Source organism: Robiginitalea biformata HTCC2501, from assembly GCF_000024125.1.
Classification (GTDB): Bacteria; Bacteroidota; Bacteroidia; order Flavobacteriales; family Flavobacteriaceae; genus Robiginitalea; species Robiginitalea biformata.
Window position 1 is genome coordinate 3,324,657 of the sequence record NC_013222.1, and the last position, 115,343, is coordinate 3,439,999.

Annotated in this window: 103 protein-coding genes (2 of these 103 cut by a window edge); 59 read left to right on the plus strand and 44 right to left on the minus strand. The window is 56.7% G+C overall.

Annotation, left to right across the window (positions count from 1 at the left end; all coding sequences use genetic code 11):
* Nucleotides 1-132, plus strand: partial view of an acyl-CoA-binding protein gene (locus RB2501_RS14730; RefSeq protein ID WP_015755662.1) — the end only. 132 nt of this gene lie to the left of the window's left edge; 132 of the gene's 264 nt are visible here — the last part of the coding sequence; the start codon falls outside the window, past its left edge; it ends in the stop codon at nt 130-132.
* 2 nt (nt 133-134) lie between these two features.
* Here the strand turns inward: RB2501_RS14730 and RB2501_RS14735 are convergent, their stop codons facing one another.
* The 5 genes from RB2501_RS14735 to RB2501_RS14755 all read right to left on the minus strand — a co-directional run bounded on the left by RB2501_RS14735 (nt 135) and on the right by RB2501_RS14755 (nt 5,130).
* Nucleotides 135-896: a creatininase family protein gene (locus RB2501_RS14735; protein ID WP_015755663.1), complete on the minus strand. Its 762-nt coding sequence runs from the start codon at nt 894-896 to the stop codon at nt 135-137.
* An 87-nt stretch (nt 897-983) separates the two neighbouring features.
* Nucleotides 984-2,252 carry a sterol desaturase family protein gene (locus RB2501_RS14740; RefSeq protein WP_015755664.1) on the minus strand — a complete coding sequence of 423 codons (1,269 nt, stop codon included), beginning with the start codon at nt 2,250-2,252 and terminating at the stop codon, nt 984-986.
* A gap of 211 nt (nt 2,253-2,463) precedes the next feature.
* Nucleotides 2,464-3,099, minus strand: coding sequence for a leucine-rich repeat domain-containing protein (locus tag RB2501_RS14745; RefSeq protein ID WP_148214398.1), 636 nt, complete (start codon nt 3,097-3,099; stop codon nt 2,464-2,466).
* An 89-nt stretch (nt 3,100-3,188) separates the two neighbouring features.
* Complete coding sequence (locus RB2501_RS14750) at nt 3,189-3,899, minus strand: response regulator transcription factor (RefSeq protein ID WP_015755666.1); 711 nt, start codon at nt 3,897-3,899, stop codon at nt 3,189-3,191.
* The gene (locus tag RB2501_RS14755) at nt 3,880-5,130 is read right to left on the minus strand and encodes a sensor histidine kinase (protein WP_015755667.1); all 1,251 of its coding nucleotides are present in this window, start codon (nt 5,128-5,130) and stop codon (nt 3,880-3,882) included. Before RB2501_RS14755 ends, RB2501_RS14750 begins: the two co-directional genes overlap by 20 nt.
* A 314-nt stretch (nt 5,131-5,444) precedes the next feature.
* On the opposite strand from RB2501_RS14755, the gene RB2501_RS14760 reads away from it, so the two are divergent.
* Nucleotides 5,445-6,617, plus strand: a complete 1,173-nt coding sequence (locus RB2501_RS14760; protein WP_202944102.1) for a hypothetical protein — start codon at nt 5,445-5,447, stop codon at nt 6,615-6,617.
* Between the two features lie 100 nt (nt 6,618-6,717).
* Here the strand turns inward: RB2501_RS14760 and RB2501_RS14765 are convergent, their stop codons facing one another.
* On the minus strand, nt 6,718-9,348 hold the full coding sequence (locus RB2501_RS14765) for a valine--tRNA ligase (protein WP_015755670.1): 2,631 nt from the start codon (nt 9,346-9,348) through the stop codon (nt 6,718-6,720).
* 199 nt (nt 9,349-9,547) lie between these two features.
* On the opposite strand from RB2501_RS14765, the gene RB2501_RS14770 reads away from it, so the two are divergent.
* Nucleotides 9,548-9,934, plus strand: coding sequence for a DUF1573 domain-containing protein (locus tag RB2501_RS14770; protein WP_015755671.1), 387 nt, complete (start codon nt 9,548-9,550; stop codon nt 9,932-9,934).
* Nucleotides 9,935-10,086: 152 nt separating this feature from the next.
* Here the strand turns inward: RB2501_RS14770 and RB2501_RS14775 are convergent, their stop codons facing one another.
* On the minus strand, nt 10,087-11,436 hold the full coding sequence (locus tag RB2501_RS14775) for an aspartyl protease family protein (RefSeq protein WP_015755672.1): 1,350 nt from the start codon (nt 11,434-11,436) through the stop codon (nt 10,087-10,089).
* A gap of 158 nt (nt 11,437-11,594) precedes the next feature.
* On the opposite strand from RB2501_RS14775, the gene RB2501_RS14780 reads away from it, so the two are divergent.
* The 9 genes from RB2501_RS14780 to RB2501_RS14820 all read left to right on the plus strand — a co-directional run bounded on the left by RB2501_RS14780 (nt 11,595) and on the right by RB2501_RS14820 (nt 20,453).
* Nucleotides 11,595-12,794: a pyridoxal phosphate-dependent aminotransferase gene (locus tag RB2501_RS14780; protein WP_015755673.1), complete on the plus strand. Its 1,200-nt coding sequence runs from the start codon at nt 11,595-11,597 to the stop codon at nt 12,792-12,794.
* Nucleotides 12,784-13,797, plus strand: coding sequence for a UDP-N-acetylmuramate dehydrogenase (gene murB, locus RB2501_RS14785; RefSeq protein ID WP_015755674.1), 1,014 nt, complete (start codon nt 12,784-12,786; stop codon nt 13,795-13,797). Before RB2501_RS14780 ends, murB begins: the two co-directional genes overlap by 11 nt.
* Nucleotides 13,798-14,022: 225 nt before the next feature.
* Nucleotides 14,023-14,589: an RNA polymerase sigma factor gene (locus RB2501_RS14790; protein WP_015755675.1), complete on the plus strand. Its 567-nt coding sequence runs from the start codon at nt 14,023-14,025 to the stop codon at nt 14,587-14,589.
* Nucleotides 14,586-15,344, plus strand: a complete 759-nt coding sequence (locus RB2501_RS14795; protein ID WP_015755676.1) for an anti-sigma factor — start codon at nt 14,586-14,588, stop codon at nt 15,342-15,344. Before RB2501_RS14790 ends, RB2501_RS14795 begins: the two co-directional genes overlap by 4 nt.
* Before the next feature lie 74 nt (nt 15,345-15,418).
* Entirely contained in the window at nt 15,419-15,619 is a 201-nt protein-coding gene (locus RB2501_RS14800; RefSeq protein ID WP_015755677.1) for a hypothetical protein, read from the plus strand.
* 47 nt (nt 15,620-15,666) lie between these two features.
* Nucleotides 15,667-16,242, plus strand: coding sequence for an RNA polymerase sigma factor (locus RB2501_RS14805; RefSeq protein WP_041327314.1), 576 nt, complete (start codon nt 15,667-15,669; stop codon nt 16,240-16,242).
* A 53-nt stretch (nt 16,243-16,295) separates the two neighbouring features.
* Nucleotides 16,296-17,174: a lipoyl synthase gene (gene lipA, locus RB2501_RS14810; RefSeq protein ID WP_015755679.1), complete on the plus strand. Its 879-nt coding sequence runs from the start codon at nt 16,296-16,298 to the stop codon at nt 17,172-17,174.
* A 55-nt stretch (nt 17,175-17,229) separates the two neighbouring features.
* Nucleotides 17,230-18,240 carry a type I glyceraldehyde-3-phosphate dehydrogenase gene (gene gap, locus RB2501_RS14815; protein ID WP_015755680.1) on the plus strand — a complete coding sequence of 337 codons (1,011 nt, stop codon included), beginning with the start codon at nt 17,230-17,232 and terminating at the stop codon, nt 18,238-18,240.
* Nucleotides 18,237-20,453, plus strand: a complete 2,217-nt coding sequence (locus tag RB2501_RS14820) for a hybrid sensor histidine kinase/response regulator (RefSeq protein ID WP_148214399.1) — start codon at nt 18,237-18,239, stop codon at nt 20,451-20,453. The genes gap and RB2501_RS14820 overlap by 4 nt, the downstream gene beginning before the upstream one ends.
* A 76-nt stretch (nt 20,454-20,529) precedes the next feature.
* Here the strand turns inward: RB2501_RS14820 and lpxK are convergent, their stop codons facing one another.
* Nucleotides 20,530-21,519, minus strand: a complete 990-nt coding sequence (gene lpxK, locus RB2501_RS14825; RefSeq protein WP_015755682.1) for a tetraacyldisaccharide 4'-kinase — start codon at nt 21,517-21,519, stop codon at nt 20,530-20,532.
* 54 nt (nt 21,520-21,573) lie between these two features.
* On the opposite strand from lpxK, the gene RB2501_RS14830 reads away from it, so the two are divergent.
* Nucleotides 21,574-22,668, plus strand: a complete 1,095-nt coding sequence (locus RB2501_RS14830) for a Nif3-like dinuclear metal center hexameric protein (protein WP_015755683.1) — start codon at nt 21,574-21,576, stop codon at nt 22,666-22,668.
* 5 nt (nt 22,669-22,673) lie between these two features.
* Nucleotides 22,674-23,456 carry a zinc ribbon domain-containing protein gene (locus tag RB2501_RS14835; protein ID WP_015755684.1) on the plus strand — a complete coding sequence of 261 codons (783 nt, stop codon included), beginning with the start codon at nt 22,674-22,676 and terminating at the stop codon, nt 23,454-23,456.
* Between the two features lie 79 nt (nt 23,457-23,535).
* Here the strand turns inward: RB2501_RS14835 and RB2501_RS14840 are convergent, their stop codons facing one another.
* Nucleotides 23,536-24,903 carry an FAD-dependent oxidoreductase gene (locus RB2501_RS14840; RefSeq protein WP_015755685.1) on the minus strand — a complete coding sequence of 456 codons (1,368 nt, stop codon included), beginning with the start codon at nt 24,901-24,903 and terminating at the stop codon, nt 23,536-23,538.
* Between the two features lie 128 nt (nt 24,904-25,031).
* Here RB2501_RS14840 and RB2501_RS16500 point away from each other — a divergent pair, with 128 nt between their 5' ends.
* From RB2501_RS16500 to RB2501_RS14855, 3 genes are read left to right on the plus strand one after another with little or no spacing between them, the layout of a single operon-like run.
* Nucleotides 25,032-25,235: a DUF2256 domain-containing protein gene (locus tag RB2501_RS16500; RefSeq protein ID WP_015755686.1), complete on the plus strand. Its 204-nt coding sequence runs from the start codon at nt 25,032-25,034 to the stop codon at nt 25,233-25,235.
* The gene (locus RB2501_RS14850) at nt 25,232-26,650 is read left to right on the plus strand and encodes a DASH family cryptochrome (protein ID WP_148214400.1); all 1,419 of its coding nucleotides are present in this window, start codon (nt 25,232-25,234) and stop codon (nt 26,648-26,650) included. Before RB2501_RS16500 ends, RB2501_RS14850 begins: the two co-directional genes overlap by 4 nt.
* Nucleotides 26,647-28,179 carry a cryptochrome/photolyase family protein gene (locus RB2501_RS14855; RefSeq protein ID WP_015755688.1) on the plus strand — a complete coding sequence of 511 codons (1,533 nt, stop codon included), beginning with the start codon at nt 26,647-26,649 and terminating at the stop codon, nt 28,177-28,179. The genes RB2501_RS14850 and RB2501_RS14855 overlap by 4 nt, the downstream gene beginning before the upstream one ends.
* 201 nt (nt 28,180-28,380) lie before the next feature.
* On the opposite strand, the gene RB2501_RS14860 is transcribed toward RB2501_RS14855, so the two are convergent.
* Complete coding sequence (locus RB2501_RS14860) at nt 28,381-28,929, minus strand: ClpP family protease (protein ID WP_015755689.1); 549 nt, start codon at nt 28,927-28,929, stop codon at nt 28,381-28,383.
* Nucleotides 28,930-29,048: 119 nt separating this feature from the next.
* On the opposite strand from RB2501_RS14860, the gene RB2501_RS14865 reads away from it, so the two are divergent.
* Nucleotides 29,049-29,729, plus strand: a complete 681-nt coding sequence (locus tag RB2501_RS14865; RefSeq protein WP_015755690.1) for a hypothetical protein — start codon at nt 29,049-29,051, stop codon at nt 29,727-29,729.
* Between the two features lie 78 nt (nt 29,730-29,807).
* Here the strand turns inward: RB2501_RS14865 and RB2501_RS14870 are convergent, their stop codons facing one another.
* From RB2501_RS14870 to RB2501_RS14880, 3 genes are read right to left on the minus strand one after another with little or no spacing between them, the layout of a single operon-like run.
* The gene (locus tag RB2501_RS14870) at nt 29,808-30,977 is read right to left on the minus strand and encodes an MFS transporter (protein ID WP_015755691.1); all 1,170 of its coding nucleotides are present in this window, start codon (nt 30,975-30,977) and stop codon (nt 29,808-29,810) included.
* A gap of 55 nt (nt 30,978-31,032) precedes the next feature.
* Nucleotides 31,033-32,325 carry a kynureninase gene (kynU, locus tag RB2501_RS14875; protein WP_015755692.1) on the minus strand — a complete coding sequence of 431 codons (1,293 nt, stop codon included), beginning with the start codon at nt 32,323-32,325 and terminating at the stop codon, nt 31,033-31,035.
* Between the two features lie 44 nt (nt 32,326-32,369).
* Nucleotides 32,370-32,834 (minus strand): GNAT family N-acetyltransferase, encoded by a 465-nt coding sequence (locus RB2501_RS14880; RefSeq protein ID WP_041327922.1) that lies wholly within the window; start codon nt 32,832-32,834, stop codon nt 32,370-32,372.
* 150 nt (nt 32,835-32,984) lie between these two features.
* On the opposite strand from RB2501_RS14880, the gene RB2501_RS14885 reads away from it, so the two are divergent.
* Nucleotides 32,985-33,623: an O-methyltransferase gene (locus RB2501_RS14885; RefSeq protein ID WP_015755694.1), complete on the plus strand. Its 639-nt coding sequence runs from the start codon at nt 32,985-32,987 to the stop codon at nt 33,621-33,623.
* Here the strand turns inward: RB2501_RS14885 and RB2501_RS14890 are convergent.
* The 6 genes from RB2501_RS14890 to RB2501_RS14915 all read right to left on the minus strand — a co-directional run bounded on the left by RB2501_RS14890 (nt 33,577) and on the right by RB2501_RS14915 (nt 39,209).
* Entirely contained in the window at nt 33,577-34,158 is a 582-nt protein-coding gene (locus RB2501_RS14890; RefSeq protein WP_015755695.1) for a phosphatase PAP2 family protein, read from the minus strand. The genes RB2501_RS14885 and RB2501_RS14890 overlap by 47 nt on opposite strands.
* A 5-nt stretch (nt 34,159-34,163) precedes the next feature.
* Complete coding sequence (locus RB2501_RS14895; protein ID WP_015755696.1) at nt 34,164-34,436, minus strand: Sec-independent protein translocase subunit TatA/TatB; 273 nt, start codon at nt 34,434-34,436, stop codon at nt 34,164-34,166.
* 92 nt (nt 34,437-34,528) lie between these two features.
* Entirely contained in the window at nt 34,529-36,838 is a 2,310-nt protein-coding gene (locus tag RB2501_RS14900; protein ID WP_015755697.1) for a M1 family metallopeptidase, read from the minus strand.
* Between the two features lie 62 nt (nt 36,839-36,900).
* The gene (locus RB2501_RS14905) at nt 36,901-37,422 is read right to left on the minus strand and encodes a DUF6702 family protein (RefSeq protein ID WP_041327923.1); all 522 of its coding nucleotides are present in this window, start codon (nt 37,420-37,422) and stop codon (nt 36,901-36,903) included.
* 232 nt (nt 37,423-37,654) lie between these two features.
* The gene (locus tag RB2501_RS14910) at nt 37,655-38,395 is read right to left on the minus strand and encodes a peptidase associated/transthyretin-like domain-containing protein (protein ID WP_238528079.1); all 741 of its coding nucleotides are present in this window, start codon (nt 38,393-38,395) and stop codon (nt 37,655-37,657) included.
* A gap of 61 nt (nt 38,396-38,456) precedes the next feature.
* The gene (locus tag RB2501_RS14915; RefSeq protein ID WP_015755700.1) at nt 38,457-39,209 is read right to left on the minus strand and encodes a carboxypeptidase-like regulatory domain-containing protein; all 753 of its coding nucleotides are present in this window, start codon (nt 39,207-39,209) and stop codon (nt 38,457-38,459) included.
* Nucleotides 39,210-39,526: 317 nt separating this feature from the next.
* Between RB2501_RS14915 and RB2501_RS15910 the strand changes: the two genes are divergently transcribed.
* The 7 genes from RB2501_RS15910 (at nt 39,527) to RB2501_RS16320 (ending at nt 51,668) form a co-directional block, all read left to right on the plus strand.
* Entirely contained in the window at nt 39,527-43,618 is a 4,092-nt protein-coding gene (locus RB2501_RS15910; RefSeq protein WP_015755701.1) for a beta strand repeat-containing protein, read from the plus strand.
* Nucleotide 43,619: 1 nt separating this feature from the next.
* Nucleotides 43,620-44,765 (plus strand): gliding motility-associated C-terminal domain-containing protein, encoded by a 1,146-nt coding sequence (locus tag RB2501_RS14925; protein ID WP_041327317.1) that lies wholly within the window; start codon nt 43,620-43,622, stop codon nt 44,763-44,765.
* A gap of 160 nt (nt 44,766-44,925) precedes the next feature.
* Nucleotides 44,926-48,480, plus strand: coding sequence for a beta strand repeat-containing protein (locus RB2501_RS15915; protein WP_015755703.1), 3,555 nt, complete (start codon nt 44,926-44,928; stop codon nt 48,478-48,480).
* Nucleotides 48,481-48,484: 4 nt separating this feature from the next.
* On the plus strand, nt 48,485-49,654 hold the full coding sequence (locus tag RB2501_RS14940; RefSeq protein WP_015755704.1) for a gliding motility-associated C-terminal domain-containing protein: 1,170 nt from the start codon (nt 48,485-48,487) through the stop codon (nt 49,652-49,654).
* Between the two features lie 123 nt (nt 49,655-49,777).
* Entirely contained in the window at nt 49,778-50,521 is a 744-nt protein-coding gene (locus RB2501_RS14945; protein ID WP_015755705.1) for a M15 family metallopeptidase, read from the plus strand.
* Between the two features lie 41 nt (nt 50,522-50,562).
* A complete protein-coding gene (locus tag RB2501_RS14950; RefSeq protein WP_015755706.1) occupies nt 50,563-51,324 on the plus strand; it encodes a M48 family metalloprotease in 762 nt (253 codons plus the stop codon).
* Between the two features lie 176 nt (nt 51,325-51,500).
* The gene (locus RB2501_RS16320; RefSeq protein ID WP_187289176.1) at nt 51,501-51,668 is read left to right on the plus strand and encodes a DUF6747 family protein; all 168 of its coding nucleotides are present in this window, start codon (nt 51,501-51,503) and stop codon (nt 51,666-51,668) included.
* Nucleotides 51,669-51,780: 112 nt separating this feature from the next.
* Here RB2501_RS16320 and RB2501_RS14955 read toward each other — a convergent pair whose 3' ends face one another.
* Nucleotides 51,781-52,176, minus strand: a complete 396-nt coding sequence (locus RB2501_RS14955) for an ankyrin repeat domain-containing protein (protein ID WP_041327318.1) — start codon at nt 52,174-52,176, stop codon at nt 51,781-51,783.
* Nucleotides 52,177-52,434: 258 nt separating this feature from the next.
* Between RB2501_RS14955 and gpmI the strand changes: the two genes are divergently transcribed.
* From gpmI to RB2501_RS14975, 4 genes are read left to right on the plus strand one after another with little or no spacing between them, the layout of a single operon-like run.
* Nucleotides 52,435-53,958: a 2,3-bisphosphoglycerate-independent phosphoglycerate mutase gene (gene gpmI / locus RB2501_RS14960; RefSeq protein WP_015755709.1), complete on the plus strand. Its 1,524-nt coding sequence runs from the start codon at nt 52,435-52,437 to the stop codon at nt 53,956-53,958.
* Nucleotides 53,955-54,563 (plus strand): thioredoxin family protein, encoded by a 609-nt coding sequence (locus RB2501_RS14965; RefSeq protein ID WP_015755710.1) that lies wholly within the window; start codon nt 53,955-53,957, stop codon nt 54,561-54,563. The genes gpmI and RB2501_RS14965 overlap by 4 nt, the downstream gene beginning before the upstream one ends.
* A 28-nt stretch (nt 54,564-54,591) precedes the next feature.
* Nucleotides 54,592-55,416, plus strand: coding sequence for a type I methionyl aminopeptidase (gene map / locus RB2501_RS14970; RefSeq protein WP_015755711.1), 825 nt, complete (start codon nt 54,592-54,594; stop codon nt 55,414-55,416).
* Nucleotides 55,417-55,421: 5 nt separating this feature from the next.
* Entirely contained in the window at nt 55,422-56,219 is a 798-nt protein-coding gene (locus tag RB2501_RS14975; protein WP_041327320.1) for a class I SAM-dependent methyltransferase, read from the plus strand.
* A 32-nt stretch (nt 56,220-56,251) separates the two neighbouring features.
* Here RB2501_RS14975 and RB2501_RS14980 read toward each other — a convergent pair whose 3' ends face one another.
* From RB2501_RS14980 to RB2501_RS15015, 8 genes are all read right to left on the minus strand, one after another.
* Entirely contained in the window at nt 56,252-57,319 is a 1,068-nt protein-coding gene (locus RB2501_RS14980) for an FAD:protein FMN transferase (protein WP_015755713.1), read from the minus strand.
* Entirely contained in the window at nt 57,297-57,653 is a 357-nt protein-coding gene (locus RB2501_RS14985) for a hypothetical protein (protein WP_015755714.1), read from the minus strand. Before RB2501_RS14985 ends, RB2501_RS14980 begins: the two co-directional genes overlap by 23 nt.
* A gap of 61 nt (nt 57,654-57,714) precedes the next feature.
* Entirely contained in the window at nt 57,715-59,022 is a 1,308-nt protein-coding gene (gene nqrF / locus RB2501_RS14990; RefSeq protein WP_015755715.1) for an NADH:ubiquinone reductase (Na(+)-transporting) subunit F, read from the minus strand.
* Complete coding sequence (gene nqrE, locus RB2501_RS14995; protein WP_015755716.1) at nt 59,023-59,805, minus strand: NADH:ubiquinone reductase (Na(+)-transporting) subunit E; 783 nt, start codon at nt 59,803-59,805, stop codon at nt 59,023-59,025. It lies immediately after the preceding gene.
* Nucleotides 59,806-59,831: 26 nt separating this feature from the next.
* Nucleotides 59,832-60,479 (minus strand): NADH:ubiquinone reductase (Na(+)-transporting) subunit D, encoded by a 648-nt coding sequence (locus RB2501_RS15000; protein WP_015755717.1) that lies wholly within the window; start codon nt 60,477-60,479, stop codon nt 59,832-59,834.
* 1 nt (nt 60,480) lies between these two features.
* Nucleotides 60,481-61,230, minus strand: coding sequence for a Na(+)-translocating NADH-quinone reductase subunit C (locus tag RB2501_RS15005; RefSeq protein ID WP_015755718.1), 750 nt, complete (start codon nt 61,228-61,230; stop codon nt 60,481-60,483).
* 3 nt (nt 61,231-61,233) lie between these two features.
* Complete coding sequence (locus RB2501_RS15010) at nt 61,234-62,511, minus strand: NADH:ubiquinone reductase (Na(+)-transporting) subunit B (RefSeq protein WP_015755719.1); 1,278 nt, start codon at nt 62,509-62,511, stop codon at nt 61,234-61,236.
* 4 nt (nt 62,512-62,515) lie between these two features.
* Nucleotides 62,516-63,868: a Na(+)-translocating NADH-quinone reductase subunit A gene (locus RB2501_RS15015; protein ID WP_015755720.1), complete on the minus strand. Its 1,353-nt coding sequence runs from the start codon at nt 63,866-63,868 to the stop codon at nt 62,516-62,518.
* Nucleotides 63,869-64,021: 153 nt separating this feature from the next.
* Between RB2501_RS15015 and RB2501_RS15020 the strand changes: the two genes are divergently transcribed.
* The 4 genes from RB2501_RS15020 to pruA all read left to right on the plus strand — a co-directional run bounded on the left by RB2501_RS15020 (nt 64,022) and on the right by pruA (nt 68,545).
* The gene (locus RB2501_RS15020; RefSeq protein WP_049764905.1) at nt 64,022-65,266 is read left to right on the plus strand and encodes a type IX secretion system plug protein; all 1,245 of its coding nucleotides are present in this window, start codon (nt 64,022-64,024) and stop codon (nt 65,264-65,266) included.
* Between the two features lie 30 nt (nt 65,267-65,296).
* Nucleotides 65,297-66,436, plus strand: coding sequence for a DUF3667 domain-containing protein (locus RB2501_RS15025; RefSeq protein WP_041327929.1), 1,140 nt, complete (start codon nt 65,297-65,299; stop codon nt 66,434-66,436).
* A 5-nt stretch (nt 66,437-66,441) separates the two neighbouring features.
* Nucleotides 66,442-66,828 (plus strand): Co2+/Mg2+ efflux protein ApaG, encoded by a 387-nt coding sequence (apaG, locus tag RB2501_RS15030; RefSeq protein WP_015755723.1) that lies wholly within the window; start codon nt 66,442-66,444, stop codon nt 66,826-66,828.
* A gap of 88 nt (nt 66,829-66,916) precedes the next feature.
* Nucleotides 66,917-68,545, plus strand: coding sequence for an L-glutamate gamma-semialdehyde dehydrogenase (pruA, locus tag RB2501_RS15035; RefSeq protein ID WP_015755724.1), 1,629 nt, complete (start codon nt 66,917-66,919; stop codon nt 68,543-68,545).
* 431 nt (nt 68,546-68,976) lie between these two features.
* On the opposite strand, the gene rsmG is transcribed toward pruA, so the two are convergent.
* The gene (gene rsmG / locus RB2501_RS15040) at nt 68,977-69,615 is read right to left on the minus strand and encodes a 16S rRNA (guanine(527)-N(7))-methyltransferase RsmG (RefSeq protein WP_015755727.1); all 639 of its coding nucleotides are present in this window, start codon (nt 69,613-69,615) and stop codon (nt 68,977-68,979) included.
* Between the two features lie 102 nt (nt 69,616-69,717).
* Here rsmG and RB2501_RS15045 point away from each other — a divergent pair, with 102 nt between their 5' ends.
* Entirely contained in the window at nt 69,718-70,821 is a 1,104-nt protein-coding gene (locus RB2501_RS15045) for a fatty acid desaturase family protein (RefSeq protein ID WP_015755728.1), read from the plus strand.
* 15 nt (nt 70,822-70,836) lie between these two features.
* Complete coding sequence (locus RB2501_RS15050; RefSeq protein WP_015755729.1) at nt 70,837-72,024, plus strand: pyridoxal phosphate-dependent aminotransferase; 1,188 nt, start codon at nt 70,837-70,839, stop codon at nt 72,022-72,024.
* Between the two features lie 233 nt (nt 72,025-72,257).
* Here the strand turns inward: RB2501_RS15050 and RB2501_RS15055 are convergent, their stop codons facing one another.
* Together RB2501_RS15055 and trkA are read right to left on the minus strand one after the other, a co-directional pair.
* Nucleotides 72,258-73,748 (minus strand): TrkH family potassium uptake protein, encoded by a 1,491-nt coding sequence (locus RB2501_RS15055; RefSeq protein WP_015755730.1) that lies wholly within the window; start codon nt 73,746-73,748, stop codon nt 72,258-72,260.
* Nucleotide 73,749: 1 nt separating this feature from the next.
* On the minus strand, nt 73,750-75,099 hold the full coding sequence (gene trkA / locus RB2501_RS15060; protein ID WP_015755731.1) for a Trk system potassium transporter TrkA: 1,350 nt from the start codon (nt 75,097-75,099) through the stop codon (nt 73,750-73,752).
* Nucleotides 75,100-75,289: 190 nt separating this feature from the next.
* On the opposite strand from trkA, the gene ubiE reads away from it, so the two are divergent.
* Together ubiE and porT are read left to right on the plus strand one after the other, a co-directional pair.
* Nucleotides 75,290-76,018 carry a bifunctional demethylmenaquinone methyltransferase/2-methoxy-6-polyprenyl-1,4-benzoquinol methylase UbiE gene (ubiE, locus tag RB2501_RS15065; RefSeq protein WP_015755732.1) on the plus strand — a complete coding sequence of 243 codons (729 nt, stop codon included), beginning with the start codon at nt 75,290-75,292 and terminating at the stop codon, nt 76,016-76,018.
* Nucleotides 76,019-76,022: 4 nt separating this feature from the next.
* Nucleotides 76,023-76,715 (plus strand): type IX secretion/gliding motility protein PorT/SprT, encoded by a 693-nt coding sequence (porT, locus tag RB2501_RS15070; RefSeq protein WP_015755733.1) that lies wholly within the window; start codon nt 76,023-76,025, stop codon nt 76,713-76,715.
* Here porT and RB2501_RS15075 read toward each other — a convergent pair.
* Nucleotides 76,702-77,415: a TrmH family RNA methyltransferase gene (locus RB2501_RS15075; RefSeq protein WP_015755734.1), complete on the minus strand. Its 714-nt coding sequence runs from the start codon at nt 77,413-77,415 to the stop codon at nt 76,702-76,704. The two genes, porT and RB2501_RS15075, sit on opposite strands and share 14 nt — an antisense overlap.
* A gap of 24 nt (nt 77,416-77,439) precedes the next feature.
* On the opposite strand from RB2501_RS15075, the gene tamL reads away from it, so the two are divergent.
* The 7 genes from tamL to rpe all read left to right on the plus strand — a co-directional run bounded on the left by tamL (nt 77,440) and on the right by rpe (nt 86,895).
* Nucleotides 77,440-80,028: a translocation and assembly module lipoprotein TamL gene (gene tamL / locus RB2501_RS15080; protein ID WP_015755735.1), complete on the plus strand. Its 2,589-nt coding sequence runs from the start codon at nt 77,440-77,442 to the stop codon at nt 80,026-80,028.
* A gap of 55 nt (nt 80,029-80,083) precedes the next feature.
* Nucleotides 80,084-81,151 (plus strand): class II fructose-bisphosphate aldolase, encoded by a 1,068-nt coding sequence (gene fbaA / locus RB2501_RS15085; protein WP_015755736.1) that lies wholly within the window; start codon nt 80,084-80,086, stop codon nt 81,149-81,151.
* A gap of 71 nt (nt 81,152-81,222) precedes the next feature.
* On the plus strand, nt 81,223-82,101 hold the full coding sequence (gene accD, locus RB2501_RS15090) for an acetyl-CoA carboxylase, carboxyltransferase subunit beta (protein ID WP_015755737.1): 879 nt from the start codon (nt 81,223-81,225) through the stop codon (nt 82,099-82,101).
* 126 nt (nt 82,102-82,227) lie between these two features.
* Nucleotides 82,228-82,497 (plus strand): 30S ribosomal protein S15, encoded by a 270-nt coding sequence (gene rpsO / locus RB2501_RS15095; RefSeq protein WP_015755738.1) that lies wholly within the window; start codon nt 82,228-82,230, stop codon nt 82,495-82,497.
* A 191-nt stretch (nt 82,498-82,688) separates the two neighbouring features.
* The gene (locus RB2501_RS15100) at nt 82,689-84,941 is read left to right on the plus strand and encodes a polyribonucleotide nucleotidyltransferase (RefSeq protein WP_015755739.1); all 2,253 of its coding nucleotides are present in this window, start codon (nt 82,689-82,691) and stop codon (nt 84,939-84,941) included.
* A gap of 160 nt (nt 84,942-85,101) precedes the next feature.
* The gene (locus RB2501_RS15105; RefSeq protein ID WP_015755741.1) at nt 85,102-85,965 is read left to right on the plus strand and encodes a sigma-70 family RNA polymerase sigma factor; all 864 of its coding nucleotides are present in this window, start codon (nt 85,102-85,104) and stop codon (nt 85,963-85,965) included.
* Nucleotides 85,966-86,232: 267 nt separating this feature from the next.
* Entirely contained in the window at nt 86,233-86,895 is a 663-nt protein-coding gene (gene rpe, locus RB2501_RS15110; RefSeq protein ID WP_015755742.1) for a ribulose-phosphate 3-epimerase, read from the plus strand.
* A 117-nt stretch (nt 86,896-87,012) separates the two neighbouring features.
* Here rpe and RB2501_RS15115 read toward each other — a convergent pair whose 3' ends face one another.
* Entirely contained in the window at nt 87,013-87,438 is a 426-nt protein-coding gene (locus tag RB2501_RS15115; RefSeq protein WP_015755743.1) for a CBS domain-containing protein, read from the minus strand.
* A gap of 169 nt (nt 87,439-87,607) precedes the next feature.
* Between RB2501_RS15115 and RB2501_RS15120 the strand changes: the two genes are divergently transcribed.
* From RB2501_RS15120 to RB2501_RS15160, 9 genes are all read left to right on the plus strand, one after another.
* The gene (locus RB2501_RS15120; protein WP_015755744.1) at nt 87,608-88,591 is read left to right on the plus strand and encodes a YpdA family putative bacillithiol disulfide reductase; all 984 of its coding nucleotides are present in this window, start codon (nt 87,608-87,610) and stop codon (nt 88,589-88,591) included.
* 247 nt (nt 88,592-88,838) lie between these two features.
* A complete protein-coding gene (locus RB2501_RS15125) occupies nt 88,839-88,991 on the plus strand; it encodes a YqaE/Pmp3 family membrane protein (protein ID WP_015755745.1) in 153 nt (50 codons plus the stop codon).
* A 130-nt stretch (nt 88,992-89,121) separates the two neighbouring features.
* Entirely contained in the window at nt 89,122-92,268 is a 3,147-nt protein-coding gene (locus RB2501_RS15130) for a PVC-type heme-binding CxxCH protein (RefSeq protein WP_015755746.1), read from the plus strand.
* A gap of 22 nt (nt 92,269-92,290) precedes the next feature.
* Nucleotides 92,291-93,289: a ThuA domain-containing protein gene (locus RB2501_RS15135; protein WP_015755747.1), complete on the plus strand. Its 999-nt coding sequence runs from the start codon at nt 92,291-92,293 to the stop codon at nt 93,287-93,289.
* 193 nt (nt 93,290-93,482) lie between these two features.
* Nucleotides 93,483-93,656 (plus strand): Lacal_2735 family protein, encoded by a 174-nt coding sequence (locus RB2501_RS15140; RefSeq protein ID WP_041327931.1) that lies wholly within the window; start codon nt 93,483-93,485, stop codon nt 93,654-93,656.
* A 25-nt stretch (nt 93,657-93,681) separates the two neighbouring features.
* Nucleotides 93,682-94,371 carry a GTP cyclohydrolase I FolE gene (gene folE, locus RB2501_RS15145; protein ID WP_083760738.1) on the plus strand — a complete coding sequence of 230 codons (690 nt, stop codon included), beginning with the start codon at nt 93,682-93,684 and terminating at the stop codon, nt 94,369-94,371.
* A 98-nt stretch (nt 94,372-94,469) separates the two neighbouring features.
* Nucleotides 94,470-94,982, plus strand: coding sequence for a hypothetical protein (locus RB2501_RS15150; RefSeq protein WP_041327324.1), 513 nt, complete (start codon nt 94,470-94,472; stop codon nt 94,980-94,982).
* A 76-nt stretch (nt 94,983-95,058) separates the two neighbouring features.
* Complete coding sequence (locus RB2501_RS15155; RefSeq protein ID WP_015755751.1) at nt 95,059-96,759, plus strand: GMC oxidoreductase; 1,701 nt, start codon at nt 95,059-95,061, stop codon at nt 96,757-96,759.
* 1 nt (nt 96,760) lies between these two features.
* A complete protein-coding gene (locus tag RB2501_RS15160; protein ID WP_041327325.1) occupies nt 96,761-97,354 on the plus strand; it encodes a gluconate 2-dehydrogenase subunit 3 family protein in 594 nt (197 codons plus the stop codon).
* A gap of 5 nt (nt 97,355-97,359) precedes the next feature.
* Here the strand turns inward: RB2501_RS15160 and RB2501_RS15165 are convergent, their stop codons facing one another.
* Both RB2501_RS15165 and RB2501_RS15170 read right to left on the minus strand, forming a co-directional pair.
* On the minus strand, nt 97,360-99,570 hold the full coding sequence (locus RB2501_RS15165; RefSeq protein WP_041327326.1) for a xanthine dehydrogenase family protein molybdopterin-binding subunit: 2,211 nt from the start codon (nt 99,568-99,570) through the stop codon (nt 97,360-97,362).
* A gap of 83 nt (nt 99,571-99,653) precedes the next feature.
* Nucleotides 99,654-100,118, minus strand: coding sequence for a (2Fe-2S)-binding protein (locus RB2501_RS15170; RefSeq protein ID WP_015755754.1), 465 nt, complete (start codon nt 100,116-100,118; stop codon nt 99,654-99,656).
* Between the two features lie 121 nt (nt 100,119-100,239).
* On the opposite strand from RB2501_RS15170, the gene RB2501_RS15175 reads away from it, so the two are divergent.
* Complete coding sequence (locus RB2501_RS15175; protein WP_015755755.1) at nt 100,240-101,541, plus strand: NAD(P)/FAD-dependent oxidoreductase; 1,302 nt, start codon at nt 100,240-100,242, stop codon at nt 101,539-101,541.
* Nucleotides 101,542-101,685: 144 nt separating this feature from the next.
* Nucleotides 101,686-102,969 carry a prolyl oligopeptidase family serine peptidase gene (locus tag RB2501_RS15180; protein WP_041327327.1) on the plus strand — a complete coding sequence of 428 codons (1,284 nt, stop codon included), beginning with the start codon at nt 101,686-101,688 and terminating at the stop codon, nt 102,967-102,969.
* 21 nt (nt 102,970-102,990) lie between these two features.
* On the opposite strand, the gene RB2501_RS15185 is transcribed toward RB2501_RS15180, so the two are convergent.
* Complete coding sequence (locus RB2501_RS15185; RefSeq protein WP_015755757.1) at nt 102,991-103,917, minus strand: MBL fold metallo-hydrolase; 927 nt, start codon at nt 103,915-103,917, stop codon at nt 102,991-102,993.
* 88 nt (nt 103,918-104,005) lie between these two features.
* Between RB2501_RS15185 and RB2501_RS15190 the strand changes: the two genes are divergently transcribed.
* The 3 genes from RB2501_RS15190 to RB2501_RS15200 all read left to right on the plus strand — a co-directional run bounded on the left by RB2501_RS15190 (nt 104,006) and on the right by RB2501_RS15200 (nt 106,687).
* Nucleotides 104,006-104,695, plus strand: coding sequence for a response regulator transcription factor (locus RB2501_RS15190; protein WP_015755758.1), 690 nt, complete (start codon nt 104,006-104,008; stop codon nt 104,693-104,695).
* Nucleotides 104,696-104,710: 15 nt separating this feature from the next.
* The gene (locus RB2501_RS15195; protein WP_015755759.1) at nt 104,711-106,108 is read left to right on the plus strand and encodes a sensor histidine kinase; all 1,398 of its coding nucleotides are present in this window, start codon (nt 104,711-104,713) and stop codon (nt 106,106-106,108) included.
* An 87-nt stretch (nt 106,109-106,195) separates the two neighbouring features.
* Nucleotides 106,196-106,687: a universal stress protein gene (locus RB2501_RS15200; RefSeq protein WP_148214403.1), complete on the plus strand. Its 492-nt coding sequence runs from the start codon at nt 106,196-106,198 to the stop codon at nt 106,685-106,687.
* Nucleotides 106,688-106,740: 53 nt separating this feature from the next.
* Here RB2501_RS15200 and RB2501_RS15205 read toward each other — a convergent pair whose 3' ends face one another.
* From RB2501_RS15205 to murD, 8 genes are all read right to left on the minus strand, one after another.
* Nucleotides 106,741-107,199 (minus strand): GatB/YqeY domain-containing protein, encoded by a 459-nt coding sequence (locus RB2501_RS15205; RefSeq protein ID WP_041327329.1) that lies wholly within the window; start codon nt 107,197-107,199, stop codon nt 106,741-106,743.
* A gap of 122 nt (nt 107,200-107,321) precedes the next feature.
* Complete coding sequence (gene ftsZ, locus RB2501_RS15210) at nt 107,322-109,370, minus strand: cell division protein FtsZ (RefSeq protein ID WP_015755762.1); 2,049 nt, start codon at nt 109,368-109,370, stop codon at nt 107,322-107,324.
* Nucleotides 109,371-109,435: 65 nt separating this feature from the next.
* Entirely contained in the window at nt 109,436-110,767 is a 1,332-nt protein-coding gene (ftsA, locus tag RB2501_RS15215; RefSeq protein WP_015755763.1) for a cell division protein FtsA, read from the minus strand.
* 6 nt (nt 110,768-110,773) lie between these two features.
* Entirely contained in the window at nt 110,774-111,418 is a 645-nt protein-coding gene (locus RB2501_RS15220; RefSeq protein WP_015755764.1) for a cell division protein FtsQ/DivIB, read from the minus strand.
* A 64-nt stretch (nt 111,419-111,482) separates the two neighbouring features.
* Nucleotides 111,483-112,835, minus strand: a complete 1,353-nt coding sequence (locus RB2501_RS15225; RefSeq protein ID WP_041327331.1) for a UDP-N-acetylmuramate--L-alanine ligase — start codon at nt 112,833-112,835, stop codon at nt 111,483-111,485.
* Nucleotides 112,835-113,926: an undecaprenyldiphospho-muramoylpentapeptide beta-N-acetylglucosaminyltransferase gene (murG, locus tag RB2501_RS15230; protein ID WP_041327332.1), complete on the minus strand. Its 1,092-nt coding sequence runs from the start codon at nt 113,924-113,926 to the stop codon at nt 112,835-112,837. The genes RB2501_RS15225 and murG overlap by 1 nt, the downstream gene beginning before the upstream one ends.
* Nucleotides 113,913-115,109: an FtsW/RodA/SpoVE family cell cycle protein gene (locus RB2501_RS15235; RefSeq protein ID WP_015755767.1), complete on the minus strand. Its 1,197-nt coding sequence runs from the start codon at nt 115,107-115,109 to the stop codon at nt 113,913-113,915. Before RB2501_RS15235 ends, murG begins: the two co-directional genes overlap by 14 nt.
* Nucleotides 115,110-115,343: the 3' portion of a UDP-N-acetylmuramoyl-L-alanine--D-glutamate ligase gene (gene murD / locus RB2501_RS15240; protein ID WP_015755768.1), read on the minus strand. It continues 1,161 nt past the right edge of the window; 234 of the gene's 1,395 nt are visible here — the last part of the coding sequence; its start codon lies off the right edge, out of view — the gene reads right to left on this strand; the stop codon is at nt 115,110-115,112.

A 115,343-nucleotide genomic window follows, 5' to 3' on the forward strand; every position in this document is an offset into this window, starting at 1 on the left:
CATCCCGGGAGTAAAAAGCCCCTGATCAACGCCTTTAAGGCCAACGCACTCATCCAGGCCCGGAACGTTACCCCGGAAGGGGCTATGCAGGCCTATATCGACCTGGTGCAACGCGAATTGCCCAAAGAGTAGCGCTACCCGTACATATCCGCCGGATCGGCCCGGGAGAGTTCCAGCAGGAATGCGCCGATCTTCCGGCTTACGTCCCTGAAAAACCGGGCACCCTTTTCCGCGGATGCCGCTGAAGGATCCCCTACCCCGGTATCCGCACTCACTTCGGACCATTTTCGTTCGGCCCAGGCCCAGTCCTGGTTGAGCCCCTCGATACGGAATTTCCGGGAAGCCCCGTCCCCCCAGGATTCCCTGGGAAGTACCAGGTCCGGCCGAAGGTGCAGCATCAGGCTGGTTTCCGCCTCATCGGCATGGTCCCCGGGGGCTTCCCAATACGTCTCCCGATCCATCGCCCGGAACCAATTGGTCATGCATACAAAGAGGTCCGGGTACCTCAGGCCGAGTTCCCGCAGGAGGGCTTTGAAATTATTCCCGCCATGACTGTTGAACACGACCAGTTTTTGAATGCCATGGCGGTGGAGGGTAGCCGCCACATCATCCAGTATGGCGAGCTGTGTGCTCGGGTTCAGGTTCATGTCCAGGTAGATGTCCGCCTGCCCGGTATTGACCCCGAACGGAATGGTCGGCAGGACCACCACCCGGCCACCCGCTTCCCAGGCATGAGCGGCCGCTGCCGCAGCCAGGGCATCCGCTTCGTAGTTATCCGTCCCGTAGGGCAGGTGGTAATTGTGGGCTTCCGTGGCTCCCCAGGGAAGGATGGCCAGGTCAAACCGGGTCTCCTTCAGGGCCTTCCAATTCGTTTCTGCAAGTATATAGGGTCGCATATTCGTTGAAATTTTAAATGTAGGGGTTGAGCGGATGGTTCGGAAATTGTCACCCCGACGTTTCATCCTTTTTATTTTCTGCCCGGATCAGTACGCCAGGGGCGCATCCCTCGCAGGCCGGGTCCGGGTACCGAAATAAATGCCCCCGGCCAGGGTGATGCCAAAATATACGGCCACAGCCGTACTGCCCAGGGCCCAATACGCATCGAGCCCGAACCAGTCGCCGGTCCTGTAGATAAGCCACCCGCCGGCCAGGGCGCGCAAAACTTCAATCAACGGGGCAAACCGCTGCCCGTCCATCAGGGCGGTAAACCCGAAGATTCCCGCAAACAGGAGCCCGCCCGAAAGCAGGAGTCCGGAAGACCCGATGGAACCGAAATTGTAAAACATAAAAATGAGCAACGCCAGGGTAACGGCCAGTTGAAATATCACATAAGCTTTCAGCAACGGGCCCGCAGGGGTATCGTACCGGCGGAAATTGTAAACGTCCGTAATCCCCTTCCGGGGGTACTTGACGGCTACATCAGCCGGTCGCCAGCCCGTGGGCATAAACCAGATGCGGAATTTGTCCCGGAGGCTCCGCGTACGCCAGGCATCGGCCAGCAGCCTCCCGAGATGCTGGAAGTTGATCAGGATCGGATTCCAGGTGGCGGCGGGCTTCAGCACGCCGTACTGGGGCGGGACATCCGGCAGCTCTTCCTGAAAGGTCCCGAACATCCGGTCCCAGACGCAGAGTATCTGCCCCAGGTTCTTATCGATGTACTCCGGGTTGATCGCGTGGTGAACGCGATGCTGGGACGGGGTTACGATCACGTATTCGAGCCAGCCCATCTTCCCGATGTGCTGGGTGTGGTACCAGAATTGCGCAAAGAGGTGGATGGGCGCCAGGATGGCGATTACCTGTTCGGGGACCCCCAGGATCGCGGCCGGCAGCAGCAGCAGGGAGAAATAGCCTACCAGGTTGGAAATCGGTTGGCGCAGGGCGCAGGCCAGGTTGAATTCTTCGCTGCTGTGGTGGATGACGTGTTGGTTCCAGAACAGGTTGACGCGGTGGCTCAGGCGGTGATTCCAGTAACCGGCAAAATCGATGGCGAGAAAAGCCACCAACCAAACACCCCAACTTGCCCGAATCTCAATGAGCGCCAGGTGTTCCAGCAAATACGGATAGGATACCAGGACGACCACCAGCCCCAGGGAATCCTTGACCACATTGGTCAGGCCCGAACTGATGCTGCTCACGGTATCCATCAGCTTGTATTTCTGGTTCCGGGTCCAGGCCCCGTAACCGATTTCCACTGCCATCAGCAGCAGAAAAAAAGGGATTGCATACAACAGGGCGGTGGCATAGGCCTCCATTAATACTCGGTTTTTCCTAAAAATAGGCATTCTCTCAGAATCCGAAAGGAACGGGGGGCACAAACCGGAATGTTATTGGACTGAACGCTTTGGGCGCATTACCGGTTGCTACACAACCGTTGGGCGTGATTGACAAATCGGCCCGGATGTAGTCAGCTAAAGCGCGAGGATCCCCGTATACCCAACGGAAATTTCGGACAGTCTCCGAAAATTACGGACAGTCCTCACTGTATTCGGCCGTGGCGTCCTTTGACCAGTTCCCAGGTATATTATCCAATTGGACTGCACTGACCTGGATACAGTTAAGCGGATTGCCCTCGGCGGCCATTGTGTTCAAATCTGGAAAGGCGGAAACATCCAGCCGACTGATTTGGTTATTGGCGAGGGTCAATAATTGCAATCGCGTATAGGTACTCAGCGAGATAGACTCCAATTGGTTTCCGGACAAACCGATTTTTTCAATTTCCGTGTTTTGGCCGATACTCAGTGAAGTAATTGCATTATTTTCTGCCCAAATAAATAGCAGGGACGTGTTGGCTGAAAGATCGAGATTTTCCAGGTTATTTCCACGAACGGATAAATTCACCAACTCCTTAAAATCCTCAATACCGCTGAGATTCTCGATTTCCCGGTTATCCAGGTTCAAGTCTTCCACGAATGCAATAGCCGATGTTCTGACGTTCCCGTCAACAGTATCATCATAGCCCAAATTAACCAGCGCAGCTTCAAAACGGGCATCCGGGATTTCGGTCAGTGGATCGGGCGGATATTCGGTAGAAACTTCTTTTTCATCGTCGCTGCACCCCAAAATCAGCACAGCTGGCAGGATCATCCAAATCTTTCGCATTTTTTATTTACAAAATACGGATTTAGCGTCAATTCTTCCAGCTAAGGCCTGGGGTTTCCGGAACCTCATTTTTTTTGCGATTCTTCCCCTCAGCGATCCCCGTTGCCCGGGATCCTGAAAATAAAACCCTGCCCGTGGATGTTTTCGATTTTCAGGGAGTCGTCCGCATCCAGGAGTTTGCGCAGGCGGGTAATGAAGACATTCAGGCTCTTCCGGTTGAAATAGTCGTTGCGGCCCCAGATCCTTTTGAGGATTTCCCCATGGGTGCAAAGCCTGTTCCGGTTCCGGGCCAGGTGGGCGAGCAATTCGCTTTCCCGATTGGTCAGCGACCGTTCTTCCCCGTCGATAAGCAGCTTCTGGTTCAGGCTATCGAAGGTGTACCGGCCCAGTTTCAGGGTGGTTTCCGGCTCGGCGCCGGATACCGGCTCCAGGCGGGACAACAGCGTTTCGATCCGGACGACCAGTTCTTCCTCGTCTATCGGTTTTTTGAGGTAATCTACGGCCCCCACCGAAAATCCCTTGAGCACGTCGATCTTCATGGAACGGGCCGTGAGGAAGATAAAAGGCAGGCCCGGGAAGCGATCGTGGATTTGGCGGCCCAGGGTAAACCCGTCGGTGCCGGGCATCATGACGTCGAGGATGACCAGGTCAAAGGCCCGTTGCTCCAAAAGCGGCATCACCTCGGAAGGGGCCTGGATCCATCGCAGGTCAAAGCCCTTCATCCCCAGGTATTCCGTTAGCAGGTACCCCAGGGAGGTATCGTCCTCTACGAGCAGCAATTTATAGGTTTTCGCTTCCATGGTTCGATAGTGGTAATTCGATGGTTATTTCGGTCCCCCGGCCGGGTTCGCTTTCAACGCGGATCTTCCCGCGGTGCCGGTCGACCACTGTTTTGACATAGCTCAGCCCAAGGCCGTAACCGCGAACCTCCTGCCGGTCCCCCTCGGGGATCCGGTAGTACTTCCTGAAAATGCGCCTCTGCTCGGCTGCGGCCATGCCCGGGCCCTGGTCCTTTACCGAGATGAGCAGCCTTCCCGAATCCCTGCGTGCTTCGAGGTGTACCGGGCTGCCCTTCCCGTATTTGCGCGCATTGTCCAGCAGGTTGCTCACCGCATTCTCCAGGTGGAAAACCGATCCGTTCATCTGCAGGGGGCCGTCCGGGAGGGTATGGGTAAACCGGATGCCCTCCAGGTCGCAAAGCGCCACGAACTGCTCGCATTGCTGCCTGAGCGCCGGTGCCAGGTTTATGGGTTCCATGGGGATGGACCCGGAGGCCCGCTCCAGGTTGCCGAGCTCGAGTACCTGGTCGATATGCCCGGAAACCCGGGCGGTTTGCTGCAGGATGGTGTCGGCCAGGGGCTTTTCCTCTTCCGGCAGCTTTTCCCGGAGAATCTTGGCGGCCAGGCTGATCGAAAATACCGGCGTCCGCAATTCGTGGGTCAGGTTGTTGATGAATTCATGGGTGGTGGTAATGGTCCGCTCCTGCCAGTAATAGGTTCGCAAAACCCAGAGCACGGCGATCAGGATCCCGGCCAGGAAGAGCAGGCTCGGAAAGGTCAGCCCGTTGAGCTGCAGCAGGAAATAGGTGGTCAGGTCGGCAAACTGCAGTTGCAGGATCAGCCGTTGCCCAACCCGCTCGGGCAGGTAGCCGTCCAGTTCTATGGGATAGGCAGACCGGGGGTCCGGCCTGCGATTGCCTGCGGCCGACGCGAGATAGTAGCTGCTGTCCCGGGTCATGAGCTCAAAGGTGAAATCCGCATCAATTTCATTGTCGATCAGCTTTTCTTTCAGGTAGTCCTCCAAAAAATGCCTGGAGGCATCCCGCATATGGTCCATCCCGGTGTTAAAGCGCGTACTGTCGCGCTCCAGGACACTCCCCAGCAGATACGTCAGCTGGTTGTTAGCGTAGAGCCCGCTCCGGATATCCGCCCCGGCATCGGAAATCTGCCGGGCGAATTGCAGCCGCGCCAGGCTCAGCCCGATGCGCAGATAGCGGTACTGGACAAAAGCCAGCCCGCCGATGGATATCACAAAAAGTGCTATAAAGAGAACTCTCCTGTTCAAAATGCTCCTACAAAAAAGGCGAATTAATCGTTACCGGCGGAACCGTTAATCCGGGTTTAACTTCATTAACCTTTCGTTAATCCAATTAACCCCATCCCAGCCGCCGGGATACGGGGCATCCCCTAGATTTGCCCCGGTTAAAGGTAGCACTTTCTCCAGGGTCTTGCCAACCAAAGGCCCGGACACCGCCCCGGCCTGCATGACAATTACCAGTCTGCCGCGGGAGGCTGAACAAACGCTGCCGGAAACCCATACAAACAACCGAAAGCAATTAAATACCCATGAAACAAACACCCGTCACCACAATGACCCAACATTCCTTACGCCGCTTGTCACCGGTCCTGGTATGCCTGGCCATGCTGATCCCTTCCCTGGGTTCCGCCCAGGGTTGCGTCGCAATCCGGCACTTTTCGAGTTGTACCGGCACACATCCGGAGAACAACATCCTCGCGAAGGGCGGATTGATGCTCAGCGCCAATTACCGGTATTTTAAATCCTTCCGCCATTTTCGCGGCACTGAGGAAGAACCGGACCGGGTGGCTAACGAGACCGAGGTGATCAACCACTCCCACGCCTGGGATTTTGTGGCCACCTACGGCATCTCAGACCGCTGGTTTGCCAGCCTGGTGATCCCTACGGTAATCAACACCCGCTCCTCCCTGTACGAACACGGGCGGGATCAGCGCAACACCACCTTTTCCAGGGGCCTGGCGGATATCCGGTGGAATGTCGGTTACTGGCTGCAGGATCCCGCTTCGCTCCCCAAAGGGAATGTCGCCATCGCCCTGGGGATGAAACTGCCAACAGGCAACTACCAGGCCACCGATATTTTCTACAATGTCGGGCCCGAAGGCGGCCCGGAGGTGCGTCCGGTAGACCAGTCCATCCAGGTAGGCGACGGGGGTTTTGGGGTTACTGCCGAAATCCAATTCTATCGGGAACTCAGCCCGTCCCTTTTCCTGTACGGAGGGGGATTTTACCTGTTTAACCCCAGGGAGACCAACGGGGTACGGACCTTCCGGGAAACCCTGAGCCCGATCCTGCAAAACGAAGCCGTCATGTCCGTCCCGGACCAGTATTCCGTTCGCCTGGGCCTGAGCCACCCCTTTTCCCCTGCGATTACCGGATCGCTCGGGGCGCGGTTTGACGGGGTACCCGTAAAAGATGTTATTGGGGGGAGCGGCGGTTTCAGGAGGCCCGGGAACGTCCTGGCCATCGACCCGGGCCTCACCTACACGAGCGGCCCGTTTGCCCTGAGCCTGAGTGTGCCGGTTGCCGTCCGCAGGGAGCGGCCCCAGAGCCTGACCGACCTGGAAACCCAGGAAGCGACCGGCCAGCCCCGCGCCGGAGATGCCGCCTTTGCGGATTATGTAATCAATGTGGCAGTAGCGTATCGTTTTGGCGGATCCGGCGTGAAACTGGACCCGGAAAAGCAGGATCCTTTTAACCGGTAGATATTCGTTTACCCATGGGTTTATTCTAACCCACTTGGGCTTGTTGATAACCGCCTGGCTTCCCGGATAGCCAACTTCATGCACTTGTCAGGCCAGCGGCCTATTGCAGGTTGGCGAGGCTTTTCTCGAGGGTTTCGATCTTCGCTTCGGCATCCGACGCCTTCTTTCGCTCCAGGGCCACAACTTTTTCCGGAGCATTGCCCACAAACCGGTCGTTGGAGAGCTTTTTCCTCACGGATGCCAGGAAGCCCCGGGTATATTCCAGTTCCTCCCGGATCTTCCGGATTTCCTCCCCCACATCCACAGCGCCTTCCAGGGGGATGAAATACTCGTTGCTGCGAACCCGGAAGGACAGGGCTCCTTCAGGGGGCTGTTCGCAATAGACGGGCTCTTCCACGTTGGCCAGTTTCCGGATCAGCACATCCCATTTGCGCGGTTGGTTTTCCTCGTCGAGCACGTGGAGTTGCAGCGCTTCCTTAAAGGGGATGTTCTTGTCTTTCCGGATGGTACGAACGCCGGAAATTACCCCCGAGGCAAATTCAAATTCCGCGAGCAGAGCAGGGTCCGCGTCGGGTGCCTCGGGCCAGGAAGCGACCACCAGGGCCTCCCGGGGAGACCGCTTGGCGATATGTTGCCAGACCTCCTCGGACAGGAAGGGCATAAACGGGTGCAGCAGCCGCAGGTTGTCCTCAAAGAGGCCGATTACCTCGGCGTAGGTTTTCCGGTCTATGGGCTCCCCATAGGCGGGTTTGACAATCTCCAGCAGCCAGGAACAAAAATCCTCCCAAAGCAGTTTATAGGTGGCCATCAGCGCATCGGAGATTCGGTATTTTGAAAAATGATCTTCAATTTCCGCCAGGACGGCAGAAAACCTTGCCCGATACCAGGAAACCCCCAGGGCGGCCGACTCGGGCTGCTCCCGGTCCGCCACCTCCCAACCGCGGACCAGACGGAAGGCATTCCAGATCTTGTTGGCAAAATTCTTCCCCTGCTGGCAAAGCGACTCGTCGAACAGCAGGTCATTCCCGGCCGCCGCGCTCAGCAACAGCCCCACCCGCACGCCGTCGGCCCCGAACTCGGATATCAGCTCCAGGGCATCCGGGGAATTCCCCAGGGATTTGGACATCTTCCGGCGCTGTTTATCCCGGACCAACCCGGTCAGGTAAACGGTTTCAAAAGGGCGTTCCCCCCGGAATTCATACCCGGCAATAATCATCCGGGCCACCCAGAAAAACAGGATGTCCGGTCCGGTAACCAGGTCGGTGGTCGGGTAGTAGTAGGACACTTCCTCGTTTTCCGGTTCCAGGATCCCCCCGAACACGCTGATCGGCCAGATCCAGGAGGAAAACCAGGTGTCCAGCACATCCTCGTCCTGCCGGAGGTCGTCGGGTTGCAGGGACGGGTTCCCGGATTGTTCCCGGGCCTGCTCCAGGGCCTCCGCGGGCGTTGCCGCGACGACGAAATCTGCCTGCCCCGGCCCGTAGTACCACGCCGGAATGCGCTGACCCCACCACAACTGGCGTGAGATGTTCCAGTCGCGGATATTCTCCATCCAATGCCGGTAGGTATTCTCAAACTTTGAGGGTACCAGGCGGACGTCGCGGGTCTCCAGTACGGCTTTAAGCGCGGGTTGTGCCAGCTCCTCCATCCGGAGGAACCACTGGTCGGACAACCGGGGCTCAATAACAGCCCGCGTGCGTTCGGACGTCCCGACCTTGTTGGTATAGGGTTCGGTTTTCACCAGGTAGCCCTTCGCCTCCAATTCCTTTACGATAGCCTTGCGGGCCTCGAACCGGTCCATACCCTGATAGTGCAACCCATGGGCGTTCAGGGTGGCATCCGGGTTAAAAATATCCACGATTTCCAGGCCGTGCTTCTCCCCGAGTGCATAATCGTTTTCATCGTGGGCCGGGGTGACCTTCAGGCAGCCTGTACCGAATTCCATAGTGACGTACTCATCCGGGATTACCGGGACCTCCCGGTCGCAAATCGGCACCCGCACGCGCTTGCCATGCAGGTCCAGGTAGCGTTCGTCTTCGGGGTGTACGCATACCGCCGTATCACCCAGGAGGGTTTCGGGGCGGGTGGTGGCTATCACTACGCGCGATTCGCTGCCCACCACCGGGTAAGCGATGTGGTAGAGGAAACCCTGGCGTTCCTCGTAATTCACCTCTTCGTCCGAGAGGGTGGTCCGGGCTTCCGGATCCCAGTTCACCATCCGGTACCCCCGGTAGATCAGGCCTTTTTTGTATAGGTCTACGAAAACCTGCAGCACGGACGCCTCCATATCGGGATCCATGGTGAATTTGGTGCGTTCCCAGTCGCAGGAACAACCCAGCTTTTTCAATTGCTCCAGGATAACCCCCCCGTAATTGTGGGTCCAGTCCCAGGCGTGCTTCAGGAATTCCTCCCGGCTGATGGAATCTTTGGAAATTCCTTCGTCCCGAAGTTTGGCAACGACCTTGGCCTCCGTTGCGATGGAGGCGTGGTCCGTACCCGGTACCCAGCACGCATTCTTCCCCATCATCCGGGCCCGGCGCACCAGGACATCTTGGATGGTATTGTTCAACATATGGCCCATATGGAGGACCCCGGTGACATTGGGCGGCGGGATTACCACGGTATAGGGTTCCCGCTCATCCGGGACAGAGCGGAAATATTCGTGCTCCATCCAATAGGTATACCATTGTTTTTCAACCCGTTGCGGGTCGTATTTTGAGGGGATATCCATTATTTTGGTATGGTTTTTGATCTAAGGGGGCGGACGGTTTGCGGAGCGGGGAAAATACCGGGTAATCCGGCCTGCCGCCCGAAAATTGTCAGCAAGATTAAATACGAAACAAAAATAAGTAACGTTAGTAGATAACAAAAGAATTTTGGATGTTCCTGCCTCAATGGCTACATTTGAAGTTCACCCAAAATGAACCACAATGAAAAAAGTAGTAATTCTATTGTTTGTAGGCCTACTGACTTGGAGTGTTTCCGCACAGGAAAAAACTGCAAAGATCGAATTCAAGACAGAAACGGTCGACTACGGTGAGATTGACAAGGGAAGCGACGGCCTCCGCGTATTTGAATTTACGAATACCGGCAATGCACCCCTGGTCATCAGCAAGGTGAGTTCCAGCTGCGGATGTACGATCCCCAAGAAGCCGGAAGCCCCCATCATGCCCGGGAAAACCGGGGAAATCCAGGTAAAATACGACACGAATCGGGTAGGTCCGATCCGCAAGGCGATTACGGTGATTTCCAATGCGGACACCCCGACGAAGATTCTGAAGATAAAAGGAACCGTTAAAGGCGTTGAAGGGAAGTAAAAATTACGATTTGAACCTCGAGAAAATCCCCCGGAAAAACCGGGGGATTTTTTTTGTGCATCCCGGGATGCCCGGTGCGCCTGCCGTAGCGGGAAATAACCGGCCGGGAACCGGCCACCTTAGCCCGCCTATTCAAAGAGTACCCTCCCCGCCTATTCAAAGAGTTCCCTCAGGGTAAAGGAAAATAGCAGGTCCCGGTTGTAGCGCTCAATGAGCAACCGGATCCGCTTCCCCTTCTTCTCGTTGATCATCTTCATGATTTCCTGCAACTTGTATCGGTGCACGGACTTGCCGTTCACCGCCAGGATCACATCTCCCTGCCGGAGGCCAACTTCCTCGGCCGGACTGCCGGCACGGATGGCGGAAACGACGATCTCGGGCACCAGGCTCAGGCGGGTTCTCTGGGAAGTCAGTATCTGGACCGTACCAAAGGTGTCTTCTTCATCCTGCTGCACCACGCCCCGCGAATCTGTAATGCGTTCGGCGATATAGCGGACCCCGGCGTGCTCGAGTTCAATCCCCGCCAGGTTGAAATGGAAGGGGTCGCGGAAATGCGCATTCGGTTTGAGAGTCAGCTCCCCGCTCGGGTAGTTGAACACCATGTTGAAGCGTTTGAGCAACTCCCCGCCGATACTGCCATCCCGGTCACCCAGGTTTGGGAGTGCCCTGAAAGAATCCAGGTAGGGGAAGGCCGCTTTTGCGTCGTTGAGGACAAAGTCGCCGACCCGGATTTGTTTGACCTTGGTCCGTTTCCCGTAGATGGTACCGCTCAGCCCTTTGCCCAGGTAATCTTCGTAATGTTTTTCCGGTATGTAGAGCCCTTCGTCGTCATCCCGGAACAACCAGAGCGCATCGCTGCTCCCGGTGTCCATCAGGAGCTTGACATCCAGTTCCTCCCCGTCTTCCAGGGTGACGCCCCCGCTGACATAGGCCTTGTTCCTGTCGATGGTGATCGGGACGGTTACCTCCCGCGACCGGTTCCTGTGCCTGTAGGTGGCCGGGTTGTGAAACCGGATGAACTTCCTGCCGTAATTGACTTCCACCACGTGGTCCCGGAACAGGTCGTACCCGATGATTCCGTGGATGGTAATGCCCAGGGAAGGCGAAAAATTCATTTCCCTGTCCAGCACCACGTACAACTGCTGGCCGGGATTTACCAGACCCTTTAATTTGAAAATATTGCCGGTGGAACGCAACGCGTCGATAGGGTCGCCCGTTCCCAAACCGCGGATCTGGATTTTGGCAACATTTCGGAGCTCTATGGAGTCCTGGTCGGCAACGTTGAAGAGGATGGGTTTGTTCACGCCCGTGTCCAGGATAAAACGCAGCGGGGTCCCGTTGACTTCAAGGGGGATAATCATCAGGTTATTCACCAATTCGAATGGGATCTTCGGGCTTTTTTTCCGGCCGTCCAGCAACTGGTAATGCTGCGCCGCCCCCCGGAAACAGCAGAGTACTATCCCCAGAAGCAACCCGATCCGCGCATATCGTACAAGCTTCATTACCAGTGGTGTATCTCTTAAAGTTACTAATTTATCGGACACCGAAGGCTTTTTTAACATCCCCTTAGGCCCCCTCCCTTCCCACAGGATGCGATTGGGGTTGCGGGGACCGAATGGTTTTCCCATTTTTGTGGCAGAAGCAGAAACCCTACCCTATTATGCCCACTCTCTCCAAAAAAGGCCAGGCCATGCCGGCCTCCCCGATCCGCAAGCTCGTGCCCTATGCCGAGGCAGCGAAAAAAAGCGGGGTGGAAGTCATCCACCTGAATATCGGGCAACCGGACATCAAGACACCGTCCCAGGCCCTGGAGGCTGTCCGGAATTTCCGGACGGAGGTGCTGGAATACAGCCGTTCCGAGGGGAGTGAATCCTACCGGGCCAAACTCGCCGATTACTACGGGAAACAGGGCATCGCGGTTACCCGGGAACAAATCCTGGTCACCACGGGGGGGTCTGAAGCCCTCTCCTTTGTAATGAGTTGCGTGGCCGACCTGGGAGACGAAATCATCATCCCGGAACCATTCTACGCAAACTACAACGGATTTGCCACGGCCACCGGGGTAACGGTGGTTCCGGTGGCATCCGGCATTTCGGATAACTTCGCCCTACCCCCTATTTCGGACTTCGAATCCTATATCGGACCCCGGACCCGGGCCATCCTGCTGTGCAATCCGGGCAACCCAACGGGGTACCTCTATTCCCCCGAGGAAATCCGATCGCTGGCGGAACTCGTACGCCGGCACGACCTGTTCCTGATTGCCGACGAGGTTTACCGGGAATTTGCCTACGACGGAAAAAAACACTATTCCATCCTGCAGGAACCCGGGCTGGAGGACAACGCCGTGGTGGTGGATTCGGTTTCCAAAAGGTACAGCATGTGCGGGGCGCGGATCGGTTGCATCATTACCCGGAACGAACAGCTCATGCAGGCGGCCCTGAAATTTGCCCAGGCGCGGCTGTCCCCGCCTACGTTCGCCCAGGTGGCCAGCGAGGCGGCCCTGGATACGCCCCCGTCTTATTTTGAAGCGGTCAATGCCGAATATACCCGCAGAAGGGATGTGCTCCTGGAAGAACTGGGCAAGATCCCCGGGATTCTTGTGGCCAGGCCCCAGGGGGCCTTTTACTGCATGGTGGAGTTGCCCATCCGGGATGCCGACCACTTTGCCCAATGGCTGCTGGAGGAGTTCAGGCTCGAGGGGGCCACGGTGATGCTGGCGCCCGCCGCCGGCTTTTACGCGACGCCGGGCCTGGGGGAAAACCAGGTGCGCATCGCCTACGTACTCGAGGAAAACCAGCTTCGGAAGGCGGTGAGGATACTCGCGGCAGCCCTCGAAAAATACCAGGCGGATGGTCATTGAACGCAACGTATCCCTGAAAGGGTTCAATACCTTCGGCATCGATGTCCCCGCCAGCCATTTTATCCGGGTAGACAACCTGGAAACCTTCCGGCAGGCCATAGCCGAACCGGACCTCCCCCCTCCTTTTATCCTCAGCGGAGGCAGTAACCTGCTGCTCACGGCCCCATTGGAAGCCCGCGTACTCTATATGGATACATCGGGCAAGGAAGTGCTGGACCAGGACGCGCACTCGGTTACCCTGCGCGTAATGGCCGGGGAAAACTGGCACGAGCTGGTGATGTGGACGCTGGAGCAGGGTTATGGCGGCCTGGAAAACCTCTCCCTGATCCCCGGGAAAACGGGGACGGCCCCCATCCAGAATATCGGCGCCTACGGGGCCGAGATCCGCGACGTACTCGTTGAACTCGAAGCCGTGGATATCCAAACCGGGGAGCCCCGGGTGTTCAGCAACGCTGCCTGCCGCTTCGGCTACCGGGATTCGGTCTTCAAACGCGAGCTGAAAGGACGCTACGCCATCTGGTCGGTCACCCTCCGGCTGACCCGCTCCGGGCACGAGATCCGGACGGGCTACGGAGACATTGCGGGCTGGCTGGAGCGGGAAGGCATCGAGGCTCCCGGGCCGCCCGAAGTTGCGCGGGCAGTTATCGCCATTCGAAAGAGCAAACTGCCGGATCCTGCCGAACTGGGAAACAGCGGGAGCTTTTTTAAGAACCCGGTTATTGGAAAGTCCCAATTTGAAAATCTCCGCACGCGCTTCCCGCAAATGCCGGGATATCCGCAGGAAAACGGGGACGTTAAGGTGCCGGCTGGCTGGCTCATCGATTCGCTCGGGTACAAGGGGCATCGCCAGGGCGATGCGGGCGTCCATAAAAACCAGGCGCTCGTCCTGGTCAATTACGGGGGAGCCTCCGGGAAAGAAATACTGGCCCTGGCGCGGGAAATCCAACAAGCAGTCCGGGATACGTATGGAATACAGATCGAGCCAGAAGTGAATATCTTGTAAGTTCCCCTGAAAATAATAACCCCCGCTGCGGGATCCGAAGCGGGGGCTAAACCAAACCAAACTAACCAAACATTACGTACGGCATGAAGTTCCCGTACGTCGAACTAATTCAAAAGTGAAAACGCCGGAGAACAAAAATTCTTAACTTAGCGTTTCCCTATATACGACAAGGCTATAGGGTTTGGATGCCGGGCAATATGCTTTTTTCCGGCCATCGCCCAAATCATGAGCACATTACTCGAAAAACATATAGTTGAACTGCTCCGGGAGGGCGATGAAAAGGCCATCGGCCTGCTCTATGAGCACTATGGGGACACGCTCTACGGGGTTGCCCTGAAGGTGGTAAAAAACGAAGAACTCGCCCAGGACGTGGTCCAGGAGAGTTTTGTGAAGATCTGGAAGAAATCCCATACCTACGACGCTTCAAAGGCCAAACTGTTTACCTGGCTATTCCGGATTACCCGCAACGCGGCCATCGACAAACTTCGCAGTTTGAGTACAAAGTCGGATAAGGAAATCCAAATAGACGTTTCGGACGTATATACAATAGGTGTGGACGGGGTGAACCCCGAATTGATGGACATGCAAAAACACCTCGGGAGTATTGAGCCCAAGTACCAGGTGGTGCTGGAGGCCCTCTTCTTCCAGGGAATGACCCAACAGGAAGCCAGCGAGGAACTGGATATCCCGCTGGGAACCATCAAATCGCGGCTCAAGATCGGCCTGAGGGAACTCAAGAAGATCTACGGCCCGGCCGTAATGATCGTTTATTGTTTATTGCAAGCGTTATGAAAGAAAAAATACAACAGTTTTTGGAGTCCGACCTGCTGGAGCAGTACCTGCTGGAAACTACGGGTCCTGAGGAAAGCGCCCGGGTGGAACGCTATATTGCGATGTACCCGGAGGTGCGCGACAGTTACCTGGAGTTGCAGGAAAACCTGGAAGCCTACGCCAAACTGCATGCCGTCCGCGCCCCGGAGGGCCTGCGCGAGCGCATCCTGCAACGCGTCCGGAATGAGCGGGCAGGTCGCCGGCGCTTTATGCGGTACGCCGTGGCAGCCAGCATTGCCGCCCTGTTCTTTGCCGGGGCGTCGTTCTGGTTTTACAACCAGAACCAGAACCTGCAGGTGGAAAACGACCTGGTCAACAATAAAATCCGGGTACTGGAAGCCGATATGAAGGAGCAGCTCGAGGATGTCCGCAACCAGTTTATCGTACTGAACAACCCGGGAACACGGAAGTTCATGGTTAACGGCAACCAAAAAGCCCGGGAACTCAAGGCGATTGCCTACGTAAACCCCGTGAAGAAACTCTCCTATATCAACGTGAGGAAACTCCCTAACCTGCCCGAAGACAAGGATTACCAGATGTGGGCCGAAGTCAATGGGGAAATGGTCAATTTGGGGGTCATCCGCAACTACGAAGACAAGGACAAACTGATGGCATTGCCCTACGGCGAGAAGGGGCTGAGTTATATCACCATCGAACCCAAGGGAGGCAACACCACCCCCTCCGTTCAAAATATCGTGGCGGATTTTTCCTACTGAACCCCAACGGAACGAATAGCCCGGGCCCCTTGTAAAAGGGGCTTTTTTTATATCTTTGTACCAAATTGGAATCCATGAAACTCATCCTGCTGACTATCGGATTGCTGGCACTTGCCTTTGCGGGTATCGCCATCAAGATATGGGCCAGGAAAGACGGTGCCTTTGCCGGCACCTGTGCCAGTCAAAACCCCCATCTGAACAAGGATGGCGAGGCGTGCGGCATGTGCGGCAAACTGCCTTCGGAACAAGAGTGCCGGCAGCAGGCCGACGCCTGACCCGTTGACCGCATCCCCCAGGATTCCCCAGACCCCCAAGCATCCCTTTGCATACGGAGAAAGACATACTGCTACAGACTATCGATAAGGCGCGCTCGGGTAGCCAGGTGGCCTTCAGCCAGCTTCTCGACGCCTACTGGCAGGAGGTGTACCATTTCCAACTGGGCAGGACGCAGAACGAGAACGACGCCGAGGATATTGCCATTCAGACCTTTGCCCGCGCCTTTGACAAACTGGACACCTACGACCCCACCTACGCCTTCAACACCTGGCTGATTACCATTTCCAAGAACCTGCATATCGATTTGCTGCGAAAACGCAAACGCAACATCCTGGAAGGCACGGACAACAGCCACAGCGATGCGGTAAAACGCGTCCTGGACGACGCCCCGACGGCAGAGGACCAGCTCATCATCGAGCAGGACCTGAAAACCCTGTTGCAGTATATCCGGAAACTCAAGCCGGGATACCGGAGTGTCATCGAATTGCGGTTCTTCCAGGAGATGAGTTATGCGGAAATCGCCTCGGCCCTGGATGAGCCGATCGGCAATGTAAAGGTGCGGCTGCTCCGGGCCAAGAAGTTGCTGGCCGGGCTCATAGCCCGGGATAAGGGAAACAGCTGAAGGGGTACTGGAATAGGCCTGATTTAGTTCGTATATTTGCTTAAAATTTCGCTATGAGCACCACCGCGGTACCCAAAACTGCCGAAACGACCAAGGGAAAGCCCAAATGGCTCCGGGTCAAGCTGCCAACTGGTAAGAAGTACACCCAGTTGCGCAAGCTTGTGGACACCTACGACCTGCATACCATCTGCACCTCGGGCAGTTGTCCGAATATGGGGGAATGCTGGGGGGAAGGTACGGCCACGTTCATGATTCTGGGCAACGTGTGTACGCGTTCCTGCGGTTTCTGCGGCGTAAAAACGGGCCGCCCCTCCGCGATTGACTGGGCAGAACCCGAAAAAGTGGGCCGTTCCATCAAAATCATGGGGATCCGACACGCGGTAATTACCTCGGTAGACCGGGACGACCTGAAAGATATGGGGTCCATCCTGTGGGCGGAAACCGTCAAGGCCATCCGCAGAATGAACCCGGATACGACACTGGAAACCCTGATCCCCGATTTCCAGGGGGTGGAACAACACCTGGACCGTATCCTGGAGGTAGCCCCTGAGGTAATATCCCACAATGTGGAAACCGTCCGGCGATTGACCCGGGAAGTCCGGATACAAGCCAAATACGACCGCAGCCTGGGTGTCCTGAAATACCTGAAGGACCAGGGTGCCAACCGGACCAAATCCGGGATCATGCTCGGGCTGGGAGAAACAGAGCCCGAAGTGCTGCAGACCCTGGAAGACCTGCGGGAGGCCGGGGTTGACGTGGTCACCATCGGACAGTACCTGCAGCCCTCCAAACGCCATTTGCCCGTAAAGGAATTCATCACCCCGGAACAATTCGACAAATACCGGGAGGCCGGCCTGGCCATGGGCTTCCGGCACGTGGAAAGCGGCGCCCTGGTGCGCTCGTCCTACAAAGCGCACAAGCACATCCATTGATGCCCGCTTCCGGCAGGCCGAATCCCTGCGGGAACGGGTAAACACCCTGAAAGTCTTGAAAAAAATCACCATTGGTATCAACGGGTTTGGCCGGATCGGCCGTACACTCTACCGCCTGCTGGAACCCGTGCCGCATTTGGATGTCGTCCTGGTGAACGACCTGGCGGATAGCCGTACCCTGGCGCACCTCCTCCGTTACGACAGCATCCACGGCCCCCTGCCCCACCCCGTCTCCGTTACGGATAACGGGTTCCAGATGAACCAGACAGAAACAACCCTCACCAATTTCGGGGAACCCGGGCGCATCCCCTGGGGGGAACACGGGGTTGACCTCGTGGTGGAGGCTACCGGACGTTTCAAAAACCGGGAGGCCCTGGAGGCCCACCTGGCCCGGGGGGCCAAAAAAGTCATCCTGTCTGCCCCTCCGGAAGATGCCGACATCCCCATGGTGGTTTACAACATCAACGACCACTTGCTGACCCCGGAAACAGCCATTTTCAGTTGCGCCTCCTGTACCACCCACAGCGCAGCCCCCCTGATCAGCGTGCTGGACGAGCTCTGCGGGATTCAGCAGGCCTATATTACCACCGTTCACTCCTATACCTCCGACCAGAGCCTGCACGACCGGCCCCACAGGGACCTGAGGCGGGCGCGGGCCGCCGGGCAATCCATCGTCCCGACCACTACGGGGGCTGCCAAGGCCCTCACCCGCATTTTCCCGCATCTCTCCGATGTCATCGGGGGTTGCGGCATCCGTGTACCGGTTCCGAATGGTTCGCTTACGGATATCACGGCCCAGGTGCGGAACCCCGCATCCATTGCCGAAATTAATGCTACATTTAAAAGAATTTCGGAAAATGAGCTGAAAAACATCCTTTTTTACACGGAAGACCCGATAGTTTCGATCGATATAAACAATAGTTATTACTCCTGTACGTTTGATTCTCAGATGACTTCCGTGGTGGGCAACCTGGTGAAGGTCATTGGATGGTACGATAATGAAACCGGCTACAGCAGCCGGGTAAGGGATACAATTGAGTTACTGCTAGAGCGAAACTTTATTTGAAACGCCTGTTGCGACATACGATTGCGCTTATCTTCCTGGTTTCCTGTTTCTCTGCGGGCTGGGGGCTCCATGCCCAGCTCCCACTGCAGGAGGAGCGGGAATTTGACGTTTATATCAACCAGGCGCGCGTCTACTGGAACCGGGACGACCTGGAACTTGCCCTGGAAGAACTGGACAAGGCGGCCGAATGGGCCGAGGAGCAACAGAGCGAGAAAGACCTGATCGACTGCTACCACTATTTTGCATTGATCTACCTGGACATGGACAAGGAGGAAACCGCCCAGTTCAACAATGGTCGCGCCGCCCTGATGCTGGAGGAGATCGAATATCCCTATGGCACGGCGGTCCACTACTATATCAACGCGAAAATCCTGTATACGGAAGGAAACTTCTTCCAGGCCATTTTCCAGCTCAACGAAGCGCGGCAACGCACCAACGACCGGAACCTGCTCAACCGCATCACGCTCCTGGAAGCCGATAACCTCAGGAGCATCGACAAATACGAGCAGGCGGAAACCAATTACAACTCCCTGCTGGTCAACACGGACCCCTATGAACGGGAGTTTCTGCGGGCCAGGGCCTACCTGGGCCTGGCACGCCTCGACCTCGTGCAGGAACTGTTGCCCGAGGGTATCGAAAATGCCCAATACGCATTGGATATTGCGGAATCCAACGGGTTTACAACGGAATACATCCTGGCCAACGAACTGCTGGCCAACATGTTTGAACAAACCCGTCAGTTCGACCAGGCCCTGGCCTCCACCAGGCACCTGATGCACTTCAAGGATTCCGTGAGGGGCCTCGCCCGGGAAAAGGCCCAGCTGGAAACGGCCGACCGGATCCAGACGGAATATATGAGCAAGGAGATCCAGCGGCAGGACGAGGAGATCCAGGAACTCAGCGAATCTGCCAACCGCTCGGAACTCACCGCCATCCTTTCCTCTGCTTTTCTGATCATTATTTCCCTTCTGGCCGTTTCCCTCTACAGGAACAACCAGATCAAACTGAAGACCAACGATTTGCTGCACACCAAGAACCGGGAGCTGCACGCCGCCCGGGATGCTGCGGTCCAGGCCATGGAAGCCAAGACCAACTTCCTGTCTACGGTCAGCCACGAGCTGCGGACACCCCTGTACGCCGTTACGGGGCTCACCCACCTCCTGCTGGAGGAAAACCCGAGCAAGGAGCAGCAGGAGCACCTGAAAGCCCTGAAGTTTTCAGGGGATTACCTGCTGAACTTTATCAACGACATCCTCCAGATCAACAAAATCGACGCGGACAAGCTGGAGATGCTGGAAATCGAATTCAACCTGAAGAAGATCCTTACCGAGGTGATGAATTCCCTCCAGCAAACCGCCAAGGAAAGTAAAACGGAAATGATCCTGGATTTCGACCCGGAAATCCCCTCCCACCTGATGAGCGACCCGGTGAAGCTCTCGCAGGTCTTTATGAACCTGATGGGCAATGCCCTGAAGTTTACCAAAAACGGGGAGGTACTGGTGCTGGCCCGTTTGGTGCGGAAGGAAGACGACCGGGCCCGCGTGTACTTCGAGGTCCGTGATACGGGTATCGGCATCAGCGAGGAAAAGCAGAAAACCATCTTTGACAGCTTTGAGCAGGGGTCCATCCAAATCAACCGGGAATACGGGGGTACCGGCCTGGGGCTGACCATCGTTAAGAGCCTGCTGGGCCTCTTTGGCAGCACCATCCAGTTGGAAAGCACCCTGGGGCAGGGCAGCTCCTTCTTCTTTGAGCTCGATTTCAAATGCAAGGACGACCTGATAGACGAAGTACCTTTCGAAGTGACCCCGAAAGAGTACGACTTCAAGGGGCTCCACCTGCTCATTGTGGAGGACAACAAGATCAACCAGGTAATCACGCGGAAGATGCTGGCCAAAAAGGAGATTTCCTCGGATATCGCCAACAATGGCACCGAGGCCATCCAACTGGCGAGCTCCAACTCCTACGACGGGATCCTGATGGACATCCACATGCCGGGGATCAGCGGTGTGGAGGCCACCCAGGAAATCCGCAAGTTCGACCCGGAAACCCCGATCATCGCCCTGACTGCAATTTCCCTGGACGACAGCCTGGAAGCCTTTTACGCAGCCGGCTGCAACGACGTGGTGACCAAGCCGTTCAAACCCGAGGTGTTCTACCAGAAGATCGGGGAGAATATCCTGGAGCCCAAACTGCGCAAAACGCTTTCCTGAATCCCCAGCAGCGAAAGCTGCGTGCCACAGGCCCCGGCCCGGTGGCCCCTGCCGCCCCCGCCGCCTCTGCAGCCCCCTAAAGCGAGTCGATAAAATCCAACAGCACCTTTTCATCCGCCTCCCCGAACTGGTGCGCAACCCCAATGACCCAATGCCCCGTTAGATCGCTGCCCAGGCGGGCCGCGTCCTTTTCGGTGGTCAGGATCCTTTTCCTGCTGCGCAGGGCATCGATTTCCCGGGGTGAAAAGCGGTGGTGGTCGGGGAATTCCAAATGCTCAAAAACCAGGCCCAAACTTCGCAGGTGGCGCACCAGCGGTTCCGGGTTGGCAATACCGGTTACCAGGGTCAGCGGCTCCTTGCGGAGCTCCTCAGGGGATACCACCCGGCCTTCCGTATCCCTGACGTCCGAATAGGCGAGGCGGGCAAAAACCACCCGCTGACCCGGGTCCGGCTGCAACCTGCCGGTGATCTCCGCCCGCGTCTCCGGATCGGGCAATTCCGGGCATTTGGTCACCGCAATGATCCCGGCCCGCCGGGCCTGGGATTTATGGTCCCTCAGGTCCCCGCCCGGCAGGTACCCCTGATCCGTGTAAAGGGCGCCCCAGCAAGTGAGCAGGATGGCCCCGGACGGACGCACTTTCCGGTGCTGATGCCCGTCGTCCAGGATGATCAGGTCCGGGGAGGCCAGGTGGGTGAGTTTACGGATGCCCCTTCTGCGATCGGCATCCACTGCAACGGCCACCTTCGGGAACTTCAGGGCAATCTGTGCAGGCTCGTCCCCCAGGTCATCGGCCGAGGTATCCGGGCCCGCCAGGACAAAGCCCTTGCTCCTGCGCCGGTATCCCCTGCTGAGTACAGCTGCGCGACGCGCCCCGATGCGGCGCAGTACCCATTCCACCATGGGGGTCTTCCCGGTCCCGCCCACACTGAGGTTCCCGATACTAAGCACCGGGGTAGCGAACGACTCGGACGCACACCAGCCCCGGTCGTAGCACTGGTTCCTGAGCCATACCGCGGCGGCGTATACCAGCGAAAAGGGCCAAAGCAGCTTGCGGATAACCTCCATAGGAGCGAAAATAGTTTATTTATCTTTGAACAAACCCAAAAAACCTGCCGACGGATGACCGTAAAAGAAATAGCCGACTGCCTGGAAGAACTGGCGCCCCTGCAGTTTGCCGAAGACTTCGACAATGTCGGGTTGCTGGTGGGCGACCCCGGGCGTGAAGTCACCGGGGTACTCGTCACCCTGGATACCCTGGAGGACGTCGTGGGGGAAGCCATCGAAAAAGGCTGCAACCTGATCGTCAGCTTCCATCCGATTGTTTTCAAGGGCCTGAAAAAGATCACCGGGGCCACCTACGTGGAGCGCGTGGTGGCCCGGGCGATTGAAAACCGCGTGGCGATTTACAGCATGCATACCGCCCTGGACAATGTAAAAAGCGGGGTCAACGGGCGGATCGCCGACGAACTCGGACTGGAGGACCGTTCCATCCTGATACCCGCAAGGGGGAAGTTGCGCAAACTCACCACCTACGTACCCGAATCCGGCAGGGAGTCGTTGCTCCAGGCACTGTTCGCCGCTGGAGCCGGGCAGGTGGGCAATTATTCCAATTGCAGTTTCAGCAATACGGGAGAGGGCACCTTTTTGCCCGGGGAGGAAGCCAACCCCACCATCGGGTCCCGCGGGAAGCTCCACCGCGAACCGGAATCCCAGTTGCACCTCACCTTTACGGCAGACAGGGAGCAACAGGTGCTCCGGGCCCTGCGGGAAAACCACCCCTACGAGGAAGTGGCCTATGAAGTGACCGCCCTGGAGAACACCTACCAGCAGGTGGGGATGGGCATGGTGGGCACACTCCAGCGGGAATTGGACGAAAAACAATTCCTGGACCTGCTGAAAAGCCGGTTTGGCACCCCCTGCATCCGCCATTCGGATTTTACGGGAAAGAAGGTGCGGCGGGTTGCCGTACTGGGGGGCAGCGGGGCCTTTGCCATCGGGGCGGCACGGGCAGCCGGTGCTGATGCTTACGTAACCGCCGACATCAAATACCACGACTTCTTCCAGGCGGCCGGGGAGTTGCTGCTGGCAGATGTCGGGCACTATGAAACTGAGCAGTTTACAAAAAACCTGCTGCACGATTATCTTACAGAAAAAATTCCTAATTTTGCGATCTCTTTATCCGGGACCCGAACAAATCCCATCAACTATTATTAGACATTATGGCAACAAAGACTGAAGTGACGGTAGAAGACAAACTGAGAGCCCTCTACGACCTGCAACTCATCGACTCCCGGGTTGATGAAATCCGCAATGTCCGCGGGGAGTTGCCCCTGGAGGTGGAGGACCTCGAAGACGAGGTGCTCGGGCTGAAGACCCGCGTGGACAAACTCAAAACGGATGTCGAAACCATCAACTACGAGATCACTGCCAAGAAAAATATGATCGAGGACGCCAAAGCCCTGATCAAGAAATACGCCGAACAACAGAAAAACGTCCGGAACAACCGGGAATTCAACTCCCTGTCCAAGGAAGTGGAATACCAGGAACTCGAAATCGAGCTGGCCGAGAAGCACATCCGGGAATTCAAGGCCCAGATTGAGCAGAAGAAGGAGGTGATTGCCGAGACCAAGGAAAAACTTTCCGAGCGGGAAACCCACCTGAAACACAAGAAAAGTGAACTCGACGCGATCCTGGCGGAAACCGAAAAGGAGGAGAAGGCGCTGATCGCCAAGTCGGAAGAATTCGAGAAGCAGATTGAAGACCGCCTGGTTTCCGCCTACAAGCGGATCCGCGGCAGCGTCAAGAATGGCCTGGCCGTAGTCCCGATTGAACGGGGCGCGTCCGGCGGGTCCTTCTTTACGATCCCCCCCCAGGTACAGGTGGAGATCGCCTCCCGCAAAAAGATCATCACGGACGAGCACAGCGGCCGTATCCTGGTAGACCCGGCCCTGGCCGACGAAGAGCAGGAGAAAATGCAGAAGCTGTTCGAAAAGATCAAATAACCCGGGCATTGCCGCACTGGCGGCATTCGCAATATTTCGGGGAATCCGCTAAGAACCACTCCAGACAGGGGTGGTTTTTTTATTTGCCGGCTGCTACCGGCTGCTGGTCCAGGAGTTCGAGGATCCGGTTGGTAACCTCCGGGCTGTCCCAGCGGTTTTCCAGATCCGGCATTTGCATTACCTCCCGCATAATGGCTTCCTGCCGGTCGCCCATCGCAAGGGCCTCCGCGTAGGGCCGGTCCGAAAACGTCACCCGGGAATAGGCCGGGATCCATTTATCCGGGTAGGCATTGGCAAAATGGCGCTCGATTTTCTTTTGGAGTAAAAATTCCGGGTCGGCCGTCCGGGAGCTCATCTCCACAAAGTTCCGGTAACTCAGTTCGGCAATGGCGTCGGCATTCGGTTTGCGCCGGGCCTGGTACTCGGAGAACACCCGCTCCCAATCGCCCCCGTGCTGCTGCATCAAACCGGTCAGTACAGTAATGTCTTCAAAACCTGCATTCATCCCCTGCCCGTAGAAGGGGACAATGGCGTGCGCCGAATCGCCCACCAGGGCTACCTTATCCCAGTAGGTCCAGGGGTAGCAACGGATAGTGACCAGCGCGGAGGTGGGGTTTCGGAAAAAATCCCCGGTTAAATTCTCGATATCAGGGGTAACTGTCGGGAAATACTTGCGGAAAAAGTCCCGGGCATCGTCCCGGGTCTGAATTTTTTCAAAAGACACCTCCCCTTCAAACGGCAGGAAAAGCGTACAGGTAAAACTGCCGTCCAGGTTGGGCATGGCGATGAACATGAACCGGCCGCGCGGCCAGATGTGGAAGGAGTGTTTGTCCAGCTTGTGGGATCCATCCGCATTGGGCGGGATGGTAAGTTCCTTATACCCCACATCGATAAAATCCTGGGAATAATCAAAACGGCTGCGGCGCTGCATCTTGTGCCGGACCCTGGAGAATGCCCCGTCGCAACCAAAGACGTGGTCAAAGGCGTATTCCTCCCACTCCCCTTTCTCGGTTTCCCCCGTGAAGAGGCGCGCAGTGGGCAGGTCTACATCCCAGACCTTTTCAGAGAAGCGGAAACTCGCACCGGCCGCTTCGGCCAGGTCGATCATCCGGCGGTTGAGCACCCCCCGCGAAATGGACCAGATGGCCTCCTCTTCCTTGCCGTACTTCTGGTAGTACACGGGTTCGTCAGACACATGCATGGCCCGCTGGTACAGGGGGATTGCCAATTTGCGTACCTCCTCCTCTATCCCCGCCTGCCGCAAGGCCTTCCATCCCCGGTTACTCATCGCCAGGTTGATGGAGCGACCCGAAAACTCCACGGTCCGTATATCGGGCCTGCGGTCAAAAACGGTCACCGCGTGGCCAGCTTTTCGCAGGAAGATCGCCAACAGCGACCCGACCAGGCCGGATCCGACGATGGCAACCTGTTTCGGTTTTTGAGACATATAAACGGGTTAGCTGGCTAAAGTTACTAAAACCTGCCGGTTTCCTGTCCTCCCGCACATTTCCCTGTTTATTTAGGGAAATCCTAACAGTGTTTTGTTTAATTAATAACTATTTTCGTTAAACGTTTATGCATTCAAAGAAACACCTCCCCGAAAAAATTTGCCCGGTTTGCCTGCGGCCCTTTAGCTGGCGCAAGAAATGGCAGCGCAACTGGGAGTCTGTCAGGTATTGCAGCAGCCGTTGCCGCAACCACCGGGGTCGGGTGGATACCGGCTCGGAAGCAACCCTGCCAGGCCGGAAGGATGGCAGGCAAAAAACGGTGAAACGATGACAACAGCCCTCTATTGGTTCCGCAATGACCTGCGGGTTACCGACAACCCGGGACTTCTGGCTGCCTGCAGCAGCCAGCGCGTCCTGACGGTATTTTGCTTCGACCCCGCGGACTTCCGGGAGGGGGATTACGGCATCCGCCGGATGGGGCCCTACCGGGCGGGGTTCCTGCGGGAATCGGTCCTCGCACTTCGGGAGCAACTGCAGGGCCTCAATATCTCCCTGCATATCCACTTCGGCCCACCCGGGGACATCCTCCCCGGGATGATCAAAAAGTACGGGGTCACCGACCTGCACCTGCAACGGGAATGGACCCGGGATGAATGCCTGGCCCTGGACGCGGTCCGCGAGGGGTTGCCCCCCGGGGTGACTGTCCACGAGCATTACCAGCAATTCCTCTTCCACCCCGAAGACTTGCCTTACGACAGTTTTGACGACATCCCGGACGTATTTACAGGCTTTCGGAAAAAATGCGAAAAACACGTATCGGTCCGGTCCCCGGAAGATACGCCTGCCCGGCGGGAAGCGGTATTTGCTCCCGCAGGGGACGGCGGCCTGCCGGGATGGGAGGCCCTCGGGATGGCTCCCCCCCGGGCCGATTCCCGGAGCGCCTTCCCGTTCCGGGGCGGGGAACCTGCTGCCTGGGACCGGCTGCAGGAATATTTTTGGGAATCCCGGTTTCTGAGCACCTACAAACGCACGCGGAACGGGTTGGTCGGAACCCGATACAGTACCAAGTTTTCCCCCTGGCTGGCCAACGGTTCCCTCTCTGCCCGGCAAATTTACCGGGAGGTAAAGCGCTACGAACAGGAAGTGGAAAAAAACCGGGATACGTACTGGCTGGTCTTTGAATTGATCTGGCGCGATTACTTTAAGTATGTTTCCCTGAAACACGGCCCGAAAATATTTGCCCCCGGCGGCATCCGGGAGGTGGAAAGGGACTGGGGTGCCTCCCGGGAGGCGTTTGCCCGCTGGACACAGGGGGAAACCGACAGTGACTTTATCAATGCGAACATGCAGGAGCTCCGCCTGACGGGCTGGATGAGCAACCGGGGCCGGCAGAACACGGCGAGCTACTGGTCACAGGACATGGGGCAGGACTGGCGCCTGGGGGCCGCCTGGTTCCAGTATCTGCTGCTGGACTACGACGTCCACAGCAACTGGGGGAACTGGATGTACAACAGCGCCGTCGGCAACGATCCCCGGAACCGCAAGTTCAACCCGGAACACCAGGCCAGCCGCTACGACGCATCGGGGAAATTCCGGCGCCTCTGGCTGCAGGGCACCCTCTTTGACGCAGCCCCCGAAGCGCCCACAGCCATCGCAACCCCCGGGGAGCTGTCCGCCCCCGGCGGGGAAGGGACCCAACCGGACGATGCACCATCCCAACCGTCAAAACCTGAAAACACCCCATGAAAACACTGCGACTCATCCTGGGCGACCAGTTAAATGCCAAACACAGTTGGTATAAAGAAACGGACCCCGAGGTGGTTTACCTGATGGCAGAGATGCGGCAGGAAACCGATTATGTAAAACACCACATCCAGAAAGTCCTGGGGTTTTTTGCCTCCATGCGGAATTTTGCCGGGGAACTCGGGGATAAAGGCCACCAGGTGCGTTATTTTAAGATTTCAGACGGGGACAACCCCGGGAAGCTGCCGGAGCTTATCCGGCAGGTACTCAGTGAAGGAGGCGCCGAAAGGTTTGAATACCAGTCGCCCGACGAATACCGCCTGGACCAGCAGCTGCGGGAGCTTTGCGAGGCCCTGGATTGCGAGACGCAAGCCGTGGATACCGAGCACTTCTATACGGGCCGATCGGATCTGGCCGAATTTTTTGACGGCAAAAAACAAATGGTCATGGAGTCGTTCTACCGCATGATGCGCCGGAAACACCAGGTATTGATGGATGAGGGGGATCCGCTGGGCGGCCGCTGGAATTTTGACGGCGACAACCGGAAGAAATGGAAAGGGGAACCCGAAATCCCCCACGAGCGCGGTTTTCGCAAAGACCTGACGGCCCTGGAACAGGAAATCCGCGATGCCGGGGTAGAAACCATCGGCGAGGTGGATGCGGACAGCTTTAACTGGCCTACCTCCCGGGCCGACGGCCTGGCCGTTCTCCGGCATTTCTGCGATTCCCTCCTCGTACATTTCGGGGATTACCAGGATGCCATGCATACCGGGGAGAAATACCTGTTCCACTCCCGCCTGTCGTTTGCACTGAACACCAAGATGTTATCCCCCCGGGAGGTGGTGGAGAAGGTGGAGGCCACCTACCGGGACGACCCGGACGCCATCGACCTGTCGCAGACAGAAGGATTTATCCGGCAAGTACTCGGGTGGCGGGAGTATATGCGCGGGGTATACTGGAAGGAGATGCCCGGGTACGCCGACGGCAACGCCCTGGGGAATGAGAATCCGCTCCCGGACTTTTACTGGACGGGGGAAACCAAGATGAACTGCCTCTCACACGCCATCCGCCAGAGCCTCGACACGGCGTACGCCCACCATATCCAGCGACTGATGATCACGGGCAATTACGCCCTGCTCACCCAAACGGACCCGGACCAGGTGGACGCCTGGTACCTGGGCATCTATATCGACGCGATCCAGTGGGTAGAAATGCCCAATACCCGCGGGATGAGCCAGTTTGCAGACGGGGGGCTGGTGGCCACCAAACCCTATGTGAGCAGTGCAAACTACATCCGGAAAATGAGCAATTATTGCAGCGATTGCCAGTATCAGGCATCCGAAAAAACAGGGGATTCTGCCTGCCCGTTCAATGCGCTTTACTGGAACTTCCTCGATGCGAAAAAGGACCAACTGGGCGACAACCCCCGGATGGGGATGATGTACCGGTTACTGGAGAAGATGGATCCCGGGGAGTTGGAAGCCCTCAAAAAACGCGCTGCGTCCATTATAGCACATCCCCAGCGCTATTGAGCCGGTTTCCGGGCGGTTTTCACAATTTCTTAACCATCCGGCGGCAACCGGGGCCCGTGCACCCCTCGTATATAAAATAGAAATCAACGCTTCGGCGACTCTATATATGCAAGAAAAGACCTTCCAGGCAGCTGCCCGGAAGGTCTTTTCGATTTCTCGCCTTCCCCGGGGGAAAAGCTATTGCGCTAAACCCAGGAGGTACTAATCCAGGATGTCGTCGACAATGCCGTACTCCACGGACTCTTTGGCGTCCATCCAGTAGTCCCGGTTGAAGTCTTTCATAATTTTTTCAAAGGGCTGCCCGCAGTTCTCCGCCAGGATCTGCGCCCCGATTTCGCGGGTCTTCAGAATCTCCTTGGCCTGGATTTCGATATTGGAAGCCTGGCCGCGTGCTCCCCCGCTGGGCTGGTGGATCATTACACGCGCATGGGGCTGCACAAAGCGGCGCCCCTTTTTCCCGGCCGACAGGAGGATGGACCCCATGGAGGCAGCCAGTCCGGAACAAATAGTCGAGACCGGGCTCTTGAGCGAGGTGATAGTATCGTAAATCGAAAACCCGGAGGTTACATACCCTCCCGGGCTGTTGATATACAATTGGATTTCCTTGTTGTTCTGCAGGTCCAGGTACAAAAGCCGGTCGATTACGTGTTTAGCCGAGTCGTCGTCTACCTGGCCCCAGAGGAAAACTTTCCGTTCCTCCAGCATCCGTGCGTCGATCTGTTCCTGAATCTTTCCTTTTTTTGCGCTCATAGACCGTTTTGGGTTTAGGGGCAAAAATAATCAATTTATCAGAATACGCGCAGGCATCCCGCTCCCCTATTGCTGCTATTTCCGCCCAAAGGCCCTATCTTTGGTAAAAACCAACAAACATGTATTTAAGAGTCCTGATATTCTGCTGCCTGCTGCTCGCGGGTGCCTGCAAGGAAGCCCCCGAAAAACAAAACGATGCGTCGCCGGAAGCGGCCCTGAACCCGATGGACGACCTGGACCGGCTGGCGGCTGCCCACGGGTTTGCCAACTGGAAAGATGTATCGGAAATCCGGTTTACTTTCAATGTGGACCGGGATACCTCCCATTTTGAACGCCGTTGGATCTGGAACCCTGCCGAAAACCGGGTCACCCGCATCATGGGCTCCGATACGCTCACCTTCCTGCGCTCCGAGGTGGATTCCACCCTCATGCAGGCAGACGGCGGCTTTATCAACGACAAATACTGGATGCTGGCCCCTTACCAGTGGGTATGGGACCGGGAGAGCTTTGAATGGGAAATCGACCCGGCTGCCCCTGCGCCGATTTCGGGGGATACGATGCCCAAACTGACTATCGTCTACGGGAATGAAGGCGGCTATACCCCCGGGGACGCTTACGATTTCTATATCGGGCAGGACTCCCTGGTGGCCGAATGGGTTTTCCGGAGGGGCAATCAACCCGAACCGAACCTGGCCGCCACCTGGGAAGAGTACCAGGACCACAACGGGCTCAAAATAGCCACCATGCACCAGAACCCGCAGGGCTTCAAGTTGTACTTTACGGATATCGAGGTGGAATAGTCGGTGGAGGAATCTGGCCGGTTGCCTGCCTTATAAATTCCGGGCCTTGACCCGGGTGCATCCGCCTGCCAGCCCGGCCTAGGCCCCGGTTCCCCGCGGCCCCTTTCCCCCGTTCTTCAGGATACCCGTCGCCAACAAGACCAGCGTGGCACAGCCCAGCAACACCCAGAAGCTGGTGCGCAGGCCAAAGGCTTCGGCCAGGTAGCCGAGTACAGGGGGCGCCGCCAGGAATCCCGAGTAGCCCGTACCGGCTATAAACGCTACCCCCTGGGAGGAATCCACCCCCCGGACATTCCCGCCAATCCGGAACAACTCCGGGATGATCACCGAGAACCCGAGTCCCACCAGGGCAAACCCCGCCAGGGCAGCGAAGGGATGCGCCCATAAAACGGAGAGGTATCCCAGGACGGCAATGGCGCTGCCCGCAGCCACAATCCGTACCGACCCGATGCGGGCGCTGATGCCGTCCCCCAAAAACCGTCCCAGGGTCATGGTGACGGAAAACGCCAGGAAGCCGCCCCCCCAGAGATATTCCGGGGAGCCGACCACTTCTTTTAGGTACAAACCGCTCCAGTCTACCACAGCGCCTTCCCCTCCCATGACCACAAAGGAGATGATCCCGAGCAACAGGAGCGGACGGAAGAGTTTCAGGCTGAAGCCCTCTTTCTCCACCGGGGCCGCCGTAATTTTTAAATACTGCCGGCGCAACCCGGCATTGGCCAGCAGCACCAGCAGGATAACGCCGCCCATGTGAAGGGCCGGGCTGTCGATGCGGGGGATCAGGAAACTCCCCAGGCCCGCCAGAACGCCCCCCAGGCTGAAAAACCCGTGGGCCGCCGACATAAAGTTCTGCCGGTCTTCTTTCTCAATTTCCGTCACCAGGGTGTTCATGGCGATATCCGTGAAGCCGTTTGAGAGGCCAAAGAAGAACAGGGATGCCACCAGGGCGTAGTAGTTGGGGGCGATCAGGGGGAAAAACGCAAAGAAACTGCTACCCAGGACCCCGATCCAGGTAGCCCGCCCCACCCCCAGCCGGTTGATGATCCGGGCAGCGACGGGGAAGACCGTAAAAACCCCCAGGCTCAAAAAGAATATGGCCAGGCCGAGGTCAGCCTTGTCGATCCCGAGGCGGCTTTGGACGGTGGGGATGTAGATGGCCCAGGTCCCGAACCAGATGTTCAGGCTGGCAAAAACCCAGGCAGGTGCCAGGTAGCGCGGGTTGGTCAGGATCAGGCGGAGGGATTTCATCGGCTCGGCATGGAAAACGGCGGCAAAATAACCCGAAAATCCGAAAGTTGAAGCATCAGGTGGCCGGGCTTCCCGCCCCGGAACCTGCCTGTATCCCCGCTTTCAATATTTGGCCAAAGCGGTACATGTCCATAAAGGAGCAATAAAACGGGGCAGGTGCCAGCCTGATGACGTTCGGCTCCCGCCAGTCGGGCAGGACCCCGTGGTCCATGAGGTAGTCAAAGAGTGGCCGGCCCTCGCCGTGCAGGAAAACCGACAACTGACAGCCCCGGTCTGCCGGGGTGATGATTTCAAAGCGGCTGTCCACCTCCTTGTCCACCTCCCCCAAAATAAACTCCAGGTAGCCGGTGAGCAGGTCGCGCTTGGCGATCAGGGCCTCCATCCCCACTTCGTCAAAGAGTTCCAGGGAGGCCATGTAGGGGGCCAGCGCCAGGATGGGCGGGTTGCTCAGCTGCCAGGCATCGGCCGTGGGCATGGGGTCGAATTCCGGCTGCATCAAAAAACGCGTCTCCTTCCGCGTTCCCCACCAGCCTTCAAACCGCCGGATGTCCTTCTGGCCCAGGTGTCGCTGGTGGATAAATACCCCGGAGGCATTCCCAGGGCCGCTGTTCATGTACTTATAACTGCACCAGGCTGCAAAGTCCGCCCCCCAGTCGTGGAGGTCCAGCCGGACGTTGCCGGCTGCATGGGCCAGGTCCCAGCCAACAAGTGCCCCGGCTGCCTGCCCGGCCCGGGTTATGGCTTCCATGTCCAGGACCTGTCCGTTGTAATAATTCACCCCGCCCATCAATACCAGGGCCAGGGAGTCTGCATGTTCTTCAATCGCGGCGAGGATATCCGCGGTGCGCCAATGGTGCTCCCCCGGGCGCTTCCGGACTTCTACAAGCGCCTCGGCCGGGTCGTACCCGTGGAAACGCAACTGGCTTTGCAGCATGTACTGGTCCGACGGGAAAGCCTTTTCCTCGCAGAGGATTTTAAAGCGTTTGCCCTCTGGCCGGTAAAAGGAAACCATCAGCAGGTGCAGGTTGACGGTAAGCGTATTCATCACGGTCACCTCCCCGGGTTTTGCCCCTACGATGCGCTCCAAATAGGGCGCCAGTTGCTCGTGGTATTCCCACCAAGGGTTCTTCGCGTTGAAATGCCCCTCCACGGCCAGCTCTTCCCAATCGGTGAGGACCTCCCGGACCTTGCCCGCTGCCTTCCGCGGCTGCAGCCCCAGGGAGTTCCCGGTAAAGTAGATGATCTCTTCTCCGTGGTGCTTTGGGAACAGGAAAGCCTCCCGGTAGCTGGCAAGCGGGTCTTCGGCATCCATCCGGCGGGCAAAGGCCTCGGTATTCTCATAGGTCATAGGGCGCGGTTTCGATGCTACCAAAAATACGAGGAAGTTCCCGATTAGCCGCGGCCGGGCAGCCGCATCTCCACAATATGCGGGGCAAAACCCGCCTTTTCATAGGCCCGGATGGCCGGGGCATTGCCCGTGTACACCGTCAACCGGACCTCCTCCAGCCCGCGCTCCCTTGCCCATTGCCGGAGTTCCTGAATGATCCGGCCGTTCAACCCCCGGCCACGGTACTCCGGGCGGGTATACATAAAGCCGAAATACGCATAAACATCGTGGTCCAGGTAAGGACGGGGCGTGCGTTTGGAGGCGTACCCCGTCGATACAATCCTGCCATCCGATACCCCTACCAGCAACAGCGATTCCGGGTCGTGAATCAGGGCGGGCAGGTCGTAATAGTGGACGGGGTCCGGGCGGATGGTCGGGTCAAAGGGCCGCTCATCGCGGATCAGCCCCTGTTCGAGTTCCCGGAGTTCTTCCAGGTCGGCCTCGGTGGCCGGGCGGATAAGGAGTTCCATGTTCCTGATATTGATATTCAAGGCGAAAGGTACGGAAGGTGTGAAAAATATCGGCGCCCCTGCGAGGGGGTTGCAGGGGATGGAGGTATCTTGGAATCCGGGCGGGCGGGCTTCCCCCAAGGGATTTCGTATTTTTGCCAAAAAACCAAGATGCACTTCCTCTCCCGGGAACTCGAAGCCTATATTGCCGCCTCCAGCGAACCGGAACCGGAACTCCTGGCGGAACTCACCCGCGAGACCCACCTGAAGGTCCTGCGGCCCCGGATGATAACCGGCCACCACCAGGGCCGGGTCCTCAGCTTATTCTCCCGGCTGATGCGCCCACAGCGGATCCTGGAAATTGGCACCTACACGGGGTATTCCGCCCTGTGCCTGGCCGAAGGCCTCCCCAAAGGCGGGCAATTGCATACCATCGACAAAAATGAGGAATTAAAGGAAATGCAGCGGCGGTATTTCGACCGGAGCCCGTACGGCCAGCAGATCATCCAGCATACCGGCCTGGCCCTGGAGATCATACCCGGTCTGGATGACACCTTTGACCTGGTTTTTATCGACGCGGAAAAGGAGGAGTACGCAGACTACCTCGAGGCTATTTTGCCCAGGACGCGGAGCGGCAGCCTGATCCTGCTGGACAATGTCCTCTGGTCCGGGAAGGTACTGGACGACCCTGCCAACGACAGGGTCACCGAATCCCTGAAAAAATTGAATGCCGCCCTGCCCCGCGACCCTCGCCTGCAGGTGGTCATGCTCCCGATACGGGACGGCCTGACGGGATGTATGGTGCGGTAAGGCGGTAGATCAGGTAAAAGCCCCACCCCGTCAGGAAACCGACGCCGGCACCCACCAGGATATCCACCGGGTAGTGGACCCCCACATAGATCCGGCTGAAGGCAAACAAGAGTGGCCAGATGTAAAATAAGTAAACCCACCGGTATTGGCTGCGGAGGAACAATACTATCAGCGTGGTGACGGAGAAGGAACTGGCGGCGTGGCCGGAAAAAAAGCTGAAATTGGTTGGGCTCCTGAGTATCCGGATAAGCGTGTTGATTTCCTCATTGTTGTTCGGGCGTAGCCGGGCCACGTACTCCTTGGTGAAATCCGTGAACCAGACAATCCACAACACGAGCAATACGGTAATCCCGCACATAAGCAGGGCCTGCCGCAGGGGGAATTTCTTGAGGATGAGCAGGAAGAAAAGCACGAACAGGGGAATCCAGGTATCGATATCCGTCACCCCGGACCAAAAAGCGTCATAGCGTTCAATCCCGAGGCCGTTCAGGTAGATAAACGTTTCCTGGTCCCACTTGAGGATGCGTTCCAGCATAAGGGTTACTTGCGGCGGATGGTCCCGCCTACGTCGTCGATGTTCTTCTTGACGTCCTTGAGGTCTTTCTCAATCTCCTTGGTAAAGGAGGTGTCGATTCCCTGCTTCTCGGCGCTTTTGTGGATCTCGCGCTTGATATCGTCGGTTGCGTCCTTGAGCTGGCGCATGCCCTGGCCCAGGCCTTTGGCAATCCCCGGGATCTTATCCGCTCCAAAAACCATCACCACGATAAAGAGAATAAAAAATATCTCTGCCCCGCTAATAAATAAGAATTGCATTGCCATACCACAAATATACGTAAGTTTCGCAGCCCGCATAAAAAAAGTCCCGGTTCGCAGGCCGGGACTTTTCTATTTTTTTTGTCGGCTTATCAGCCTTTGATCTCTTCCTTGAATTGCTCGAATTCAGACGGAGACTGGTCCTTGGGCCAGCTGTTGTTGTCCGTGTCGATATCGGCGGTTTCCGCATCGGGGTCCACCACGATCCCCACGAGTTCCTGCTGGGAGGAAATCACGCGGCTGACCTCGGCATCACTCCTCCTCCAGATCTCCGGGGGGTAGGTAACGCGCTCGGTAGTCCCGTCTGCATAGGTGTATTCCACGATCAGCGGCATGGGGATCCCGCCCGGTTTCTCGAAGGTCACCTCGTAGAAATACTTCGGCTCCGCTACCTGGGCGCGCTGCTCGGGGGTCATGTTGTCCATCATGAATTCGGACAGGGGCTGGGAGATTTCGGAAGGCTTTTTCCCCTTGAGGTCCGGGTCAAAGTCTTCGCTGTCTTCCTCGGCCAGGTATACCAATGGGGGCAGTTGGTCTTCGGTGACCCCGTTGTTGGCCATATACTCCCGCATCTGCTGGGTGGGTTTGTCGGAGACATAGTACTTTTTGACGCCTTTCACCCCGATATCCACGTAGTCGGTGGTATAGAACCAGGACCTCCAGAACCAGTCCAGGTCTACGGCCGAGGCATCCTCCATGGTCCGGAAGAAATCCTCGGGGGTCGGGTGCTTGAATTTCCAGCGCTGCGCATAGGTCTTAAACGCGTGGTCGAACAGTTCCGGCCCCATGACGGTTTCCCGCAGGATATTCAGGGCCGTGGCCGGTTTGGCATAGGCGTTGGGCCCCAGTTGGTAAACATTCTCCGGGTTGGACATAATCGGCGCGATGGTGCTCTGGTCGCCAGCCATATACGGCACGATGGCTGCAGGCGCCCCCCGCCGCGACGGGTATTTTTCATTCGGGGCAATAACCTCCGGGAATTCCTTCCCGAACTCCTGCTCGGCCAGGTACTGCATAAAGGTGTCGAGGCCTTCGTCCATCCAGCCCCATTGCCGCTCGTCCGAGTTGACGATCATCGGGAAGAAGTTGTGGCCCACCTCGTGGATGATCACGGAGATCATCCCGTACTTGACGCGGTCCGAATAGGTGCCGTCCGGGTTCGGGCGCCCGTAGTTCCAGCAGATCATCGGGTATTCCATGCCCTGGTTCTTGGCGTGTACGGAAATTGCCTTGTGGTACGGGTAGTCGAAGGTGTGGTCTGAGTAGCTTTTGAGCGTGCTGGCAACCACTTTGGTGGAGAGCTCCTCCCAAAGCGGGTTCCCTTCTTTGGGGTACATGGATACCGCCATCACGTCTTTGTTCCCGATTTTGACGGCCATCATGTCCCAGATAAACTTCCGGGAAGTGGCAAAGCCAAAGTCCCGAACGTTTTCGGCCTTGAGCTTCCAGGTGTTGGTCTCGGTGGAAAAGCCCTTTTCAGCCGCCTCGGCTTCCGCCTGGGTGACGATCATCACCGGCTCGTCGTAGCTCTTTTTGGCCTGCTCGTAGCGCCGCATCATTTCTTTGGAAAATACCTCCTTGCGATTCTGCAATTCCCCGGTACCGTCCAGCACGTGGTCGGCGGGAACCGTGATATTCACCTCGTAGTTCCCGAAGGGCAGGGCAAACTCCCCGCTTCCCCAGAACTGGTGGTTCTGCCAGCCCTCCACATCGCTGTAAACGGCCATCCGCGGGAAAAACTGGGCAATCACATACGCCCGGTTCCCGTCTTCGGGGAAATACTCATAGCCGGAGCGCGCCCGGTTTACGGTGTGGTCCGGGATGTTGTACCACCACTTGATGGAAAAGGAAACCTGCTCCCCGCTCGCCAGCGGCTGCGGGATATTTACCCGCATCATCGTCTGGTTGATGGTATAGGGGATCGGTTTACCGGAGGCATCCCGCACGTATTCGATATTGAAGCCGCCGTCAAAAGGCTCGCCGAGGTACTCGCCGGCAAACGAGCCGGTGCGGTAAGCCAGGGGTACCCCGTTCCCGTTGCGCAAAGGCGACTTGGAATCCTTAGCGCGGACATTCTGGTCCAGTTGCACCCAGAGGTATTCAAGCTCGTCCGGGGAATTGTTGTGGTAAGTTATTGTTTCTTCCCCGTAAATACGGGCATTTTCATCATCCAGGCGGATGTCCATTTTGTAGTCGGCCTGCTGCTGGTAGTAATCCGGGCCGGGGGCTCCGGAGGCCGAACGGTAGGTGTTCGGGGTGGCGAATTCCTGGTAGAGTTGCCGGAACTTGCTCTGGTTGGTATGGCCGGGCTCCCGCTCTTTTGACTGCTCCTCCTGCTGGGCGAAAACAACGGCCCCGCAAACAAAGAGGACAGCGGATAATACATACTTGATTTTCATCATGGTTTACGCTAAATTTTTGATCCGCGAAAAATAACTTTTTTGGCGCGAATCGTTATAAAACCTTATAAGTTTAACATTCCTTTATTATTCTCCCGGATCAGCACCACGCTGCGCTTTTTGCCCAGTACCTTGAAGTGGACCAGGTTCTTTTGTTCGCTGAAGAGATCCGTGAGGATTTCGTTCTGCAACCCCACGGATTCCAGGTCTTCCCGGGGAACCCCGGTGACCTCGATAAAACACAGGATCAGGTCCTTGTCGTACTTTTTCCCCAGGAAGGTATAGGCCCGCTCCTCCCCGTTTACAAACACCCGGAACTTGGAATTGAAATAGCGTTCGATATACCCGGCGGCAGCCTCCGGCTCGTCTTCCGTGGCCAGGCGGGCGTCAAAATCGTACCGCGTTTTGAGCAGGTTGTCCAAATCGTCGATAAAAATCCGGCTGATGATCTGCAGGGACTCGTCCGATTCCGAATACTCCACATTGGTGACGCTTACGTAGAACTTGTGCGCCGCCGTAAAGGAAGTTAGCAGCAAGGCGAGTATCAGGAATCCGACTGCCGGGAGTTTGGAGTATTTGATTTTCATGGTGTTCTTTATCAGATTCAGGCCATAACGTTTCAGGTTCAGGCCATAACTTTTCAGGTTCGGGCCATAACTTTTCATGTTCGGGCCACAGCTACACTTGCTACAGCTACACTTTCTGCGAGAACAGACACGCTTTCTGCGAGATCCGTTTTCGAGGGGCCGCCACCCTGCCGGCAGGGCCGGCCGGCCTATCCGGAACAAAACCCGTGCCAGGCCTTATCCCTGCCAGGGGTCATTCCCGGGAAGGCGGGTCTAAATTATTGTATTTCCGGTATTCTTCGCCTTTTCGCCTGAGAAAAGCCCATACCCGCAGGCGGTCGCCGGAATCCGCCACGGGGTCAAAAAGGGAGTCCACCTCGCAGAAATACATAAAATCCGGCAGGCGCTCCAGGGGCACCCCGAGTTCCCGGGTAAGCACGCTGTCCGGGAACTGGGCACGCATCTCCAGGGATTTCCGGTATTGGCGTTCAAAAGCGAGTTGCTTTTTCAGCCTTTTGGTCCGCCCGGTAAAATAATTCAGGATCGGGTTCAGGGGAACAATGCCTCCCCCGGTTGTGGCCTCGTGGATTTTCTTTTCGGTCTGCGTCCAGGGCCGCCGGTACGCATTGGGCAACCCGAGGCTGTATTCGGTAACCGTGCGGTCTTCCGGCAAACGGTCCAGGTCCGCGTCCAGGTCCCCGCTCAGGTCGTAGGGGCGCACCACCACCTCATCGAGCTCGTTGACAAAGGGTTCCATAGGCACCTCCAGGCGGATGGCGGTGAGCATATCGGCGCGCACCTCCAGGGTTTTTCGTTTGTATCGGACGGCCGAAAACAGCAGTGTGTCGCCCGGGGCAGCATCGATCCGGAAGTACCCCCCGGAATCCGAGATCACCGCCTTCTCCCGGCTGAGGTTCAGCACGTGGACATCCGCGATGCCTTCCGACCCCTCGTAGACCCGTCCGCGGAGTTCCGATTGCCCACGGGCAGACACGCCGGCCAGGAAAACCCCCAGGAAAAGGATTCCAATTGCGAAGTAATGGGAAAAAGGGTCTTTAGTCCTGCAGTACGGTCTTTCGGAACGTCTCACTCTGGTCTACCAAGAAATCTATCAGTTCAAATTCGCGATCCCGCCGAAGGAGCGTGCGCGAAGGCAGTTGGGCATCTACAAAGTCCAGGAAATCCGGGATCTGCGCCTGGGGGATCCCCAGGTCTCTCACAAAGAAGGCATCGTCGTAGATTTGCCGGATGACCGTGCTGGCCTGTATGGCCGGTTGTTCTTCGCCCCGGCTTTTCAACCCCCCGGTTAGCAATTTGAAGATATTCACAAAATTCAACCCGTATTCCATGCCGCGGACCGTCGGGTCCAGGGCGGTGTTCTGGATCTCCGTGGTCTCGTCCGTATCGTAGTCGAAACCCTTGAAGTCCTCATTGCGCAGCCGCAGAAACTCCTGCTGCTCTTCCGGGCTGACGGTAACCTCGTCCAGCTCGGTGACCTTCTCGGTGACCTCCACGACCATGCGGTTGCGCCGAATCACTTCCTCGTCCACGGGCACCTGCTTAAACTGGTAGGCCAGGGCGATGAAATAGAGCGTATCCCCCAGTTTGGCCGGGATGGTAAACTGCCCGTTGTCGTCGGTGGTGGTGGCGGTGCCAGCCCCGGCATTCAGGACGTTCTCCCCGGGAACCGGGGTATTCCGGTACAGGACGGTGCCCCGGAGGAGCTCCCTGTCACCGTCTGTGTCGTCCTGGGCGGCCAGGGGGAGTACCCCCAGCAGGAGGAAGGCCAATATGCAGGTATTTTTCATGGAATGTGTGTCTCAAATAAAGATAAAGAAAGTGCATGAGGGAATAAAATAAAACCCGGCAGGCATAAACTTATGTTAATCTCAACGAATATGGGCGCTCAGGCAACCGAAATCAGGCTCCCAGGCCCCGTTTCCCTGCTTGCCCCGTGCAGGCCGCACCTGCACCTTGGGGCACCCGGGCGGGCAGCGACCCCATTCAACGCAAAAACCGGCACTTGCGGCTAAATTCTGTGCGCATTACCCCCAGAGTATTATTTTTGTTTGATTGGGTCTATTTGCAATGTCCGCAGCGCCCAACCCCATAAAAACGACGACCGATGAACAAACGACGAATTCTGCTGCTAACCGCCCTGTTCGGCGGGCTGAGCCTGACGGCCCAGGTAAAAATTGGCGACAACCCCCAGACCATCGACCCGGGATCCCTGCTGGAACTCGAAAGCACGGACAAGGCCCTGGTGATTACCCGCGTAACCGATGCGCAGATGAATGCGATCAATGCGCAACAGGGGGCCGTGGTTTACAACACGGACGGCGGCTGCATCTATTATTTTGACGGGGCGGCCTGGATCAACATCTGCGAATCCCTGGGGCTCCAGTTTACCGCGGATGCCATTGTGAATTCGGCCCCGACCATCGTCATTACCGAAAACGGGGACATCGTAAACTTTGAAGTGGGGGAAATCCGGAGCGAAAACATCCTGGACTTCAGCATCGGCAGCCAGGACATCCAGGACAATTCCATCAATTCGGACAAACTGGCGCCGGGCTCCGTGGGCGCCGAAGAGCTGCAGGACAACACGGTGACGGACCGGGTTATGGATTATTCCGTGGTGACCCTGGCCGATTTTACAAACGATGCCGGCTACCTGGTATCCGGCGACATTATCAGCGACGACGACGGGAACGACCTCTTCCCGGGCACCGACTCCGGGGTCTTCTACGACGACCAGTTCCTGCAGGATGCCATCGATTTGAATACGACGTTGCTGAACATCAAAGAAAACCTATCCAACAAATCGACGGATATCAACCTGGGGACCTCCAACACCCTGTACCCGACGCAAAACGCGGTTAAAACCTATGTGGACAATCAACTCGGCGGGGCCTTCCAGGACCTGACCTTCAACGCCAACCTCCTGGGCATTACCGGGGGAGCGACAACAGTGGACCTGACCCCGTACCTGGACAACACAGACGATCAGAACGCTTCAGAGGTGCCATTCACGCCCTACCTTACTGTCAACAGCACGAATACGCAGGCAGCGATCCAGGAATTGAAGGACGAATTGGACAATGTAAGCGCCGGAAGCGGGACCACCGAGCTGGCCGACCAGGTGACCATTGTCGGCGACGGTTCAGCGGGCAACGAGTTCGAAGTTGCCGACCAGGGGATCACTCCGGTCAAGATCGCCCCGTCGGCCACCAACGGGCAAGTACTGACGACAACGGGTGGTAATGTCGTATGGGCAGACCCGGCAGGAGGCGGGAACACGACCGACGAATTAGTGCAGGCATTCGAAATTAACGGTATCAACCTGGAACTCACCGATGCGGGCAATACCTTCCAGGTTCCCGTAGCAGACCTGGGGACCGATGACCAAACGGCCGGGGAGGTAGGATTTACCCCCTACTTGACTATCGGGGCCAATAACGTACAGATTGCCATTCAACAATTAAAAGATGAATTGGATGCCGGGGGCGGCGGAACCCAAAATCTCACCAGCGTCCTGACGTTTGGGAATGATGCCGGAGGTACCGGGATCATAAACCTCCCGGACCCGACCCTGGCACAGGATGCCGCAACGAAGGCCTATGTGGATGCCGTTGCGGGCGGCGGTGCCGTAGAGGTAGCCGACCAGGTAACCATCACCGGCGTGGGAACTGTAGGCGATCCCTTCAAGGTAGCCGACGGAGGGGTGGGCACAACCCAACTGGCCGATGCTGGGGTTACGGGCGCCAAAATCGCACCCGGGGTGGACGGCGAAGTATTGACTACGGTTGGAGGGATTGCGGTCTGGTCCGCTCCTTCTGCAGGTGGTGTTACCACTGACGGAACCACGATTGAAGGTGATGGGGACGTGACCCCGCTTTCCGTTGTTGCCGGCGGCATAAGCGCCAATGAACTGGCAGATGACGCAGTGACTACCGCCAAAATCCTAGACGGCCAGGTCCAGACCCCAGATCTGGCCGATGCCGCCGTTACCGCAATAAAAATCAACCCGGGGGCCGACGGACAGGTTCTTACCACTGTTGGAACTACTACAGTTTGGGCGGACCCGGCGGCAACCGGCGGGGCTGTCACCGCAGATGAAACAACTATCACCGGTGATGGGGATGCCACCCCACTCTCCGTACTGCCCGCGGGAATAACTTCGAACGAATTGGCAGATGACGCCGTGACCCCGGCAAAATTGCTAGCGGGAAATGATGACGAAGTCCTGTTAAGCAGCGGAGGCGCCGTTGCCTGGACGCCCCTGGCCGGCCTGTCGCACAGCGATGAGCCCACCGGAATCTTTTTTGGGGACGGTTCCGGGGCGCCCGTCACGAATGCCCCGAACTTCTTCTGGGATCCGGCCCTGCGAGTTGGTTTTGGAGGATTGGGTATCGGATTGGAGGCTACTTCCCACGCAGATATTGCGAAGGTGCAAATTTCCGAGCGCCTGCCCCCAAGTGCTATGACCTATCCGCTGCACATCAACAATACATTCGGCAATGATGGCTCTAATGTGGGCATCCTTTTTGGGACTAGCACAAATACCGCCGTAGCCAAAGGCGCCATTGTATACGAGCGCGACCAGAGCCTTTTTAACGGTCGCGGGGACTTCCACATCTTGCAAAATCAAACCAATACCATTGGCGCGCTGCCCACAATCGCAGATGCTGTTTTTACGGTGACTTCTATTGGAAATGTAGGTGTCGGGACACCAGCACCACAGTCTAAATTAGATGTCGCCGGCGCTACACGAACTCAAAGCCTGGAGCTTCTTGGTGGTATCGTTGATAATGCATTAAGCAATGGAACTCCTGGCGACGTATTAAGCATTGACGGGGGCGGCCAGGTGGTTTGGGCTACAGCTTCAGCAGGAGCTGTTCAATCCGATGCTACGCTTTCTGGGGATGGAACGGGAGGGAGCCTCCTGAGTGTTGCCGACAATGGTATAAATACCAGCAAAATCCTGAATGGGACCATCCTTGAAGAAGACTTTGCAGACAATGCAGTAGCAACCGCAAAAATCCAGAATGCTGCCGTCACCGAAGTCAAAATTGCCCCTGGAGTTGATGGTGAAGTACTCACAACTGTGGGCGGCATTACTGCGTGGGCTGCACCAGCGGCAGGGAATGACGATCAGGAAGCATTCGAAGTTCCTTGGGATAATACAAATGTCACCGGTTTTGTGGCCACAAATGTGCAAGCTGCCTTAGATGAAATCATCAATAATGTTCCTCCGCTACAAGATGCAGTGGATGTCCCATATGATAATGTTTCCTCCGGATTGACAGGGGATAATGTGCAAGCGGCATTGGACGAAATTGTCGCGAATATCCCCAGCGACAATCAAATGGCGGATGAGGTGAATTTAAATCCAGGGATAGATGTAGACGGTGACCTCGTTAATGAAACAACCGTTCAGGAAGCATTCGAGGACCTGGTGGCCTCCGGAATTGGTGCAAATTTGGCCAATATTGACCTTGTACAAGAACCTGAGGATCGTAACTATGACCTGAACGGTCAGAACTTAATCTTTGGCGGGGTTGGTGGTTCAGTTGGAATAGGGGATTTTGGTGGCGGTGGCCCTGCGAGTCCGGCAAGTAAATTGGACGTGGATGGTCAAATTCAAGCAAGATTTGGGTTTGCTTCAACAGAGGGATCCGCAGGTCAACCGGCCTATGGATTTTACACCAATGGTGATACAAATACTGGGATGTTTCGGATAGCTGATGATCACCTTGGATTTTCCACCGCGGGAACACTTGCGATGGAAATTGAGGATATTGATGGAACGAATAGTAATGTGAGAATTGTAGGTAACCTCACAGTAACTGGAACATCTACTTCTACAAATTACCCCGACTACGTCTTCCAATCCTATTTCACCGGGGCTTCAGAAATCAAACCGGATTACGAAATGCCCAGCCTGGATGCTGTTCGGGAATTTGTGGAGAAACATCACCACCTGCCAGGCGTAACTTCAATTGCAGATGTAAAGGAACAAGGCGGCATCATCCTCAATGAGGCCACTACACAAAACCTCGAAAAAATCGAAGAGCTCTTTTTGCACACCATCGAGCAGGAGGCCAAAATACGGTCCCTGAAAGAGGAGAATGCGTCCCTTGCCACGGAATTGGAGGACCTCAAGGCGCGCATGGCACGCATCGAGAGCCTGCTGTCTAACCAAATCGAGGAATAGGATGCGCCTGATCTGCACATATTGTCTCCTGTTAATGGGCAGCGGCCTCTTGGCCCAGCCCGCCCTGCAGCACTATGGGAACATGCAGCTGCACGGCGGGGCCCAACTGGGGCTGCACACCAACCTGGTGAACCAGGCGCCTTTTGACCAGAACCTGGGGCTGCTCGGCTTTTACGGGTCCACCCCCCTGCGGGTCAGCGGGGGGTTCGCGCCGGGGGCTTTTGACGTGGAGATTGCCAATGATGCCGGCGTGGACCTGGACTTGCCGATTTTTATAGCCAATAACCTGAACTTTATCTCGGGGGATTTCCGGACAGACCGGACGCTGGCAGACCAGTATATCGGGCTCCTGCAGGATGGCTTTACCGTAGGGGAATCCGATGCCTCCAAGGTGGACGGCTTTGTGCAGGGGGTCCAGCAACCCGCCTTTGTATTCCCCGTGGGCGATGCCTCCCAATTGCGGGCCCTCACCTACCAGGCATCCGGCACGGTACCTGTGGCCCGATGCGCCTATTTCCGGGAGGACCCTACCGTCACCACCCCTTACGGATTTTTTAACCCGGACCTCCGGCCGCGGACCATCGAGGCCGTTGGCCAGAATGAATACTGGCGTTTGGAGGGTGCGGTTTCCGGGACGGTTACCATCAGCTGGAATCCGCAAAGCAATATGGCCGGAATTGCCACAGACATTAGCCAGATTGTTATCCTGGGATGGAATAAATCCGGGGGTCGGTGGATTTCCCTCGGCACATCCAGTGTGGCGGGCGACCTGATGAACGGATTTGCGGTTTCCGAACCCTTTGTCCCGGATGATTTCCACGTGATTACCTTTGGCAGCCTCTCTGAAATCGAAGAGGTGGCTTCCCTGCCCAACTACTACGTCAGCCCGAACGATGACGGCATCAACGATTTCTTGCAAATCGACGAGCTGGCCGACTCCCCCAACAACCAACTTCGAATCTACGACCGCCGGGGCCTGCTGGTTTTTACCCAGGACAATTACACGGACCAGTTCAACGGCATTTCCAATGTGGACGGTCTGGTTTTTGACCGGGATGCCGGCCTGCCGGAAGGCGTGTACTTCTACGTGGTCCGCCTTCTGGACCTGGGAACCGAATATCAGGGTTTTTTGTACTTACGCCGATAGGTTTCGAATCAGCAGCATGTCGTTGTAACGCCTGATTTTTCAGGTGTTTGAAGCGATATGCCATCTTCACAACACTTAGCCGTTACTTCACAACAATTCTTTATGACCTGGGCCCGGTCGGATATAACTTTAGTTCACAAAACCCGAATTGGACCTCGTCATGAGCAAAAAATATCTACTTATCCTATTCTTGTTTTCGGCATTTGTCGGTTCCTCTCAATTAAAAGTGGGGAATCGGCCGGAGCAAATCCACCCGAATTCCGTCCTGGAACTCGAGGGATCGGATAAAGCACTTGTACTTACCAGGGTGACGGACCTGCAAATGCAATCGATGAAACCGCTGCACGGTGCAATTGTCTATAACACCGATCAGAAAGCGCTCTATTATTTTGATTCCACCAAATGGAAGCCTGCCGGATCCGGTGGGGACACTACTGATATCCGATTTGAAAATAATGACGACGGCACTTTCACAGTATACTTTGAGGACGGTCGTAGTTTTACCTCGAATGTTCAGGCCGGGCCCGTTGGACCACAGGGACCCCAGGGGCCTCAGGGCGACCAGGGAATCCCCGGTCCGAAAGGGGATCCCGGCGACCCGGCATCAGACGACCAGGCACTTAACCTCTCCGGCAACACACTAACCCTGGAGAACGGAGGCACCGTAGACCTTACTGCCTACCTCGATAACACGGACGATCAGCAAATCACCGATTTCAGCATTTCAGGCAACGTCCTGACCCTGACCCTGGAAGACGGCGGCAGCCAAACCGTGGACCTTTCCGCTTACCAGGACAATACCGACGACCAGGCCCTGAGCCTTTCCGGGAATACCCTGACTCTGGAGGACGGAGGTACCGTGGACCTTTCCACCTACCTCGATAACACGGACGATCAGCAAATCACCGATTTCAGCATTTCAGGCAACGTCCTGACTCTGACCCTGGAAGATGGCGGCACCCAGACCGTGGACCTTTCCGCTTATCAGGACAATACCGACGATCAGGCCCTTACCCTGTCCGGCAATACGCTGACTTTAGAGGACGGAGGCACCGTAGATCTTACGCCTTACCTTGACAACACAGACAGTCAGAATATCTCGCTTTCAGGTAACACTTTGACGTTGGACAATGGAGGCACCGTTGATCTTACCGCCTACCTCGACAACACGGATGACCAGCAAATCACCGATTTCAGCATTTCAGGCAACGTCCTGACCCTGACCCTCGAAGATGGAGGCACCCAGACCGTAGACCTTTCGGCTTACCAGGACAACACCGATGACCAGGCGCTGAGCCTGTCTGGGAATACGTTAACCCTGGAGGACGGGGGCACTGTTGACCTTTCGACTTACTTGGATAACACCGACAGCCAGAACATTTCGCTCTCGGGAAACACATTGACCCTTGACAACGGAGGGACTGTAGACCTTACCGCCTATCTTGACAACACGGATGACCAGCAAATCACCGATTTCAGCCTGGCTGGAGATATCCTGACCCTGACCCTGGAAGACGGGGGCACTCAGACCGTAGACCTATCCGCTTACCAGGACAACACCGATGACCAGGCGTTGAGCCTGTCCGGCAACACATTGACCCTGGAAGATGGCGGGACTGTGGACCTAACTGCCTACTTGGACAACACCGACGATCAACAAATCACAGACTTCAGCATTTCAGGCAACGTCCTGACCCTGACCCTCGAAGACGGGGGCACCCAGACTGTGGACCTTTCCGCTTACCAGGACAACACCGATGACCAGGCCCTGAGCCTGTCTGGGAATACGTTAACCCTGGAGGACGGGGGCACTGTTGACCTTTCGACTTACTTGGATAACACCGATAGCCAGAACATTTCGCTTTCGGGCAACACATTGACCCTCGATAACGGAGGGACTGTAGACCTAACTGCCTACCTCGATAACACCGACGACCAGCAAATCATCGATTTCAGCCTGGCTGGAGATATCCTGACCCTGACCCTGGAAGACGGGGGCACTCAGACCGTAGACCTTTCCGCTTACCAGGACAACACGGATGACCAGGCGCTTAGCCTTTCCGGCAACACATTGACCCTGGAAGATGGCGGGACCGTGGACCTTTCGACTTACTTGGATAACACCGATAGCCAGAACATTTCGCTTTCCGGCAACACATTGACCCTCGATAACGGAGGCACCGTAGACCTAACTGCCTACCTCGATAACACGGACGATCAGCAAATCACCGATTTCAGCATTTCAGGCAACGTCCTGACCCTGACCCTCGAAGATGGAGGCACCCAGACCGTAGACCTTTCGGCTTACCAGGACAACACCGATGACCAGGCGCTCAGCCTTTCCGGGAATACGCTGACTCTGGAAGATGGGGGCACTGTTGACCTTTCCACCTACCTCGATAACACGGACGATCAGCAAATCACCGATTTCAGCATTTCAGGCAACGTCCTGACCCTGACCCTCGAAGATGGAGGCACCCAGACCGTAGACCTTTCGGCTTACCAGGACAACACCGATGACCAGGCGCTCAGCCTTTCCGGGAATACACTGACCCTGGAGGACGGAGGCACCGTTGATCTTGCGCCTTACCTTGACAACACAGACAGTCAGAATATCTCGCTTTCAGGTAACACTTTGACGTTGGACAATGGAGGCACCGTTGATCTTACCGCCTACCTCGACAACACGGATGACCAGCAAATCACCGACTTCAGTATTTCAGGTAATGATCTGACAATAACCCTCGAAGATGGCGGAACCCAGACTGTAGACCTTTCCGCTTACCAGGACAACACCGATGATCAGGCCCTGAGCCTTTCCGGGAATACGTTAACCCTGGAGGACGGGGGCACTGTTGACCTTTCGACTTACTTGGACAATACCGATGACCAGGTCTTGAGCCTTTCCGGGAATACCCTGACTCTGGAGGACGGAGGCACTGTTGACCTAACTGCCTACCTGGACAATACGGATGACCAGCAAATCACCGATTTCAGCCTGGCTGGAGATATCCTGACCCTGACCCTGGAAGACGGGGGCACTCAGACCGTGGACCTATCCGCTTACCAGGACAACACCGATGACCAGGCGCTCAGCCTGTCCGGGAATACCCTGACTTTAGAGGACGGAGGCACCGTGGACCTTTCCACCTACCTGGACAATACCGATGATCAGGACGCCACAGAAGTATCCTACGACAATACGACGTCAGGACTGGGGTCTTCCAATGTTCAGGAGGCGCTGGATGAAATTGCAACAAACCTTCCCAGTATGCAGCCACGTGTCTGGATGGGGGCCATTCGCATTACTTCGAGCGGCACGATGGATGTAACGGGCATCCCTTTCCAACCCACAAGCATCAGCTTTTCGGCTCATGCCAATGTGGAGAACTTTAATCTGGATTCTGACAATGGTACGCGCAACAACGACTCGGGCATCAGTAACGCATTCGGAACCATGAACGGTTTTGTTCAGGATACCGGCAGTGGTTTGAACCAGCAGGTGATCTACGTTGGGGGAAGTGGTAACTCAATCAACGATATTTCCCGATTCGCCTCCAACTCGCACTGTATTGGCCTGCGTTACAGCAACCAGAATGGTGACAAGCTGGGGCTTACCAGGGCTCGTGTTACCCAAATGAATTCCGACGGCTTCCGTTTGATTACGGACAATTATGCAGAAGACGTTGTCATCCTTTATCAGGCATATCGTTAATTCCATGAAGGTTTTGCCGACATATTTTATTCTCCTGCTCGGGGCCTTCCTCATGCCATTGGCCGGGATAGCCCAATCGGGTATTGCCAATCACGGAGCCATGCAACTCCACGGGGATGGATCCGCGGGTTTCCATGCCGATTTCCAAAATGACGGGCCCTTTGAAAACCTGGAGGGGCTGGTGGGTTTCTACAATGAAACCGGCTCCCTGAAGGTGTCTGGCGGCCATACCCCGGTATTGTTCGATGTTGAGTTTTCCGCTGTTAAGGGGGTTTACCTGGAAACGCCCGTAGAAGTAGGCAACAATGCCAACCTGGTGCACGGGAACCTGAAAACTTCCCGCAGCACCCCGGAAAACTATCCCGTATTCGATTTTGATTCCTTCTACACGGGCGAAAGCAGCGTGTCCAAAGTGGACGGATATGCCGCCCTGCAGAACAAACAGGACTTCGTTTTCCCGATTGGCGACATAGACCGGTTGCGACCCCTGAAAATTCAATCCCAGGCTATTAACGCCCGTGCCACAAGCGCGTATTTTGCCGAGGACCCACAGGCCCCCGTTAGCCTGAATGGCCGTTTTGACGTGGGGTCTACCGTTGATCCCGGCCTGCGGGTGGGTCGCAGCGAGTTCTGGACGCTGGACGCCGATATCCCCTCCCGGGTAACCCTGACCTGGGACGTATACAGCAATGTGGCCGGGGTGGTAAAGTTTTTCGGGGACTTACGCGTGGTGGGTTGGAGCCGGGAAAAACAAGCCTGGGTAAACCTGGGCAATACCGCCGTGGAAGGCGGCCGCGACTACGGTTCGCTCACCTCCGATTATTTTGTGCCCAGTGAATACGAAATAATTACCATTGGCGGGACGGGCGAATCCGAAAACTACCGGACCGTGGAATTGGACAATTACTACCTCTCCCCCAACGGCGACGGGGTCAATGAAACCCTGGAAATCGAGGCCGCCCGGGAAATGCCCGGGAACAATTTGCAGATTTACAATCGCTACGGTCAGCTGGTTTACCAAAAGGATAATTACACAGGTGGTTTTGACGGGCAGTCGAATACCGATCTGGTCGTTCAACGCCAATCCGGGCTGGAACCGGGTATCTACTTCTATATCATTACGTTTCCCGAACTCCGGGAGCGGCACCAGGGGTATTTCTACCTCAACGATTGATGGGGCTTGGGACCTGCTGGTGAATTGCAGGAGTACGGTGTATCTTGAAACCGGGCGGGCGGGGCCACCCCCGGAAAATCCCAAAATTAAGTACCTTAGTACCCGGGCTTAATCCCCCACAATATGAAAAGACGCACCTTTATCCGAAACAGCGGCATGGCGGGCCTGGCACTGGGCCTGCCCATATCCGGCTTTCCGGCCCATACCGCAAGTGGCCAGGACTATTACACGCCGGAAGAACTCATGGGCAAGACGGACCTGGAACTTTTCGGGGAAGGGATCAATCTCCGCAAGGAAGCCCATGAAGCCTTTGTGCGGATGAAGCGGGCTGCCTACCAGGACGGGATCGATATTTCCGTGGTGAGCAGCTACCGGAATTTTGAACGGCAGCGCGCCATTTTTGAACGCAAATACATCGCGTTTACAGACGAAGGGCTGGAACCCCTGGAAGCGATCGACAAGATCATCGAATACTCTACCATCCCGGGGACCAGCCGCCACCACTGGGGTACGGACGTAGACCTGATCGACGCTTCGAAGCCGGCGGACGGGGACGTCCTAGTTGCCGACAAGTTTGAATCCGGCGGGCCGTTTGAAGATTTTAAAACCTGGATGGATGCCAACAGCGAATCCTACGGCTTCTACCTCGTATACACAGACAACCCCCGGAGGCGCGGCTTTAAATACGAGCCCTGGCATTACTCCTATGCCCCGATTTCCCGGGACATGCTCGCGGAGTACCGGCGGCTGAACCTCATCCGCCTGATGGAAGAAGAGGATTTCCTGGGAAGCGAGCACTTCACAACGGGTTTTTTGCGCACGTATTTTACCGACAACATCCTGGATATCAACCCGGACTTGCTTTAGGGAATTTTGTATTTTACCGGTAACAACCCATCCGATAATCCATGAGGCGAGGCAATTGGAAAATCCGCATATTCATCGGCCTGGCCATTGTGGCCTTTGCCTTTATCCAGCGTTGTGGCGACCAGGAAGAAAATCCGTATACCGGCCGGACCCAGACCATCAATATGTCGGCACAGCAGGAAATTGCCATCGGCCTGCAATCGGCCCCGGAAATAGCACAGCAACACGGCGGCCTCTACCGGGACAACCGGCTGCAGAGCTCTGTGGACGCCGTCGGCAACCGACTGGTGGAAAGCAGTATCGCAGAGGAAACCCCGTATCAATACGAGTTTCACTTACTTGCGGATGAGCAGACGGTCAATGCCTTCGCCCTGCCGGGCGGGCAGATTTTTATCACCTATGCGCTTTTCTCCCGTCTGAACGAAGCCCAGCTGGCCGGGGTCCTCGGCCACGAAATCGGGCATGTCATCGGCCGGCATTCCGCCGAGCGCATTGCCGAGACGAATTTTTGGAAAACGCTGTCGATGGGAGCCTCCGTGGGTGCGGACATGGGGAACGTTGTAGCCGGGATCGGGCAAACAACACTGCTTACCAACGGTCGGGACGACGAACTCGAGAGCGACGAACTCGGCGTGTTGATCATGCTACAGGCGGGATACGACCCGGAAGAATTGATCCGCGTGATGGAAATCCTCAAGGAAGCCTCCGGCGGGAACCGCGTCCCGGAATTCCAGAGTACCCACCCGGATCCGGACAACCGGATCGAACGGATTCGCAAGGCCATCGAGAAATATCGCAGTTAATCGAATTAAACGGGCAGTAATCGGGTGGCCGGGCTTTTTTGCTATCTTTACGTACTCCCGAATCTTTGTGATCCATTTTACCTTTTGCGCTTGAAGCGAGACATGGCAAAGGCTGAATGCGTTCATTGCCCCGATTTAACCCTTATAGCTTTGATTTATTTAATAAACGAGACTATATGGGAACACTATTGCATTTTAAGGAATTGTACATGCACGCCTTCGACGGTTGCAAACCGTCTTTCGTAGTCGTGCTGCTGAAGGGTTATTCTGTTTTTTGCGCCCTGATGCTGACCATGGCATTGTATGCCTTTATCTACCGGGCGTTAACCGGCTTCGATTTCTGACCGGCCGCCCGCGGACTCTTTTACCAGAACACGAAAAGCCACAGGCTTTGAAAATGAAAACCCCGGCCATGAGCGCCGGGGTTTTTTGATTGATGAGTAAACTCCTTCTGTCTCACGCTTTTTTCGCCTGCCGCAGGACCTGCATGGCCTCGGTGGCGTTGGATAATTCGGCATATTTCATCGCTGAGTGCCCCTTGTCGCATCGGATCGTCGGGTCGGCCCCGTTTTCCAGGAGCATTTTCAGGATTTCCGGTTGGTTGTAGCGGGCCGCAAAAATTACCGGGGTCTTCCCGAGGGATTTGCGGTTTACGTCTTCGCCCAGTTGGATCATTTTTTCCACTGTGGCGGCATCCCCATTCATGATGGCTTTGCAAAACGGGGTGAGCCCGGAAACGGCCAGTTCGGTTTCCGGTACGGGATCTGTCGGAGCCAGGGAATTGCTCATGGCTGAGAGTTGGGCGGCAGTAAATAAGGCAAGCACTGCAGCCATTGCTGAAGATGTCTTCATAACGCGTCGATTTTTGATTGATGATGAATAATAAATACGTACTATATAAATATAGACGAATCCTATGCGTAAGTGTTTCAGGATTAACAGTTAAATAACGAAACTTTAACATCCCGACAGGGTCCCCGGCGGCGGCCGCAGCCCGGTGCCGGGATTGTCTTTACAGCCCGGTCCGAACAGGCGAAAGAAATGCCCCAAATAGTGGCAAAGCTTCCGATTTCCCCCTATTTTTAAGGCCGCATTGTAAAACCGCAGCTGATGAATTCCAAAGCCATACTGATGATCCTGGACGGATGGGGAATCTCCCCGGACCCGAAAGTCTCCGCCATTGAGCAGGCCGACACCCCGTTTGTAGATTCCCTCTATGAGAAATATCCCCACGCCACGCTGCTTACCGATGGCATGCATGTGGGGCTGCCCGACGGGCAGATGGGGAATTCCGAAGTGGGCCATATGAACCTCGGGGCGGGCCGTATTGTCTACCAGGATCTGGCCAAGATCAACCTGGCGGTTTCCAACAACAGCCTCAAGGATGCCCCGGCATTGAAGGAAGCTTTCCGGTATGCCGTTGAAAACGACAAACCCGTACATTTTCTGGGACTCCTTTCCGACGGAGGCGTACACAGCCATATCGACCACCTGAAAGGCCTGATCCGCGCGGCCGACGAAGCAGGGGTTCCCGCTTCCTATGTCCATGCGTTTACCGACGGACGCGACGTGGATCCAAAAAGCGGGGTGGGCTTTGTACGAGACCTGATGGAATTTGCCCGGCCTACGCGCACCAGGCTTGCCTCCGTGGTAGGGCGGTATTTCGCCATGGACCGGGACAAGCGATGGGAACGCGTCAAAAAGGCGTATGACCTGTTGGTCAACGGCACGGGGACGGCCACGGACAACCCGGTTGCCGCCCTGGAAGCCAGCTATGCCGCGGGAACCACGGACGAGTTTGTGGAGCCCATTGCGGTTGCCGGGACAGACGGCAAACCCCTGGCGCAGATCCGGGACGGGGACGTGGTGGTCTTTTTCAATTTCCGTACAGACCGTGGCCGGGAGCTGACCCTGGCATTGAGCCAGGAGGCTTTCCACGAACAAAACATGCACCCGCTCAAGTTGCACTACGTGACGATGACCAATTACGACGATACGTTTAAAGACGTCCATGTGGTCTACGACAAGGAAAACATCAAGGATACGCTCGGGGAAGTTCTCGCCCGGGCCGGAAAGAAACAGATTCGGATTGCGGAGACCGAAAAATACCCGCACGTCACCTTCTTTTTCAACGGGGGCCGGGAAGCTCCTTTTGAAGGGGAATCCCGGATCCTCTGTCCCTCGCCCAAGGTAGCCACTTACGACCTGCAGCCAGAAATGAGCGCCTACGACATTCGAGACGCCATCCTCCCGGAACTGGCCAAAGGCGAAGCGGATTTTGTCTGCCTGAACTTCGCCAACCCGGACATGGTGGGGCATACCGGCGACCTGCAGGCTGCTATCAAAGCCTGTGAGACGGTGGATGCCTGTGCCCGGGACGTAATCACCGCCGGCCTGGAGAACGGGTATACCACCCTGGTGATTGCCGATCACGGCAACTGCGACACCATGGTAAACCCGGACGGCAGCCCCAACACCGCCCACACCACAAACCCGGTGCCGCTGATCCTGGTGGATCCCGACCGAAAATCCATAAAATCGGGGGTCCTCGGCGACATGGCCCCGACCATCCTGGAGATTATCGGCGTTGCGCAACCCGAACTGATGACCCAGAAATCCCTATTGGTTTCATGAAGCATCTGACCCTCCCCCGAATGGTTACACGGAACTCCCTTGCACGGGCTCTGACGCCCCTGCTCACTCCCACGTACCTGCTGCTGGCGGCGTGTACGGTCCTGCTGGCCGGTTGCAAGGCCCAGCCCGCCCATACTGCAGTCCGGATGCCGGACCAGGGGACTGAAATCCTGGTGGGTACCGCGGCCATTGATTCCCTACACGCGCAGCCCTTTGCCGGGTGGTATGAGCCCAATCTGGCCGCCTACGAGCCGGACCCTGAAAAAATTGCCGAACTGGAAGACCTGTTGGAAGGGATCGACATTACGCTGTTTATGGGTACCTGGTGCGAAGACAGCCAGCGGGAAGTCCCCCGGTTTGTAAAGATCCTCGAAAAAGCCGGCTACCCGGCCGACGAGGTGGAACTGATTACCATGACCCGGGAGAAGGATACCCCCCAGGGCTACGAAGAGGGATTTGGAATCATCAACGTCCCCACGTTTATCTTTTACCGGGACGGGGAGGAACTGGGGCGGATTGTTGAATATCCCATCGAAGGCCTGGAAACCGATATGGTGAAAATCCTCAGCGGGGCGCCCTACCGCCACGCCTACGACTGGGATTAACCGGCAGGACTTCCTATCTTTGCACCCTATGTCTGCGATTCAAATCAAATCGGCCGAGGAAATTGAACTCATGCGCGAGAGCGCACTGGTCGTTTCCAAAACACTCGGGATGCTGGCCGCCGAGATCAAACCCGGGGTTACCGGGCTCCAGCTCGATAAACTGGCGGAAACCTTTATCCGCGACCAGGGAGCCGAACCGGGGTTCCTCGGCATGTACGATTTCCCGAACACCCTGAACATCAGCCCGAATGCCCAGGTAGTCCACGGCATTCCCAACGATACGCCTTTTGAGGAAGGGGATATCATATCGGTGGATTGCGGGGCATTGAAAAACGGATTTTACGGGGACCATGCCTATACGTTCCCCATTGGGGAGGTGGCCCCGGAAACCCTGAAATTGTTGGAGGTCACCAAGGAATCGCTCTATGTGGGCATCCGGGAATTCCGGGCCGGCAACCGCGTAGGCGATGTGGCCTGGGCCATCCAGGACCACTGTGAAAAACACGGATACGGCGTGGTGCGCGAGCTGGTAGGGCACGGGCTGGGACGCAAACTGCACGAAGCCCCGGAGATGCCCAATTACGGCAAACGCGGCCGCGGAAAAAAGTTTGTAGACGGAATGGTGGTGGCCATCGAGCCGATGATCAACAGGGGTACCCGCCGGATTCGGCAACTCCGGGACGGGTGGACCATCCTCACGGCCGACGGCCAGCCAAGCGCCCACTTTGAGCACGATGTGGCGCTGGTTGACGGGAAGCCGGAACTGCTCTCCACGTTTGCCTATATCTACGAGGCCCTGGGGATTGAATCGGACGAGGAAACGGCCTTTCGGGCCGCCCCGTTAACTACCTGAGGGTTGTGAAGCGGCTCTTTAAATGGGCCCTGGGCATTTTTCCCAGGCCGGTGCTGATCCGACTGAGCTTTGCAATCCGCCCCGTATTGTCGCTGCTCCTGAGGGGCAACCGCTACACCGACCCGATCGACGGAAAAAGTTACCGGACCTTTTTACCTTACGGCTATGAAAAACCGCGGGAAAATGTCCTTTCCCCATCCACGTTATCCCTGGAACGCCACCGGCTCCTGTGGCTCTACCTGAAGCAGGAGACGGATTTTTTTACGGCGCCGCTGCGGTTGCTTCACTTTGCCCCCGAACAGGCGTTTCACCGGCGCTTCCGCCGGATGCCCAACCTGGAGTACACCACCACGGACCTGAATTCCCCCCTGGCGGACGTCAAGGCCGATATCTGCCAGCTGCCCTTTAAAGACAATTCCTTTGACGTCATCCTCTGCAACCATGTCCTGGAACACATCCCGGACCACCGCCAGGCACTTTCCGAATTGTATCGGGTGATGAAACCCGGGGGGTGGGGGGTCTTCCAGGTCCCCCAGGATTTGGATCGGGAAACGACTTTTGAGGACCCGGGCATTACCGACCCGCAGGAGCGGCGTCGGATCTTTGGCCAGTACGACCACGTCCGGGTATACGGCCGCGATTATTTCGATATCTTAAGGCAGGCCGGTTTTATGGCCGAAGGCGTAGACTATACGCGGGGGTTTACACCCGAACAACTCGAGCGGTACCGGCTGGCTCCCGGGGAACTGATCCCCCTGGTGCGCAAACCCGTCGGGGAAGCAGGCGCTTTGGGAAAGGCGTAAACTGCGGGCGTATTTAACCGGATAGAAAGGGGTCAGCGTGCGATTCGGGAGCGGAATCCTTCCGTGACAAACTCCCGGGTATTCCCCTCCGCGTCCAGGTAGATGATATAGGCCTCCAGGTCCCCGGAATTATCGAGGAGTTCCCGGCTGGCTTCCAGGTCCATGGCCATAAATGCCGTGGCATAGCCGTCTGCCACCATACAGGTGGGCGCTATCACCGAAACGGCAAGGATATTTGAATCGCGGGTAAACCCGGTAAGCGGGTCGATGGTATGCACGTACCGCCTGCCCGTTTGCGGATCTTCCCGGAATTTTCGGTAGTTTCCGGAAGAGGCCATGGAAGCGTCTTCCAATTCCACCACCTGTTTAATCTGCCGCGCCCCGGTAGCCTGAGGGTCATCGATACCCACCCGCCAGGGCTGGTCCTTTTCCGGCTGCCTGCCCCGGGTGCGTACCTCGCCCCCCACTTCCACCAGAAAATGTTCGGAGCCGGCCTGCTCCAAAAGCAGGGCCAGGCGGTCTATGGCATACCCCTTGGCAATGGCGTTGAAGTCCAGGCGGATGCCGGTTGTTTCCTTGCGGATCCGGTTATCCGGGGTCCGGGTGATTTTGTCCAGCCCCACGTACTGCCGCAAGCTGTCTACGGTGGTACTGTCCATTTCCAGGGCCGCCCCCGGGCCGAAACCCCAGGCGTCTACCAGGATGCCTACGGTCGGGTCAAACCGGCCCCCTGTAGCCCGGTGGATTTCCCGGGAAGCCGCGAGGACTTCCCGGAACATTTCGTCTACCACCACGGTCGTATCCCCCTCGTTGATGCGGGAAATGTCCGAACCGGGCAGGTAGGTGGACATGGACTGGTTCAGGACGGTAAACACCGAATCGATCTGCGGCCCGAGGTCTTTCCGGTCCGCCCCGAATACGGTGATTGCATAGGTGGTCCCCAGGGCCTGCCCCCGGTAATCCCGCCGTTGCAGCTCCGGCCGGGAACAACCCGCGGCCACCGCCAGGACCAGGGCCAGGCACCCCGTGCCAAGCTTCGCGGAAACCCGGCCGATACAGGCCCACCCCCGGGTAGATTTAAATCTCGATAAGGCCTTCATAGTCCACGATGTATTTTTCATTCAAAAATACCGGGGCATTCCGGTCTGCGGCATTCGATAGCCCCACCCCGGCATAGTAGGTTCGCGCCTCGAAATTCTCGGCATGGGTCTTAACCCGGGCCATCAGGCCCGCATCGTATTCCCGCGGGTTGTCCGGATAGGCCACGGGCCGCACCACGATAAAGTGCAGTACTTTTTCCTTCAGGCAGACAAATTGCGGGTTTTTGCCGGGCTTGCTGTTGACCCCCATAAACTCATAGCCGTCGGCTTCCAGTTCCCGCCCCACGATGTTCATCGCCAGGTTGTGCAATTCCTGCTCGGTGAGTGCTTGCATTTTTTATCGTATAAAAAAACCGATATGCAGCATATCGGTTTTAAGATGAATTCGTACGGGATTATCCCCCGAAATCGTCAAAGCGGATATGCTCGTCCGGGATTCCGAAATCTTCTCCCATCTTCTGCACCGCCTTGTTCATCAGGGGCGGGCCGCAGAAATACAATTCGATGTCTTCGGGGGCCTCGTGGTGGTCCAGGTAGTGCTCGATCACACAGTTGTGGATAAAGCCCACAAACCCGTCACCCGGGGCATCGATATTTTCCTTCACCTTCCAGTTGTCCTCTTCCAAAGGCTCGGAAAGGGCCATGTAGAATTTGAAATTCGGGAATTCCTCCTCGAGTCGCTTAAAGTGGTCGATATAGAAAAGCTCCCGCTTGGAGCGGCCACCGTACCAGTAGGTCACCTTCCGGTTGGTCTTCAGGGTCTTGAAGAGGTGGTAGAGGTGCGAACGCATCGGCGCCATCCCGGCACCCCCGCCCACATAGAGCATTTCGGATTCCGATTCGTTGATGAAGAATTCCCCGTAAGGGCCTGAAATCGTCACCTTATCCCCGGGCTTGCGGGCAAAGATATAAGACGAAGCGATTCCCGGGTTCACGTCCATCCAGCCGTTCTTGGAACGGTCCCAGGGCGGGGTGGCGATCCGCACGTTCAGCATGATCTCGCGACCCTCTGCCGGGTAAGAGGCCATGGAATAGGCGCGCTCCACCGTCTCAGGGTTTTTCATTACCAGCGGCCAGAGGCCGAATTTATCCCATTCCGTCTGGAACTTGTCCGGCGTCTCGTGTTCCTCCGGGTGGGCCGTGATGTCGATATCCTTATAAGGCACCTCGCAGGGCGGGATCTCGATCTGGATATATCCCCCCGCCTTGTAATTCATGTCCTCGGGGATTTCCACTACGAATTCCTTGATAAACGAAGCCACATTGTAGTTCCGCACCACGGTGGCCTCCCATTTCTTGATCCCGAAAACCTCTTCGGGGATGGTGATTTCCATGTCCTGCTTCACCTTCACCTGGCAGGCCAGGCGGGCCCCCTCATTGAGTTCCCGCTTGGAAAAGTGGGGCGTTTCGGTAGGCAGCGCTTCCCCTCCGCCGGAGAGGACATGACACTCGCACTGGATGCAGGTACCTCCGCCACCGCAGGCGGAAGGCAGGAAGATCTTCTTGTTTCCCAGGGTCGACAGCAGGGAACTTCCCGACGCCACCTCAATCTCCTTCTCCCCATTGATCTTGATAGTCACGGGCCCGGAAGGGGACAGCTTCTCCTTGGTAAAAAGCAAGAGGGATACCAACAGCAGCACCAGGATCAGAAAGGCGATGATGGTAATGGTGATGGTCCCGAGGGTACTTGTAGCTAGAATCATTTACTCGTTATTTACAACGTCGTTATACGAAAGGACTTGTTCTTCTTCGCGGCTGGGTTGTTCCAGATTGTCGGCAGCTGCTTCGGTGCCGGGCGTTTCTGTGTTTTCAGGTTCCCTGATGGTTTCCACGGCCATCTCTTCAGCGGCATCTGCGGTTTCGTCCCCCCCGGTGAGCATTCCCCCGAAACTCTGGAATCCGATGCCCATCAGGCCGGTGATGATAAAGGTGATCCCGAGCCCGCGCAGGGGCGGCGGCACATTGGAATAACGGATCTTTTCCCGGATGGCGGCGATGGCCAGGATGGCCAGAAACCAGCCGATCCCGGAACTCACCCCGTAATTGAAGGCCAGCCCCAGGGTGGCGATCTCCCGGGCCTGCATAAAGAGCGAACCGCCCAGGATGGCGCAGTTCACCGCAATCAGCGGCAGGAAAATCCCGAGGGAGTTATACAGGGATGGCGAAAATTTCTCCACCACAATCTCCACGAGTTGTACCATGGTGGCAATCGTGGCGATAAAGAGGATAAAGGAGAGGAAGCTCAGATCGTAGTCCGCGTATTCCGGCCCCAGCCAGGTAAGCGCCCCGGGTTGCAGGAGGTACTGGTCTAACAGCCAGTTCAGCGGGACGGTTACGGCCAGTACAAAGATGACCGCCGCCCCCAGTCCCACAGCCGTGGAGACCTTCTTGGAAACCGCCAGGTAGGAACACATCCCCAGGAATACGGCAAACACCATATTGTCGATGAAGATGGACTTGAAAAATAATTCTACGTGCTCTAACATAATCCGTTCAATTCAGTATTTCCCGATCAGTTCTCTTCGATGAGCGACCGGTTCCGGGAGCGCTGCACCCAGATAATGATGCCCACCACAATCAGGGCGGCAGGCGGTATAATCATAAACCCGTTGTTTTCGTATCCGATGGAATACACCCCGGTCTTTGCAATCGGGTCGCCCAGCACCTTGAAGCCGAACAGCGTCCCGGACCCGAGCAATTCCCGGAAAAACCCGACGATGACCAGGATCACCCCGTAGCCCAGGGCGTTCCCGATGCCGTCCAAAAAGGACTTCCAGGGTCCGTTCCCCAGGGCAAAGGCCTCAAAGCGGCCCATGATGATACAGTTTGTGATGATCAGGCCCACAAAGACGGCCAGGGTCTTGCTCAGTTCGTAGGCAAATGCCTTGAGGACCTGGTCTACGATGATCACCAGGGTGGCCACCACAATCAGCTGGACGATAATCCGGATCTTGGAGGGAATGATATTCCGCATCAGGGAGATCACCACGTTCCCGACCCCGAGGACGAAGATCACCGACAAGGCCATCACGACGGAGGGCTTCAGCTCGGCGGTAATCGCCAGGGCGGAGCAGATCCCGAGTACCTGGATGGTGATCGGGTTGTTGTCCGCGAGCGGGTCGAGGATCAGGTTTGTGTCTTTTTTGCTCAGTAATGCCATATTATTGCGTGCTTATGGATTGGAGATAGTCTTTGTAGAGGTTCACCGTTTCCGATATCATGGCAGAAACCCCGTTGCCGGTAATAGTGGCCCCGGCAAGCGCATCTACCTGGTTGTCATCCTTGTCCTGGTTCAGCGGGTCGTTGTTGCCCTTGGCTACTTCGATCCCCGCATAACGGGTGCCGTCCAGAATGGATTCCCCGGCGAAGTCGTCCATAAAGTAGCGCGCCTTGATATTGGCGCCCAGGCCGGGTGTTTCCCCTTTGTGGTCAAAGTACACCCCCTGGACCACCAGGTTGTTATCCAGGGCGATGTGCCCCCAGATAGCATCCCAGAGCCCCTTCCCGTACATGGGGATGATGTAGAAGGTCTTCCCGTCCTTCTCCCCGATCATCACCGGCAAACTCGGGGTATCCCCGGATTTGGCAATGGCCAGTTGTTTTTTCATGTCTATCAGGTAGGCTTCATCGTCTTCGGCAATGGAGTCGCCCTTGATGACGAGCTGCCGGGTAATGTACTGCGAGAAGACCTCCTCCACCTCTTCGGTGGAAATGAAATTCACGGAACCTTCGTCCTCATTTTCATTGACCCCCATGGCGTAGAGGATGTTCTGCTGCTTCTCAAAACGCTCGTTCTCCTGGATGCGGGGCTTCAGGGCAGATGCCAAAAAGGCCAGGATGGAACCCACCACTACCACCATGCCGGTGGCAAAGAGGACGGTGTAAACGTTTTTGTCGGTATTGATTGCCATATCTTATGCGGTTTCTGCTTGCAGTTCTTCGGCCTTTCCATCCGTGGTACGGGGGAAAATACGGGCCGTCTTGAGTCGTTTCATGCGCTTTTTCACATTGGCGCGGATTACATAGTGGTCGATGGTGGGCGCAAATACGTTCATCAAAAGGATCGCGAGGAAAACCCCTTCCGGATAGGCCGGGTTGAATACCCGGATCATTACGGAGAGGAATCCGATCAGGAACCCGTAGACCCATTTGCCGCGATTCGTTTGCGACCCGGTTACCGGATCGGTGGCCATATACACAATCCCGAAGGCCAGCCCCCCGACAATCAGGTGTTGCCAGAATTCAAAGCTCATCAGGCTGTAGAAGCGGCTGCTCTCGGTTACCCAACCAGCATCGGCCACCCCGTTGAAGATCAGGCCCATCACCAGGGCCCCGATCACGGCGCTCAGCATGATGCGCCAGCTGGCGATCCTGGAAAATACCAGGAACAGGCCGCCCAGCAGGATCAGGAAAGCCGATGTCTCGCCCACCGACCCCGGGATAAATCCAAAGAACATATCGGCCGTGCTGTAGCCGTGTTCGGCGTTTTGCGCCAGGGACCCCAGGATGGTTTCCCCGGAAATCGCGTCGGCCGTACCGGCGCGTTCCACGGCTTCGTGAACCCATACCTTGTCCCCGCTCATCCAGGTTGGATAGGCAAAGAACAAAAAGGCCCGGATGGTCAGGGCGGGGTTCAGGATATTCATCCCGGTCCCCCCGAAAACCTCCTTGCCGATCACCACCCCGAATACCACGGCTACCGCCAGCATCCACAAGGGGGTATCCACGGGAACGATCAGCGGTACGAGCATCCCGGTTACCAGGTAGCCCTCCTCCACTTCGTGGCCTTTGATTACGGCAAAGATGAACTCCACCAGCAGGCCGACCCCGTAGGATACGATTACCAGCGGGATCACCTGGGTAAAGCCCAGCCAGAAATTCTCCCATGTCAGGAAGTTCCCGAACAGGTCCAGTTCCCTGGGGGCCCCGTTGGCAGCCTCGATGGCCGCGTAATGCTGGTATCCGGTATTGAAGAAGGAGAACAACAGCACGGGGATCAGCGCCATGATCACCGTATTCATCGTCCGCTTCAGGTCGTCTGCGCCCCGTACGTGGGCCCCGTTGTGCGTGGTCTCGTCCGGGGTGTACAAAAAGGTGTGGAAGGCATTGAATGCCGGCGCCACCTTCTTGCCCCGCAAGCGGTGCTTGATGATGTGGAGGCGTTTCTTCAGTGTCAGTCTCTTGTCGCTCATATCGCTATCCTATTTCTTTATGCAGCAGGTCGAGTCCCTGCCGGATGATCTGCTGGTGCGGTTGCTTGGAGATGCAGATAAACTCGGTCAGCGAAAAGTCCTCCGGGGACACTTCGTAGAGGCCGAGCTGTTCCATCTCGTCGATATCCTGGACCATACAGGCTTTGAGCAGTTGCATGGGGTAGATATCCAGGGGGAAGACCTTCTCGTACTGGCCGGTAACCACAAAGGCCCGGTGCTCCCCGTTTGTATTGGTGTCCAGGTCGTATTTTTTCCTGGGGTTCAGCCAGGAAAACGTCAGTGCCCGGGTAGTGGAGATCTTGTCGAAAACCGGCTTGTTCCACCCAAATAATTCGTAGTCGTCCCCCTCGGGGATCACCGTTACGGTGTTGTTGTAAAAACCGAGATGGCCATCCGGGCGGGACTTGCTGCCGGTAAGCACATCCCCGTTGATCACCCGGATATTCTTCTGGGTGACGCCGCTGGCGTACAGGAAGGTGGAGATTTCCGCCCCGATCCGCGTGGTGTAATACTGGGGTTTTTTGACCCCGGAACCGGCCAGGGCCACCACGCGCTGCGGGTTGTATTTCCCGGTAAGCAGCGCTTCCCCGATAATGACCAGGTCCTGGGGGGAAAGCGTCCAGACGCGTTCGCCCTTGTTGATCGGGTCGATCCGGTTAATCTGCGTGCCCACCAGGCCGGCCGGGTGCGGCCCGCTTACCCGGTGGATTTCGATATCCTTCAGCCCGTTGAAAATATTGTCCTCTCCCTTGCCGACACCCACGCGCACCTTACCGGGGGTGAGTTTGGAAAGGGCCGTCAGGGCTGCCTGCAGTTCGGCTTCCCTGCCCTTGAGGGAATAGTTGATGTCCGCTGCCAGGGGAGCGGTGATATAGGCCGAAATAAAGATGGCCTTCGGGACCACCTCCGGGTCCGCAATCCGATCGTAGGGACGCTGCCGGATAAAGGGCCAGCAACCTGTTTGCAACAGGAAATTCCGGATGGCCTCCGCATCTGCCTTTTCAGGATTCAGCGGGGTGTGCTCGAGGGTTTTCTGCTCCTTGTCCGCGAGGATCCGAAGGGTCAGGATTCGGCGGCGCGCGCCGCGTTCAATTTCGACGAGTTCCCCGCTGACCGGAGAACAGAAAAGCATTTCCTCGATATCCTTGTTGTAGAAAAGCGCCTCCCCGGCTTTGACCTCAGCACCCGTTTTCACGAGCATCTTAGGGGTCAGGCCATGGAAATCATTGAGGTTAATGGCGTAAACGTTACTGGAAACAGCTTTGGAAGTCGAAGGTTCTGCAGCGCCGACGAGGTTGATGTTCAACCCCTTTTTTATTCGGATGTCAGTTGACATATGATCGTGGACCTTTGGTTATAAAAATGTGCGCCCAAAAATACTACTTAAAAGAAAGTTATCATAATTATTACCCCTTTTTTTGGGCATTCCGCCCGGGGCGAATCGGCGGGCATGGTTTTTGTTTACCTTTGCCCCAAAATTACGCCCCGCATGCCGTTGAAACTTAAACAAATCCCGCTGTTTTTATGGGGTTTCGGATTGCTCGCCCAGGTCCAGACCGAAGTGGCCCCGCCCGAACATATCCGGTCGGTGATTTTCAAGGGGCCCACCGACGACCAGTTCCCGATTGTCCGGCTGGGGGAACCCATCCTCCTGGAGTTCGACGACCTCTCGGCCAGCGAGCAGGACTTCTACTACCGCATCATCCACTGCGACTACGACTGGCAGCCTTCACAGCTGCTTAAATCCCAGTACCTGGACGGGATCGACAACCAGCGGATCATCAATTACGGCAACAGTTACAACACGCTCCAGCCCTACTCCAACTACCGGCTGCAACTGCCCAATGAGCAGGTGCGGCTCCGGGTCAGCGGCAATTTTGTCCTGGAGATCTACAATTCGGCCGGCGACCTGCAGTTCTCCCGGCGGTTTGTGGTCTATCAGGACCAGGTGAGCGTCCCGGCCGTGGTGCGCCGCTCCCGGGATTTTAAATTCCTGACGGAAAAACAGTCCGTGCAGTTCAGCGTCATCCCCTCGGGAGTCCAGCTGATCAACCCCAAAAAGGAAGTCCGCGTGGCCATCCTCCAGAATTTCCACTGGCCCACGGCGCGATACGACATCCCGCCCCAGTTCACCATCGGGAATGAACTCGTTTACAAGTACGACCAGGAAACCGCATTTTTTGGTGGGAACGAGTACCTGAATTTCGACACGAGCGACCTGCGGACCCCCACGGCGGCCATCTCCCGGATCGGCTTTGAGGACCTCTACCAGCACTACCTCTTCCGGGACGACTACCGGTACGACGAGCCCTACACGTACTTCCCGGACATCAACGGGGATTTCCGGGTCCGCACGCTACAGGGACAGGACGACTCCCGGGAAGGCGAATACACCCGGGTGCATTTCCGGCTGCCCTACGAGGAGGTACTCGCAATGGACAAGGTCTACGTCTTCGGGAAATTCAACAACTACGAGATCGGGGAAGAAAACCGGATGACATTTAACCGGGAAACGGGCGACATGGAACTTTCCCTGCTGCTCAAACAGGGGTTCTACAACTACAAATACGTTTTGGAGCGGGAGGACGGGACTGTGGAACTCAACGCCGTAGGGGGGAATTTCCACTTTACGGAGAACACCTACACAATACTGGTTTATTATCGGAATTTTGGGGATATTTATGACAGCGTAATCGGGGTGGGTACCGCGAATTCGCGGACCATCAGCAACTAACCAATAGCTTTGACCAGCCAGGAAGACCGTATGGAAACAAAGCCGGCCAGATACGGGGGGAGATACAAACTGAAATACCGGGGCACGGAGTGCCTGAACTGCGGGTTCCAGCTGGATATCAGCGACCGCTTCTGCCCGAATTGCTCTCAGGCGAACAGCACCAAGAAACTGACCCTGAAGGATTATATCGAAGAGTTCTTTGCCAGTTTTATCGACTACGATTCCCGCCTGCTCAAGACCGTCAAAGCGCTGCTGCTGCGCCCGGGGGTAATCACTTTGGACTATGTGGCCGGCAAGCGCCAGCGCTACACAAACCCCTTCCGCTTCCTCCTGAGCCTGGCATTTATCTATTTCCTGCTGATGAGCCTGAGCGGCGATTTTACGGCCCTGGACCGATTTAACCTGGACCAGCGTACCCGCGACGCCGAGGTGCCGGATATGTCCTTCAACTTTGAACTGGACAGCCCGGAAGAAGAGCAGGCCCTGTCCGTGCTGGATTCACTGGGGATGCGATCCGGGGATTCCCTGAATTTCGGGGCCGGGATCAACGCGGCCAAACGGCGGAAGGATTCGCTGATCCAGGCAGACCCAAAAGCCTATTTCGCCGGGGTGGACGGTAGTTTTTTCGGGCGTGTGGGCACCAAGAGCGATGCGTTTTTAAACCTGATCCGCAAGGATACTATTTACACCTTCGACGAGGCCCTGGAGCGGTACGAGGTGGAGGACACCCGGGAGAACCGGATCAGTTTCAGCACGGCCCGCTCCCTGAAACGCGCTTTGGAGCGCCCCGGGAGCTTTTTGAGCGACCTGTTGGCGCGGCTGCCGTTCGCCACTTTTTTCTTCCTTCCGGTCTTCTCCTTGTTCATTACCCTGGCGTACATCAGAAAAAAATACACCTACACCGATAATCTGGTTTTTAGTTTCCACATTCAGTCCCTGTTCTTTATCTTGCTCATCATTGGTTATTTGATTGACAGCCTGATAGGGCTCGATATCTACTGGTTGTGCTTTATCGCATTCGCCGTGTATCTTTTTGCAGCGATGCGCAAATTTTACAGGCAGGGGGTATTTAAAACTATCATAAAGTACCTGTTTCTCAATACCATTTTTGTTATTTTAGCTACCATGACCGCGATAGCTCTGCTAATTGGAAGTGCGGTCACCTATTAGAGATCATGTTTACGCAAGTCACCAAAGGGATAAAGATTTCAGTCGATACGAGTTTTGAAGGCACGTTCTTCAAGAACTACAAGATGCATTTTGCCTTCGGCTACACGATCACCATTGAAAACCAGAGTAAGGATTCCGTTCAGCTCACCTCCCGTCACTGGAAGGTTTTTGACGCCCTGAGCGATATGGAGGTTCTGGATGGCGAAGGCGTGATCGGCAAAAAACCGGTCATCCGCCCGGGCGAATCCCACACCTACAGTTCCGGCTGCCTGCTGGCTTCCCCAATCGGCGCCATGAAGGGCCATTACAACATGGTGAATTTTGCGTCTACCGAGAAATTCCGGGTCTACGTACCCACCTTCAAACTGAGCGCCCCCTTCGCACTCAATTAAACCGGGATCCGGCCGTCCCGCTTGTTTTTTTAAGGCTAAGCCATTTTGTACCTTTGACGGAAATCTATAAACCGCAAAAAAATACACTATGGCGAACGGATTTTTCAGAGTCCCCCCGGCGTATAACGAACCGGTAAAAAGCTACGCCCCCGGCTCCCCGGAACGGGAGGCAGTCCTTAAGCAATACGATGCGTACTACAACAGCAACAGAGATATCCCGCTGACTATCGGCGGGGAGAAAGTGCGCACCGGCAACACCCGGCCGATTGCCCCGCCCCACGACCATCAACACCAGGTAGGCCAGTACCACCTGGCTTCCGAAAAAGAGGTGCGCCAGGCCATCGACACGGCCCTGGCCGCTCGCGCCTCCTGGGCGGCCCTCCCCTGGGAACAGCGGGCCTCGGTCTTTTTAAAAGCTGCCGAACTCATCGCCGGGCCCTACCGGGACCGGATCAATGCGGCAACCATGATGGCCCAGTCCAAAACCGTCCACCAGGCCGAGATTGACTCCGCCTGTGAGCTGATCGACTTTTTGCGTTTCAATGCGGAATTCATGAGCCAGATCTACCAGGAGCAACCGGAATCCTCCGAAGGGATCTGGAACCGGGTGGAATACCGCCCGCTCGAAGGCTTTGTCTATGCAGTCACCCCGTTCAATTTCACGGCCATCGCCGGGAACCTGCCGGCCAGCGCGGCCATGATGGGGAACGTGGTGATCTGGAAACCCAGCGACCACCAGGTGTTCTCCGCCCAGGTCATCGTGGATATCTTTGAGGAAGCCGGCCTGCCGGCCGGGGTGATCAACTGCATCTACGGCGACCCGGCCATGATCACGGACATCCTGCTCGCCCACCCGGAATTCTCCGGCATCCACTACACCGGGTCTACCGAAGTGTTCAAGGGCATCTGGAAAAAGATCGGGGATAACATCAACACCTATAAAACCTATCCGCGCATCGTGGGTGAAACCGGGGGCAAGGATTTTATCATCGCCCACCCCACGGCCAACCCGCGCCAGGTGGCCACAGCCATCACACGCGGGGCGTTTGAGCTGCAGGGTCAAAAATGCAGCGCCGCTTCCCGGGTATACCTGCCCAAATCCATCGCAGACGACGTGCTGGAAGGGGTGAAAAAGGACCTTAAATCGATAAATAAACCCGGCTCGCCTGCCGACCTGAGCAACTTTGTGACGGCGGTAATTCACGAAGGGGCCTTTGACAAACTCGCCGGTTACATCGATCGGGCCAAATCCGACGAAGACGCGGAAATTATTGCCGGTGGCGGGTACGACAAATCGGTCGGGTATTTTGTGGAACCCACGGTGATCCTCACCACGGACCCGCATTACGTGACCATGGAAACCGAACTCTTTGGCCCGGTGGTTACCGTTTACGTCTACGAGGACGCAGATTGGGACACCACCCTGGAACTGGTAGACCAAACCTCGGAATACGCCCTGACCGGGGCCGTGATTTCCGGCGACCGCTATGCGATACAGCAGGCCACGCGGGTACTGGAGAATTGTGCGGGGAATTTCTACATCAACGACAAGCCCACAGGGGCCGTGGTGGGGCAACAGCCGTTTGGCGGTGCCCGGGCCTCCGGAACCAACGACAAGGCAGGTTCCGCCCAAAACCTGATGCGCTGGGTATCTCCCCGGCTGATCAAGGAGACCTTTGTGAGCCCGGAAGATTACCGCTACCCTTTCCTGGGGTAGTTCCCGGACAAGTATACGGTTGAATCCAGCCGCACATACTGACGCATAACAATGCAAAGCCCCGGTGTTCCGGGGCTTTTTTTGGTATTTGGTTGCGCAACCCGCAGGGTATGAGGTACTAGGACCTATTACCTGGACGTATTACCTGCAGGGTATGAGGTACTCGGACGCGCTACCCGCTGGGTTTGCGGAATTTGGACAGGCCATCGCCCGGGACATACTTTCAATGTAAATTTAACGTTATTAATTTGTAAATTAATGTTTAACAAACGTACTTTTACACTATGAAGTCCCAGATGCACATCCCTGAGAAAGAGGCAATAGCCAAAACGTGGGCCGAAAAGGTATTTGAGCGGATGCGTCATTACGCCAGGTGCTGCCGGCACACTTACCGCACGATCCTGAATACCTGAAACCCCCGGGAACCGGGCTTACCGGCACGCTGTTTCCGGCAGGTACACCACTTGCTTTGTTTCGAAAAACGGGTCCTGAAAATAATCGGACAATGGATAGGTACGGGCCTGCGGGTACGGAGCCAGCTCCTCGGACAGGTCCCCGCCTTTCAGGTACAGGATGCCGTTGGCCAGCCCGCCGGGTTTCCCGCCCGGGCGCAGGCGGTCCCGGGTCCAGAGCACAAAGGTGGGCATGGCGGCTACCGCCCGGCTCACCACAAAATCGAACGAACCCTTCATCGCCTCCGCCCGGACCTGCCGGGCCGAAGCATTTTCCAGCCCGAGCCCCTCGATTACATCGTTGACAACCCGGATTTTCTTCCCGATGGCGTCTACCAGGGTAAACTGAACCTGCGGAAAAAGAATGGCCAGGGGGATTCCCGGGAACCCGCCGCCGGTACCCACGTCGAGCACCTCCGTCCCGGGCAGGAAGGAATGCACCCGGGCAATGCCCAGGGAATGCAGTACGTGGCGCAGGTAGAGCTCGTCGATATCCTTGCGGGAAACCACATTGATTTTCCGGTTCCAATCGGCGTATAAATCGCCGATCCGGAGGAACTGGTCTTTCTGGGTATCGGATAAATTGGGAAAATTTTGGAAGACCGTTTCGGCTGTCATTGGTATCTTTGTACTTCGAATACAAATTTACGATATTCACGGGCAGACCAAAACATGCGGTTTACCGTTATAATATCAATAGAAATCAAGGAGCCTCTACTCATGTCTGAAAACGCCATTCGATTCTCCCGCACTGAATCCCCCCAATTTTTCCGAACGCTGAACAAGCGCGTAAACGCCTATTTTAAAGAAAACGGTTTGAAAAAAACCGGCAACTGGCAACTCTACCTGAAAACGGCCGTGATGTTTTCCCTCCTCCTGGCCCCGTATTTCCTGATCCTGACCCTCGGGCTGCCCACCTGGGCCAACCTGTTGCTCACCATGCTGATGGGCGTGGGGATGGCCGGCGTGGGGATGAACGTCATGCACGACGGCAACCACGGCACCTATTCCTCCCGTAAATGGATCAACAAGCTCATGGGCGGCAGTATTTACCTGCTGGCCGGGAACGTATACAACTGGCAGGTACAGCACAACGTCCTGCACCATACCTATACGAATATTCACGAGCACGACGAAGACCTGGAAGCCGGACGGATTCTGCGCTTTTCAAAACACGCCAAATGGCATCGGTTCCACCGGTTCCAGCACTATTATTCGGTCTTCCTCTACGGCCTGCTCACTTTTAACTGGGCCATCACCACGGATTTTCAACAGATGTACCGCTACACCAAGCGCAAGCTCGCCTACGGCAAGTTTCCCAACCCGGTTCTGAACTGGAGCGTGCTGGTCATCACCAAGCTCATCTACCTGTTTATATGGATCGCCCTGCCGATCATCATCATGGACATCGCCTGGTGGAAAGTGGTCCTCGGCTTCTTTATCATGCACTATGTGGCCGGTGTCATCCTCAGCGTGGTTTTCCAGCTGGCGCACGTGGTAGACCACGCGGACATGCCGCTGCCGGAAAAAGACGGCACCATGAAAAACAGCTGGGCCATCCACCAGTTGCGCACCACCGTTAACTTTGGTACGCGCAACCGCATTGTCAACTGGTTTACGGGCGGGCTCAACCACCAGGTGGAGCACCACATCTTCCCGAATATTTCCCACGTCCACTACACAAAAATTTCCAAAATTGTGAAACAGACGGCACGGGAGTTCAATTTGCCCTACAACGAATATAAAACTACGCGAAAAGCTATAATTTCGCACTTCAGACACCTGCGGGAACTGGGGAAAAAACCCTCCCTGCAACTACAGTAAATACGCAGCAGACTTATGAAGCAATTTCTCTCCGACCGGATCAACAACATGGCCACGTCGGCCACCCTGGCTATGGCCGCAAAGGCCCGGGAACTGAGACAGGAAGGAAAAGACATCATCGGCCTGAGCCTTGGGGAACCCGATTTCAACATTCCGGAATTCATCCGGGAGGCGGCCAAAGAGGCCATCGACCAGAACTACAGCAGCTATTCTCCTGTAGACGGCTATGGCGATTTAAAACAGGCCATTTCCAGGAAATTTGCCCGGGACAACGGCCTCCAGTACGGCATCGACCAGATCGTAGTCTCCACGGGCGCCAAGCAGTCGCTTGCCAACGTGGCCATGGTAATGCTCAACGAGGGGGATGAAGTGATCCTCCCCGCCCCCTACTGGGTGAGTTATTCAGACATTGTAAAACTCGCAGGCGGCGTGCCGGTGGAAGTCCCCACCAGTATCGACACGGATTTCAAGATGACCCCGGACCAACTGCGGGAGGCGATTACGCCCCGGACCAAAATGATCTGGTACAGCTCGCCCTGCAACCCGAGCGGCTCCGTATACAGCAAACCCGAACTGGAAGGCCTCGCTGCCGTATTGCGGGAACACCCCGGGATCTTTGTGGTGTCCGACGAGATTTACGAACACATCAATTTCCGGGAAGGCCATGTGAGCATGGCCGGCCTGGAGGGTATGTACGACCGCACGATTACCGTAAACGGGGTTTCCAAAGCCTACGCGATGACCGGTTGGCGGATTGGCTTTATCGGGGCGCCGGCATGGGTGGCCAAGGCCTGTACGAAATTCCAGGGGCAGATCACCAGCGGGGCAAACGCCATCGCCCAGCGGGCAACCATTGCCGCCCTGGATGCCCCCATTGAGAAGATCCGGTACATGATCGATAAATTCCACGAGCGGCGGGACCTGATCCTGGAATTGCTCGGGGAAATCCCCGGGTTCAACCTGAACGTGCCGGAAGGGGCCTTCTACGTATTCCCGGACATATCATCGTATTTCGGGAAAACCCTGGGCGGGAAAACAATTGCCAACGCCTCGGATTTTGCCCTCTACCTGCTCGAAGCAGCCGGGGTGGCAACCGTAACCGGCGAGGCCTTCGGCAACCCGAACTGCATCCGCATTTCCTATGCGGCTTCCGAGGAGGAGATCCGGGAAGCGGTGCGCAGGATGCAGGAAGCCCTGGCTTAGGGAATCTTCTGCTCAGGCATCCCTCCGGGCGTCTTTCGCAAAACACAGCAGCGCTACGTTCAGGAAAGACATCCATAAGAGCGGAGAAATGGGCCAAAAAATGCAACTTCCAGCTTCAGCAAAACGCGTAAGCCCCGGGAGCGAGGTGGCCAAACCCCGTTGACACGGAAAGAAACTCCGGATAGATCGGCTTCCGGCCCAACGGACCGGGACGACCAGACCCCGCACCTACATCAGGTTCGCTTCCAGAAGTAAGGTGTCAGCAGGATCAGGACGGTAAACAACTCGAGCCTCCCTGCCAACATCAGAAAGCCGCACCACCATTTCCCGAGCGCCGGCAAACCGTTGAAGTTGCTCAGGGGGTGCAGCGAGCCAAAGGCCGGGCCCACATTCCCCAGGGAAGAAGCCGCCCCCCCGATGGCGGATACAAAATCCAGGCCGAGCAGGCTTAAAACAAGCGCGCCGATGATAAACAGGAGCATATAGAGGACAAAGAAGGCGATGATGTTGTAGACAATGTGTTCGGTCACCGTCTTGTCGTTGTACCGCACGGGGATGATGGCGCTCGGGTGGAGCGTCCGCTTGAACTCGAGCAAGCCGTTTTTGATGATCAGGATATGCCGCATGATCTTGATGCCCCCGGCCGTGGAGCCTGCGGACCCCCCGGCAAACATCAACCCGAAAAAGAACACCGTCAGGAAGGGCGTCCAGTTGGTAAAATCGGCGGTGACAAACCCCGTGGTGGTCACTACGGCCACTACCTGGAAAAGCCCATGGCGGAAGGCGCTTTCCCCGGCACCCCAGACCATCGGGTGGTACTCCGACTCGGGCACGTCGGCCCGGAAATAAATCACCAGGGCCGCCATGATGGCAAACACCACAACCATCAGGCCGAATACCTTGAATTCCTCGTCCCGCAAAACCTTCTGCACCCTGCCCTTAAAGGCAAAATAACTCAACACGAAATTGGACCCTGCCAAAAACATGAAGACAATGATGATATACTGGATGAGCGGCTGGCTGTTCCAATAGGCGATACTGGCATTTTTGGTGGAAAACCCGCCGGTTGAAAGCGTGGCCAGGGCGTGGTTGATGGCGTCGAAAAAGGACATCCCGGCCAGGCGGAGCAACAGCGTTTCCGCCAGGGTATACCCCACATAGATCAGCCAGAGCCGTTTGGCGGTATCCGTAATCCGCGGGTGGAGCTTATCTCCCGTGGGCCCGGGCGCCTCGGCGGCAAAGAGTTGCATCCCCCCGATACCCAGCAGCGGCAGGATCGCAATGGCCAGGACGATGATCCCCATGCCCCCGATCCAATGCGTCAGGCTTCGCCAGAAGAGGATGCCCTCGGGCAGGCGTTCAATGTCGTCCAGGATGGAGGCCCCGGTAGTTGTATAGCCCGAAATCGTTTCGAAAAACGCATTGGTGACATCCGGGATCGCCCCCGAAAAGAGGTACGGCAACACGCCGGAGACGGACATCACGATCCACCCGAAGGTCACGATGATATACCCCTCCTTCCGTTTAACTTCCTTTTTATGGCCGCGCGTAAAGTACATGGCCACCGTGCCCGCAAAGAGCGTGGTGATGGCAGCCAGGGAAATCTGGTAGGTGACCCCGTCCTGGTAAATCCCGCTCACCAGGGCCGCCAGCAGCATGAACCCGCCGTTGAAAAGCAGGAGCAACCCCATCAGGTGCAGAATAATCCGCGTGTTCAGGGACATATCACAGGAATAGTTTTTCTACTTTGGGGATGGCACTCGGCAGGCAGCAAACCACAACCCGGTCGCCCTGCCGGATCCGGAAATCCCCCAGGGCGATAATCCCCTCCCCGGAGCGGATCACCCCACCGATGATGGCCTCCCGCGGAAAATCGAGTTCCTTGATCAATTCGCCGTTGACCTCCGAGGTCTCGTTCACCACGAATTCCAGGATTTCCGCATTCAGGTTGTTCAGCCGGGTAAGGGCCACCACCTCCCCCTTCCGGATGTGGCGGAAAATATTGTTGGCCGCCAGCAGTTTCTTGTTGATAAGCGTATCCACGCCGATGGAATGGGATAGCTGGAAGTAATCCATATTCTCCACCAGCGCGATGGTCTTTTTGATGTTCTTGGACTTGGCCACCAGGCAGCTCATGATATTGGTCTCCGAATTCCCGGTGACCGCGATAAACGCATCCATGGATTCGAGCGACTCCTCCTCGAGCAGCTCCACATTCCGGCAATCCCCGTTGATGACCAGGGCGTTTGGCAGCAAATCCGCAATATCGAAAGCCTTGGTTTTGTCCTGCTCTATGAGCTTTACGTTGAATCGTTTCTCGCAGAGGTCGCGCGCCGCTTTGACCCCCACCTTGCTCCCGCCCAAAACCATGACGTTGCGGATCTCCTCCTTCTTTTTCCCGGTGAGCTTGTAGAGTTCGTCCACCCCTTTGCGGTCCGTGATAAAGTACACCTGGTCCTCTTCCCGGAATTCGGTGTCCCCCCGGGGGATCAGCGTATACTGGGTCCCACGCCGCTGCAGGGCGATGGGCATAAAATGCAGTTCGGGAAAGACCCGGGCAGCCTCCTTCACCATTTTTCCGATAAAAGGCGCCCCCCTGGGCAGGGATACCCCCACCATGATCAGCAGGCCCTCCTCAAACTCGTACGTGTCGTTAAAGGCGGACTGGTTCAGGAGTAGCTGAATCTCCGCAGCCGCCAGCTCTTCGGGCGATATCAGCTCGTCTATCCCCAGTTCCGTGAAGGCGATCTCGTCCCGGTACTCGACGAATTCCGTATTGGAGATCCGCGCAATGGTTCGCTTGGAACCGAGTTGCTTGGCCAGCATGCAGAGGGTAATATTCGTGGTTTCCGATGCGGTGACGCCGATCACCAGGTCCGAATGGTCCACATGGGCCTCCTTCAGGACGCTGATACTGGTCGCATCCCCTTTGAGGACACGGATATCCAGGTGGCCTTCCGCATAGGAAAGGCTTTCCTTGTTCGTATCGATCAGCGTGATGTCCTGGGATTCGTAAGAAAGTAATTTCGCGAGATGGAAGCCTACCTCTCCTGCTCCTGCAATAATGATCTTCATTCAGTATAAATTGATACGGGTAGCTGGCTGTCCGCCGGTCCGCGGCATGCGGAAGTCCGCCCGGCAAAAGTACGCAATTTTATCATTCTCACCGATACAGGCGGGAATCGTCCCCCGGTTTTCGGAGGCCTTTCCAGCCTGCTGCCAAGCCGGTGCATTGTCGTATCTTTGCGCGCAAAAGAGCACCCGAATGGCAAAGGAAATCCTCCCGTACGACGATTCCGGGGAGAGTAAAAAGCAGCAGGTCCGAAACATGTTCGATACGATTTCGGACAAATACGACGGGCTGAACCGCGTGATCAGCCTGGGTATCGACCGGCGCTGGCGCAAACGTCTGGTGGGGCTGGTGGTCGATAAAAACCCCGGATCCGTCCTGGACATTGCCACGGGTACCGGCGACCTGGCCCTGTCCCTGGCCCAAGCGGGGGTCAAAGAGGTAGTTGGCCTGGACCTGGCGCCCGGCATGCTCGAAGTAGGACGCAGGAAGGTCCGGGATTCCGGACTGGACGGCCAAATCGAGATGGTGCTAGGCGACAGCGAAGCCCTGGAGTTCCCGGACAACCGGTTCGATGCGGTGACAGTGGCCTTCGGGGTGCGCAATTTCGAGGACCTGGAAAAAGGCCTGACGGAGATTTACCGGGTGCTGCGGCCCGGGGGTACCCTGGCCGTTCTGGAAACCTCCGTCCCGGAGAAGCAGCCGTTCCGCTGGGGCTATAATATCTACTGCCGGCACTTCCTGCCGCGGGTGGGCCGATGGTTCTCCAAAGACCCGTCGGCGTACAGCTACCTGTCCCGGTCGGCGGCCGCATTCCCCCACGGGGAACGGTTCAACAATATTTTGGGGAAAATCGGGTTTATAGCTATGGAACACCGGCCCCAGACGTTCGGGGCAGCCGCCATTTATACGGCAACAAAATAAATGTATGAGGAACCTCCTGCCGCTCTGTTTCCTGATAATCCTGTGCCAGTCCGGCCAGGCCCAATTCCGGGAAAACCCCATCCTGAACTTGCAGAACGAAGACAAGGCGCTCCTGAACTGGGGGTATTACCTGGGTTTCAACCAGTACGATTTCAAATTTGAATACAAAAACGACCTCCCGGATATCGTCGTGGACAAATCCTTCGGGTTCAATGTCGGGCTGATCGGGGAACTCCGCCTGAATGAATTCCTGGACCTGCGTTTTGAGCCCGGGCTGTTCTATTCCCGGAGGCTGCTGGGCTTCCCGGGGTTCGCTTCGGACAACGACGCCCTGAGGGAGGTGAAATCCACCTACATCAGTTTCCCCCTGCTCCTCAAGGCAGGTACCCGCCGTTTCGGCAACATCAAACCCTTTATCATCGGCGGGGCCGGCGTGGCGCTCAACCTGGGCTCCAACCAGGATTCCATGGAGGACAACAGCAGCGGAACCTTCCGGATGAAAAAGACGGTGGTGAACTACGAATTGGGGTTCGGCATTGACTTTTACCTGGAATACTTCAAGTTTTCGCCTTCCATTCGCGGGGTTTTTGCCCTGACGGACGAACTGGTGCCCGACGACGACCCGCAGAGCCCCTGGACCGGGAATATCGAGGCGCTGAAAACCCGGGGCATCTTTATCAACTTTACTTTCGAGTAGCCCGTCGTATTTCGTAGAGCAGGATGGCAGCCGCGGTTGCCACGTTCAGGCTTTCGGCCCGGCCGAAAGACGGGATGGCCCAGGTTTGCGACAACCGGTCCCGGACCGGCCCGGAGAGTCCGTGCGATTCACTCCCCATCACCAGGATACCCGGCGAAAGCGGTTGCTCCCCCCCGATGGCCTCGCCTTCCATACTGGCTCCGTAGACCGGCAAGCCGCTTGCGTCCAGGGTCTCCGCCAGGTCTTTGTACACCACCCGTACCCGGGCAATGGACCCCATGGTAGCCTGCAGTACTTTCGGGTTGTAGCAGTCCACGGTGTCCGGGGAACAGAGCAATTCGCCAATACCGAACCAATCGCACAGGCGGATCAGTGTCCCGAGATTCCCCGGGTCCCGGACCCCGTCCAGGGCGAGTGTCCAACCCTCAAATGTCAGCGGTTCCGGGTCGGGTATCGGGAAGACCCCGAGCACCCCGCTGGGGCGGACCAGGGCGCTCGCCTTCCGGAGCTCCCCCTCGGTGATCGGCTGCGACCCGGGAAGCTCCTCCGGGGCCGTGCTGTACAGCCCAACCGGCTCCAATCCCGAATCGAGCAGCTCGCCAACCAGTTTCATCCCTTCGGCCAGAAATTGCCCTTCCCGTATCCGGTACTTTTTTTGATGCAGACTCCTTATTCGTTTTAATTCGCTTTTTGCAACCATACAAATAGCTTAATTTTGGGGGTTATGAAGGTTTATCCTCCCTTTGTGAACCTCCCGGCTAAAATAGGATTATTCTTGCTGTGCCTGGTTATCTGTTCCTGCAACGCGCTGAAAAGGGTCGAAGAGGATGAACAACTCCTGACCGAGTACAGCATCCACGCGGACGGGGAAAAAATCACCGATCCGCTGGTGAACAGCCTCGTGCTCCAGAAACCCAACAGCCGGTTGCTCGGGATCCCGCTCCGGCTGCACCTCTACAACCTCGCCAAAAAAGATGCCGACTCCTCCTACCAGGCCTGGCTCAATCGCAAGGATGGCCGCCGGGAACGGCTCGAATCACTGCTTTCCAAAAAACAGGTAAAACGCCTGGGGGAATCTTTTTTTGTCAGCGGGTACAGCGATTGGCTCAAGCGGGTTGGGGAAGCCCCTGCTGTTATCGACACGGCGCGGATCAACCGGTCTGTCCAGCGCCTGAGTTCCTATTATACGAACCGGGGGTATTTCAACAACTCGGGAAGTTACCAGCTGGACAGCACGGGAAGGCAACGGGCTGCGGTCCGGTACCAGCTGGACCTCGGGGAACCCTACCTTGTGGACTCCCTGAGCCGGCGGATCGCCTCCCCGGCCATCGACTCCATCTACGCCCTCAACCGGGACGCTTCCCTGGTGCGCGAAGGAGATGTATTTGACCTGGGCAATTTTACCCAGGAGCGGGAACGCCTCACCACGCTGTTCCGGAATTCCGGGGTCTGGAATTTCCAGGAGAGTTCCATTACCTACGACATCCTCCGCGACACCCTCAGCCGGGATGACCAGCAGATGCATGTGGAGCTCAACATCGACAACCTGCGCCGACGGGGCGACAGTGCTGTGACGGACGAAGCCTACCGGGTCCGCCGCATGGGAAATATCCACATTTACCCGGACCACCGGTTCCAGGACGGCACACAGAAAGCGGATACCGTCCGGTACGACAACTACATCATCCATTTTGACGGTCGGCTGCGCTACAAACCCAAAGTCCTGGCCGATGCGATCTTCCTGGATCAGGACAGCGTCTACCGGGACATCGACCGGCTCAGGACCTACCGGCAAATCAGCAACCTGAACACCTTCCGGTACCCGAATATCGAACTGATCGAAGCCCCGGGGGACCGACTGGATGCAAACGTCTACCTGAGTGCGCGTCCCCGGAATTCCCTGGCAGTGGATTTTGACGTGACCCATTCCAACATCCAGCGCCTGGGCTTTGGCCTGGGAGCCTCCCTGATTACCCGGAATGTTTTCGGGGGGGCCGAAACCCTGAGCCTGTCTGCAAGGGGCACGTTCGGGCTGCTGAGCGATGATACCCAGGGAGAGGATTTCTTTTCGGAAATCGGCGGGGACATCAACCTGATTTTTCCGCGAATCTGGTTCCCGCTGGTAGACGGGGGCAATATCATCCCGTACTACATGCTGCCCAAAACCCGGATGACCGTAGGTACCAGTTTCCAGAAGAATATCGGCCTGGACAAGCAGACCCTCAATGCCGTATTGGGTTACAGCTGGTCCTCTACCGACTTCAAAAAACACCTGATTGAATTGCTGAACATCCAGTTTGTCCGCAACGTCAACCCGGACCGTTTTTTCAATGTCTACCAGAGCTCCTACGGCCGCCTGAACGATGTGGCGAGCGACCCGGAGTATTTGAACAACCCGGACCTGGCCGGGTTCTACGAACCCGGGGACACCCCCGAGGACCCGCCGAATCTGACCATCCCGGAAGGGACTACCGGGTTTACGGACGCCATCATCAACCAGGGGCTGGCGCCCACGGATTCGCAGGACTACGCAGATGTCTTCCGGGTAGAGGAACGCCGGCAGCGCCTTACGGAAAACAACCTGATTTTCACCTCCAACTACACCTACACGAAAAACTCCAAGACCGGGATCAACGACAATAGCTTTTACCAGATCCGCTGGAAATTGGAAGGGGCCGGCAACCTGCTGGCGGTCTTTACCAATATTGTTCCCTTTAACGAAAACGACTCGGGCAAAAAGCTCGTATTCGGCGTGCCTTTTTCCCAGTACCTGAAAGGGGAGTTCGATTTTATCCGGCACTGGGAACTCAATGCCACCGACGTTCTCGCCTTCCGCACCTTCATTGGCCTGGCGGTCCCATACGGGAATTCTGACGACATCCCGTTTGTCCGATCGTACTTCGGCGGGGGGTCCAACGACAACCGGGCCTGGTTCCCGTATTCCCTCGGACCGGGGAGTACCAGCAACCTGAACGACTTCAACGATGCGAATTTTAAACTGGCGATGAACCTGGAATACCGTTTCCCCCTGGTCGGCGACCTGAAAGCGGCCCTGTTCAGCGATGTGGGGAACATCTGGAATGTCTGGGACAGCGAAGACGACCCAGCCGCCACCTTCAACGGGTTCTCCTCCCTGGAGGAACTCGCCCTCGGGACGGGCTTTGGCCTCCGGTACGACTTTACCTATTTCGTCTTCCGGGCAGACCTGGGCTTCAAGACCTACAACCCGGCCGAACCCGTTGGAAAAAGATGGTTCCGGGACTACAATTTTGCCAACTCCGTACTGCAGATCGGAATAAATTATCCGTTTTAACGGGTATTATTATTACTTTTGTCGCAGCGAACTACCAACCCAAAAAACGCAAAACATGCCGCATTCCATCAAGCCGGGCGTTGCCACTGGTGAAGAAGTACAGGAAATATTCAGCTATGCAAAGTCCAAAGGCTTTGCCCTGCCAGCCGTAAACGTCATCGGCTCGGATACCATCAATGCAGTCCTGGAAACAGCTGCTGAACTCAAGGCACCGGTTATCCTGCAGTTTTCAAACGGGGGTGCCCAGTTCAACGCGGGGAAAGGCCTGTCCAACGAAGGGCAGCGCGCCGCCATCAAGGGGGCCATTGCCGGAGCCCGGCACGTGCACGAACTGGCCGAAGCCTACGGGGCAACGGTAATCCTCCACACAGACCACTGTGCCAAGAAACTTTTGCCGTGGATCGACGGCCTGCTCGACGCGAGCGAGGCGCATTTCAACGCCACGGGCAAATCCCTGTTCAGCTCGCACATGATCGACCTGTCGGAGGAACCCATCGAAGAAAACATCGCCCTTTGCAAGGACTACCTGGCCCGCATGAGCAAGATGAACATGACCCTGGAAATCGAACTCGGCATCACCGGAGGGGAGGAAGACGGCGTCGACAATACGGACGTGGACGACTCCAAGCTCTACACCCAGCCCGAGGAAGTGGCCTACGCCTATGAAGAGCTCTCCAAGGTAAGCCATCGCTTTACAGTAGCTGCCGCTTTCGGAAATGTACACGGGGTTTACAAGCCGGGAAATGTGAAACTGACCCCGAAAATCCTCAAGAATTCCCAGGAATTCATCAGCGAAAAATACAAGGTGGGCCATAACCACATCGATTTTGTCTTTCACGGCGGCTCGGGTTCCACCCTGGAGGAAATCCGCGAGGCCATCGGGTACGGGGTGATCAAAATGAACATCGACACGGACTTGCAGTACGCCTTCATGACCGGCGTACGCGATTATATGAAAGAAAAGGAGGGCTACCTCCAGGCGCAGATCGGCAACCCGGAAGGCGCCGATTCGCCCAACAAAAAATACTACGACCCCCGGGTCTGGCTGCGGGAAGGGGAAAAAACCTTTGTCGCCCGGCTCAAGAAGGCCTTCGAGGACCTGAACAACGTGGGCACGCTCTAGGCAGGCCTGCATCGGAATTGCGCGGGCATCCTTCGGGCATGCCCCGATACGTGGAATTGAAATAGCACATTATGTCATCCTGGTTCAAGAGAAAAGAAAAAGGAATACAAACCGCCACTGAGGAAAAGAAGGACACCCCCAGGGGCCTTTGGTACAAATCGCCCACAGGGAAAATTGTCGAATCCGAGGAACTGGCGAAGAACCACTACGTCAGCCCGGAGGACGACTACCATGTGCGCATCGGCAGCAAGGAGTATTTCCAGATACTTTTTGACGACAACAAATTCACCGAAATGGATGCCGGGCTTTCCTCCAAGGACCCGTTGAAATTCGAGGATACCAAGAAATACAAGGACCGGCTCAAGGAGGCCGAAAAGAAAACCGGGCTCAAGGATGCCGTCCGCACGGCCTACGGCAAGTCCATGGGCCGGGACCTGGTAATCGCCTGTATGGATTTCAGCTTTATTGGCGGATCCATGGGGAGCGTGGTCGGCGAAAAAATTGCCCGGGCTATCGATAAGGCTATCGAGAAAAAAGTGCCCTTTGTAATGATCTCCAAATCCGGCGGGGCCCGGATGATGGAAGCGGCCCTGTCCCTGATGCAACTGGCCAAGACCAGTGCCAAACTGGCTCAGCTGGCCGAAGCCGGATTGCCGTATATCTCACTATGCACGGACCCCACCACTGGCGGGACAACCGCATCCTATGCGATGCTTGGGGATATCAATATTGCCGAACCCGGGGCGCTGATCGGATTTGCAGGTCCGCGGGTGGTCAAGGAGGCCACCGGCAAGGAACTGCCCGAAGGTTTTCAGACGGCAGAATTCGTATTGGAACACGGCTTTTTGGATTTTATCGTCCATCGCCGGGAACTGAAAAAGAAAATCAACCTCTACCTGGACCTGGTACTCAACCAGCCGGTACGCGTGGAAGAAGTGCCGGAAGAATAAGCGGGAAGCCATTGGGACATAAAATTTCCCGGGACCGCCCGGATAGAAATCCTGAAATTATTCCTATCTTTGCGGCCTGATTGAAAATCAATCGGATACATAAAAATCATTTACAACAATATTGGCATGTATTTAACCAAAGAGAAAAAAGCCGAAATCTTTAAGAAATTCGGCGGATCGGACAGCAACACCGGCTCCACCGAGGGCCAGATTGCGCTGTTCACGGAACGGATCAACCACCTGACCGGGCACCTGAAGAAGAACCAGAAAGACTACAACACCGAGCGTTCCCTGGTTCGCCTGGTGGGTAAACGCCGCAGCCTGCTGGACTATCTGAAGAAAAAGGATATTGAGAAATATCGGAGCCTGATCAAGGAACTGAATATTCGTAAATAACTTATTGCAGGGGAGCCCGTCGGGCTCCCCTGTTTGTTTACCGGCGGCTTGCCCGCCACCCCGAAGTCCCTGCCTTTGCAGGGCAACATAAAAAGCTCACTTCCGGTTTTTCATTGGTCGACCTGCACAACACAACACCGCAGACCATTGTTTAACATTCTCCCGGTAGCTCGGGAGGCTAATTCCATTTTATGATTCCAGAAGCTTTTCAGGAGGTCATCGACCTCGGAGACGGTAGGGAGATCTCTATCGAAACCGGAAAACTTGCCAAGCAGGCCCACGGGTCGGTTGTGGTACGGTCCGGGAACTGTATGCTGCTTTGTACGGTTGTATCCAACTACAAGGCCAGCGATTTGGATTTTCTGCCCCTGACGGTAGATTACCGCGAAAAATTTCACGCGTCCGGGCGGTACCCGGGCGGATTCTTCAAGCGCGAAGCGCGTCCCAGTACCGGGGAAATCCTGGTCATGCGGCTGGTAGACCGCGTACTGCGCCCGCTCTTTCCTAAAAATTATCACTGCGAAACCCAGGTGATGATCCAGCTGATGTCCCACGACGACGACGTCATGCCGGATGCCATGGCCGGCCTGGCCGCCTCGGCTGCTATCCAGCTTTCGGACTTTCCGTTTGAATGCCCCATCTCCGAAGTACGGGTGGGCCGCGTGGATGGCGAATTCATCATCAACCCCACCCGGACCCAACTCGAGTCCTCGGATATCGACATGATTGTCGGGGCTTCCGAAGATTCCGTTATGATGGTAGAGGGGGAAATGGACGAAATCTCGGAGGAGGACATGACCGAGGCGATCAAGTTTGCCCACGAAGCCGTAAAAGTTCAGATCGCCGCGCAAAACCGGCTGGCCGACAAGGCAGGCCGCAAGGAAGTACGCGAATACGAAATCGAGGAGGAGAACGAAGCAGTTGAGAAGAAAATCCGCGATATCGCTTACGACAAGGCCTACGCCATTGCCAAGGCCGGTTCGGCCAAGCAGGAACGCAGCGCCGCGTTCAGCGAACTCAAGGAAGAGGTCCTGGCTGCCTTCAGCGAGGAGGAGCAGGAAGAATTGGGCGACCTGATCAAGAAATACTACTACAAGGTAGAGAAGGAGGCCGTCCGCAACCTGACCCTGGACGAGCAGATCCGGCTCGACGGCCGCAAGACCGACGAGATCCGGCCCATCTGGTGCGAGGTGGACTACCTGCCTTCTACCCACGGCTCCGCGATCTTCACCCGGGGGGAAACCCAGGCCCTGGCCACGGTAACCCTGGGGACTTCCCGCGAGGCAAACATTATCGACATGCCTTCCTTTGAAGGGGAAGAACGATTCTACCTGCACTACAACTTCCCTCCGTTCTCCACAGGGGAAGCCCGCCCGATCCGCGGGACGTCCCGTCGTGAGATCGGCCACGGAAACCTGGCACAACGGGCCCTGTCCCGCCAGGTACCGGAAGATTGCCCCTATACCGTACGGGTGGTATCGGAAGTGCTGGAAAGCAACGGATCCTCATCCATGGCAACGGTTTGCGCCGGAACCATGGCCCTGATGGATGCCGGGGTAAAACTCCGCAAACCGGTATCCGGGATCGCCATGGGGCTGATTTCCGATCCGGAGTCCGGTAAATATGCCGTATTGTCCGACATCCTCGGGGACGAAGACCACCTGGGCGACATGGATTTTAAAGTGACCGGGACGGCCGACGGCATCACCGCCTGCCAGATGGACATCAAAATCAAGGGGCTTTCCTATGAAATCCTGATCAAGGCGCTGAAACAGGCCCGGGACGGACGGCTGCATATCCTGTCCAAGCTGACAGATACCATTGCTGCCCCTGCCGAAGACGTGAAGCCGCATGCGCCGAAAATGGTGACCCGCATCATCCCGAACGAGTATATCGGGGCGGTCATTGGCAAAGGTGGCGAAGTGATCCAGGAATTGCAGAAAGAAACCGGCACTACCATCGTGATCAACGAAGACCCGGCAACCGGCGAAGGGATTGTTGAAATCCTCGGGACCGACCAGGGGGGTATCGACAAGGTTTTGGCCAAGATCGATTCCATCATGTTTACGCCCGAAGAAGGCAGCGTGTATGAGGTAAAAGTGATTAAAATGCTCGATTTTGGGGCCGTGGTGGAATACCTCGACGCCCCGGGCAACGAAATCCTGCTGCACGTTTCCGAACTCGCGTGGGAACGCACGGAAAATGTAGAGGATGTGTTGAGCATGGGCGACGTCTTTGACGTCAAATACATGGGCATCGACCCGCGTACCCGTAAGGAACGCGTTTCACGCCGGGCGCTCCTGCCCAAGCCGGAAGGCTGGGAGGAACGTCCCTCGCGTCGGGATGGCGGCCGTGGCGGAGATCGCCGTGGTGGCGGAGATCGCCGCGGCGGTGGAGACCGACGGGGCGGAGATCGCCGGGGCGGAAATCGGCGCCGCGATTGATCCCCAAACGTCTATTTAAACGTAAAACCCCTGGCAACAGGGGTTTTTTTATGCGTTTTAACCAAAAAATCAACTTTTTGTAACCCCTGTGTAACATTTGCACAATTTATACGTATAACTAATGCAGTAGGCACTATTTATATAGGATAAGGATCGATACATGAGACAACTAAAGATTACCAAGCAGGTTACCAATCGCGAAACCGCTTCCCTGGACAAATACCTCCAGGAGATCGGAAAAGTAGACCTGATTACCGCCGATGAGGAAGTGGAACTGGCCCAGCGCATTAAAGCGGGCGACCAGGCAGCTTTGGAAAAACTCACCAAGGCGAACCTCCGTTTTGTCGTTTCGGTAGCCAAACAGTACCAGAACCAGGGCCTGACCCTCCCCGACCTGATCAACGAGGGCAACCTGGGGCTGATCAAGGCAGCCCAGCGCTTTGACGAAACCCGGGGGTTTAAATTTATATCATATGCCGTTTGGTGGATCCGGCAATCCATCCTGCAGGCACTGGCGGAGCAGTCGCGGATTGTTCGCCTCCCCCTGAACAAAATCGGGTCGATCAACAAGATCAACAAGACGTTTGCATTTTTGGAGCAGGCCCACGAACGGGTACCCTCGGCAGAGGAGATTGCCAAGGAACTCGACATGACCGTGGAAGACGTAAAACAGTCCCTGAAAAACTCCGGGCGCCACGTATCCATGGATGCGCCCCTGATCGACGGGGAGGATTCCAACCTCTACGACGTACTCAGGAGTGGCGAATCCCCGAACCCGGATAAGGAATTGCTGCACGAATCCCTGCGCACGGAAATCGAACGTGCCCTGGAAACCCTGACCCCCCGGGAAGCGGATGTGATCCGCCTGTATTTCGGGCTGGCCGGGCAACATTCCATGACCCTGGAAGAAATCGGCGAAACCTTCGACCTGACCCGCGAACGCGTCCGTCAGATCAAGGAAAAGGCCATCCGCCGACTCAAGCATACCTCTCGTTCCAAGATACTTAAAACGTATCTCGGATAAGGGAGGAATACAAATTACATGTTAAATAAACGATAAATTGGAAATCTGGTATAAAGTTTGTAATTTGTAACCCACAACAGCAGTTATCATGACTGTTCGTTTTTTGATTGATGAATAAACTCCGGCTGATTACCGGAGTTTTTCATTTTAGGGCCCCTGAACAGGGCTTTTTCCCGTTTATGGGGCTGCCCTGGTCGATTCCAGGGTTATTCGCTTCCCGGGGTCGCCGGGAAAAATGTATTTTTGAGAAACCGCATCTCCTATCCCATGAAACATCCGATAATTGCCCCTTCCCTGCTGGCCGCGGATTTCGGCAACCTGCAGCAGGCTGTGGAAATGGTGGAACAAAGCCAGGCGGGCTGGCACCATATCGACGTGATGGACGGCCTGTTCGTCCCCAACATCTCCTATGGTATGCCCGTGATCCAGGCCATCGGGAAGCATGCCTCCAAGCCCCTGGACGTCCACCTGATGATCGTCGACCCGGACCGCTATATCGACACCTTTGCCGATTTAGGCGCTGCCACGCTAACGGTCCACCTGGAGGCCTGTACGCACCTGCACAGGAGCCTGCAGCGGATCCGGGACGCCGGGATGAAGGCCGGCGTGGCCCTGAACCCCCATTCGCCCGTAAGCCTGCTTTCCGAAGTAGCCGAAATGGCAGACCTGGTGCTGGTTATGAGTGTAAATCCCGGGTTCGGCGGGCAATCTTTCATTGAAAATACCTACCGGAAGATCGAAGAATTGCGGAAGCTGCTGAGCGAACGCAACAGCCAAGCGCTCATCGAGGTAGACGGCGGGGTGACCCTGGAAAATGCCCACGCCCTGGTTGCAGCCGGCGCAGATGTCCTGGTGGCGGGGAGTACGGTGTTCCGTTCCGACGATCCGGCCGGCACCATTGCCAGACTCGCGGCGGCCGGCCAAAAGTAGGCCGGAATCCGCCCGGCCGGCAAGTCTTGTTTGCGGTGAATTCAAACTTCCCCGGGAAAAAAGCAGCTGTAGCGAATCTTTCGGATTCAGGAGGCATCATTACGGAATGAAGCGGTATTAATACTGATCCAAAAGGTATTTAATCACGTCCGTAGTGGTTACAATGCCTATAAGTTCCCCGTCACGACAAACCGGCAACGCGTGGAATTCCTCTTTGCTGAATATTTCCGCCACCTCCTTGATGGTTGCATCCGGACCGACCGACCGCAAATTCTTCACCATGACCTGCGGGACGGTAAACATGTCGTAGACGATGGATTCAATAGCTTCCTCATCCTCGTAGGACCCGTCTACAAAACTGATGCGCAACAGGTCCGTCAGGCTGAGCATGCCCACGATCTTTTTACTGCTGACCACCGGGATATGGCGGATGCGGTGTTTCTTGAATAATTTTTCAGCTTTTTCCAGACTGTCGGTGGTATTGAGCACCACCAGTTGGGTGCTCATGATACTGGATACCGGGATACGTTCTTTTACGCTCATGGCTGCATGGTTTATGATGTATTAAAGATCCCATTTAACAGGCTTCCAAAGAATGATAATTGTCATACGGGCCCGCAGCGGTTCCTGATTGGGGCCATCCGGCCCAAAATGGTTAATTTTGCAACTCCCAGCGGGCCGGTTGCCTGGGGGAGGACCAAATCAGCGAGCTATGGATTTAATTATCATCGGAGGGGGGCCCATTGGTATTGCCTGTGGGCTGGAAGCGAAGAAAAAGGGGGTTTCCTACACCATCATCGAAAAGGGGCCCATCGTGAATTCGCTATTCAACTACCCGGTGAATATGCAGTTCTTCTCCTCCTCGGAGCGCCTGGAAATCGACGAAATACCCTTTATCAGCAAAGAAGCCAAACCCAAGCGCAACGAGGCGCTGGAATACTACCGGCGGATTGTGACGTCCAACCAGCTGAACATCCGTCTCTTTGAAAAAGTCGGTGGGATACACCGGGGGGATGACGGTTTTACCGTGCAGACCAGCCGGGGGGAATACGCCGCCCGAAACGTCATTATCGCCACGGGGTTTTACGATTTGCCCAACCTGCTGGGTGTTCCCGGGGAAGACCTGCCCAAGGTGTCGCACTACTATAAGGATCCCCACTTTTACGCCAGTCAGAAACTCGCCGTGATCGGCGCCAGCAATTCCGCGGTGGATGCCGCCCTGGAATGCTGGAGGAAGGGGGCGGATGTCACCATGATCGTCCGGGGGCCGGAAATCGGGCAACGGGTTAAATACTGGGTCCGGCCGGATATCCTCAACCGGATCGAAGAGGGCAGTATCCGGGCGTATTACAACAGCGAGGTAACCCGCATTGACGAAGAATCCATTGAGATCCGCACGCCGGATGGAATCCGGAGCCTACCCAATGACTTCGTCCTGGCCCTTACCGGCTACCAACCCAATTTTGAGTTTCTGGAACAGGCGGGAATCCGCTTGTCCGACGATGCCAAACGACTGCCGGAATACAACCCGGAGACCATGGAAACCAATGTTCCCGGACTCTATTTGGCAGGGGTGATATGCGGGGGTATGGAAACCCACAAATGGTTTATCGAAAATTCACGAGACCACGCCCGCCTGATCCTGGACCATATTGCGGGGAACATGGAGGCCGCCGCCCTCCCGGGGAAACTGTAGCCCAAGCTACAGCCAGCCGGGGCCCGGATTGAGCCCCTGTTTTCTTCATTACAACCCAAATGCCTCCAGGATAGCCTTTTACGGCATTATTTTGGGTGAAAAAACAAACCGGTCTCCTCCTATCGGCATACATTTATCTCAAGGAAATCCGAGTTGGCCAACCCAATCGGGTATTACCGCGTTTTGTACTCAGGCCAACCCGCAGGAATCAACCCATAAACTCACCCATTAATTAAAATTGAATAGTATGTCGCTTCTCACCATAATATTGAACCTTTTGTTACCCCCTGTAGCGGTCTTTATGCAGCACGGGGTCGGCACCACCCTGTTGATAAGCATTTTACTCACGCTCCTGGGTTGGTTGCCCGGTGTCATCCACGCATTTTTGGTCAATAGTTGATTGCAACATGCCCCCGGGAAAGCAACCCCCCCTGTGCGGATATCCGCACAGGGGGGTTGCATTTTTGAAGCCCTGTTAAAAAAAGTATTTATCTTAGGGCTTCCCAGCCCGCATATCAACCCACCGACAGATGTCCCATCCCTTTCGACGAATTATCATCCCGATACTTGTTATTTCTACCCTGGCCGTTTTATCCGGCTGTTTTCGCTGGGATCAGGATCCCGTGGTTCCCGTGCGACAAGGCCAGTCTATCGTCTTCCTGGGCAATAACCTGCCTTCCCGAATGATGCATTACGGGTATTTTGAAGCAACCCTGCAAGCCGCTTACCCGGACAGCCTGCTGCAGATCCGCAATATGGGGGACGGGGGGAATACCCCGGGGTTCCGGCCCCACTCCGGAAGGATGCACCCCTGGGCATTTCCGGAAGCGGAAGCACTTCTCGGGGAACTCTACCCCCCTTCCGGGAGTGAGGGCCACCTGGAAAGTCCCGACGAGTGGCTCGCCCGGCTTCGGGCAGATGTCATCCTCGCGTTTTTCGGCTTTAACGAGGTTTTTCGCCCGGATAGTTACCGGGAAATTACCCGGGACGAACTCCGCGCATTTATATCCCACACGCGCTCCCAGCTGTACAACGGGGCTTCTCCGCCCCGGCTGGTACTCCTTTCCCCCACCGCAATGGAGGCGGTTACCGGCGGTCCGGACCTCCCGGATTTTCAGGAAACCAACAAAAAGCTGGAGGCCTACACCGCCATGATGGAAACTGTGGCCGTCGAGGCCGGGGTGCCCTTCCTGGATCTGTTCCACCCCTCAAAAGAGTGGTTCGAAGGGGAAGAGAACCTGACCATCGACGGGCTGCAACTCAACGATGCCGGCTACCGCCAACTGTCCGCTTACCTGGCCGGGCAACTTTTTGGCGTCGACGCAGGGGTCCCCGAAGATGAGGCCCTCCTCGCAGCGGTCCGGGAAAAAAACTGGTTCTGGCACAACGATTTCAAAATCCCCAACGGCGTCCACGTTTTCGGGAGGCGGTACGACCCCTTTGGGCCGGACAATTACCCTTACGAGCTCGAAAAGATCCGCCAGATGACCGCCGTCCGCGATACGGCTATCTGGAAGACCGCGGCAGGAGTGTCCTACGACGTGGCTGCTGCCGACTCGCTCACCCGTCCCCTGCCTCCGGTCCAGTCCAATTACAAGCCCGACCAGTACGGGCACGGAGGAGGTGAATACCTCTACGGGGAGGAAGCCCTGGCCACGTTTACGCTGCCACCGGGATATGAAATTTCACTCTTTGCCTCAGAATCGGATTTTCCGGAGCTCGCCAACCCGGTGCAGCTTTCCTTTGACGATGCCGGCCGCCTCTGGGTGGCCACCATGCCCTCCTACCCCCATTACCGGCCGGGCGATTCCAAACCGGATGACAAGCTGTTGATCCTGGAGGACCTCGACGGGGACGGCCGGGCCGATACGGCAAAAACCTGGGTGGACGGACTCCACCTGCCGGTGGGATTCGAATTGAGCCCGGAGGGCGTCTACATCTCCCAGGGCACCCACCTGAAGCGCTACCGGGATACGGACGGGGACGACCGGGCCGATACCGAAGAGATCGTCTTCAGCGGGTTTGACGACCATGATACGCACCACGCCATCAGCGCATTCACTTCGGATCCGAGCGGTGCGATCTATATGGGGGAAGGCACCTTCCTCCATACAAACGTCGAGACCCCGTACGGCCCGGTCCGGGGCACGAATGGCGGCTTTTACCGTTACAACCCGACCCGCCGGCACCTGGAACGGACCGCCCAGTTACCGATCCCAAACCCCTGGGGGATCGCCTTCGACCGGTGGGGCCAGCCCTTCTTCCTGGATACCTCCGGTCCGGCCCTGCGCTGGATGTTACCGGGAACCCTGCAACCTGAATACGGCATTTCCCACCCGCTACCGGCAGACATGGTCCCCGATGCACACAAGGTCCGCCCCACCTCAGGGCTCGAATTTGTCTCGAGCCGCCATTTCCCGGATTCGGTCCAGGGAGATATCCTCCTGTGCAACGACATCGGATTCCTCGGGATCAAACAACACGCCCTGCGGGAAACCGGAACCGGCTTCTCCCTGGAATTCCGGCAGGACCTGCTTCGGAGCAGCGACCCGAATTTCCGCCCAGTGGACCTGGAATTCGCCCCCGACGGCAGCCTGTACGTGGTGGACTGGCACAATATCCTCATTGGCCATATGCAGCACAACGCCCGGGACCCCTATCGCGACCACAGCCACGGCCGTATCTACCGCATCACCCATACGGAGCGGCCGCTGCTGTCCGCCCCGGACCTGCAGGCGGCCCCGGTTGAAGAACTGGTCAGGGCCCTCGGAGCCCCGGAATACCGGACGCGATACCGGGCCCGTCGGGTGCTCAGGGGGCGCGACCCGGACGCGGTTTCCGAGGCATTGAGGAACTGGACCGCCCGACTCAACCCGGCCCACCCGGAAGCGGAACACCAACTTCTGGAGGCCCTCTGGACCAGCTGGGGGATCGGCAGGCTCGATACGGCTTTGCTGCGGGAACTCCTGGATTCAGAAGACCCCCGGGTACGCGCAGCCGGGGTTCGGGCCGTCCGTTACAATACGCATTTGCTCCCGGACCATGTGAAAATACTGGAAACGACGGCCGGTGATCCCCATGGTCGTGTTCGGATGGAGACCCTGGCGGCAGCATCCTGGCTACCGGATTCGACGGCCCGGAACATCCTGCAAATCCTCGGCGAGTCCGGACTGGACAGCTGGAACCGCGAAGCCTTCCTTGCAGTAAGCAACCGGCTTTACGGCGAGAGGCAAAGCGATGTGGAGGACAAGGGCCCGCCAGTACCGGACGGATTCAGCGAACGAGACAGTACGTTATTTGTCAGCGGTCGGGAAATCTATCTGCGGGAAGGGTATTGCGCCACCTGCCACCAGGAAGACGGGCAGGGCCTGCCCGCTTCCGGTTTTCCGCCCCTGGCCAACAGTTCCTGGGCCACCGGTTCGCAAGAGCGCCTGATAAAACTAACGCTTAAAGGCCTGCAGGGCCCGCTGATGGTCAATGCCGTTCAGTACGACGGCAAGGTGCCGATGACGGCTTTTGAGGGTCTCCTCTCCGACGAGGAGATTGCCGCGGTGCTCACTTATGTGCGCAACGCCTTCGGGAACCGGGCCAAACCGGTGTATCCGGAATCCGTGGGGCGTATCCGGGAAGCGGTCCGGGAGAAAAAAGGATTTTATCACACAGAAGAACTGCAATAGTCTTTTGAAAAACGTCACGCCCATGAAGTACGCCACACCCATAAAAAACGCCATCCTCGCGTCCGTTTGCCTGGTGGCATGCCTCCCCGGGATGGGTTGCAGGCAAGCGGCTGAACCGACAGGGCAGGCAGCAGAAACGGAAAAAAAACCCCATGTGGTATTTGTCATTGGGGACGAGGAATATCGCTCCGAGGAATCCATGCCGATGTTGGCCGGGATTCTCAAGAGGGAGCTGGACGCGGAGGTAACGCTCTGTTTCTCGGTAGATTCCAGCGGGGTGATCGACCCAAACCGCCTGGATCATATCCAGGGGCTCGCTGCCCTGGACAGCGCGGACCTGATGGTGTTGTTTACCCGATTCCGCGCGCTGCCTGAGGCCGAACTGGCCCACATTACCCGGTTTGCCGAATCCGGTAAACCGATGGTGGGGTTCCGGACGGCCACACATGCCTTTCTCTATCCGGATTCCACGGAAAACGCCCGGATGAACAACGCCTGGCCGGCCCGGGTCTTTGGGCAGCAATGGATTACCCACCACGGACACTTCGAGGACGGGAATGACCCATTGACAGCTGTATCCCTTGCGGAAGGCGTGGAGCATCCGATACTGACAGACGTGAATGCCTTCCAGGCGTATTCCTGGCTTTACCATGTGGACGGAGGCGATTGGGAGTTACAGGGAGATGCCGCGCCCCTCCTCATTGGGAGGTCCCTGCGCTCCAAGCACGAGATGGACGGCCGCCTGGACGAATTCCCGCTGGTCAATCCGGTTGCCTGGACCAAATCCTATACAGGGGAATCGGGGAAAACGTCCCGGGTGTTCTTTACCACCCTCGGGCATCCTTATGATTTTCGAAACCCGAATATGCGCCGACTCGCCCTGAATGGCATCTACTGGGCCCTGGGACTCGAGGTACCGGAAGACATGGACGTGTCCTATACACAGCCCTACCAACCCAATAATTCCGGGTTCGGGGAGGTCTACAAAAAAGGCCTTTTGCCGGAAGGGCAGCTCCCCTAAACCCTGTGACGGTCAGGCTACAGGACGGCTCCTGAGACTCCCATGGATGACTCCGGCACGGCTGGTAACCCGGAGGATGGCTGAAAATCCCCGCAATACGGCACGAATTTCCATGATTTCTATAATTTTGTTTATTGTTTAACATTAATTGTTAAACATTATGGGTACATTTTACCCTATAAACCGATATGATATGTTTGGATTCCTAAAATCCCGTACTCCCCGTGAGAAACTTGAGGTGCGGTACAAAAAACTCCTGGGGGAAGCCCACAAACTCTCCCAGACCAACCGCTCGCAGGGCGATGCAAAATACGCGGAGGCCGAGGCCGTCCTTAAAGAAATAGAAATGCTGGATTCGGGTGCCTGACCCGATTCCTCACAATAATCGATTCATGCAAAAACTACCCACTACCCCACCCGTGCAGGTTAACGGGACACCCAGAGAAGGCACCGGGACTGCATCGCTCCCCGAGCACCTGCAAACCCCGCTCTGCGAGGATGCCTTTGATCTGAGCGACGCCGAGAAAAAAGTCCGGATTGCATTCTATTTTCAGCGGATTATGGAAACCCTCGGTTTGGACCTCAACGACGATTCCCTCAGGGATACCCCTGCCCGGGTAGCCCGGATGTATGTGGAAGAGTCCTTTTCCGGCCTGGATCCAAAGAACAAACCCCAGGTATCCCTGTTCGAAAACACTTATCGCTACGGGCAAATGCTGGTAGAAAAGAATATTTTGTTCTATTCAAATTGCGAGCACCATTTTGTGCCCATTTTCGGAAAAGCCCATGTAGCCTATATCTCCTCCGGCAAGGTCATCGGCCTGTCCAAACTCAACCGTATAGTGCGCTACTATGCCCAACGGCCGCAGGTGCAGGAGAGGATGACCTGTCAGATCGGGGCCGAATTGCAAAACGTGTTGGGCACCCGGGACGTCGCGGTAATCCTCGATGCGAAACACCTCTGTGTGGCGTCCCGGGGCGTACAGGACGATTGCTCGGAAACCCTCACCTCATTTTATGGAGGTTGCTTTGAAAGCCCCGAAAAAATGGCGGAATTGCAATTCTACCTCCGGGGTTGCTGAGCAGTCCTTACAACCGCAATCGCACTTTTCACAACAAAAAGGAGCCCCGTGGGGCATAAATCGGTCGCCCGCCCGTTATGGTAAGCAAAATTCCGATTATGCGAAGCTTATTTTTTTCGATACTCTTTCTGGGGATTGTCGCTACGGCCACCTCCCAGCAGGGATTTAAAATCGGGGCACACGGATCGTTGCCCGTCACCTCGGAGGTCAATGACGTGGTGAGCCTGGCCGTGGGGGTGGATGCCGGTTACCTGGCAGCCCTTGGGGAGGTGGTAGACCTTGGCGCCATGGTCGGGTTTATCAACGGGTTTCCCGAAAAATTTGACAGCGGGGGCGCGGACCTGCCCAGCGTTCAGTTCCTGCCCCTTGCCGGCAGCCTGCGTATCTGGCTGTCGAATTCCTTTTCTTTTGGGGGCGATGCCGGATATGCCCTGGGCCTGAATGACGGAAATGACGGCGGGTTGTACTACAAACCCGTTATCGGATTCCTGATGGGGGCCCAGACAGAAGTAAACCTGTCCTACACAGGCATCGAAACCGACGGGAGTCCCTGGGCAACTGTCAATCTCGGGTTTCTCTACACCTTTCCGGAAGCGAACCGGTTTCGCTAAATTTCCCGGGGGCACGCGAAATCACCTGGCGTACTTTCCGGAAATCGCTATCTTAGGCGCTGACCAAACTCCTAAAATGGCAAATTTTAATATCGATGCCCGCCAGGCGATGACCTACGACGCCATCGTGATCGGGTCGGGTATCAGCGGCGGATGGGCCGCCAAGGAATTGTGCGAAAAAGGGTTGAAGACCCTGGTCCTGGAACGGGGTCCGATTGTCGAGCATGTGGCGGACTACAAAACCATGAACGACGACCCCTGGGACCTGGAACTCCGGGAATCCCTGACCCCGGAGGAACGCCGGAAACACTACAAGGGTATCCGTTCGGGATTTATCGGCAAGTCCGTAGAGCATTTTTACGCAAACGACGCGGAGAACCCCTATACGGAAGTTAAGCCCTTTCTCTGGATCCGCGGCCACCAAATGGGCGGCCGATCCCTCCTTTGGGGGAAACAGACCTACCGCTGGAGCGACTTGGACTTTGAAGCGAATGCCAGGGACGGCTATGGGGTGGACTGGCCCATCCGATACAAGGATATCGAACCCTGGTATACCTATGTGGAGAAGTTTGCCGGGATCAGCGGGGAACCCCTGGGTTTACCGCAGTTGCCCGACAGCCACTTCCTGCCACCGATGGAGTTGAACTGCGTGGAGAAACACGTAAAGAGCCGTATTGAAGAGCAATTCCCCGGGCGCCACATGATTATCGGCCGGGTGGCACACCTGACTGAGCCCCTCAATGGCCGCGGGAAGTGCCAGTACCGGAACCGGTGCAGCCGGGGCTGTCCGTACGGAGCGTATTTCAGCAGCAATGCAGTGACCCTGCCGGCCGCCCAGGCCACGGGGAACCTGACAATCCGCCCCTACTCCATTGCCCAGTCCATCCTCTACGACGAAGAGAAGGGCCTGGCCAACGGGGTTCGCATTATCGACGCGGAAACCGGGGAGTCCATGGACTACCGGGCACGCATCGTTTTCTGCAATGCCTCCGCCCTGAGTACCACTCAAATCCTGCTGAACTCCAAATCGAACCGCTTCCCGGAAGGGATGGGGAACGACAGCGGGGAACTGGGGCATAACCTGATGGACCACACCTACCGGGTGGGGGCCACAGCGCGGGTCCCCGGGTTTGAGGATAAATATTACAGCGGCCGCAGGCCAAACGGCATCTATATCCCGCGTTACGTAAACGTGGACGAAGGTTCCAGGTCCCAGGATTTTGTCCGGGGCTTCGGCTTCCAGGGAGGCGGATATCGGGGAGGGAACCCGGCCAATATCCCTGAATTTGGGGCCGGTTTCAAGGACGAAATCCTCAAGCCGGGACCCTGGGAATTCTTTATTACCGGATTTGCAGAATGCCTTCCCTACCACGAAAACAAGGTGACCCTGGACACTGAAAACACGGATAAATGGGGCCAGCCTACATTGGCCATCGACTGCGAGTTCAAGGAAAACGAAAAAGCCCTGAACCGGCAGATCCGCAAGGATGCGGTTGAAATGCTCGAGAAGGCCGGCCTTGAAAATGTCATGGGTTTCGACAACGAGCATGAACCCGGCTACGGCATCCACGAAATGGGAACCGCCCGTATGGGTCGCGATCCCAAAACCTCCGTGCTGAACGGTACAAACCAGGTACACGCAGTGAAAAACGTCTTCGTCACGGACGGGGCCTGTATGACCTCGTCTTCCTGCGTAAACCCTTCACTGACCTATATGGCATTGACCGCCCGTGCAGCGGACCACGCGGTATCCGAACTCAACAAATTCAATATCTGACATGGATCGAAGAAGCGCGCTCAAGAGAACCGGACTGATGGCGGGGGCTGCCCTGGCCCTGCCAACTGCCCTGTCCCTCCTACAATCCTGCCAAAAAGAAAAACGGCCGGACTGGAAACCGGAATTCCTCACGGCCAGCGAGGCAGCCCTGGTGGCCGCCCTGGTGGACACGGTCCTGCCCCGGACGGAAACCCCGGGCGGGCTGGATGTAAAGGCCGATATGTTCATGGACAAAGTCTTCGCCCGGGTGTACGACCCGGAGGCCCGGGAGGCACTCCGCAGGGAACTGGCCGCCTTTGATTCCCGGTGCATCGATGGGTATGGAGAGGTGTTTGCAGAACTCGGGGATACCGACCGCGCAGGTGTACTTAAAGCCGAGGAAGCCGCCGGCGGAAAATTCAACCCGGGGGTATGGGGGACGGCCGTCGGGGAACAGGAACCCGTCGGTTTTTACCGCAACCTGAAATCCATGATGGTCTGGGCGTATTTCTCCTCGGAGGAAATCGGCAGGAATGTACTTAGCTACGACCCGATACCCGGGGCGTTCCAGGGGTGTATCCCCCTATCCGATGTGGGGTATCGCTGGAGCCTGTAGCCGGCTTATCCGATAATCCGCCGTTCCCCGAAGAAAGGCTGTTCGTAATACCGCGTACCCGTCGCCTTGTAGAGCGCATTGGCCAGGGCCCCCTGGACAGGCGGCAGGGAAGGCTCCCCGAGACCCGTCGGGTCGATCCCGTTGTCCACAAAATACGTTTCAATGGATTTGGGCGCCTCGGCGTTGCGGATTAGCCGGTAGGTATCAAAGTTTGATTGTTCTGCCCGGCCGTCCCGGAAGGAAAGCGCGCTGAATGTCGCATGCCCGATACCGTCGACGATACCACCTTCCACCTGGTTTTTGGCGCTGAGCGGATTGATAACGATACCGCAATCCACTGCGCAATACACTTTCTCCACCTTGGGCGTATTGGCTTCCACCTTCAAATCCAATACCTGGGCCACATAGGAATTGTGGCAGAAGTACGCCGCCACGCCGCGCGACAGGCCGCTGGGCGGCCCCGCTTCCCAATTCGATTTCTCCCTGACCAGTTTCAGCACACCTGCATAACGTTCCGGGTCGTAATCATTTGTTTCAGGGTCCCCGACCGGGTCGCTGATCGCCCGGTCAAAGAGTTCCAGGCGGAACTCGATCGGATCCTTACCCGCCGCCTCGGCAACTTCATCCATAAAGGCCTGCTCGGCCCCAGCGATAAAATTGGAGCGGGGCGCGCGCCAGGCTCCGGTGGTTACCAGCGTCGGCAGGGCGTGTTTCTCGGCCAGGTAGTTGTCTACTGCACCGGCGGGGAAACGGTTCTCAAATACCAGGTCGTCGTTGGTACCCACCCCGCGGACATGCCAGGCAATCAGGTTGCCCGCTTCGTCCAGGCCGGCCTTGTAGCGTATTTTATAGGAGGGCCGGTAGGTGCCCTGGGTCATATCATCCTCCCGGGAGTAAACGAGCTTTACAGGTGCCTGCATCTTTTTGGAAATCATCGCTGCTTCAACGGCGAATGTTCCGTAGAGCCGCCGCCCGAAGCCGCCACCCATCCGGGTCATCATCACATCGATCTTCTCCTTGGGCATGCCCAGGACGGAAACCAGCGTATTCTCCAGGTATTCCGGAGTTTGTATGGGGCCGAGCAACTCGGCTTTCTCCGGGGTTACATGGGCAAAGAAATTCATGGGTTCCATCGTGTTGTGGGCCAGGTAGGGCGCACTGAAGGTGCTTTCCACCACTTTGGCCGCCTGTGCAAAGGCCCGATCCACATTGCCGTCCTTCCGCGCGGGTTTCTCGGGGGCGGTTGCCAGCAGCTTCTCGAGTTCTTCTTCGTGGAATGCCGTACTCTCCAGGGTCCCGTCTGCCTCCCACTCGGCCTGCAACGCCTTCTTGGCCTGCATGCACTGCCAGGTGCTTTCGCCTACAATAGCTATCATCTCGGGGATGGCTCCCCCGTCCGACCATTGCCTTTCGGCCCCTTCCGGGTAGACCACGATCGGGAACACATCCCGGATACCGGGCATGGATTTTACCGATTCCGCGTCAACGGATTTTAATTTCATCCCGAATGCCGGCGGATGGGCCACCATGGCGATCAACATCCCCTCGCGTTGCACATCCAGGCCAAACAAGGGCTTGCCCGTTACAATCTTTGGGCCGTCCACGTTTTTGCGGTCCGTCCCGATTATCGTAAAATCCTTAGGTTCCTTCAACGCCACTTCCTCCGGGACTTCAAGCGCTGCAGCAGCAGACGCCATTTCCCCGTACCCGGCCGATTGGCCGGAGGCTTTGTGATGAAGCATCCCCATCTCGGTGGTTACCTCCTCCACCGGGACCTCCCAGGCCCGGGCCGCTGCCTCTCGGAGCATCTGTCGGGCTGTCGCCCCGGCCAGCCTGAGACCCTGCCAACCCTGTCGGATGGACTGGCTGCCCCCGGCCAGTTGGCGCGTGAAGATATCGAGGTTCAGGGGGGCCTGCTCCACAATCACGCGTTCCCAATCAATATCCAACTCGTCTGCGACGATCATCGGCATGGCCGTCTTGACATTCTGCCCGATTTCCGGGTTGGGCGACATGATGGTCACCACCCCGTTGTCGCCAATCTTGAGGAAACCGTTGATTTCAAACCACTCGTCGGGCATGGCCAGGGCAGCTTCCCGGGCGGCCTCGTCCTTGCAGGAGGCGAGCCAGCTGAAGCCGAGCATCATGCCTCCCCCCGCCAGGGCGGAAGATTTTATAAACGAGCGTCGTCCGATGGATGTTTTTATCAGTGTCATTTTCTTGGGATTAATTGGATTCTAACATGTTAAATGGGTGGCTCAAAACCCTGGATGGTGCCTGCAATTCTCTCAGGCGTACCTCAGGTAGCCGATTGGTCAGCAGCCATCCTGATGGCCTTTTTAATCCGCACATAGGTGCCGCACCGGCAAATATTGCCGTTCATAGCCGATTCGATATCCGCATCGCTGGGGTTCGGGTTTCCCTTGAGCAAGGCGGCAGCCGACATGATCTGTCCGGCCTGACAGTACCCGCATTGGGGGACGTCCACTTCCAGCCAGGCCTTCTGGACCGGGTGATCGCCGTTCTCCGAAAGGCCTTCGATGGTGGTGACTTCCTGGTCGCCTACCGAGGATACCGGCAGCGAACAGGAACGGGTTGCCGTGTCCCCGAGGTGTACCGTACAGGCACCGCACTGCGCTATCCCGCAGCCGTATTTGGTACCGACCATATTCAGATGGTCGCGCAATACCCACAAAAGCGGGGTGGACGGATCTGCATCCACCTCCATTGAGGTTCCGTTAATTTTCAGGTTATAAACTGCCATGGATAAAAATTTTGCAATAAGTTAGTGAGTTTACCAGAATTATACCCGGACGCTACTTTGATAAACTGTTAAATCGACAGATATTTAACAATTATTAACAACGCTTCCGCATTCGAATTACATGGAAAACAAACCCCAGGTCGTGATCGTGGGCGCCGGCTTCGGCGGGATCGAACTCGCCAGGTCCCTTCGGCGTTTGCCCGTGGATGTCCTGCTGATTGACCGAAACAACTACCACAATTTCCAGCCGCTAATGTACCAGGTGGCAACTGGAGGGCTGGAGCCCGACAGCATAGCCTACCCGGTTCGGCGCATCTTCCGCCGGTTCCGCAATGTCCGGTGCCGGATGGCGGAGGTCAGCCTGGTGGACTGGGAGCGCAGCCGCTTGTTTACCTCCATCGGTACCGTGCCGTACGACTACCTGGTAATCGCCACGGGCAGCCGGACAAACTATTTCAACTTTGAATCCCTACAGGATCGGATGCTCACCCTCAAGTCGTTGCCGGATGCCCTGAACCTCCGGAGTTTCGTCTACCAGAACCTGGAAAAGGCCATCGCCAATTACAGCGGGGAGCCCCTGGAGGAAATCATGAATATCGCCATCGTGGGAGGCGGCCCTGCAGGCATTGAACTGGCCGGGGCCCTTGCCGAGATGAAAAAACACGTTATCCCCAGGGATTTTCCCGACCTCGACACCTCCCTGATGAGCATCAACCTCTACCAGAGCGGCGATCGGGTCCTTAAGGCCATGTCGGAAATCGCCTCGGAAAAAGCCCGGGAGTACCTCGAGGACCTGGGCGTCAACGTCCTGCTCAATTCCCGGGTGGCCGATTACCGGGACGACCAGGTGCATTTATCGGACGGGACCCGGTTTCCCACCGACACGGTTATCTGGACGGCAGGGGTCCGGGCCGCCCCCTTAAATGGCTTGCCGGAATCCTGTCTGCTTAAGGGGAACCGCATTGCGGTAGACCCCTGCAACCGGGTAGCCGGCCTGGACAATGTTTTCGCCATTGGCGACGTAGCCGCCTGCATTGCGGAGGCAACCCCGCGCGGCCTGCCGATGCTGGCTCCGGTTGCCCAGCAACAGGGTCGCCACCTGGCCGGGAACCTGGGTCGCTTGTTAAGGCGTCGGGATTTAGTGCCTTTTGTTTACCGCGACCGGGGCGCGATGGCCACCGTTGGGAGGGCGCGGGCGGTAGCCGACCTGCCCAACTGGAAATTCCAGGGAACTTTTGCCTGGGTGGTCTGGATGGCCGTCCATATCTATTCCCTGGTCGGCTTCCGGAACAAACTCTCCGCCCTCTACCACTGGGCTTTTAATTACCTGAGTTACGACCGCCCCCTGGGTTTGATCATCCGGCCATACCGAAGGGAAGCGCAGGATGCGGCCAGTGACAGGCGGCCGGGGCCCGGCGATTAAACCCTGGCCCGGAATCGGCGTCTAACATCCTGGGGCCTGTTCCGGCGTACCCCCTGCGCAACCCGCCGGGGATTCCCCGGGAAGCACAAATTGCACAGCACCCGGAAAAACAACAAACCTAACATCCTTAAAAAACCAAACCTGATGAAACAAATTAAACTACTGTTGATCCTTGCGATCCTGACGGGAACCAGCGGCACGATCCTGGCCCAGAATGCCGGAAACTACAAGATTCTCGTCGAAGGCTTTGACTGGGGCCCGGCGGTGAACAAAGTTGTCCTGGAAATGGGGGAAACCCTCAGCGAACCCCCTACCGGAGATTTCTCAGTTCACGCCACGCGCACCACGGACCTGGCGGAAATACCGGAAGCCATGGCAGCCGGACCCCGGACCGTCCTGAGTACGTACGTATCGGATGCCAACGGCAACCGGGTCGCAGCAGGTTCCCACCTGACGCTTGTCCTCGCTGTCGGGCCCCAAATGCCGATCGGATCGCCATTCCAGTATGCTCAGAACGAAAAGGTCCGGGGCAATTTCTGGGTGGACTACCGCGTGGCGGTTACCCACCTGCCCACACTGCGCACCTGGACCGAGAAAACGGGCCGGATCATGCCTCTGGCAGACTCCTTTGACCTGGAGGGCTCCTTTCAGTATGCCCCCGGAAAATCCATGTCCTACGCCGCTTTCAGCCCGGCTGCAGGGGGTGGCAAAAAACCACTCATCATCTGGCTCCACGGGGGCGGGGAAGGCGGGACAGACCCCACAGTGGCCCTGCTGGGCAACCGGGCCGCTAATTATGCATCCCCGGACATCCAGGTCCTCTTCGGGGGCGCGTATGTCCTGGTTCCCCAGGCTCCGACCTTCTGGATGAATCGGGAAGGCGGCGGCTATACCCGGGGGGATGTCGAGGACATATACAACGAAGGATTGATGGACCTGATTAAGGCCTATGTCGCCGATAACCCGGGAATCGACCCGGACCGGATCTACGTGGGCGGCTGCAGCAACGGGGGCTATATGAGTCTCAAACTGCTGTTGAAGGACCCGGATTATTTTGCGGCGGCCTTCATCAGCGCACTGGCCTACCACGCCGAGTACGTTACCGATGCGCAGATCCGCAGTATCCGGAAGGTGCCGATATGGTTTATCCATTCCAAGGACGACCCGGTGACCCTCCCGGAAGAAACAGCAGTACCCATTTACAACCGCCTGCTGGAGGCGGGTGCCCGCAATGTGCATTTCTCCTATTACGACCACGTAACGGACATAACCAACCAGTATGGGGGGGAAGGCTTCCATTACAGCGGCCACTGGTCCTGGATCTATTCCCACGCCAATGTGGCCCGCCAGGATTTTGACGGGGGGCCTGTACTGGTAAACGGGCGGCCGGTTACGGTTATGGAATGGCTGGCGGCCCAGGAGAATTGATGCGCCGCCCGTGCCGGCCGGTCAATCTGCCGTCTCGTAGGCAAACTGAACGATTCGGGCAGGGCCTATAAAACCCTGCCCTTTGGAGGCATCCCACTCTGCGGTCAGGTTCATGGCCTGTACCTCTTCCAGGGATTTTCCGCTGTTACGCGCCGCCCGGACCCGGTTGCGGATGGTCGCTACCATATCCCGGAATTCCAGGAGTTCCGGCCGGCCCATTACGGGTCCGTGGCCCGGGATAATCCGCGTGTCGTCATCCACGATAAACAAGGCCATATTCAGGTTGCGCAGCAGCCCGTCGATATCCCCTCCGGATGACTGGTCGATATACGGATACCCGTTTACAAAGTTGTCGCCCATGTGGATGGCGTTTTCCCCGGGGAAGTAGATATAGGTATCTCCGTCCGTATGAGCCGGGTCCACATGCATCAGGTGCATGCTGCGCCGGGGGCTCAGGTGCAGGGTCAGCTCGTCGTTGAACGTAATCCGGGATAACGCGGCATAGGGCGCTGGTTCGGACACTCCTCGTTCGCCCCGGTCTACGCGCATCCCCATGCGTTTCCGGACATTTTCGTGGGCCACTAAGATGGCACCCTGGTTTGCGAGGTTTTCATTGCCCCCAACGTGGTCGCCGTGCCAGTGGGTATTCACCACAAAACGCACGGGTTTGTCGGTGATTCCCGAAACCGTTTCCAGTATCTTCCCGGTCAGTTCGGCAAACTGGTCGTCGATGATATAGGCGTAATCGTCCCCGAGCGCCAGGCCGATATTCCCCCCGGCACCGAAAAGGACATACAGGCTGTCGGTAACCTGTTCCGCAGTAATCTGTACCTGGTCCCAATCGCGCTGGGCCGGAAGTTCATGTAAAGACAGGAAGGCCGCCGCAAGGAAGGTGAAAAGGCCTTTTAAGACGGGTATTCTTTGGCGGTGAGTCGCGGTCGCTGGCATAACGGGATGGTTTTAAGTGTCCTGAAGATAGCCAATTTCGATTTTAGTGGCAATTCCGTAGATTTAATACCGACCAAAGCCGCATCCCATGGGGAACCGCATCCTCCTGATCGAAGACGAATACGCCATTGCCTCCTTTGTTACCCAGGGATTGCAGGAATCGGGCTATGCGGTCGCGGTTTGCTACGACGGGGAAAAGGGGCTTGAAATGCTGCAGGATGGGGATTTCGACCTGGTCATCCTGGATATCGTCCTGCCTGGGATGGACGGACGGGAGGTGGCCCGTACTATCCGGGGCCAGGGTCTGGACCTTCCGATTCTGATGCTCACCGCCCTCGGTTCTACTGAAAACGTCGTCCGGGGTCTCGATTCGGGGGCGGATGACTACCTGGTCAAGCCATTTAAATTCAAAGAGCTCGAGGCGCGGGTCCGGGCCCTTTCCAGGCGCCGGTCTTCCGGTCCCCGGGGCAACCGCACCCTCTCAGCGGGCAACCTGGTTCTCGACCGGGATGCGAAAACCGTCAGACGCGGAGAAGCGGATATCCACCTGACCGCTACCGAGTACCGCCTTCTGGAGTACCTTTTGCTCAATAAAAACCGGGTGCTGAGCCGGATTGACATCCTGGAAAGCGTCTGGGACATCACCTTCAACCTGGGGACCAATGTGGTGGATGTATACGTAAATTACCTGCGGAACAAAATCGACAAACCTTTCGATTCAAAACTGATCCACACCGTGATCGGCATGGGGTACACCCTGAAAGACAACGAACCCTAAAACCCGGACCCACTCATGCGCCTGCGAACCCGGATCACCGCCATTTTTGTCCTGCTGACCGCCCTGTTGCTCCTGGGGGTCTTTACCTTTATTTTCCTGTTTTCCGGGTTTTATACCCAAAGGGAATTCCAGGTCCGGATGGAGGGTCGCCTCTTCCAGCTGGCCACGGAGCTTGAAACCACCCCGGGGGTGCTGACTACATCCGGGCGGGTATCCACCCCGGGCCTGACCCCCAACCAGCAGCCGGCGCTGCCCGAAGAGGCGGTGGGGGTCTATCCGGTCCCTTCGCGCCCGGATATGGCCCGAATCGTTACCAACCAGGGGTTGCCCGATGCTTTTACCCGGGACCTGCTGGCAGGCGGGACGGCCGCCTGGGAACAGGGAGGGCGCTATTACCGGGGGACGCTCCTGGACCTGTCGCAGGGGGAAACCCTGCTGCTACTCAGCGCACGGGACACCTACGGGCTCAATAAACAGCGTAACCTGCTGAACCTCCTGATCCTCGCCTACGCCCTGAGCCTGGCCTGCCTGTTGTTGTTGGGCGAGTATTTTGCCACCCAGGCGCTGAGCCCGATTAACCGGATCATCCGGAAGGTGCAGTCCATTCGGGCCGGAAACCTGGATGACCGTCTGGAGGTGGGCCGGGGAAAGGATGAACTCGCCGAACTGGCCGGGACGTTCAACAACATGCTCGACCGCCTGGAAATCGCCTTCGACCAGCAAAGCCGCTTTATCAACAACGCCTCCCACGAATTGCGGAACCCCCTTACGGCCATCCTGGGGCTTACCGAGGTGGGACAGGCCCGGCAGCGGGATGCCGCCTCCTACAGGGAGCTGCTGCGGGACATTGAACGGGAAGCACAACGCCTGGACCATTTGGTGGACGGGTTGCTCCAACTCGCACAGACCGGGGAATCCGGCAAAGGGTTTACCGCAGTACCCTTCCGGATGGATGAAATCGCCATGGAGATCAAAGAGGCGATGACTGTTTCCGGCCCGGGCGGACGGATTCGTCTGGACCTGGAAGAATTGCCTGAAGATGCGCGCGGGATTACCTTAACGGGCAGCCCGACACTCTTTAAGGTAGCCCTGGGAAATATCGTCGAGAATGCCTGTAAATACTCCGGAAACGAGCCTGTACAACTCCGGGTCCTCAACGACGGAAACGACATCCTCATCCTGGTGGCCGATAAAGGGATTGGGATTCCTTCCGGTGAACTCACCAATATTTTTGAGCCCTTTTACCGGGGTTCGAACGTCCGGTCCAGCCGGGGATACGGATTCGGCCTGCCGATGGCCTACCGGATCATCCGCCTGCACCACGGGGATATCCGAATTTCATCCCAACCGGGCAAGGGAACCCTGGTAACGATCCGCGTTCCGAATCTGCAGGGGCAGCGCGGCCTGGCTTAAAAAGAATTCTAATCCCATTCTAATCTGCTTCTTAAACCGTTCCAATCCCCGGGGTGTAATTTCACACCCAATGAATATCAGCAAGTTATGAGAAATGTCCTAATCCCTACCGATTTTACCCCCGAGTCGCTTCAACTCATGGAGTACGCCCTGCTGAATTACCCCGGCGAGCCGATACATGTAGTCCTGGTCCACGGGTTCCGCTCCCCGGATTCCAAATGGGGCCTGATCCAATTCTCCACCCGCAGTGAAGTGCGCAAATTGCGGTCGGAAGACTTTGAAAATGCCCTGAACCGAATTTGCCGGACTCACGGGAAATCCATCGGGTCGGTACAGACCCTGCTTTTTACGGGGCGGAATACCCACGCCTTTAAAAATGCGATAGAACCTCTGGAGATTACCGATGCTGTCGTGCCGGAAAACGGTACCCTCAACTGCCGGAACCGACGCAGCTTCGACCCTACCCGCTATATACGCAAATGTGTGGACCGCGTAGCGGAGGTGCCTTATGAAACGGATCAAAAGGAGGCTTCAAAACAACAGTTCTCCCTCCAGAACCTGCTCAACCTGCGCACCTGACAGCAAACATGACAGCAAACCTGCGCGCCTGATTCAACCTTGGGCAGCTGATTCTAGCCCTGGGCAGCGAGTTGTTTGCGGACCATAGCGGCAAGCGTCTTCCCATCTGCCCTGCCCGCGAGTTTTTGGGTGACAACCCCCATGACTTTTCCCATATCCTGCATGCCGGCGGCATCCAGCTGGTCTATGGCGGCAGCTACCTCGGCTTCCATTTCCGATTCGCTCAGCTGTTCAGGCAGGAAACGTTCCAGGATGGCGGCCTGGGCCAATTCCGGCCCCGCCAGGTCTTCCCGGCCCTGCTTTTGGTAGATCTCCGCGCTCTCCTTGCGCTGTTTTACCTGCTTCTGTACCAGGGCAATCTCCTCTGCCTCTGTCAGGCCTTTGGCCCCTCCCTTCTCGGTTTTGGCCAGCAACAACGCCGATTTTACGGCCCGCAGCGCCTCCAGTGCCACGGTATCCTTGGCCTTCATAGCGGCCTTCATCTCGTCCATGACGTGGTCTTGTAGTGACATTATGATCGGATTTAAATGGATGACAAAGATACGCAACCCGCCCGGGGTGTAAAAATAACCCCGGCCACAAGGGCCGGGGTTCGTTCCATACAGGTCGCAGTGGGGTGAAACCTGCGTGGGGATTAATCTACATTGTCGTGGAGGAAGGAATTGTTGGAGCGGAGCCGCATCTCCTCGTTGCTGTCCTCGCTGAGGGTGGTCCTGGAAACCTTTGAATCGCCCCGTTTGGCGTCGGTGAGGTCCACTCCCTGCCGCTTATAGGCAGGTTCCTTCTCAATATCGTCTATCGTAGTCCGGTTGTGCTGGAACTTGTAGTTGAAGTCCTTGAGTTTCCGTCGGCGCTCGTCGGCGCGTTCCCGGAGGATCTCGCTGATCGGCCGGTCGGTGGGGTCGGCATCCGGGGTTGGGCTTTCCGACCCGGAACCCTCCACCGTCTTCTTCTCAAAAACCAGTTCGTCCTCGACGATTTTCGGTTCGTATTTTTCCGCCTTGGAAGTAGCGCCGGTCAGTTGCTGCTCCAGTTCCATGTAATCCTCCAGGCTGTATCGGGTTTCCCCTTCCTTCTTGTACTCGAGTACGGGGGTAATCTCTACGTGTTCCCGGACCTCCATGTCGCGGACATCCTCATCCAGGTCAAAAGTGATAACGTTTTCCGCGGATTCCTCCGAGTCTTCCTGCGTATCCAGCGGCATGTCGAAGTGCAGGCTGATCTGGTCCTGCTCCGGCGCATCCGCCATCACCACTTCCGGGTCCACCACTTCGATATCGTTGATCAGGTCTTTGGAATCGATGATGATAAAATCTTCATCAGCTGCTACTCCTTCCGCCACGACCTCTTCGTAAAACACATTGAAGTTGCGGATGTACTGGGTGGTGGGGATAAGTTGCTGACCTTCTTCCGCGGGCGGGGCAGTTTCCGGGGCAGCTTCCGGGGTGCGGGACGCATCCTCCCGGGCCGCCTCCGGGGTGCGGGATGCATCCTCCCGGGCCGCCTCCGGGGTGCGGGACACATCCTCCCGGGCCGCTTCCGGGGTCGCGGCCGGGTTTTCCGTCCCGGGGTTCCGGTCGGCATCATCCAGTTCCAGGGTGTGGACAACCCGCTGCGGGCCGGGCTCCGAAAGGTCTTGCTGGGCCTTTTGCTCGTCCTCCAGGGTGTGGATGATTTTTTTGGATTCCGTATTGACAATATCGTTCTGCTGGTCGATGTTAAAACCGGTGGCTATCACGGTCACGGCAATCGCCTCGCCGAGCCCCTCGTCCTCCCCGACACCCATGATGATATTGGCCCCGTGGCCGGCTTCGATCTGGATGTGGTCGTTGATTTCCCCGATCTCGTCGATGGTGATTTCCTGGGAGCCGGAAACGATCAGGAGCAACACGTTCTTGGCGCCGGTAATCTTGTTGTCGTTCAGCAGGGGCGAATCCAGGGCCTTCATGATGGCTTCCTGGGCCCGCGCTGAACCGGTGGCCGCCGCAGACCCCATGATGGCGGTGCCGCTGTTGGAGAGTACCGTTTTGGCATCCCGCAGGTCGATGTTCTGGGTGTAGTGGTGGGTAATCACCTCGGCAATGCCGCGGGCCGCCGTGGAGAGCACCTCGTCGGCTTTGGAGAAGCCCGCCTTAAAGCCCAGGTTCCCGTAGACCTCCCGCAATTTGTTGTTATTGATAACAATCAGGGAGTCCACGTTGTTTCGCAACCGTTCGATACCCCGCTGGGCCTGTTCGCAGCGCATTTTCCCCTCAAAGAGGAACGGGATGGTAACAATCCCCACCGTGAGGATGTCCATCTCCTTGGCCTGCTTGGCGATGATAGGCGCAGCCCCGGTTCCCGTACCGCCCCCCATTCCGGCGGTAATGAAAACCATCTTGGTGGTCTGCTGGAGCATCTGTTTGATCTCTTCCATACTCTCCAGGGCCGCCTGCTCCCCTACTTCCGGATTCGCCCCGGCTCCGAGGCCCTCGGTAAGGGAAACACCCAACTGGATTTTGTTGGGGACCGCGCTGTTCTGCAGCGCCTGCGCGTCTGTGTTGCATATTACAAAATCGACCCCGTTGATCCCCGCCTGGAACATGTGGTTGATGGCATTGCTGCCACCACCGCCAACGCCGATAACCTTGATCACGTTGCTTTGGTTCTTTGGCAGGTCGAAGGTGATATTGTCCATTTCCATGTTGTTGCTCTTTTATTGATTTATGAATGGGTATGTGGTTGTTCTTTCAATTGCGGCTTAGCCGGCTATTCGGCGTTATCCAGAAATTCCTTGAGCCGGTCTGTCCATTTATCGAATACCGAGCGTCGCGGTTTGTCCACCTCCCCGGACTTCCCGGATGCCGGAGCCCCTTCCAGGACCATCTCCTTTTCGCTCTCCTGTGCTTCCGAGGTACCGTCCTTGCGGGTATGGCGGTGTTTGTTCTCTACAGCGTTCATCAGCAGGCCCACCGCCGTGGCATAGGTAGGGCTGGCAATCTCCGTGTCGGAATCCCCGGCCAGGTGTTCGTTCGGATAGCCGATACGCGTGTCCATCCCGGTGATGTATTCCACGAGTTGCTTCAGGTGCTTGAGCTGGCTGCCGCCTCCGGTCAGCACAATCCCTGCAATCAGTTTCTTTTTCTGGTCCTCGTGCCCGTAATTCTTAATTTCCAGGTACACCTGTTCGATAATTTCAACGACCCGGGCGTGGATGATCTTCGAGAGGTTCTTCAGGGTGATCTCCTTGGGTTCCCGCCCCCGCAAGCCGGGGATGGATACGATTTCATTGTCTTTGTTTTCACCCGGCCAGGCCGAACCGAATTTGATTTTGAGCAATTCCGCCTGCTTCTCGATGATGGAACAGCCTTCTTTGATATCCTCGGTGATCACGTTCCCCCCAAACGGGATGACGGCCGTATGCCGGATGATGCCGTCCTTGAAGATGGCCAGGTCTGTGGTGCCGCCCCCGATGTCGATCAGGGCCACACCCGCTTCCTTTTCCTCCTGGCTCAGGACTGCATTGGCCGACGCCAGGGGCTCCAGGGTGATGTTTTCCAGGTCGAGCCCTGCGCTCTTGATACAGCGCCCGATGTTTTTGATGGAGGAAATCTGCCCGACCACTACATGGAAATTCGCTTCCAGCCTGCCGCCGTACATCCCGATCGGCTGCTTGATCTCCGCCTGTCCGTCTACCTTGTACTCCTGGGGCAAAACGTGGATAATTTCCTCCCCCGGGAGCATGACCAGTTTGTAGACCTGGTTGACGAGCTTCTCCAGGTCTTCCTCCCCGATCACCTCTTCGGAATTCGCCCGGGTAATGTAGTCGCTGTGCTGCAGGGAACGAATGTGCTGCCCGGCAATCCCGACCGTCACTGCCCCGATCTTCAGGCCGGAATCCGATTGGGCTTCCTCAACGGCCTGCTGGATGGATTGGATGGTTTGGGTGATGTTGTTTACCACACCCCGGTGCACCCCGAGGCTTTTGGACCTGCCGATACCCAGCACTTCGATTTTACCATACTCGTTTTCCTTACCGATAATGGCGACGATCTTGGTGGTTCCAATGTCCAGTCCTACTGAATACTTCGCTTCTTCCATGCGCTTTCAGATTTTAGTGCACACCACCTGGTTGTCGAATTCCAGGCTGACTACCTCGTAGTGTGCCAGTGTTTTATCTTGAGAGGCCTTTGCGTAAAAGGCCTTGAAATTGTCAAACTTTGATTTCAGGTCCGTAACGTCTCCGAGGCGGACCACAAAATTGTCCAGGCGGAACCTGAGGCGGTAATCCGTCTCATCTTCGATATGGATCCCGATGATATTCTTGCTGAGGAACGGGTCCTCGTTGATGAATTTCAGGATCTCATACGCGTCTTCCAGGCTCTTGCCCGTAATCTTACCCGTAATGATGGGGACACGCGCGGAATGGTTGGGTGATAGCGGCATTTTTCTGCCTTCGTCGTCCAGATAAAACTGGGTATCACCCGCCACGCGTCCGATTGGATGCCGCTGGGTTATTTTCGTGATAAGCTGGCCGTCTACAGTAAGATAAACCTGGGCATTATTCACCATTTCATGAGTCCGGAGGACCGATTCCACAGTATCCAAAACTATCGCATCTTTGGGTGTATTCCGGAGGCTGCCGAATTTTTGTATTAACAATTTATTAACCGTACTTTCCGTCAGATACAGGTTGTCGGCACCTTCAAACCGAACGGTAACTCCCGAGATATCCCGTCGGTTACTGCGCACTTCTGAAAATGCGTAAAGACCTGTTATACAGATCAATAACCCTGTCAGCTTCAATGTATTCCACTTAACTTGCACAACTCAACGCTTCTTTAATCGGGTCTACTTCCAGGCCAATATCCCCCGCCCCGATAGTCAGGAGGATTTGCGGGTTTTCCCGGGTGATTTCCGGGATCAGTTCGGACTTTTTTATCAGCCGTTTCCGGGGGTTTTCGATTTGATCGAGCAACCACTGCGAATCGATGCCTTCGATGGGGTCTTCCCGGGCCGGGTAGATCTCCAGCAGCCAGATGGTATCGAAGCGGGAGAGGCTCCGGGCGAACTCCGGGCCAAAGTCCCGGGTACGGCTGAAGAGGTGCGGCTGGAACACCGCCAGGATGTCTTTGCCGGGGTGCATTTCCCGGATCGCATCGCAAACCGCATCGATCTCCGTGGGGTGGTGCGCATAATCATCGATAAAGATGCCTTGCTCGGTCTTGATTTTATAGGAGAATCGCCTTTCGACCCCCTTAAAGCTGCCCATGGCTTTAACCAGGCGGTCTGGTTGCTCGGCAACCTGGACCGCCATCGTAAAGGCAGCTAATCCATTCAACAGGTTGTGGCGCCCGGGTTTTGAAAACCGGACGGATTCAAAAACGCGGGTCGGCGTATGGATGTCGAAGCGATATGCCCCGTCTTCGGTACGCAGATTGCGGATGGAATACGCGGCATCGTCATCGATCCCGTAGGTAAGCCCTTCCAGGGGCAGCCCGTTGCGGACCACCAGCACCCCTCCGGGCCGGACCTTTGCGGCAAACTCGCCAAAGGTGGCCTTCAGCGTGGCGTCGTCCCCGTAGATATCCAGGTGGTCGGCATCCATGGAGGTTACGCAGGCAATGTCGGGTTCCAGGTAGAGGAAGGAGCGGTCGTACTCGTCGGCTTCCACAACCGAAAATTCGGTGCCCTCCATCAAAAAATTGCTGCCGAAATCCTCGGATACCCCCCCCAGGAAGGCCATCACTTCCAGGCCGGCCTCCCGGAGGAGGTGCGCCAGGATACAGGATGTCGTGGTTTTCCCATGGGTGCCGGCCACCGCCAGGCAGCGGGAGGCCCGGCTGATCATCCCGAGTACCTGGGAGCGTTTTGCCACCTCGTACCCGCCCTTGCGGAAAAAAGCGAGTTCGCTGTGCGTTGCGGGTACGGCAGGGGTATAGATGACCAGGGTCCCTTCCGGCTGCCGGAAAGCAACGGGAATCTCGTCTGCATCCTCCCGGTAATGCACGGCGATGCCCTCTGCCTCGAGTGCCCGGGTAAGCGGAGTAGGCACCTTGTCGTAACCGGCTACCTCCCGGTTGCTCCTGACGAAATACCGGGCCAGGGCGGACATGCCGATGCCCCCCACACCAATCAGATAGACCCTATGTACACGAGAGAGTTCCATCAGGCTTTCAGGATTTTTTCTATTTCGTCCACAATCTCGCGGGTTGCCCCTGGGCGCCCCAGCGCCCGGAGGTTGTCTCCCATTATTTTCATCCGGGCCGGGTTGGCCAGCAATTCGCCCAAACACGCCTCAAAGCGGTTTTCGAGTTCGGATTCCGGCAGCATAACGGCTGCGTCCCGCTCCACCATGGCCCGGGCGTTCTTGGTCTGATGATCCTCGGCCACGTTCGGGGACGGGATGAATACCACCGGTTTCCCGATCAGGCTGAGCTCCGATACGGAGCCGGCGCCGGCGCGGCTGATAATGATATCCGCCGCCGCATAGGCAGTTTCCATCTCGGAGATAAAGTCCAATACGCGCACCTGGTCGGAATCGCAATCCCGGTAGGTTGGGTAATACCCTTTCCCGCATTGCCAGATAATCTGCAGGCCCAGGTCCTGGAGAAACTGGAGTTTCCCGCCGATCAATTCGTTGATCCGGCGGGCGCCCAGGCTGCCTCCGAGGACCAGGAGGGTCTTCTTTCCGGGGTCCAGCCCCCATTTAGACCGGCTGGCAGCAGGATCCGGCAGGTTGCCGGCCAGGCTGCCCCGGACCGGGTTGCCGGTCAGCACAATCTTATCCGCCGGGAAATACCGGTCCATGCCCTCATAGGCCACAAAGATTTTCCGCGCCCTGCCCGCCAGGAGCTTGTTGGTGATGCCCGCATAGGAATTCTGCTCCTGCAACACGCAGGGAATGCCCCTGCCGGAAGCCACCCGCAGGGTCGGGCCGCTGGCAAAGCCGCCGGTTCCCACCACCAGGTGCGGCTGGAATTCCTTCACTATTTTACGTGCCTGCATCATACTTTTTATCAGTTTCAACGGGAAGATCAAATTCTTCCAGCTGAGTTTCCGGGCCAGGCCGCTGATCCAGAGTCCCCGGATCTCGTAGCCCGCCTGGGGCACTTTTTCCATTTCCATCCGGTCCTGTGCCCCCACAAAAAGGAACCGGGCGTCCGGGTAGCGCGATTTCAACTCGTTGGCAATCGCCACCGCCGGATAAATATGTCCTCCGGTACCGCCCCCGGAGAGTAAGAACCTATAGTTGTCCACTCAGTACCTCCAGAGGATGTTCCTCCGTATTTTGTTCGATTTCCTTTTGTTCGTCCTGTTTCCGGCTCGCGCTCAGGACTACCCCGATAGCCAGGCAGGTCATCCAGATGGACGTTCCCCCGGAGCTGATGAGCGGGAGGGTCTGGCCCGTTACCGGGAATAACTCCACGGCCACCGCCATGTTGATAAGCGCCTGGAAGACAATCGGCAGGCCCACGCCGATGACCAGCAGCTTCCCGAATACGGTCTGGTTGGCATTGGCCACCACCACTATCCGGAACAGCAGCAACATGTAAAAAAACAGGAGGCTCAGCCCGCCTAATAACCCGTACTCCTCAATGATTATCGCATAGATAAAATCCGAGGAGCTCTGCGGGAGAAAATTCTTCATAACGCTTTTGCCCGCGCCGTTGCCGATGAGGCCCCCGCTGGCAATGGCGATTTTTGCCTTTTCTATCTGGTAATCCCCTTCGCTGTCCGTCCCGTCCCAGAAACTCTCCACCCGGCTGATCCAGGTATCCACCCGGTTTGGGAAGACCCCGGGCATGGCCTTGGCCAGCAAGACAAAGAGCGCGAGGGTGACAATTCCCGCCCCGATGATGCTCAACAAATACTTTGTCGGGTACCCCCCGAGGAAACAAAGCATCAGGACCATGCAGAACAGGATGGCGGCGGTGGAAAAGTTAGCCGGCAGGATGAGGATCAACACCAGAAAAACCGGTAACCACAAGGGCAGGATACTCTCGGTAAACCGGATTTCCCGGTCCCGGATCTTGCTCAGGTAGCGCGCGGTATAAATCATCAGGACCACTGCCGCCAGGTTGGACGTCTGGAAGGTGATCCCCACCACCGGGAGACGGATCCAGCGGCTGGCGTTGGCACCTTCGATGGTGGTTCCCTGGGCCAGCGTATACCCCAGCAAGACCAGGACCACCGGCAGGGCGATGATCGAGAGCCCTTTAAAGAAATGCGTGGGGATTTTATGTACGCTGTAGATGATCCCGAAGCCGAGTACGAGCAACAGCCCGTGCTTGAGCAGGTGCCCCACCGTGGTGCCGTTGCCCACCACATAGACCAGGTTGCTGCTCGCGCTGTAGACCGGCAGAAAAGAAAACAGGGCCAACAGGGCCACGACGCCCCAAATGGCCTTATCTCCCTCCAGACTTTTCAGGATCCCTTTCATCTATAGTGCTTTTACTGCGTCCTTAAACTGGTCGCCCCGGTCCTCGTAATTTTTAAACAGGTCAAAGCTCGCACAGGCCGGGGAGAGCAGGACGTTATCCCCCCGCTCGGCAATTTTGTAGGCCACCTTCACGGCCTCGGACATCGCATAGGTCTCCACGAGCAGGTCAACGGCATTGCCGAAGGCCTCCACAATCCGGCTGTTGTCGGCCCCCAGGCAAATAATGGCCTTGAC

Coding starts and splice junctions, on each gene's coding strand:
- RB2501_RS16320 (WP_187289176.1), top strand. CDS start 51,501: ATGGGAACACTATTGCATTTTAAGGAATTGTACATGCACGCCTTCGAC.
- RB2501_RS14885 (WP_015755694.1), top strand. CDS start 32,985: ATGCACTTCCTCTCCCGGGAACTCGAAGCCTATATTGCCGCCTCCAGC.
- RB2501_RS15170 (WP_015755754.1), bottom strand. CDS start 100,118: ATGGCAGTTTATAACCTGAAAATTAACGGAACCTCAATGGAGGTGGAT.
- RB2501_RS14905 (WP_041327923.1), bottom strand. CDS start 37,422: ATGAAAATCAAATACTCCAAACTCCCGGCAGTCGGATTCCTGATACTC.
- RB2501_RS14860 (WP_015755689.1), bottom strand. CDS start 28,929: ATGAGCGCAAAAAAAGGAAAGATTCAGGAACAGATCGACGCACGGATG.
- RB2501_RS15185 (WP_015755757.1), bottom strand. CDS start 103,917: ATGCCAGCGACCGCGACTCACCGCCAAAGAATACCCGTCTTAAAAGGC.
- RB2501_RS15135 (WP_015755747.1), top strand. CDS start 92,291: ATGAAGTACGCCACACCCATAAAAAACGCCATCCTCGCGTCCGTTTGC.
- accD (WP_015755737.1), top strand. CDS start 81,223: ATGTCATCCTGGTTCAAGAGAAAAGAAAAAGGAATACAAACCGCCACT.
- lpxK (WP_015755682.1), bottom strand. CDS start 21,519: ATGGAGGTTATCCGCAAGCTGCTTTGGCCCTTTTCGCTGGTATACGCC.
- RB2501_RS15130 (WP_015755746.1), top strand. CDS start 89,122: ATGTCCCATCCCTTTCGACGAATTATCATCCCGATACTTGTTATTTCT.
- rpsO (WP_015755738.1), top strand. CDS start 82,228: ATGTATTTAACCAAAGAGAAAAAAGCCGAAATCTTTAAGAAATTCGGC.
- rpe (WP_015755742.1), top strand. CDS start 86,233: ATGAAACATCCGATAATTGCCCCTTCCCTGCTGGCCGCGGATTTCGGC.
- ftsZ (WP_015755762.1), bottom strand. CDS start 109,370: ATGGAAATGGACAATATCACCTTCGACCTGCCAAAGAACCAAAGCAAC.
- RB2501_RS14835 (WP_015755684.1), top strand. CDS start 22,674: ATGGCAACAAAGACTGAAGTGACGGTAGAAGACAAACTGAGAGCCCTC.
- RB2501_RS14760 (WP_202944102.1), top strand. CDS start 5,445: ATGAAACAAACACCCGTCACCACAATGACCCAACATTCCTTACGCCGC.
- RB2501_RS15195 (WP_015755759.1), top strand. CDS start 104,711: ATGCGCCTGCGAACCCGGATCACCGCCATTTTTGTCCTGCTGACCGCC.
- RB2501_RS14880 (WP_041327922.1), bottom strand. CDS start 32,834: ATGGAACTCCTTATCCGCCCGGCCACCGAGGCCGACCTGGAAGAACTC.
- RB2501_RS15100 (WP_015755739.1), top strand. CDS start 82,689: ATGATTCCAGAAGCTTTTCAGGAGGTCATCGACCTCGGAGACGGTAGG.
- RB2501_RS15175 (WP_015755755.1), top strand. CDS start 100,240: ATGGAAAACAAACCCCAGGTCGTGATCGTGGGCGCCGGCTTCGGCGGG.
- RB2501_RS14915 (WP_015755700.1), bottom strand. CDS start 39,209: ATGAAAAATACCTGCATATTGGCCTTCCTCCTGCTGGGGGTACTCCCC.
- RB2501_RS16500 (WP_015755686.1), top strand. CDS start 25,032: ATGCATTCAAAGAAACACCTCCCCGAAAAAATTTGCCCGGTTTGCCTG.
- RB2501_RS14870 (WP_015755691.1), bottom strand. CDS start 30,977: ATGAAATCCCTCCGCCTGATCCTGACCAACCCGCGCTACCTGGCACCT.
- RB2501_RS14900 (WP_015755697.1), bottom strand. CDS start 36,838: ATGATGAAAATCAAGTATGTATTATCCGCTGTCCTCTTTGTTTGCGGG.
- RB2501_RS15050 (WP_015755729.1), top strand. CDS start 70,837: ATGAAGCAATTTCTCTCCGACCGGATCAACAACATGGCCACGTCGGCC.
- RB2501_RS15235 (WP_015755767.1), bottom strand. CDS start 115,109: ATGAAAGGGATCCTGAAAAGTCTGGAGGGAGATAAGGCCATTTGGGGC.
- RB2501_RS15150 (WP_041327324.1), top strand. CDS start 94,470: ATGCGAAGCTTATTTTTTTCGATACTCTTTCTGGGGATTGTCGCTACG.
- nqrF (WP_015755715.1), bottom strand. CDS start 59,022: ATGATTCTAGCTACAAGTACCCTCGGGACCATCACCATTACCATCATC.
- RB2501_RS15225 (WP_041327331.1), bottom strand. CDS start 112,835: ATGGAACTCTCTCGTGTACATAGGGTCTATCTGATTGGTGTGGGGGGC.
- RB2501_RS14890 (WP_015755695.1), bottom strand. CDS start 34,158: ATGCTGGAACGCATCCTCAAGTGGGACCAGGAAACGTTTATCTACCTG.
- RB2501_RS14775 (WP_015755672.1), bottom strand. CDS start 11,436: ATGAAGCTTGTACGATATGCGCGGATCGGGTTGCTTCTGGGGATAGTA.
- RB2501_RS15190 (WP_015755758.1), top strand. CDS start 104,006: ATGGGGAACCGCATCCTCCTGATCGAAGACGAATACGCCATTGCCTCC.
- RB2501_RS15015 (WP_015755720.1), bottom strand. CDS start 63,868: ATGTCAACTGACATCCGAATAAAAAAGGGGTTGAACATCAACCTCGTC.
- RB2501_RS15160 (WP_041327325.1), top strand. CDS start 96,761: ATGGATCGAAGAAGCGCGCTCAAGAGAACCGGACTGATGGCGGGGGCT.
- RB2501_RS14780 (WP_015755673.1), top strand. CDS start 11,595: ATGCCCACTCTCTCCAAAAAAGGCCAGGCCATGCCGGCCTCCCCGATC.
- RB2501_RS14925 (WP_041327317.1), top strand. CDS start 43,620: ATGCGCCTGATCTGCACATATTGTCTCCTGTTAATGGGCAGCGGCCTC.
- RB2501_RS14895 (WP_015755696.1), bottom strand. CDS start 34,436: ATGCAATTCTTATTTATTAGCGGGGCAGAGATATTTTTTATTCTCTTT.
- porT (WP_015755733.1), top strand. CDS start 76,023: ATGAGGAACCTCCTGCCGCTCTGTTTCCTGATAATCCTGTGCCAGTCC.
- RB2501_RS15200 (WP_148214403.1), top strand. CDS start 106,196: ATGAGAAATGTCCTAATCCCTACCGATTTTACCCCCGAGTCGCTTCAA.
- nqrE (WP_015755716.1), bottom strand. CDS start 59,805: ATGTTAGAGCACGTAGAATTATTTTTCAAGTCCATCTTCATCGACAAT.
- RB2501_RS15165 (WP_041327326.1), bottom strand. CDS start 99,570: ATGACACTGATAAAAACATCCATCGGACGACGCTCGTTTATAAAATCT.
- pruA (WP_015755724.1), top strand. CDS start 66,917: ATGGCGAACGGATTTTTCAGAGTCCCCCCGGCGTATAACGAACCGGTA.
- apaG (WP_015755723.1), top strand. CDS start 66,442: ATGTTTACGCAAGTCACCAAAGGGATAAAGATTTCAGTCGATACGAGT.
- RB2501_RS14740 (WP_015755664.1), bottom strand. CDS start 2,252: ATGGAGGCCTATGCCACCGCCCTGTTGTATGCAATCCCTTTTTTTCTG.
- RB2501_RS15105 (WP_015755741.1), top strand. CDS start 85,102: ATGAGACAACTAAAGATTACCAAGCAGGTTACCAATCGCGAAACCGCT.
- RB2501_RS14940 (WP_015755704.1), top strand. CDS start 48,485: ATGAAGGTTTTGCCGACATATTTTATTCTCCTGCTCGGGGCCTTCCTC.
- RB2501_RS14865 (WP_015755690.1), top strand. CDS start 29,049: ATGTATTTAAGAGTCCTGATATTCTGCTGCCTGCTGCTCGCGGGTGCC.
- RB2501_RS15075 (WP_015755734.1), bottom strand. CDS start 77,415: ATGGTTGCAAAAAGCGAATTAAAACGAATAAGGAGTCTGCATCAAAAA.
- RB2501_RS14855 (WP_015755688.1), top strand. CDS start 26,647: ATGAAAACACTGCGACTCATCCTGGGCGACCAGTTAAATGCCAAACAC.
- RB2501_RS14770 (WP_015755671.1), top strand. CDS start 9,548: ATGAAAAAAGTAGTAATTCTATTGTTTGTAGGCCTACTGACTTGGAGT.
- RB2501_RS14980 (WP_015755713.1), bottom strand. CDS start 57,319: ATGAAGGCCTTATCGAGATTTAAATCTACCCGGGGGTGGGCCTGTATC.
- RB2501_RS15055 (WP_015755730.1), bottom strand. CDS start 73,748: ATGTCCCTGAACACGCGGATTATTCTGCACCTGATGGGGTTGCTCCTG.
- RB2501_RS15045 (WP_015755728.1), top strand. CDS start 69,718: ATGTCTGAAAACGCCATTCGATTCTCCCGCACTGAATCCCCCCAATTT.
- ubiE (WP_015755732.1), top strand. CDS start 75,290: ATGGCAAAGGAAATCCTCCCGTACGACGATTCCGGGGAGAGTAAAAAG.
- RB2501_RS14765 (WP_015755670.1), bottom strand. CDS start 9,348: ATGGATATCCCCTCAAAATACGACCCGCAACGGGTTGAAAAACAATGG.
- kynU (WP_015755692.1), bottom strand. CDS start 32,325: ATGACCTATGAGAATACCGAGGCCTTTGCCCGCCGGATGGATGCCGAA.
- folE (WP_083760738.1), top strand. CDS start 93,682: ATGCAAAAACTACCCACTACCCCACCCGTGCAGGTTAACGGGACACCC.
- RB2501_RS14795 (WP_015755676.1), top strand. CDS start 14,586: ATGAAAGAAAAAATACAACAGTTTTTGGAGTCCGACCTGCTGGAGCAG.
- RB2501_RS15010 (WP_015755719.1), bottom strand. CDS start 62,511: ATGAGCGACAAGAGACTGACACTGAAGAAACGCCTCCACATCATCAAG.
- tamL (WP_015755735.1), top strand. CDS start 77,440: ATGAAGGTTTATCCTCCCTTTGTGAACCTCCCGGCTAAAATAGGATTA.
- RB2501_RS15005 (WP_015755718.1), bottom strand. CDS start 61,230: ATGGCAATCAATACCGACAAAAACGTTTACACCGTCCTCTTTGCCACC.
- map (WP_015755711.1), top strand. CDS start 54,592: ATGTCTGCGATTCAAATCAAATCGGCCGAGGAAATTGAACTCATGCGC.
- RB2501_RS15140 (WP_041327931.1), top strand. CDS start 93,483: ATGTTTGGATTCCTAAAATCCCGTACTCCCCGTGAGAAACTTGAGGTG.
- fbaA (WP_015755736.1), top strand. CDS start 80,084: ATGCCGCATTCCATCAAGCCGGGCGTTGCCACTGGTGAAGAAGTACAG.
- rsmG (WP_015755727.1), bottom strand. CDS start 69,615: ATGACAGCCGAAACGGTCTTCCAAAATTTTCCCAATTTATCCGATACC.
- gpmI (WP_015755709.1), top strand. CDS start 52,435: ATGAATTCCAAAGCCATACTGATGATCCTGGACGGATGGGGAATCTCC.
- murB (WP_015755674.1), top strand. CDS start 12,784: ATGGTCATTGAACGCAACGTATCCCTGAAAGGGTTCAATACCTTCGGC.
- RB2501_RS15155 (WP_015755751.1), top strand. CDS start 95,059: ATGGCAAATTTTAATATCGATGCCCGCCAGGCGATGACCTACGACGCC.
- RB2501_RS14955 (WP_041327318.1), bottom strand. CDS start 52,176: ATGAAGACATCTTCAGCAATGGCTGCAGTGCTTGCCTTATTTACTGCC.
- RB2501_RS15125 (WP_015755745.1), top strand. CDS start 88,839: ATGTCGCTTCTCACCATAATATTGAACCTTTTGTTACCCCCTGTAGCG.
- lipA (WP_015755679.1), top strand. CDS start 16,296: ATGAGCACCACCGCGGTACCCAAAACTGCCGAAACGACCAAGGGAAAG.
- RB2501_RS14750 (WP_015755666.1), bottom strand. CDS start 3,899: ATGGAAGCGAAAACCTATAAATTGCTGCTCGTAGAGGACGATACCTCC.
- RB2501_RS14965 (WP_015755710.1), top strand. CDS start 53,955: ATGAAGCATCTGACCCTCCCCCGAATGGTTACACGGAACTCCCTTGCA.
- RB2501_RS14840 (WP_015755685.1), bottom strand. CDS start 24,903: ATGTCTCAAAAACCGAAACAGGTTGCCATCGTCGGATCCGGCCTGGTC.
- trkA (WP_015755731.1), bottom strand. CDS start 75,099: ATGAAGATCATTATTGCAGGAGCAGGAGAGGTAGGCTTCCATCTCGCG.
- RB2501_RS15115 (WP_015755743.1), bottom strand. CDS start 87,438: ATGAGCGTAAAAGAACGTATCCCGGTATCCAGTATCATGAGCACCCAA.
- RB2501_RS15180 (WP_041327327.1), top strand. CDS start 101,686: ATGAAACAAATTAAACTACTGTTGATCCTTGCGATCCTGACGGGAACC.
- RB2501_RS14800 (WP_015755677.1), top strand. CDS start 15,419: ATGAAACTCATCCTGCTGACTATCGGATTGCTGGCACTTGCCTTTGCG.
- RB2501_RS15915 (WP_015755703.1), top strand. CDS start 44,926: ATGAGCAAAAAATATCTACTTATCCTATTCTTGTTTTCGGCATTTGTC.
- RB2501_RS15910 (WP_015755701.1), top strand. CDS start 39,527: ATGAACAAACGACGAATTCTGCTGCTAACCGCCCTGTTCGGCGGGCTG.
- RB2501_RS14985 (WP_015755714.1), bottom strand. CDS start 57,653: ATGCAAGCACTCACCGAGCAGGAATTGCACAACCTGGCGATGAACATC.
- RB2501_RS14735 (WP_015755663.1), bottom strand. CDS start 896: ATGCGACCCTATATACTTGCAGAAACGAATTGGAAGGCCCTGAAGGAG.
- RB2501_RS15000 (WP_015755717.1), bottom strand. CDS start 60,479: ATGGCATTACTGAGCAAAAAAGACACAAACCTGATCCTCGACCCGCTC.
- RB2501_RS14830 (WP_015755683.1), top strand. CDS start 21,574: ATGACCGTAAAAGAAATAGCCGACTGCCTGGAAGAACTGGCGCCCCTG.
- RB2501_RS14945 (WP_015755705.1), top strand. CDS start 49,778: ATGAAAAGACGCACCTTTATCCGAAACAGCGGCATGGCGGGCCTGGCA.
- RB2501_RS14850 (WP_148214400.1), top strand. CDS start 25,232: ATGACAACAGCCCTCTATTGGTTCCGCAATGACCTGCGGGTTACCGAC.
- RB2501_RS15025 (WP_041327929.1), top strand. CDS start 65,297: ATGGAAACAAAGCCGGCCAGATACGGGGGGAGATACAAACTGAAATAC.
- RB2501_RS15205 (WP_041327329.1), bottom strand. CDS start 107,199: ATGTCACTACAAGACCACGTCATGGACGAGATGAAGGCCGCTATGAAG.
- RB2501_RS14790 (WP_015755675.1), top strand. CDS start 14,023: ATGAGCACATTACTCGAAAAACATATAGTTGAACTGCTCCGGGAGGGC.
- RB2501_RS15020 (WP_049764905.1), top strand. CDS start 64,022: ATGCCGTTGAAACTTAAACAAATCCCGCTGTTTTTATGGGGTTTCGGA.
- RB2501_RS15120 (WP_015755744.1), top strand. CDS start 87,608: ATGGATTTAATTATCATCGGAGGGGGGCCCATTGGTATTGCCTGTGGG.
- RB2501_RS14950 (WP_015755706.1), top strand. CDS start 50,563: ATGAGGCGAGGCAATTGGAAAATCCGCATATTCATCGGCCTGGCCATT.
- ftsA (WP_015755763.1), bottom strand. CDS start 110,767: ATGGAAGAAGCGAAGTATTCAGTAGGACTGGACATTGGAACCACCAAG.
- RB2501_RS14745 (WP_148214398.1), bottom strand. CDS start 3,099: ATGCGAAAGATTTGGATGATCCTGCCAGCTGTGCTGATTTTGGGGTGC.